Raw genomic sequence first — 109,230 nt, forward strand, 5'->3', positions numbered from 1 at the left:
CCCCTGAGCATTGTATGCACGCTGACTGGCGGTCCATACACTGTGTCAGTAATATCGAAGAACTCTACAGGTAGATCGAAAGAAGCGGCGGCTCTCGCGACGGTCTGGTCATCAACCTCAACGATGTCGTTTTCCATCCGCGAATAGACTGCTTGTGCCACGCCGAGTTTCTCAGCAGATTTGATCTGCGTGAATCCCCGAAGATGCCGAGCCAGCCTCAGCAAGGTTCCTCTTGTCGCCATGTTGAATCACTCTTGGTCTTGCTTGTTCTGACCGGCGTCCTGACCCCCTTTGCGCGGTTTGACAAGCGGTTCCTCATCGTCGGTGGTGGAGTCGATGGTCGCGCCAAAGAGCGGCACGATGGCCTCGTCCTCAGCCAGCAGATCATCAATTTCATAGTGCCAGAGAAGCCGGTCACCATCCCTCGCAACAACGAGGATGCTTTCGATCCGGTCACCAACTTCGGAGGCCGCATACAGGACCTCAACCTTTTCGGCCTCCGGCGGCAAACCCGGCAGAGTGCCTTGCGGGTTCACAAAATCGAGCACGGCTTGTGTTTTCAGATTACGCCCAAGATTGTTCTCATCGCCCTTTTTGAAGCGGAGGAGGACCTCCTCAGAGAAGCAAAACTTCACCGTTTGGCTTTCTTCCACGATGCGAACGCCGGGTTCGTCGGAGAAGATGCGCATGGCGTTTCGGACAACAGCATCGAAGATATCGTTCGCTTCAGTCCTGGCATAAAGCACAGAGCCGAAGCCCTGTTTCGCTCGGAACATCTGCACCTGCCGCCACTCGCTGTAGCCAAGTTCGACCGCTTCCCGAATTTTCGGGTGGTGCTGCTCTAACGCCTGACGGACGCGGTCTTGATCGGTTTGGGTCATTATTTTGCCTGTGGTCGCCTGATGCTCGTTGTTTGAGACATCAATGCCATATTGCTTTTCCTTTTTCAAGGAATTTATTCAGGTGTTATTCAAAACCTATCCGGGGAGACCGGAACTCGCACGCTGCACGTGCTACCCAGCTACCCGTCCGCAAAAGCCCCGCCGATCTGGCAGGGCCTTCAAATCACAGAACCGAGGAAATATCCGGATGAACCCGAAAGGCTTCATTCCGCTTGGAGCCATCCACTACCGTCCCCGGCGGCAGCATCTCGATCCATCGGTGCGCAACCAGCGTTTGCATAGCATCTTGCCTGTCGCCTTTCTTCCGAAACATCGGTGGGGCGAACTGCGATACATCTTTGTCGTGACCACACCCCCCGGCGCCATATTTGCTTGCCATCCACGCGCCGAGCAGCCCAGCCTCGCAGTTATTCCTCTCAGATCTACCGAGCTTCAGCAGTGCCGAAAACTGAGTAAGGTAGAAGCGCATGAGGTCGCAGGCAGACCGGGCCGCAGGCTCGGTGACTTCAGTGGCTTCGATGTCATCGAACAAGGTGACGATGGCAGCAATTCGGGTCGCATTCTCGATCGAGCGGCTGGCGAAGCCACGAATTTTCTCAAAACGACCGCCATCACCGAGGTCAGCTTCAACACTATTGTAGAAACCGATCAAAACCGACCGAGCTTCCGTCGACAAGGGAAGCACCGCGCTGTCGGGCGCGAACGGGTCGTCAGACGGTAAGCACAGGCCCTGCCGTGAATGGAGATCTTGAAGCGTCTCAAGTGAACTTTCAGCGAAGCGTCGAATGGCCATACGCGCTTCGTGATTGATATCCTGAAAGAAGCGCGCGCCCATCGTTGACCGTGGGAAGCAGGGTAGCACACGAGGAAGAATCCCCTGCTCGACCATCTCCCTGTCGCCGTAAACCTGGCCGATCAGATAAGGCTGAAACATAAGAGACATTGTTAACGGCACGCCCGCCACGCTGGTATCACGACCATGTGCCCGAGGACGCTTGATGTCGCTGCCACTCCATATTTGCGAAAGACCGGCAATAGTCTTTTGGCGTTGATCGCGGCTCATAGAATGCCCGCCGAAGAAACCAGCGGCATCATCGTTCGAGAGACAAGCGACGCCCGGCCCACGGACCATCACGCCCAGAAGACCCTCATAGGTAGGATCGCTCACGACGATTTCGGATACTTCGTCGTCCGCGTCATCAGAGTTGGCGCCCTCCTGTTCGAGAGCGCGCCGGTCTTGGATCGACCTTTGCAACTCCCTCTCGAACGCCTTGATACCCATCTGGGCATCGCTATCCACGGCAGTCTTACGTTCGCCGCTCTGGGCGATTGTGATGAGGTAGAGCGCCATCGGAGTCGCATTGCCGTGGATCGCCTCAACTTTTCCCCATCTGCTCACCGCTGTGCTCATTGCACAAAGGACAGCCTGTCCGCATAACCCCTTTGGCGCCTGCGAGCTTTCGTGTAGCGCCACAGCGGCTTCACAGCCTTTTTGCCCCAAAGATTCGAGCGGGAAGTCATCGCTGACACCGGATGCGGTGCCCAATGCGACTGGCGGCGCAGAAAAACCTGCCTTTGTTCCGCAAGGGGCGACAGTTTCCTCTGACTCCACAAGAGGATCGAGACTTGGTAATAAGTCGTTAATTTTCAGCATCTTGCTCATACCTTTTCCTTTCGTTTCTCGGTATGAACTGGATGTAGGTTCGTGATCTGTTCTCTCAGAAACAAACAGATTGTTTCCGATTTCTCGCTTTTCCCCCAGACGCTTCAACACCAGACGGTTCACTGTCGTTGCCTGAGCGCAACTGCAGCAACTCACCCTCGAAGAAGTCCACTGTTGTGCCAACCAGACGTAGCTTGGACACCACGGGAACGTCTCCAGCAGTGGAGTCCAGAAGACGAAATCTGCTGCAATGCTGAATAATCAATGCGGCGATCCGCATCTTCGACTTGTCCATTTCCGAGAGCTCATCCACTTCCCTATGTCCCGTTTTGTAAGGCGCACAACGGATAAAATAGTCATTTTATCCACACCCCAAAAACGGCAAGCAATGGCTCTCTTTTCCTTCCGGCACACAGTGAAAACCTTCTCGCCAAAATGCGAGAACGACGAGCGCCGGGCGAAGGAAGGCCAGACAGCTGCGCACATGCGATACATCACGAGAAGTTCGGCTGCACGTGTGGTCATGCGGGAACGACTGGATCGGATCGGAGACGCTGCACAAGCCGCCTTCGCGGAGCAAACCGCGATGAAACGTAAGGGCCGTGTTTGCGAGCGTTTTATCATCGCGCTACCCACTGAGGCATCACAAGCCCAAAGGGTTAAGCTGGCCAGACGCTTTGCTGAAGAACTCACAAAGGGCAAAGCTGGGTTTGTCCTCGCCATCCATGACAAGGCCGGAAACGATGTCAGGAACCCGCATTTTCACCTTGTAGCATTTGATTACCATGAGCGATCCGGCGGTCGGGGTCGCCCCCGAAGTGTCCTCGGGATGGCCAGAAAGAACGCCGTAGAGGAGAAAGCAAGACTGTGGGCGGACATCCACAATGAGATGATGCGCCGCTGGGGGTTCGGAAACGAAAGCATTGTTTCTCATCTATCCTTCGAAGATCGGGGAGTAGATCAAATCCCACAAATCCATGAAGGCGCTTCGGCGCGCAAGATGACGGCAAGAGGCTGTGTATTCCGATCTAAGCCCGAATGGCAGCAGGTGGACGCTGGGCAAACCAGAGCGAGCGCGAATCAAGTCATCAAAGAGATCAATCAACTCAAAAGGAGCACCAGACATGACAATCGACTGGGAAGCGGAAATGAGAGAGGTTCGATCGAGAGCAACAGCAGCTGCCCGCCATGGCGAAAGGACGTTGGGCGGAATGGCCGAGGCATTGAAGGTTCTCCAAGTACAAGACAAGCGCTTGACCGAGATGAACAAGGTCATGAAGGCCATGGAAACCCGCCTTGGATCGCTGGAAGCCGCATTGCAGGCCGCCCAGGCTTTGCAGATGGACAACCGAGCCGGCCAGCCTTCTCGCAGCTCGGTGGCCCTGTGGAGCGGCGCAGCCCTCGCATTCGTCGCCGTCATTCTTTCAGGCGTGTTTTTGTGGAACTGATATTCCTGCGCGACACTCTCCGGGCACGCCTTGCGACTCTTGGTGGTCGCCGGCTTGCCCTACCGAGTAGCAAGATAGCAGAAGCCGAGCAATCAATCGAAGGTGGACGCGAAGCACAGGGCATCGACGGCTGCCATATCAGGGCCTCGTCATCCACCTGCCTCGAATAACAGCTTCCACATCGCTACCATTCGCAAACGGCTCAAGATCGCCGTAGACCCATAAGCCCCATTTCTCCATCAACATAAGCCGTTGATCGAGCAACTCTGCCTGGTTGTAGATTTGCGCGACGCGCGACCCCACCTTGTGGGCAAGGCAAAGTTCTGCGACATCGTGATCCGCGCGAGCTATCTCAGCTGCCCAGGTCCGGAAACTGGTCCGCATACCGTGGACCGTTGCGCCGGGATGTTTGGATTGCAGCAGTTTTCGCATAGTTCCATCGCTGATCATCCGCTGGGGCTGAGATGGCGAAGGAAATACGAGGTCGCTTGCCTTCGTGCGGAGCTTCTTGGCCCTAAGGAGAACAGCACGGGCAGGCATTGAAATTGGCACGGTGAAATCTGTCCTCGATTTCATGCTTGCCGCGGGGACTTTCCATGTCTTGAGGCCATCGTCGAAATCTGACCAACGGGCCGAGCGGACCGGTCCAGATCGTAGAGCGGTCAGTATTGTGAAAATCAGGGCGAGAGCTCCAACATCGTCTGACTGGTCAAGATCCAGCACAAAGTCGCTGATTTCCATATAAGGCATCGCTTTGAAGTGCTTCGTTTTTGCCCTCTGCTCTCGCATCAATGACCGCATGCCAGTCGCCGGATTGCCCTTGGTTCGCAAACCACGGCCACAGGCATGGTCAAAAACCGTCTTTATCCTTTGAAGAACCCGCCGCGCTGTTTCAGGCTTCGTCGTCCAGATAGGATCAAGCACCTGCTCCAAATCGTCTTGGTGGACGTCCTCAATTGAAAGATTCCCTATGACAGGGAAAGCATAGGTTTCGAGGGTGTTGATCCACTGAGCAATATGTTTGCCGTTGTTCGTGTGGTCCTTAAACTTGCGCTCATGCACCGTTCGAGCGAGTTCTGCAAAGGTCGTCGCCTTGCCCTCGGCCCCGCGCTCTCGAACCACGGGATTGCCCCCTGCACGAGCGAGCTTTCGATATTGATACGCCTATTCTCGGGCCTCGGACAGCGATACGAGATTTGCTGCCCCCAGTCCGAAGTCTTTGCGTTTTCCGCGCACGACGATTCGAAGCAACCAACGGCGAGCGCCCGAGCGGTCGACTTGGAGATAAAGGCCGCCACCGTCAGTGTGTCGGCCCGGCGGGGCTTTTCGCACGAAAGCTGCGTTTAACCGTTTCTCCACATGTGGTCCGGGCTGCTTACCGCGCGCACCACGATCTAACGACGAGCCATCCATACTTCACCCCACATTTCGCCCCACAAATGATGTGGGTGGTTTCGAACCAGATGTTGGGCTTTCGATGGACAAACTGCGGAAAACTTGAGGCATCCCGCTCGGTCAATGACCAGAAACAGTGTTTCTGGCGGAGACGAAGGGATTCGAACCCTCGAGACCCTTTCGGGTCTACTCCCTTAGCAGGGGAGCGCCTTCGACCACTCGGCCACGTCTCCGCCGACCCGTCTAGCCAACCAGGCACCGAGAGGCAAGGGCGGAATCGTCATATTGCGAGAGCGGGCGGTCGTGGCGCAGTCTAGGGCGATCAGACCCGATCCGCCAAGTGCCATTGGCGGGCGTCCGGCGCACCGGCCCCGTTGCGCCCGGCACCACATCTCGCCCCGCACCCCACCGGGCGCCACATTAAACCGGCCCCCGTCGGCGCGGCGCACCGACGCGATACCGACAAAATACCGACGTTATACCGACGTGCCGAAAGGGGCCTCGAACCCCTTGTTAACCTGGCTGCAGACGGCGATTCGCCCCGGCATGGCCCACCCCCGCCGTCCGCAGGGCGCAACGAAGCGTTAAACCCGTGATCTTCAGTTGTTGAACAGGAAGTGCAGCACGTCGCCATCCTTGACCAGGTAGCCCTTGCCTTCCGACCGCATCTTGCCGGAATCCTTGGCCCCCTGCTCGCCGCCCAGCGCCACGAAATCGTCATAGGCGATGGTCTCGGCGCGAATGAAGCCCTTCTCGAAATCGCCGTGAATGACCCCCGCCGCCTGCGGCGCCAGCGTGCCCTGGCGGATGGTCCAGGCACGGGCCTCCTTCGGCCCCACGGTGAAGTAGGTCTGCAGGTGCAGCAGGTCATAGCCCGCACGGATCAGCCGGTCGAGCCCCGCCTCCTCCAGCCCCATTTCCTCGAGGAACATCGCCGCCTCGTCGGCATCGAGCTGGCTGATCTCCTCCTCGATCTGGGCCGAGATCACCACGGTCGCCGCACCCTGCTCGGCCGCCATCGCCGCCACGGCGGCGGAATGGGCGTTGCCCTCGGCCGCGCTCCCCTCGTCGACATTGCAGACGTAAAGGATGGGCTTGGTGGTCAGCAACTGCAGGTTTTTCCACGCTTTCGCATCCTCGTCGCTGACCTCGACGATACGCGCGGGCTTGCCCTCTTCCAGCACGGCCTGCGCCTGCGCCAGAAGCCGGTCCTGCACCACGGCCTCCTTGTCGTTGCCCTTCAGCTTGCGCACCAGCCCCGCGCGCCGCTTCTCGATGCTCTCCAAATCGGCCAGCATCAGCTCGGTCTCGATCACCTCGGCATCCGCCACCGGGTCGACACGGCCCTCCACGTGGGTCACGTCGCCATCCTCGAAACAGCGCAGCACATGGGCAATCGCGTCCACCTCGCGGATGTTGGCCAGGAACTGGTTGCCCAGCCCCTCGCCCTTGCTCGCGCCCTTCACGAGGCCCGCGATATCGACAAAGGTCATCCGCGTCGGGATCACCTGTTTCGACTTGCCGATCTCGGCCAGCTTGTCCAGCCGCGCATCCGGCACGGCCACCTCGCCCACGTTGGGCTCGATCGTGCAGAAGGGGAAGTTCGCGGCCTGCGCCGCGGCGGTGCGGGTGAGCGCGTTGAAGAGCGTGGATTTCCCCACGTTCGGCAAGCCCACGATACCCATCTTGAAACCCATCTCGCGCCCTCCTTTACGGCAACGCGGCGCTTCTATGCCGCAACCGCGTGCGTTGCAAGGCGCGGCGTTGCGATCAAGGGCGCTCCGGCCCTTAACCGGCTGGAAAGGTCACCGGCCTATACCGCCGCCACTCCTCCGGTTTGCAGCCCGAACCGCCACCACCCCGCATCACGACCGGCATTAACATCCTGTTAACCTTCCCGCCTGCCCCCGATACCTGCGTCTCGGGGAATGATCGTTATTGCACTCGGGCGCGGATTAAGCGAAACCACCGGGAACCAGACTTCAGGATGCCCGGATGACCCGTATCGACGCCAAATTCGCAGAGCTCAAAGCCGCCGGAAAGAAGGCCTTCGTGGCCTATGTCATGGCCGGCGACCCCGACTATGACACCTCGCTCGAGGTGGTGAAGGGGCTGCCCGGCGCCGGTGTCGACATCATCGAACTGGGCCTGCCCTTCACCGACCCGATGGCCGACGGCCCCACCATCCAGCTCGCCGGCCAGCGCGCCCTCGAAGGCGGCATGACCCTGCAGCGCACGCTCGACATGGCGACCGAGTTCCGCAAGACCGACGACACCACCCCGATCGTGATGATGGGCTACTACAATCCGATCTATAACCGCGGCGTCGACAAATTCCTCGACGACGCCAAGGAGGCGGGCATCGACGGCCTGATCGTGGTCGACCTGCCGCCCGAGGAGGACGAGGAGCTCTGCATCCCGGCGCAGAAAGCCGGCCTCAACTTCATCCGCCTCGCCACCCCCACGACCGATGACAAGCGCCTGCCCAAGGTGCTCACCAACACGTCCGGCTTCGTCTATTACGTCTCGATCACCGGCATCACCGGCGCCGCCGCGGCCCAGGCCGCAGATGTCGGGCCCGAGGTCAAGCGCATCAAGGCCAAGACCGACCTGCCGGTCATCGTGGGCTTCGGCATCCGCACGCCCGAGACCAGCCGCGAAATCGCCAGCGTCGCCGACGGCGCCGTCGTGGGCTCGGCCATCGTCGCCAAGCTGGCCGAAGGGGAAACCCCGGCCCAAGTCCTTGATTTCGTGCGCGGCCTCGCCGACGGGGCCCACAGCGCGTGACACAGGATCCAGACGCGTCCGGCCTGGCCGCCGCGTTGCTGGAGGCCTATGACAGCGGCCGCCCGCTCGCCCCGCTGTCAGGCCGCATACACGGGTTCGACGCCGCCACCGCCTGCCGCGTCGGCCATGAGATCACCGCCCGCCGCACCGCCCGCGGCGAGCGGAGGATCGGCCGCAAGATCGGCTTCACCAACCGCTCGATCTGGCCCATCTACGGCGTCACCGGCCCGATCTGGGGCCCGGTCTGGGATACGACCCTTTTCGAGTTCTCCGACGCCCCCGTCGACCTGCCGAACCTGCCCGAACCCCGGCTCGAACCCGAGATCATCCTCGGCCTGAAATCGGCCCCCTCCGCCGGCATGACGCCCGAAGACCTCGCCCATTGCATCGACTGGGTCTCCCACGGGTTCGAGATCGTCTTCTCCCCCTTCCCCGGCTGGAAATTCGACGTCACCGACTGCCAGGCCGGCTTCGGCCTGCACGGCGCCCTCTTCACCGGCCCCCGCCTGCCGCTCACACCCGAGCGCGCCGCCGCCCTGCCCGACCTCTCGATCACCCTCGACGGCCCGAACGGCAAACGCCTCACAGGCCGCGGCTCCGACGTGCTCGACGGCCCGCTTCAGGCGCTGTCCTACCTCCTCGACACGCTCGCCGCCGACCCGCAGGTCAGCGCGCTTGAACCAACCGAGATCATCACCACCGGCACGCTCACCGATGCCGTCCCGCTCTCACCCGGCGACACCTGGGAAACCCGCCTCGACGGCATCGACCTGCCCGGCGCCCGCATCACCTTCCGCTAAAGCGCCTACCCGAGAATAACGTCCAGCAACATCATCAGGATCAGCCCGCCCACGAACCCCGTCGTGGCCGCCGTCTGGTGCCCCCGCCGATGCGTCTCGGGAATGATCTCGTGGCTGATGATGTACAGCATCGCCCCGGCGGCAAAGGTCAGCCCCGGCGGCAGCATGTGATGCGACACCTGCACCGCGCTCACCCCCAGCAACCCGCCCACCGGCTCGATCAAGCCGGTCAGCATCGCCACCATGAAGGCATAACGCCGGCTATACCCCTGCCCCCGCAGCGCGACCGCCACGGCCAGCCCCTCGGGCGCATTCTGCAACCCGATGCCGGTGGCCAGAGACATGCCGTTGGTGATGTTCCCGCCGCCGAACCCCACCCCCACGGCCAGCCCTTCCGGGAAATTGTGGATGGTGATCGCGATCACGAACAGCCAGATCTTCGGCAGAGCGCTCGGGTCCGACCCTTCCGGCCCCGACACGAAATGCCGGTGCGGCAGAAGGGCATTCAACGCCGCCACCGCCGCCGCGCCCAGCGCGATGCCCAGCCCCGCCACCAGCGCGGCCCACTCCGTCGAGCCATACAAGCCCTCCCCCGCCTCGATCCCCGGCAGGATCAGCGAGAAATACGAGGCCGACAGCATCACCCCGGCGGCAAACCCCAAAAGCGTATCGCTCAGCTTCGCCGACAGGCTCCGCCCGAACAGCACCGGGATCGCCCCGACGGCCGTCATCAGACCGGCGCAGAGGCTGGCCAGCAGGCCGATCAGCGTCAGGCTCATGCCCACGCCCTCACGTCCGGCGCTTCAGGATATGGATCGCGCTGTAACTCATCACGATCTCGTCCTTCTGGTTGAACACCTCGTAGAGGATCGTCGTCCGCCCCCGGTCGGGGCGCGAGGCCGAGGGCCGGCTCGCCGTCACCGTCGCCTTCACCTTCAGCGTGTCGCCGGGCCGAACCGGCATCACCCAGCGCACGTCCTCCATTCCCGGCGAGCCCATCGACGCCTCGGTCCAGACACCGGTTTCCAGCGTCAGCCGATAGGCCGTCACAAGCGTATGAAACCCGCTCGCGATCAGCCCGCCATAGGGCGAGGCCTCGCCGGCCGCGTCGTCAATGTGGAAATCCTGCGGATCCCACTCACTGGCAAAGCCGACGATCTCGTCGCGCGGCAATGTCCGCTCTCCGGTCTCGTAGGTGTACCCCACCGGCATGTCGTCGAAAAACATGGCGCTCCCTTTCCTGCTCGCATTTGTCTCAACCCGCGACACCGGCGCGGGATTGCACAAGCCCCCCGGTTTTGGCTAAGAAACCTTACCAATGGAACCCGGAGTGCCCGCATGCCCGCCATCACCTGTATCGAAGACCTCCGGCGCCTCTACGAACGCCGCGTGCCCCGGATGTTCTACGACTATGCCGAAACCGGCAGCTGGACGGAACAGACCTTCCGCGAAAATACCACGGATTTCCAGAAGATATACCTGCGCCAGCGCGTCGCGGTCGACATGGCCGGGCGCAGCACGGCGACACAGATGGTCGGGCAGGACGTCTCGATGCCCGTGGCGCTGGCGCCCGTGGGCCTGACCGGCATGCAATGCGCCGATGGCGAGATCAAGGCGGCCCGCGCGGCCGAGAAATTCGGCGTGCCCTTCACCCTCTCCACCCTCTCGATCTGCTCGATCGAGGACGTGGCCGAGAACACCTCCAAACCCTTCTGGTTCCAGGTCTACACCCTGCGCGACGAGGATTTCATGAAGCGCCTCTTCGAGCGCGCCAAGGCCGCCAAATGCTCGGCCCTCGTCATCACCGTCGACCTGCAGATGATGGGTCAGCGCCACAAGGACATCAAGAACGGCCTGTCGGCCCCGCCCAAGCTGACGCTGAAATCCGTGGCCAACATGGCCACCAAGGTGCAATGGGGCCTCGGCATGCTGGGCACCAAGCGGCGCGAGTTCCGCAACGTGGTGGGCCACGCCTCGGGCGTCAGCGACGCCTCCTCGCTCACCAAGTGGACAGCCGAAGCCTTCGACCCCTCCCTCGACTGGGAGAAGATCCGCGAATTCCGCAAGATGTGGGATGGCCCGGTCATCATCAAGGGCATCATCGACCCGCGCGACGCGAAAGAGGCGGTGAACGTCGGCGCCGACGCCATCGTCGTGTCGAACCACGGTGGCCGCCAGCTCGACGGCGCACTCTCCTCCATCCGTGCCCTGCCCGAGATCATGGATGCCGTCGGCGACAAGATCGAGGTCCATCTCGACAGCGGCATCCGCACCGGCCAGGACATCCTCAAGGCCGTGTCGATGGGCGCCAAGGGCGTGATGATCGGCCGCTCCTTCGTCTATGGCCTCGGCGCGATGGGCGAGGAAGGCGTGACCAAGGCGCTCGAGATCCTCCACAAGGAGCTCGACACCTCCATGGCCCTCTGCGGCCGCCGCGACGTGAAGACGCTCGACCGCGATATCCTCATGATTCCCGAAGGATTCTCGGGCCGCTGGGAAAGCTGACAGGCCCGGTTTCGAGTATTTTTGAACAGTGAAGCCAGGGCGCCCGCCCGGCCTTTCACTGTTCTTCAAATACTCAAATCCCGAACCCCGCCACGCAGCACGGCGGTCGCGGGCTGACCCGAGCAAATTAAGGCTTTTCAAAGCCTCCCATCCGGTCTATACGCGCGGCTTCACGCGGGGTTACAGCCTTGGAGGAACCCCGCCTCAACTTTGGAGATTTTAATATGGCTGGAGAAATTCCTGATCTTCACGTCCAGGAACGCACGGGGACAGGCAAGGGCGCCGCTCGTGCAGTGCGCCGCGAGCACATGGTTCCGGGTATCGTTTTCGGGGGCGACGTAGATCCGCTTCCCGTGAAAATGCCGTTCAACGTCCTGCTCAAGAAGCTGAAAGACGGTCGCTTCAAGTCGACCCTCTTCAACCTCAAGGTGGACGGGCATGAAGACGTCCGCGTCATCTGCCGCGACGTGCAGCGCGACATCGTGAAAGACCTGCCGACGCATTTCGACCTGATGCGCCTGCGCCGGAACACCAAGATCAACCTGTTCATCCCCGTCGAGTTCGTCGGCGAGGAAGAAGCCCCCGGCATCCGCCGCGGCGGCGTGCTCACCGTGATCCGCGGCGAGATCGAGTTGATCGTGACCGCCGGCGACATCCCCGAGAAGGTCACCGTCGACCTCTCCGCGCTGGATATCGGCGACACCGTCACCATCAGCCAGGTCGACCTTCCGGCGGGCACCAAGCCCACCATCGATCGTGACTTCGTGATCTGCAACGTGTCGGCCCCGTCGGCGCTGCAAGCCGAGGAAGACGAGGAAGAAGCCGAGGCGGACGAAGTGCCGACCGTCGGCGACGAGGAAGGTGGCGAAGACGCCGCCGAGGGCGCAGAAGAGTAAGTCCTCCCCTTCCGACCGCATTCGAACGCGGGGTCTGCGATGGCAGGCCCCGCGTTTTTCTTTTGCCCGGGCGCGGCTTTCGGCCCGGGTGTTGATTTACCCCCCTCCCCGCCCTACACCTCTCCCAACTCGAAACGGGCGGGGCACACCCATGCAGATCTTCGCGGGGCTCGGCAATCCGGGCCCGAAATACGCCGGCAACCGGCACAATATCGGCTTCATGGCACTCGACCGTATCGCCGAAGAGCACGGCTTCAGCCCGTGGAAAGCCCGCTTCCAGGGCGAGGTCGCCGAGGGCCGTCTCGGCTCCGAAAAGGTGATCCTCCTGAAACCCTCCACCTTCATGAACCTCTCCGGCCAGTCGGTGGGCGAGGCCATGCGCTTCTACAAGCTGGAACCGGAAGACGTCACCGTCTTCCACGACGAGCTCGACCTCGCCCCCGGCAAGCTCAAGGTCAAGACCGGCGGCGGCCACGCCGGCCATAATGGCCTGCGCTCGATGCATGCCCATATCGGCGAGAACTACCGCCGCGTCCGCCTCGGCATCGGCCACCCGGGCCGCAAGGACCTCGTCAGCCACTATGTCCTGCACGATTTCGCCAAGGCCGACCAGGACTGGCTCGACGACCTCATGCGCGGCATCGCCGAGGGCGCCCCCGAGCTGGCCGAAGGCCGCAACGACAAGTTCCTCAACGCCGTGGCGCTGCGCACCGCCCCCGCCCGCGCCTCGAAGACCGAAGCCAAGCCGAAGCCGGCCGACACCGCCCCCGAACCGAAGTCCGCCCCCGAACCCGAGGCGGACCCCGAGGCCGAAACCCGCTCCCCCCTTCAGAAACTGGTCGACAAGTTCCGCTGACGCGCCGCCGCGTCACGCTGGACAGGCAGCGCCCGCCCTGCTTTCCTGCCCCGAAAGGGAGGGCCGGCCATGCGCACCATTCTGAAATGGCTCCTGCGGATCCTGCTGGCCTTCGTGCTGGCGGCCGTCGCCGTGGGCATCTGGAAGCGAGAGGAGATCACCCGCCTCCTCGCCGTCAACAGCCTCTTCGCCGAAGAGAAGATCGTCACCAACTTCTCGCACATGAACGGCGCCTTCCTGACCACGCCGGTCGCGCGCGGCGAGACGCCCGTCACCCCCCTGCCCGACGGCCCCGACGCCACCCTGCCCGAAGACATCGGCACCTGGATCGACGACCGCACCGTCACCTCGCTCCTCGTCCTCAAGAATGGCGAGGTCGTCCACGAAAGCTACCATCAGGGCACCGGCACCGACGACCGCCGGATCAGCTGGTCGATGGCGAAAAGCTTCCTCTCGGTCCTCCTCGGCATCGTGATGGAGGAAGGCCATATCGACTCCCTCGACGACCCCGTCGCCAAATACGCCCCCCTGCTGAAAGACAGCGCCTATGACGGCGCCACCATCCGCAACGTGCTCCAGATGACCAGCGGCGTGAAATTCGACGAGGATTACCTCGACTACAATTCCGACATCAACCGCATGGGCCGCGTCCTCGCCCTCGGCGGCACGATGGACGGCTTCGCCGCCGGCCTCAAGGAACGCGACGCCGAACCTGGGGAACGCTGGCACTACGTCTCGATCGACACACACGTCCTCGGCATGATCATCCGCGGCGCCACCGGCCGCGACATCCCCTCGCTCCTGTCGGAGAAGGTCATCGCGCCGCTCGGCCTCGAACAGCCGCCCTACTACATCACCGACGGCGAAGGCGTGGCCTTCGTCCTGGGCGGGCTCAACATGACCACCCGCGACTATGCCCGCTTCGGCCTGATGGTCGAACAGGGCGGCACGCTCGACGGCCGCCGCATCGTATCCGAAGACTGGCTGACAGAGTCCACCACCCCCAGCGCCCCCACCGAGCCCGGCGCCATCGGATACGGCTACCAATGGTGGATCCCGAAAGGCGCCGAACCCGGCATCTCCCTCGCCCGCGGCATCTATGGCCAGTACATCTATATCGACCGCGCCCGCGACGTCGTCATCGTCACCACCGCCGCCGACCGGCAGTTCCGCGAAGACGGCGTGCACGACGCCAACATCGCCATGTTCCGCGCCATCGCCAAAGGCCTCTGAACCCCGCTTGCCCCGCCGCCCGGCCTGCTGTTACATGGCCCGCGAATATCCAGCCTGCCTTCGCCAGCCAGATGACGAACATTCAAGCCATGAGAAGGGGCAAGACATGAGTTTCATTGCAATGAACCGGTTCAAGGTACGCGCCGGGTCCGAGGGCGATTTCGAAGAGGTCTGGCGCTCGCGCGAAAGCCGCCTGAAAGAGGTGCCGGGCTTCAAGGAGTTCCGCCTGCTGAAAGGTCCCGAGGGCGACGGCTATCGCCTCTATTCCAGCCACGTGATCTGGGCCACCCGCGAAGACTTCGAAGCCTGGACCAAGTCCGACGCCTTCCGCGAGGCCCACAAGAACGCCGGCCAGTCCTCGACCAAGGACGCCCTGATGGGCCCGCCCCAGTTCGAAGGCTTCGAAACCGTCCTGCACGAAGGCTGAGGCCTGCCGAAACACTCTCTCGCGCGGCTTGTCTCGCCGCGCGAATACGCTAGGCTCGACGCGCGAAAGGAGCCCGCGATGATCGAGAAAGACCCTGCCGTCAACGTGCTCGGCGGCGCGTTGGCCCACTGCTCGGATGATCCCGTCACCGGTTTTTTCCGCGACGGCCACTGCAACACCTGCGCCGAGGACCAGGGCAGCCACACGGTCTGTGCCCTGATGACCGCCGAATTCCTCGCCTATTCCAAGTATGTCGGCAACGACCTCAGCACCCCGCGCCCCGAGTTCGGCTTTGCCGGGCTCAAGCCGGGCGACCAGTGGTGCCTCTGCGCCGCCCGCTTCCTGCAGGCCCATGACGAAGGCTGCGCGCCGCAGGTCCGGCTCGAGGCCACGCATGAACGCGCCCTCGATATCGTGCCGCTCGACGTCCTGAAACAGCACGTCCCGAGCTGAATTTAACCACCACCCCGAACAATTTCGCAGCTCTTGCGTTGTGCCACGCAAGCCGGCCTTGGGCCGGACAAAACAACAATCAAGGTGGTGCAATGTTTCCATGGCTGTCGGAAAACGCCAGTTCAGTGCAGGCGATCGCGTCGGTGACCTCGGCAGTGATCTGGCTGGTCTATCTGCAAATTCTCGTCGGCGGTATCCGCCGCAGCAAACGCGCCTGGCTCAGCATCAATCGCGGCGCCGGGAGCGGCATGGACGCGCATGTGCTGATCTCGAACCTCAGCAACGAGCCGGTTTACCTGCGCGATATCCTGATGAAGGTCAGGACGGGGGATGAAACCAAGCAGGCTTTCATCACGGAGCGTCAGGAATACGCGCGCGAAGACCTCGACACCGCCCTCAGCGGCACTCTGCAAGGCCCGCTTCAGGGGGGCGATTACAGAAGCCTCGGCGACCTGCACGAGATTTTCGCCCGCGCCGGCGTGTCGACGGACGCCGAGGAAATCGACAAGATCGACGAGATCGAGTTCGTGGCCTTCGGCGCCACCCATACCACGGCAGGCGCCTGCAAGCGCTATCGCATGAGCCGCGACGACCAGGGCCAGACGCAGCTTGACCCGACGCGGATGCAGACCCGCCGCCTGTCTCGCTGGCGCTGTCGCCGGATCGCCAAACGGGCGGCGCAAGAAGCGGCGTGACGCCCGGCGCCCGGCGGTTTAGCATTCCGTAAACCGCGAAGGGGGAACCATGGCCACCGTTACACTGATCACCGATGAAGAGGCCTCGCCCGAGGTCCGCGCCGTCTTCGACGACATCCGCACCACCCGCGGTTCAGACTTTGTTAACAATTTCTGGCGGGCTCTGGCCCATGACCCCGCGCTCCTCAAGGCGACCTGGGACAGGCTGAAAGACGTGATGGCCCCGGGCGCCCTCGACCCGCTGGTCAAGGAGATCGTCTATATCGCCGTCTCGGCCAGCAATGGCTGCGAATATTGCTGCCATTCCCACACCGCCTCGGCCCGCGCCAAGGGCATGACCGACGCCATGTACGGCGAGCTTCTGTCGGTCATCGGCATGGCCAACCAGACCAACGCCGTGGTCAACGCCATGCAGGTGCCCGTCGACGAGGAATTCAAGGCGTAAGCCCATGAAAAACCCGGCCCGGATATGCTCCGGGCCGGGCTGTCTTCACCTGTCGCGCAGCCGCACGATATCGGTCATCAGGCCTTCCGTCCCGTTGTGAACGGTCAGCCGCTCGACCTTGCCGGCGATGCTTTCCAGCGCCTCCAGCTCCTTCAGCCGCAGCATGACCGGGTTCTCGGCCATCACCTTGGCGGTGTTCAGAAGCGACCGCGTTGCGTTCGTCTCTTCCCGCCGCCGGATGACGTTGGCCTCGGCCTCTTTCTCGGCCGCGACCACCCGGTTCAGGATCTCGCGCATCTCGCCGGGCAGGATCACGTCCTTCAGGGCGATCTCCCCCACCTCGAGCCCGATACGCGCCATCTCTGCCCGCACCGCTTTCGCGGCCTCGGCATCGACGGTCACCTTTTCCGCCAGCAGCCGGTCGAGCGTCAGCGCGCCCAGCGTCCGCCGGAAGGCCAGCTGCAGCGCCCGGTGAAGCGCTTCCTCGAAGTCCTTCACCGCGCTCACCGCCCGCTCCGGGTCAACAACCCGGAACTCGGCGGTCAGGTTGACCCGGATGGTGACCCGGTCCTTGGTCAGGATCTCCTGACCGGTGACCTCGTGGGTCCGCAGCCGAAGGTCGACATGCTTGACCGCCACGCGCCGGCCCAGCTTCCAGAAGGCGTGGGTCCCGGGGGCAAGCCGCCCTTTCAGAACCCCGTCCACCGTCAGCATCCCGACATGCCCCTCGTCCACTTCGGTGGCTTGAAAGGCAGCGGTCAGCCCCGCCCGCACCAGCCGGTTGGCCAGCGCCGTGGGAACGGCCAGCGTGTCGCCCACCGCGACGGTTTCCACCGCCCACGGCCCGGCATCGGCCCAGAAAACCTCGCGGGTCTCGGGCAGAAGCACCGTATGCGGCACCCCGTCCCGCAGAACCACCAGCACCTCGGCCTCCCCTGCCCGAAGGTCGGTCAGGTGGGTCTCGGCCAGGTCCGGCCGCTCCCGCAGAAGCGCATCCTTGTAGTCGGACGTGAACCGGAGATAGGCCAGATCATGGGTCTCGAGCTGCGTCTTGCCGCGCCGGATACGGTGCTCACCGGGGCCGAGAATCGTGTCGATCCGCCCCTTGCGCAGCACCAGCACACGCTCGTTTTCCATCACGGTGACCCGGGTCAGCCCGGCCCCCCATTCGATCAGTCGGATCAGTATATCGATCATGGTTCATCTCCTTCTTTCGTCGTCCTATCGTCGTCGCAAGATGCGATCTCCTTTTGGTTTCAGTATGTTGGGCCGGAATGGCCGCAGGTGTGATGCCCCCGTGTCCGAAGGCGTGAATACGGGATCCGAAGCCGCCCCGCGCCATGGCAGCGCGCGGGAGAAAGGCGAGCGGGCGCGCGGCAACCCGGCGCGCTCGCCCATCCTTGCGGACGGTCTCGCGGGCCGGATTGCGGCGCCACCATCATCCCCGCCCCGGCACGCGGCCAGAGCAGCGGCAGTCCTTTGTCGTCCGCCCCCGAAGGTGCAGGCAACGCCGGGCCGCCCCTGCCGAGGCAACCCCGGACCCCTATTTGGAGCCGTCCTTCAACGGCGGAGGGGAGTCGAACCCCAGGCTTGGTAGGCCTTTACCCATGACAATGGCAGGACTCGAACCTGCTACACCCCGATTATTGGTCGAGTGCTCTACCTGGATGAGCTACATTGATCCAATGGCACCTAAAGCCATCCCCTCACGACGGTTTGGCCCTGGCATACGGGTCCGGCAGCGCCGTCCGCACCGGGGGAACATGGTCAGCTCCGCCCGCTAGGGTCCGATCCGCCCGATCGGGAGGCCGGGTTTACCGCTAACACCCCGAGTCGGCCTACAGGCTTGTTTGACCACCCAAAACGCTCGTGATCTTCGCGCAACAAAATTGCCCATTAGGGTAATAAACGCAAAAATGCGCCCCGGCCAGACAGCGGGGGCGCATCTTTCCGCGCCTTTCGGCGCAACAAATTTCAGGCGGACTCAGTCGTCCTCGTCCATCCCGAAGCCAAGATGCTTGGCGACGGTGAAGATGTCCTTGTCGCCCCGCCCGCACATGTTCATGCAGATGATGTGATCTGCCGGCAGCTCCGGCGCGATCTTCATCACATGCGCCAGCGCGTGACAGGGCTCGAGCGCGGGGATGATCCCCTCCTTCTCGCAGCTGAGCTGGAACGCCTCCAGCGCCTCCTTGTCGGTGATCGCCACGTATTCGGCCCGGCCGGTGTCGTGCAGCCAGCTGTGCTCCGGCCCGATCCCCGGGTAATCGAGACCGGCCGAAATCGAATAGCCTTCCAGGATCTGCCCGTCATCGTCCTGCAGCAGGTAGGTCCGGTTGCCATGCAGCACCCCCGGCCGCCCGCCGGTCAGGCTGGCACAATGCTCCATCTCGTCATTCACGCCCTTGCCGCCGGCCTCGACGCCGATGATCCGTACCTCCTTGTCGTCGAGGAACGGGTAGAACAGCCCCATCGCGTTCGACCCGCCGCCGATCGCGGCGATGATCGTGTCGGGCAGCCGACCTTCGGCGGCCTGCATCTGTTCCTTGGCTTCCTTGCCGATGATCGACTGGAAGTCGCGCACCATCGCCGGATAGGGGTGCGGCCCCGCCACCGTGCCGATGCAGTAGAACGTGTCGCGCACGTTGGTCACCCAGTCGCGCAGCGCATCGTTCATCGCGTCCTTCAGCGTGCCCCGCCCGGAGGTCACCGGCACCACCTCGGCGCCCAGAAGCTTCATCCGGAACACGTTGGGCCGCTGCCGTTCCACGTCATGCGCGCCCATGTAGACCACGCATTTCAGCCCGAACTTGGCACAGACCGTCGCCGTCGCCACGCCATGCTGCCCGGCGCCCGTCTCGGCGATGATCCGGGTCTTGCCCATCCGCCGCGCCAGCAGGATCTGCCCCAGCACGTTGTTGATCTTGTGCGCCCCGGTATGGTTCAGCTCGTCCCGCTTGAGATAGATCTTCGCCCCGCCCAGGTGCTCGGTCAGCCCGGCCGCATAATAAAGCGGGCTGGGGCGGCCGACGTAATGGGTCCACAAGTCATTCATCTCGTCCCAGAACGACTGGTCGGTCTTGGCCTTCTCGTACTGCTCTTCCAGTTCCAGGATCAGCGGCATCAGCGTTTCCGACACGAAACGCCCGCCGAATTGCCCGAACCGGCCCTTTTCGTCGGGCCCGGTCATGAAGGAGTTGAAAAGGTCGTTCATGGCTTGGTCTTCCCTTGTCTCACCGCGCTTGAATATGGGACGCGGCCGGGTTTTTCCAGAGGTTTCCTGCCGCATCCCCGCCTTTCTGCACGACGAGCGGAGCGCTCGGGGGTCATCACCACCCAAGGCTTCTTCTGGCCGAAAATATCCCGGGGGAGACGTTGAAACCCGACCGGGTTTCAACGGCGGGGGCAGCGCCCCCACGACGTCCGGACATCAGAGCATCTTCACCACGTAGGCGCGCGACCACAGGTCCGGCTCGCCCAGAAGGAATGGCAGGAAGGGCGGCGTGACATGGGCCACCTCCCAGACACCGTCGGCGGCGAGCTTCTCCATCACCGGCGGAAAGCCCTGATCCACATAGGAATGTTCGAGCAGGTTGAAGACGCCATAGCCCCCGGGCCGCGTGACCCGTGCCAGGTGCGTAAGCGTCGAGGCCGGCGCGTGGCCGGGCCCGAAGGACCCGACGCAGACGAAGCCTGCGAAATGGTCGTCGGCATAGGGCAGCTTGGTGCCCATATCGGCCTGCTCGAACCCGGAATAGGCGCCGGTCTTGTCGGCCAGCGCCATCATCTCCTTCGAGATGTCGCAGCCGAAGACATGCATGTAACCCATCACCATCAGCGTTTCGCCCACCAGCCCGGTGCCGCAGCCCGCGTCGAGGATCGGCCCCTTGGTGCGCCCGATATAGCTGGCCAGAAGGCCCGCCCCCAGCGCCGGAAGGCGGAACCCCTTGGCAAGGTTGTCGGCGTCATAGCTGCCCGACCAGTCGTCATAGAGCGTGCGGGCTTCGTCGGGGTTCTTGGCGCCGTAGACGCCATCGAGATCCTCGCTTTTCATCGGCAGTTTCTCCTTGGCTTGCAGGGTCGGGCGCTGTCAGGCCCGTGCATTTTCGATAAAGGCGCGCATCAGGTCGGCATCCTTGACGCCCGGCGCGCTTTCCACGCCCGAGGCGACATCGACCTGCCGCGCGCCGGTCAGGCGGATGGCCTCGGCCACGTTATCCGGGTTGAGCCCGCCGGCCAGCATCCACGGCACCGGCCAGCGGCGCCCGGCGATCAGCTTCCAGTCGAAGGCCACCGCATTGCCGCCGGGCCGGTCGGCCCCTTTCGGCGGCTTGGCGTCGACAAGGATCTGGTCGGCGACCTTTCCATAGAAGTCGATCTGGGTCACGTCCTCGGGCCCGGAAATGCCGACGACCTTGATCACCGGCAGCCCGTAGCGTGCCTTGACCTCCGACACCCGCGCCGGGCTTTCCTTGCCGTGCAGCTGCAGGAAGTCGAGCGGTACGCTGGTGGTCAGAAGATCGAGCGTCGCGTCATCGGCATCGACCGTCAGGCCCACCTTGCCCACGCCCACGGGCACCGAGGTCGCCATGAAGGCCGCGGCCTCGAGGTCGAGATAGCGGGGGGATTTGGGAAAGAAGTTGAAGCCAAGATAGGACGCGCCCGCCACGATCGCGGCGGGAATGTCGGCGGGGTCGGTGAGCCCGCAGATCTTGACCCTGATGTCTGACGGCATGCCAGCGTCTTAGCTGGCTTCGTCGAGAAGTGCCAGCACTTCATCCTTGCCCTGGTGGCGTTCGCCCTTGAGGCGCTTCACCTCGGCCTTGAGCCGCTCCATCTCGCGCGCCTGGCGGGCGGCGGCGGCGCGTTCGCCGGCCTCGCGGATCCATTCCCAGATGAAGCCGATGATCAGGCCGGCCAGGACGCCGCCGAACATCACCAGGAACAGCGGCATGTCATAGGCCGGGTTCAGCGCGGCTAGATGGGCGATCTCGGTGGGCAGGACCTGCACCGTCACGAACTCGCGGTTGGCAAGCGCAATAAGGATCAGGGCGATTGCGAAGATCGCAATCGAGGCATAGCGGATATATCGCATCAGGCTTTCCCGTTCAGGCGGTCGCGCAAAAGTTTACCAGTCTTGAAGAACGGTACGTGTTTTTCTTCGACATGCACGGATTCGCCGGTGCGCGGATTGCGCCCCGTGCGGGATTCGCGCTTCTTCACCGAGAACGCACCGAAGCCGCGCAGCTCGACCCGGTTGCCCTGGGCCATGGCATCGGTGATTTCGTTGAAAATTGTATTAACGATGCGCTCAACATCGCGCTGGTACAAATGCGGGTTCTCGTCGGCAATCTTTTGAATCAGTTCCGATCGGATCATCGGCTGTCTCCCCGGTGGTCTTTGTTGGCGCACTCACATTTTCCTAAACTATAGATAGAAATCAGAAAAATCGGAATAGTCTCACACGGTACCTTTTGGAGGAAATCCGCCTTTTCGCGCGGACAATGCCTCGAAATCTGGCCCGGAAACGACATTTCGTCCGGAAGCGACATGCCGCGGCGCAGAGAAAGCCGGTCTGGAAAACCATTGATTCGGCGCGAAAATTATCCGGCGCGGCGATGCGATGTGTGGAGACGTGCGCCGGTCTCGGGCGCCGCTCACCGATTTGTACGCGGCCAGACAAACTTTTCGGCGGGCAAAAGAAAACGGCCCCGTCAGAACCTGACGGGGCCGCCTGACCATCTTCCTTGCGGAGACGGTTTACTTGTCTTCGTCGCCTTTCAGCGCGGCGCCGAGGATGTCGCCCAGCGAGGCGCCCGAGTCGGAGCTGCCATACTGTTCGACCGCTTCCTTCTCTTCGGCGATCTCGCGGGCCTTGATCGAGAGACCAAGACGGCGGGTCTTGCTGTCGATGTTGGTGACGCGCACGTCGACCTTGTCACCGACCGAGAAACGCTCGGGGCGCTGCTCGGAGCGGTCACGCGACAGGTCGGAGCGGCGGATGAAGGATTTCATGCCTTCGTATTCCACCTCGATGCCGCCATCCTCGATCGAGGTGACCTCGACGGTGATGATCGAGCCGCGCTTCACGCCGCCCACGGCTTCGGCGAACTTGTCGCCGCCCAGGGCCTTGATCGAGAGCGAGATACGCTCTTTCTCGACGTCGACTTCAGACACAACGGCCTTGACGACATCGCCCTTGCGATAGTTCTGGATCGCGTCTTCGCCACGCTCGTCCCAGCTGAGGTCGGAGAGGTGGACCATCCCGTCGATCTCGCCCGGCAGGCCGATGAAGAGACCGAATTCGGTGATGTTCTTGACCTCGCCCTCGACCTCGGTGCCTTCGGGGTGGGTTTCCGCGAAGACTTCCCAGGGGTTGCGCATGGTCTGCTTGAGGCCGAGCGACACACGGCGTTTCGCCTGGTCGATCTCGAGCACCATGACCTCGACCTCTTGCGAGGTGGAGACGATCTTGCCGGGATGCACGTTCTTCTTGGTCCAGGACATTTCCGAGACGTGCACCAGACCTTCGACACCCGGCTCCAGCTCGACGAACGCGCCGTAGTCGGTGATGTTGGTCACGCGGCCGGTGTGAACCGATTCCAGCGGGTACTTGGCCGCCACCATATCCCACGGATCTTCCTGCAACTGCTTCATGCCGAGGCTGATACGGTGGGTTTCCTTGTTGATCTTGATGACCTGGACCTTGACGGTCTCGCCGATCGACAGGATCTCGGAGGGGTGGTTGACGCGGCGCCAGGCCATGTCGGTGACGTGCAGCAGGCCGTCGACACCGCCGAGATCGACGAAGGCGCCATATTCGGTGATGTTCTTGACCACGCCGTCGACCGCATCGCCTTCGGACAGCTTGCCGATGACCTCGGCGCGCTGTTCGGCGCGGCTTTCTTCGAGGATGGCGCGGCGCGAGACAACGATGTTGCCGCGGCGGCGATCCATTTTCAGGATCTGGAAGGGCTGCTTGAGGCCCATCAGCGGGCCGGCGTCGCGCACGGGGCGAACGTCAACTTGCGAACCGGGCAGGAAGGCCACGGCGCCGCCGAGGTCGACGGTGAAGCCACCTTTGACACGGCCGAAGATCGCGCCTTCGACACGGGCGTCGTCGGCATAGGCTTTTTCCAGACGGTCCCAGGCTTCCTCGCGGCGGGCCATCTCGCGGCTGACGACCGCTTCACCGCGGGCGTTCTCGGCCGCGCGCAGATAGACCTCGACCTCGTCGCCGACGGAGATGTCGGGCGCTTCACCGGGATTTGCGAATTCTTTCAGGTCAACGCGGCCTTCCATCTTGTAGCCGACGTCGACGATGGCCTGGCCCGCTTCAATCGCGATGACCTTGCCTTTGACGACAGAGCCCTCTTCGGGGGTGTCCATTTCGAAGCTTTCGTTGAGGAGGGCTTCGAATTCCTCCATCGATGCGTTTTGAGCCATGTGGCGTTCGGTTCCTTTACGTCGTTCGATTTTTCCGGCCGCGCGGTTGTCTCCGCCGGTCTTGGGTGGGTTCGTTGGTCAGCGGACTGCAAACGAAAGAGGGCCGGAGTGTCCGACCCTGCTCGACCTCTTTTTTCATTTGCGGCGTTGCCCGCCTTGTCGACACCGCGCTCTATAGAGCCGGTGGCGCAGGGAATCAAGGCCTAACGCTCCGCGCGGGCGCGCGGGCGGGCATGAGCCGACAGGCGCGAAGGGCCAATCAGGTTAAGGTTTCGTTAATGATGGTGATCGCCGCGGCGACGGCGGCGTCGATATCCATGGTCGAGGTGTCGAGCGTCACCGCGTCGTCGGCCGGCTTCAGTGGCGCCGCGGCGCGGGCGCTGTCGCGGGCATCGCGCGAACGCAGGTCGGCCAGCACCTCGTCATAGTCAGTATCGTGGCCGGACCCGAGCAATTCCTTAAGGCGCCGTTCCGCGCGCACGTCGTCGGTGGCGGTGACGAAGAGCTTCACGTCGGCGTCGGGGCAGATCACCGTGCCGATGTCGCGCCCGTCGAGCACCGCGCCGCCGTCGCGCCGGGCGAAGGCGCGCTGGAAATCCACCAGAGCCTTGCGGACTTCCGGAATGGCAGCCACGCGGCTGGCCGCCTGGGCCACGTCGGGGGTGCGCAGGTCGCCGGCCTCGAGATCGGCGGCGAGCAGCTGTTCGGCCGCCGTCACCGGGTCGGTGCCGTCCAGCGTGCGCCGGCCCGTGGCGCGGTAGAGCAGCCCGGTGTCGAGATGCGCAAACCCGAAATGCGCCGCCACCGCCTTGGAGATCGTGCCCTTGCCGGCCGCTGCCGGCCCGTCGATTGCCACCGTGAATGCCATTGCCCTGCCTCTCGTCTGAGGATCAAACTCCTAGAAGATCATGCGCCGGGCCTCAAGCCTTAGGATCGGGCCCGGTTAGGACAGGTGTAGTCGGAAAGTGCTGGAGCGGGTAACGGGAATCGAACCCGTAACTTAAGCTTGGGAAGCTCGCGTGATACCTTTTCACCATACCCGCTTTGCAGAGTTGGTAGGTATGAAATCGCCGGGGTGCGGTCAAGGGAAATTCGGCGGGAGCGCCGCTAATCCGGCGGCGGCGCCAGCGCCCGGATTTCGCCTCCGTATATGCGTTCTAAGCCGATCGGTTTGACCTGTGCGGGCGGATCATACGGGTCGGCGAAGGCGAAGATGAAGAAGATCACCAGCCCGGTATAGAGCGAGAAGATCGATATCAGGAAAAGGTTCTGCGGCTTGGGCGCATAGGTGTAGAAGGCGGCCGACGTCAGCGCGACACCGGCGACCGCGGCAATGAGGAAGAGGGTGTGAACGCCTGCGAGCCCGGCATTCTCGCGCTGGCGGCGCAGGCCCGAGAGCTCGCGGACCTGGCTGACCATCAGGTCTTTCAGGACGTCCTGCCGGTCGTTAGCGGGCTCGAGCGAGAGGATGCCGGAATACGCGGCCTCCCACGCGGCCCAGGCGGTTTCCGACAGGGCCTTTTCAGAGGCGAGAGACGGCCATTCCTCGTAGAGCACCGCGCGGGTGTATTCGGCCACGTGGGTGCGGATGTCGAGCGTGCCCTCGTCATCATAGCGGCGCAGGTCATAGAACGTGTCGCCGACCAGCACCGCTTCGCGCGAGGCGGCGGTGGAGATGTCGCGGACGTTGACGATTTCCTGTGCGAAAACAAGGGCGAGGATCAGGGCGTGCAACGCGCTGACGCGGACGACGATGGAATTGGCGAGATCGGTCTCGCCCCGGTCGCGGCGGAGGGAGAAGACGGCCCGGGTCAGGAAATACGAGGCCAGCGACAGGGCAATGGTGACCACCACGAAGGCCAGCGCCCCGAGCCCCGTCGAGACTTTCAGCAGTGTTTCGATCAAGGCCCCCTCCCCGGTTCATCACCCGTCCCGCCCGCCATCTTCGGGGGCTCAGGGGGCAAGTCAAGCGCCATGACAGCGGCAGAAGCGCGCGACTCACCCTCAAGTCCCTGATTAACGGCGAAAAACCGGGGTCGGCATCGCGTCGGTATAACGTCGGTATTACGTCGGTATTTTTTCCCGAAACGGGCAGGTTAAGGCACCGGGCGGGGCTGTTGCAGGGGGGGTTACCCCCGCCGACGCCGCCGCCGGCCTTCGCCGCCGCTGTCGCCGCCGCCGAGGTTGAAGCTGACCTGCGGCAGGGGGGCGATTTTCTTCAGCTCGGGGAACGGGTCGGTCTTGTGGGGGATGGCGTTGGCCGCGACGAAGTGATCCTGGAACTTGGGTTCGATGGCGGTTTCGACCTTGGTGATCTGGCGGACGGTCTGTTCGATCTCGGCCCGGGCGCCGATATTGCAGAGCGCGATGCGGGCGCCGGTGCCGGCGGCGTTGCCGGCGGAGGTGACCTTGTCGAGCGGCACGTCGGGGATCATGCCGAGCACCATGGCGTGTTTCGGCGAGATATGCGCCCCGAAGGCCCCGGCGAGCACGACGCGGTCGACCTTGTCGACGCCGCGCTGATCCATGAGAAGCCGCGCGCCGGCGTAAAGCGCCGACTTGGCCAGCTGGATGGCGCGGATGTCTCCTTGCGTGACGGTGATGCGCGGGCCGCCCTCGGCGGTGGCGTCGTGGATGAGGTAGGAATGGGTGCGCCCCTCGGGGATGCAGCGCGGGGTGCCGGTCATCTCGGCCGAGCCGATGAGGCCCGACTCGTCCATCAGCCCGGCCATGCGCAGTTCCGCCACCGCCTCGATGATGCCCGAGCCGCAGATGCCGGTGATGCCGGTGACGGCGGTTTCCTCGGCGAAGCCGTCCTCATCCGACCACTTGTCGCAGCCGATGACGCGGAAGCGGGGTTCCTTGGTTTCGGGGTCGATGCGGATCGCCTCGATCGCGCCCGGCGCGGCGCGCTGGCCGGAGGAGATCTGTGCGCCCTCGAAGGCCGGGCCCGTGGGCGAGGAGCAGGCCAGCACGCGGGAGCGGTCGCCCAGCAGGATCTCGGCATTGGTGCCCACGTCGACGATGAGGGCGAGGTCTTCGGACTTGCCGGGCTCTTCCGACAGCGCCACGGCGGCACAGTCGGCCCCCACGTGGCCCGCGATGCAGGGCAGGATGTAGGTGCGGGCGCGGGGGTTGATGGCGGTCAGGTCGAGATCGCGCGCCTCGAGCGTCATGCTGTCGGAGGTTGCGAGCGCGAAGGGCGCCTGCCCCAGCTCGACCGGGTCGATACCGAGGAGCAGGTGGTGCATGACCGGGTTGCAGACGAAGACGGTTTCGAAAATGAGGTGCGGCTCGATCTCGGCTTCCTTGGCAATCTCGCCGGCGAGCGTGTTGATGGCGTCGCGCACCGCCTTGGTCATTTCCTTGTCGCCGCCGGGGTTCATCATGGAATAGCTGACCCGGCTCATCAGGTCTTCGCCGAAGCGGATCTGGGGGTTCATGATGCCGGAGGAGGCCTTGACCTCGCCCGTGACCAGATCGGTCAGGTGGGCGGCGATTGTGGTGGAGCCCAGGTCGATGGCGAGGCCGTAGAGGCCGGATTCGTGCAGGCCGGGCCAGATGTCGAGCACGCGGGCGACATCATCCTGGTGGGATTTGTGCAGAGCCACGGTGACCTGGAACTTGCCCTTGCGCAGCACGGGCTGGAGTTTCGACAGCAGGGTGACATCGGCGCGGATCGCCTCGATCCCCCATTCGCGCTTGAGGGAGCGGGCGAGGCGTTCGAGATCGCCGGTGGGTTCGTGCATGTCGGGCTCGTCCACGTCGACGAGGTAGAGCTTGGTGGCCGGGTCCATCTCGATCACGCGGGCCGAGGCGGCCTTGCGCACGACCTGTTTGTGCACCTGGCTTTCGGGCGGCACGTCGATCACCACGTCGCGCAGGATCTGGGCCTGGCAGCCGAGGCGGCGGCCGGGTTTCAAGCCCCGCTTCTGGTCATAGCGTTCCTCGACCTTGTTCCATTCCGAGAGCGCGTCGTCGGCCACGGTGATGCCGTGCTTGGAGAACTCGCCATAGCCCGGCGTGATCTGGCATTTCGAGCAGATGCCGCGGCCGCCGCAGACCGAGTCGAGATCGACCCCCAGCTGCCGGGCGGCGGTCAGGACCGGGGTGCCCACGGGGAACCGGCCACGCTTGCCGGAGGGGGTGAAGACGACGAGGGGATCGGTGGTCATTGCGGTGCGGACCTTCGGCCAAAGGTGACTTTGTGGCGCACCATAGACGCTTCGTTTTCCGAGGGAAGGCTGCAACCGGCAGAATCTTGTCCGCAGGCGTCATGGATGTGGATATGGGGTCTGGGGGGCCCTGCCCCCAACGTTGAAATCCTTCGGGATTTCAACGTCTCCCCCGGGATATTTCGGGCCAGAAGAAGTGTTGGGGGGGCTCGGGGTCAGGCGTTGATGACGTTTTCGAGTTTGAAGGTATAGGGTTTCGCGTCCGGGCCGGTGCCGCCGCCCTGCCAGACGATATCGGCGCTGAGGATGCCGAGCAGCATGATGCGGGTCGGGATTTCGTCAAGCTCCGCGCCCGAGAGCGTCGTGCCTTCGGTTACGTTGCGGATCACGCCGATGCGGAATTCGGGCTTCATCGAAAAGGCGCCGTCCTGTCCGGGGGCGAGGTTGGTGACGGTCGAGGTCAGCAGCCCGTCGCGGAAGAGGTTGGCGGTGACCGCGCCCTTGGGCAGCTTGTTGCGCAGCACGATTTCCTTTTCGGATTTCGCCGGCGTGCCGGAGAGCTGCAGCTCGTCGCCCGAGGCGGCCTGGACCATGTCGAAGGCCTGACCTTCCATCGCGGTCTGCTGCGGGGTGTCGTTGCCCCAGCTGTCCTGGGCGCCGATCGTGAATGCCAGCGGGAAGGTGAAGGGGTGGGTGTCGCCGCGCCCGAGATTTTGGATCACGCGCCAGGCCAGGGGGGTGGCCTCGTAGCCGGGGGCGAAGTTTTCCGTGACGAGCACGACGTTGGCGTCATCCTCTTCCTCGGACTGGTTGACCAGGGTCAGCTGGATGGAGCTGGGTGCCATTGGGGGTGCCTCGCGATACAATCTATGGTCGAAATTTTTCAGGTATTTCAATTTTGAGTATGGCACGGCTCGAGGGGCCTGTCCACGCGGGTGGCAGGCTGGCGCGTTTGGCTCGGGGGTGGGCCGGGCTGGCTCAGTCGCGGCGGATGTTGGCGCCGAGGGCTTTCATCAGCGGCTCGAAGACCGGGAAGGAGGTGGCGATGGGGCCGCCGTCATCGACCGCGACGGGCTTTTGCGTGGCAAGGCCGAGGACGAGGAAGGACATGGCGATGCGGTGGTCGAGATGGCTTGCGCAGGTGGCGCCGCCGGGGACGTTGCCGTGGCCGAGGCCGGTAACCGTCAACCAGTCTTCGCCCTCGTCGACGGTGACGCCGCAGGCGCGCAGGCCGGTGGCCATGGCGTCGATCCGGTCGCTTTCCTTGACGCGGAGTTCCTTGACGCCGTGCATCTCGGTTTTGCCCTCGGCGAAGGCGGCGACGACCGAGAGGACGGGGTATTCGTCGATCATGCTGGCGGCGCGGTCGGGGGGGACGGAGATGCCCTTGAGGTTGGGCGAGAAGCGGGCGCGGAGGTCGGCCACGGGTTCGCCGCCTTCCTCGCGCTGGTTCTCGTAGGTGAGGTCGGCGCCCATCTCGCGCAGGGTGGTGAAGAGGCCAGCGCGGGTGGGGTTGAGGCCGATATTCGGCACGAGGATGTCGGAGCCCTCGGTGATCAGCGCGGCGCAGACCGGGAAGGCGGCGGAGCTGGGGTCGCGCGGGACGGCGATGGATTGCGGTTTGAGCTCGGGCTGGCCTTGCAGGGTGATGATGCGGCCTTCGTTGGTGACGTCCGTCGAGATGGTGGCGCCGAAGCCCGCCAGCATGCGTTCGGAATGGTCGCGGGTCGCCTCGCGCTCGATCACCACGGTTTCGCCGGGGGCGTTGAGGCCGGCCAGCAGCACTGCGGATTTCACCTGTGCCGAGGGCACCGGCACCTCGTAGCGCACCGGCAGCGGGTCGCGTGCGCCGACGATGGTCATGGGCAGACGGCCGCCGGAACGGCCGACGGCCTGAGCCCCGAAGAGGGCGAGCGGATCGGTGACGCGGGCCATCGGGCGCTTGTTGAGGCTGGCGTCGCCGGTGAAGGTGGCGGTGATGGGCGAGGAGGCCATCGCACCCATGATGAGGCGGACGCCGGTGCCGGAATTGCCGCAGTCGATGACCTGTTCGGGCTCGGCGAAGCCGCCGGTGCCCACGCCGTGGATGTGCCAGGTGCCGTCCTCGTCGCGGGTGATCTCGGCCCCCATGGCGCGCATGGCCTTGGCCGTGTCGAGCACGTCTTCGCCTTCCAGCAGGCCGGTGACGGTGGTCTCGCCCACCGCCAGCGCGCCGAGGATCAGGGCCCTGTGGGAGATCGACTTGTCGCCGGGGATGGCGGCTTCGCCCGAAAGGCCGGTGGAGGCGTGGGAGGACATGCGGATGGGGGTGCCGTGGCCGGACATGGGATGCGCCTTTCGTGAACGGGTCGGCCTGCCTGATAGCGCAAGCATGGGGCGGGGTAAATCCGTGTTCAGCCGCGGGCGAGCGGCAGGGTGGCGCAGCGAAACGAGCCGCCGGTGGAGGGGACGGCGTCGAATGGGAGTTCCTCGACGCGGTAGCCCGCCTCGCGCAGGGCGGCGTTGACGCGGGCGCAGGCCGGGTGATCGCGGGCGATGAGGTGATCGGGGGCGAGGGAGAGGACGTTGGTGGAGAGCGCGGCGGCTTCGTCGCGGGTGACCTCGATCCAGTCGAAATGGGTGCGCATGGCGGCGGGGATGGTGTCGAGCCCGGCGGGGTAGATGAGGGCGTGACCCAGGCCGAGGGGCTGGAAGGCGCAGTCGAGGTGGAGGACGTCTTCGCCCTGCGAGAGAGGCCGGGTGGGGACCGGGTGGATGGAGTAGATATCGCCGAATTCCCGGCGGAGGAAGGCCGCGCCTTCGGGGTCGCTGCGCTGGCCCACACCCACGAAGATGTCGGGGCCGGCGATGATCACGTCGCCGCCTTCGAGGGTGATGCCCGAGGGCACGGAAAGGCGGGGGCCGGTGAAGCTGGCGAGGAGGCGGTCGAGCCCGCGGATTTCCTGGGTGCGGCTGGCGTTGCGCATGGCGGCGGTGACGAAGGTGTCGCCGATGACGAAGCCGATGTCGCGGGGGCAGGTCTGGTCCTGCACGGTCTCGGGGGCGAGATCGGGGATGTGGACGGTGACGCCCGCCCCTTCCAGCGCGGTGCGGAAGGTGGTGAACTCGGCCACGACCTGTGCCTCGGTGGGATGGCCGTAACGGGCGAGCGTGTGGCGGTGGGTTTCGTTGACCACCTCGACGCGGGCGCCATCACGGTGATAGCCCGCGCCGCGCCCCATCACCACGTGGCGAAGGGGCGCGCATTCATCTGCGATGTGGAAATGCCGCAAGCGCCTCAGCCTGCCGCGGTGATCAGGAACTCGACCTTGAGCTCGGGATGGGCGAGCTTGGCTTCGCCGCAGGCGCGGGCGGGGGCGTGGCCCTCGGGCACCCAAGCATCCCAGACCTCGTTCATCTCGGCGAAATCGGCCATGTCGGCGAGCCAGATGGTGCATTGCAGGATGCGGGTGGTGTCGGAGCCGGCCTCGGCCAGCAGTTTCTCGACCTTCGACAGGCACGAACGGGTCTGGTCGGCGACGCTGTCGCCCTTCTCGCCCACCTGCCCGGCCAGGTAGATGGTGCCGTTATGGGTGACGATCTGGCTCATGCGCTGGCCGGTGTGATGGCGGGTGATATCGGACATGGGGGTGGGTTCCTTCGATGATGATTGGCCCCGTGGCGGGGCGGCGAGATGGCGATTGCATCCGGCCGCGCGATCGGCATAAGGCGGGGCATGGCCAAGCTCTATTTCCACTACTCGACGATGAACGCGGGCAAGTCAACGCTGCTTCTGCAGGCGGCGTACAACTACCAGGAACGGGGGATGGAGACCTTCCTGATGACCGCGCAGGTGGACAACCGGGCGGGGCGCGCCACCATCGCCTCGCGCATCGGGATCGGGCAGACGGCGGCGACGTTCGGGCCGGAGACGGACCTGTTCGAAGTGTTGCGGGCGCGGCTGGACGAGGGCCCGGTGGCCTGTGCCTTCATCGACGAGTCGCAGTTCCTGACCCAGCGCCAGGTGTGGCAGCTGGCCCGCGCGGTGGACGACCTGAAAGTGCCGGTGATGTGCTACGGGCTACGGGTGGATTTCCGGGGCGAGCTGTTTCCCGGCTCGGCCGCGCTTTTGGCGCTGGCGGACGAGATGCGCGAGGTGCGCACGATCTGCCATTGCGGGAAGAAGGCCACCATGGTGGCGCGGCAGGATGCCGAGGGCCGGGTGCTGACCGAGGGCGACCAGGTGCAGATCGGCGGCAACGAAACCTACGTCAGCCTCTGCCGGCGACACTGGCGCGAGGCGGTTGGCGACGGGGCCTGAGGGAACCGCTGCACCCCCTCGCACGTTTCAGGTATATGAAAGGAGGACCGTCATGGACCGTCTTGCCATATATCTTGCCGTGCTGATCGGCTCCTGCGTGGCCGGGGGCTTTCTGATCGCCGCCTTCGCGCTGGACTACTATTCGATCTGGGCGTTTGTCGTCTGCGGTGTGATCGGGTTGATCGCCGCCTACCCGGCGGGCTACTGGGTGTCGCGCTATATCAAGCGGAACGACCCGGACTTCAACCACCGCAAGCCGCGGCAGTCGGACGGGATCTTGCCCGATCCGAAAGCACCGGAGATTTAAGGAAACCGACCGCGCGCGGCGTTCCGGCGCCGCGCGAGTTCAGGCCCGTTCCACCAGGACCGAGCCCACCGAGTACCCTGCCCCGAAGGAGCAGATCAGCCCGGCATCGCCTGGCTGGAGGTCGTCCGAGTATTTCGAGAACGCGATGATCGAGCCCGCCGAGGAGGTGTTGGCGTAATCCTGCAGGATGTTGGGCTGTTCTTCCGGTTCCGGGGTACGGCCCATGACCTTCTTGCCGATGAAATCGTTCATGGTCTTGTTGGCCTGGTGCAGCCAGAGCCGTTTGAGCCGGTCGGCGGCAACGCCCTCCTCGGCCATGTGGTCGGCGATGTGTTTCGACACCAGCGGCAGGACTTCCTTGAACACCTTGCGGCCTTCCTGAACGAAGAGCATGTCGCGCCGGTCGTCCATGTGATGCTCGCGGGTGCGGCGGAGGAAGCCGTTGTTGTTGCGGATGTTGTTCGAGAATTGCGTGGCGCAGCGGGTGGAATGCACGAGGAAATGCGGGCCTTTCGCATCCTCGGCCCGCTCCAGCACCATCGCGGTGCAGACATCGCCGAAGATGAAGTGACAGTCGCGGTCGCGCCATTCGAGGTGGCCCGAGCAGATTTCCGGGCTGACAACGATGGCGCAGCGGACGGAGCCCGCGCGGATCATGTCGGCCGCCGCCTGAATGCCGAAGGTGGCCGAGGAACAGGCGACGTTCATATCAAAAGCGAAACCGCCAGCGCCCAGGAGTTGCTGAATCTCGATGGCGATGGCCGGATAGGGCCGTTCGTGGTTCGAGGCGGCGCAGATGATGAGGTCGACCTCTTCCGCCGAGCGGCCCGATTGCGCCAGCGCCTTGCCGCAGGCGTCGAGCGCCATTTCGGCCATGATCCCCGGCTCCTCGTTCGAGCGGGGGCGCAGGTGGGGGTGCATGACGGCCGGGTCGAGCACGCCGGTCTTGTCCATCACGTAACGCTGTTCGATACCCGAGGCCGAGAAGATGAAACCGGTCGAGGAATGCGGCTTGGCCTCCAGCTCGCCGGCCGAGATGGCCTCGGCATTCTCGGCGTTGAATTTGTCGGCATAGGCGTTGAACGCGTCGACCAGCTCTTCGTTGGTGATGGTCTGGTTCGGGGTGAAGACCCCGGTGCCCGTGATGGCAGGTTTGAACATTTTGGCTCTCATCAGGTGTACCGCCCAGATCAACGCAGGAGCGACCCGAGGTCAAGCGGAACCGGCGGAGCCTTGCCGTGACGCCAAGTCAGTTGACGAGGTTCGGCGGGGTTTCCCCGTTGAGCGCAGCGACGAGGTTGTCGACGGCGACGAAGCCCATCCGCTCGCGCACTTCCAGCGCGGCGGTGCCCAGATGCGGCAGGAGGGCGACGTTCTCCATCTTCGTCAGCGCCTCGGGCACTTTCGGCTCGTGCTCATAGACATCGAGCCCGGCGCCGCCGATCTGGCCGGTTTGCAGCGCTTCGATCAGCGCGTCCTCGTCGACCACGTCGCCGCGGGCGATGTTGATGAAGCGGGCATGGGGCTGCATGGCGGCGAAGAGTTCTTCGCCGACGAGGTAGGTGTTCTCGCCCCCGCCCGGCACGGCGGTGACGACGAAATCGGAAAGAGAAGCCAGCTCTTGCAGAGTTTCAACCTGCCGCGCCTCGATATCCACATCCTTGGGCGATCTGTTGAAGTAAACCACGTTCATCCCGAACCCATAGTGACAGCGTCGGGCGATGGCCTGACCGATGCGGCCCATGCCGATGATGCCCACGGTCTTGCCGGTGACATGCAGGCCGAGGAGTTGCGTGGGGGTCCAGCCCGTCCACTTGCCGGCGCGCAGCAGGCGCTCGCCCTCGCCCGCGCGGCGGGCGGTCATCAGCATCAGGGTGAGCGCGATGTCGGCGGTGGCGTCGGTGACGGCGCCGGGGGTGTTGGTGACCATCAGCCCGGCGGCGCGGGCGGCGGCCACGTCGATATGGTTGTAGCCGACGCCGAAATTGGCCAGCACCTTGCAGCGAGACCCCTCGGCGCCTTCGAAGGCATCCGCGGTGAAGAAATCGCCCAGCGTGGGCAGGACGCCGTCATAGAGCGTCAGCGCGGCGCGCATCTGGCCGATCTTCAGCGGCCGCGTATCCTCGCGCACCTCGACGTCGAAATGCTGTTCGGCCCGTTCGATGACCGCATCGGGAAGGCGTGTGGTGAAGAGCACCCGCATCAGTGCATCCGCTCCCCTTCGGCGACTTCCTGGTCGGGGGCGATGAGGACGATGCCGCCCTCTGCATCCGCCGCGCCGAGCACCAGCACCTCGGACATGAACGGCCCGATCTGGCGGGGCGGGAAGTTGACGACGCCCATGACCTGACGGCCTGTCAGGCTTTCGGGGGTGTAGTGCTTGGTCACCTGCGCCGAGGTCTTGCGTTCGCCGATCTCGGGGCCGAAATCGATCCACATCTTGATGGCGGGCTTGCGGGCCTCGGGGAAGGGTTCGGCGCGGATCACGCGGCCGACGCGGATATCGACCTTGAGGAAGTCGTCGAAACTGATTTCGTCAGCCATTGCGGAGTTCTTTCGAGCGGTCTGTGGCGGCGGCCACGGTTTTCGCCATCAGCGGGGGAAGGCCGGTTTCCTCGTCCATCAGCACCTCGAGCCCGGCCTGGGTGGTGCCGTTGGGGCTGGTGACGTTGACGCGCAGCTGATCGGGAGTTTCCTCGGCCTCTTCGGCCAGCGCCCCTGCCCCGGCGACGGTGGCCTGGGCGAGTTGCATGGCGAGGTCTGGCGACAAACCCTGAGCCTCGCCGGCCTTGGCCAGGCATTCGATCATGTGGAACACATAGGCCGGGCCGGAGCCCGAGACGCCGGTCACGGCATCCATCTGGTCTTCGCTGTCCAGCCGCACCACCTGCCCCACGGCGGTCAGCAGTTCCTCGGCGGTGTCGAGATGCGCGGGCGTGGTGTGGCTGTTGCCGATGATGGCGGTGATGCCCCGGCCCACGGCGGCGGGTGTGTTGGGCATGGCGCGGATGATCGGGCTGTCATCGCCCAGCGCCGCCTCGAATGAGGAAATCGGCGTGCCGGCGGCGACGGAGACGAAGAGCGTCTTGCCTCCGCCCATGGCGGCGATGGCGGGCAGCGCGTCGCCCATCATCTGGGGTTTGACGGCGACAAGCACGATGGCGGGCTGTTCGGGCAGGTCGCCATTGATGGTGACGCCCGTGGATTGCAGCCAGTCCGAGGGTTTCGGGTCGATCACCCAGACGCTTTCGGGCGGCAGGCCCCGCTTGAGCCAGCCCGCCAGCATGGCCGAGCCCATCTTGCCGCAGCCCAGAAGCACGAGCCCGTTGCGGGCCACATTGTCCATGGTCATCCCAGTCCCCCTTGCCTTTGTGAATGGCCTTTGGGGGCGAGTGTTACGCCCGCATCACCGGGGATTCAATGGCGGGAAAACGGGCGTGGGGCGACCCGGCGAAGCCTTGCCCGCCGGGTGCCTTGAAATGCCTCGGGATCAGGCGGTGCCGTAGGCCTCGGCGATGGCCACCTGCATGGCGTCGCGCGGGGTACGGTCGCCCCAGATGACCAGCTGGAAGGCCGGGTAGAAGCGCTCGGCGCTGAGGACGGCCGCGTTGATCAGCGTGTCGACCTGTTCGGGGCAGACGCTGGGCGCGCCGGCCATCACGAGGCCGTAGCGGTAGACCATCAGCTTCTGTTCGGCCCAATAGGTAAAGGCGCCGGCCCAGCATTGGTCGTTGACCTCGTTGAGGGTCTGATACAGCACGGGAAGCTTGTCTTCCGGCGGCTCCATCTCGAAGGTGCAGACCATGCGCAGGGTCTCGTCATAGGCGGACCATGCGAGGGTGACCGAATAGGTGCGCCACTGGCCTTCGACGGCCATGGCGATCTGATCGTCTCCGATCCGGTCGAAATCCCAGTCGTGATGCTCGGCGAGATGCTCGACGATATCGATGGGGTGAAGATCTTCACTCAGAAACTGCTCGGAAAGTGCCATGCCGCCACCTCTTATAGGTTGTAGCGCGGGGGCGTGGCAGCGCCCCAAGCGCTAGGTGCCTGCTCTAGAACGGGGGCGTATCCCCTCTGTTCCTACCATATATCGTGGCGAGTGGATCGCGGCCTGTAAAGCTATTTGTTGGGGATAACCTCAATAAGTTGTGGATGACGTCAAAACTTCATCAAGATGAGATGGGGGTGTCATGTGGGGGATGGCGTGAGGTGATGAGGGTTGGTCCAACGCCCCGCCGCGGTCGCATACGCCGGGCAGTGCCTCTCCGCGGAACGGATGTGATGGTTGATTTATGGTGCGGTTCACATCCGTCGATGGCTCTGGATGGTGCCGGAGCAGAAGCGCCCGCCCGTCACGCCAGAGGCGAGCCGCCTATACATGGCGCACCTCTATTCCGGGCCCGGCGTGAATGGAGAAGTTGTGCGGGGGAAGGTGGGTTGGCACCCACCCTACGATTACTTCTCCAGCGCCTCGATGCGCGCCTTCAGCGCCTCGTTTTCCTCGCGGGCCTTCTGGGCCATGGCGCGGACGGCGTCGAATTCCTCGCGTGTGACGAAATCGCGGTCGGCGAGCCAGCGGTCGATCATCGACTTCATCGCCGTCTCGGCCTCTTCCCGCGCGCCCTGGGCCACGCCCATGGCGTTGGTCATCAGCTGCGAGATGTCGTCGAATACCTTGTTGCGGGTCTGCATGGGGATTGCTCCGGCGTTACATTTGAAATCTATATGGGCCGCAAAACGCCGCCGCGCAAGGTTGACTTCCCCGTTGACTTCCCCGTGGCGCCAGAGGCAGAGAGACACAAATGCAGGCCGCCATCCCCTTCCCCGACGTCTCGCCAGAGATCTTCACGCTGCCGATTTTCGGCATGGAATTCGCGCTGCGCTGGTATGCGCTGGCCTATATCGTCGGCATCGTCATCGGCTGGCGGCTGGTGGTGGCGACGCTGCGGCGGCCGCGGCTTTGGAAGAACGACACGCCGGTGATGGACGAGCGTCAGCTCGAGGATCTGCTGACATGGGTCGTCCTCGGCGTGATCCTTGGCGGGCGGCTGGGCTATGTGCTGTTCTACAAGCCCGCCTATTTCCTGCAGAACCCGGCCGAGATTTTGATGCTGTGGCAGGGGGGCATGTCGTTCCATGGCGGGCTTCTGGGGGTGATCACGGCCTGTGTCGTGTTCTCGTGGCGGCAGCGGATATCGTGGCTGTCGGTGGCGGATGTGCTGTGCATGGCGACGCCCGTGGGCCTGCTGCTGGGACGGATCGCGAATTTCATCAATGCGGAATTGTGGGGCCGGCCGACCGACCTGCCGTGGGGGGTGATCTTCCCCGGCGAGATGGCGCAGTATTGTCCGCAGGTGGTGGGCGCCTGTGCGCGGCATCCGTCGCAGTTGTATGAAGCGTTGCTGGAGGGGCTGATCCTTGGCGCCGTGCTGTTGTGGCTCGTCTTCCGGAAGGGCGCGCTCAAGCGGGTGGGCACGGTGACGGGCGTGTTTTTTGCGGGCTACGGCCTCGCGCGGTTCCTTGTGGAATTCGTGCGGCAACCGGATGCGCAGTTCGTTTCCGAAGGCAACCCGCTGGGGCTGGCCTTCCACGTGGGCGGCTACGGGCTGACCATGGGGCAGATATTGTCGCTGCCGATGCTGGTGCTGGCCGCTTACCTGGTGATCCGGGCGCGCGGGCCGGCATGACCGCGCTGAAGGACCTGCTTGTCAGCCAGATCCGGGCCAACGGGCCGATGACGGTGGCCGAGTACATGGCCGCCTGCCTGATGCATCCCGAGCATGGCTATTACGCCACGCGCGACCCGCTGGGTGCGGCGGGCGATTTCACCACCGCGCCGGAGATGAGCCAGATGTATGGCGAACTTCTGGGCCTGGCGCTGGCGCAGGCCTGGATGGACCAGGGGGCGCCCGGGGCGGTCGCGCTGGCCGAGCTTGGGCCGGGGCGCGGGACGTTGATGGCGGATATGCTTCGGGCGACCAAGGGCGTGCCGGGGTTTCACGATGCGCTGCGGGTGAACCTTGTCGAGACCTCGCCCGCGCTTCGGCAGGTGCAGGCGCAGACGGTGAAATGGCCGGGGATCCAGTGGCGCGAGAGCGTGGGCGACCTTCCCGACCTGCCGCTCTTCGTGGTGGCGAACGAGTTCTTCGATGCCCTGCCGGTGCGGCAATTGCAGCGCGACGGCGATAAATGGCGTGAACGGCTGGTGGGGCTTGAGGGCGAGACCCTCGCCATCGGCTTGAGCGATCCCAAGGCGATGGCCCCGCTCGAACACCGGCTGGAGGATACGCGCGATGGCGATATCGTCGAGATATCGCCCATGGGCGAGAGCGTCGCGGCCGAAATCGGCGGGCGGATCGCGCAACATGGCGGCGCCGCGCTGATCGTGGATTACGGCGACTGGCGGTCGCTGGGCGATACGCTGCAGGCGGTGAAGGGGCACGAAGCTGCCGACCCGCTGGCCGAGCCGGGGCTGGCCGATCTGACCACCCATGTGGATTTCGAGGCGCTGGCGCAGGCCACTCCCAGCCGGTACAGCCGGTTGACCCCGCAGGGCGTGTTCCTCGAGCGGCTCGGCATCACCGCGCGGGCACAGGCCCTGGCCCAGCGGATGGAGGGTGACGCGCTGGAAACGCATATTGCCGCGCATCGCCGCTTGACCCACCCGCATGAAATGGGGACGCTCTTCAAGGTAATGTCTTTCACCCCCGACGGGGCGGCACCGCTGCCCGGACTGGACACATGACGCTCGAGATCATCACCGCCGACGCCCTTGCCCCGCTGCGCCACGGGTTCTTTACCCGCAAGGGCGGCGCGTCCTCGGGCGTGTTCTCGGGGCTCAACTGCGGGCTGGGCTCTTCCGATCAGGCCGAGGTGGTGCGGATCAACCGGCACCGCGCAGCCGATGCGCTTGGGGTCGAGCCGCAGGCGCTGGTGAATGTCCACCAGGTGCATTCCGCGCGGGTCGAGGTGGTCGAGGGGCCGATGGGCGAGCGGCCCAAGGCCGACGGCATGGTGACGAAAGTGCCCGGGCTGGCGCTGACGATTCTCACCGCCGATTGCCAGCCGGTGCTGTTTGCCGACCGACAGGCGGGCGTGATCGGCGCGGCCCATGCGGGGTGGCGCGGGGCGCTCGATGGTGTGCTGGAAGAAACCGTCGACCGGATGGAAGAGCTGGGCGCCACGCGCGACGATATCGTCGCGGTGATCGGCCCGGCGATCAGCCAGCAGGCCTACGAGGTCGGGCCCGAGTTCCTTGACGACTTCATGGCCGACGACCCCGAGAACCACCGCTTCTTTGCCAATGGCGAGGGCGACCGCTATCAGTTCGACCTGCCCTCGTTCGGGCTGCACCGGCTGCGGCAGGCGGGCGTCGGCCATGCGGAATGGACGCGGCATTGCACCTATTCGGATGCCGGCAGATTCTATTCCTACCGCCGCGCGACCCATGCGGGCGAGGCCGATTACGGGCGGCTGATGGCGGCGATCCGGCTGTGAATTGGGGCGCGGTCGCGACCGGGGCCTGCCCGTTCTTGCCACATTCGGGCTGAAATGGCGGGGGCCCGGCAGGGCGTGATCGCGTAAACAGGCTTTTAAATCAGGGCTTTGACAGAAATCCCGCAGGATGCCCCGATTTCACCGCCCCCGCCCGGCAAATATCCGACGAATCCCACAGACCCGTCAAATCGTGGCCTCAAACCCCGGCGATATTGCCTTCAAGGGAACGGGGAACACAGGCGGCGCAGGCCGGCCGACATAGTCAAAGGGTAAGGGATATGAAGAAGCGTTGGATGAAATCTGTCATCGAAACCAGCAAGCGGGCCACGCCGGCCTTGCCGTTTCAGCGCGGTGTGCGCAACACGACCCGCACTGCCCCGCCGCTCAAGTCGGTGAAGACCGCGTGACGGCCCGGGCCAACCGGTCCGGCATGGCTCCGGCCGCCGGAACGGGGCGCCGCAATTGTGGCGGACCGCCATGATTCGAATCGTCCGGAATCGCCAAATTGTGGCGAACTCGTCGACACGGGGCAGACAATCTTAATTAAACGTAAATGATTGTCTGGCTGCGCGTGACAGTGATTGGTGAAATTTGACTAAACTTGGGCAAATACGCCAATTGTTTGTCATCGCAACGTGAATGGTAAGTAACAAGTCCTTCTGTCGTTGTCGGTGGGGGCCGACGCGGTTGAGACAACCTGATAAAGGTGACTCAATAATGGTGACCCCCTACGATTCCGCGCATGTTTCCGCGCGTGCTGTCAGCAAATCTTCCACGCATGCCGGCCGCTCCCCGGTTCCGCAATCGGGCCGCAAGCCGCTTGCCATGCGCAAGTACAACATCTCGACACTCATGGCCGACGGTCAGGTGCGCACGTCGGACCAGATCGGCCCGGCCATGCCGATCTTCGAATCCGCCTTCTCGGCATTTTCGCACGGCACCCTGATCGCGACGACGCAAGGCCAGGTCGCGGTCGAAGACCTTGTGCCCGGCATGAAGCTTCAGACCGCCGACCAGGGGCCGATGCAGCTTCTGTGGATGGGCTCGATGACCCTGATGCCGCGATCTGACCGGTATCCGCATGGCGGCTGCCTGACCCGGATCATGGCCGACAGCTTCGGCTTCGGCCGCCCGCAGGCGGATATCATGGCCGGCCCGGGCGCGCGGTTCCTGCTGCGGCCCAGCGGTTATGCCGAACGCTATGGCAGCGAGCGAGCGCTGACGCCGGCCTCGCAGATGGTCGACGGGTTCAACGCGATCGAGATCACGCCGCCGACGCCGGTGACGGTCTATCACCTGTGCCTGCGGCGGCACGCGATCATCAGCGCGGGCGGCATGGATGCCGAAAGCTTTCACCCCGGCCCGGGCTTCGAACGGAACATGGGGCCGAACATGCTGAGCCTGTTCCTGTCGTTCTTCCCGCATATCAAGCAGGCCCGCGATTTCGGCCCGCTGGCGCATGAACGCCTACCGCTCAAGGGTATTGAAAACGCAGCGGAAATGGCCTGACGCCACCGGAAATGCTGCCGTCACGAAACGGGGCGCGACATCGGTTGCGCCCCGTTTCGATTCTACGGCAGCTCAGTTGGTTGCGATTGTCCGGGGGGCGACGACTGGCACCTCGCCCTCCGCCGCGGCGGCGAGGTCCGGATCCTCTGTCACCAGTGCATCGGCCTGAAGCTGGGCGAGGGCAACATACTCGGCCAGTTCCGTCGAGCGCAGCCCCTGCCGGTCGGCGATGGCCCAGGCCCGGCGTCGCATGACCGCATCGCCGAGATACCTGAACTTGAGCTTCGCGAAATGCGCATTGATCGCCAGCCCCTGCTCGGCCGACAAGGCGCCATCGCGGACGCGCGCGTAAAGCGTTGCCAGCACCTGCGAACGCAGCAGGGTCGGTGCCAGAATGGCATAGCCTTCAGACGGCAGGAGCGCGCCGGACGCGATCAGGATCGCGGTGTCGGGGTCGATAACCACGCGTTTCGGCATCTCGATCCCCTGCTGCCTCGACGGCGCGGCCGAACCGGTCAAGGCGTCACGCCGATTTCTTCAGCCGGTCTTCCAGCACATCGAAGGGCACGCCCGGCTCGTCCTTGGCGCCGCGAATGACCAGCGAGGTCTTGACGCTGCCCACGTTCTCGGCCGCCGTCAGCTCCTCGGTCAGGAAGCGCTGGAAGGTCGAGAGATCGGGCGCCACACATTTCAGGATGAAATCGACCTCGCCGTTCAGCATGTGGCATTCGCGAACCAGCGGCCAGGCCCGGCACCGCGCCTCGAAGGCCGACAGGTCGGCCTCGGCCTGGCTTTGCAGGCCGACCATGGCATAGACCTGCACCTCGAAGCCCAGCTCGCGGGCGTCGACCTTGGCGTGATAGCCTTGGATGTAGCCGCTTTCCTCGAGCGTGCGGACCCGGCGCAGGCACGGCGGGGCCGAGATGCCGACGCGCTTGGCCAGTTCGACATTCGTCATCCGGCCGTCAGCCTGCAATTCGGCAAGGATCTTGCGGTCGATCTCATCGAGTCGGGTCGCGGGCATTCTGGGTCTCCTGAAAATTCGCGATTGTTATAACACCACTGCCGGCACGCGCAATATTGTTTCGTCTACGCGCAACATCCTTACTTCTTTATTGATGGAGGGGTGTTTTATTTTTTGGCACATGCCGGGACAAGCGGCATCGGAAGCCCCGATTCCACGGGATTGCGTCCCGCTTTGGGCATGGCCGGCTTGCAGGGGTTTCACCCTCACCGCCCGGCCGCTATATCTGTGCCCCGAGTCACAGACACCCAACCAGGCAGGTTCAGATCATGGCCGACACGCGTCACACCAAAACCCTCATCATCGGGTCCGGCCCGGCCGGATATACCGCCGGCGTCTATGCCGCAAGGGCGATGCTGGAACCGATCCTCGTTCAGGGGATCGAACCGGGCGGCCAGCTGACCACCACCACGGAAGTCGAGAACTGGCCCGGCGATGCCGAGGTGCAGGGCCCCGACCTGATGGTGCGGATGGAGGCCCACGCCAAGGCGATGGGCTGCGAGATCGTCGGCGACATCATCACCCATCTCGACACCGAAAGCCGCCCCTTCAAGGCGACCGGCGACAGCGGTACGGTCTATACAGCCGACAGCGTCATCATGGCCACCGGCGCGCGGGCCAAGTGGCTGGGGATCGACAGCGAAGAGGCCTTCAAGGGCTTCGGCGTGTCGGCCTGTGCCACTTGTGACGGGTTCTTCTACCGCGGCGAGGAGATCGTCGTGGTGGGCGGCGGCAACACGGCCGTGGAAGAGGCGCTGTTCCTGACCAACTTCGCCTCGAAGGTGACGCTCATCCACCGCCGCGACGAGCTGCGCTCGGAGAAGATCCTCGAAAACCGGCTGCTGAAGCATCCCAAGATCGAGCCGCTGTGGTTCCACGAGCTGGAAGAGGTGCTCGGCGACGACAACCCCAAGGGCGTGACCGGCGTGAAAGTGAAGAACAACCAGACCGGCGAGATTTCGGAAATCCCCTGCAAGGGCGTCTTCATCGCCATCGGCCACGCGCCCGCCAGCGAGCTGCTGAAGGGCAAGGTCGAGATGCATCACGGCGATTACGTCAAGGTCGAGCCGGGCAGCACCCGCACCTCCGTCCCCGGCCTTTTCGCGGCAGGCGACCTGACCGACCACATCTACCGGCAGGCGGTGACGAGTGCCGGTATGGGTTGCATGGCCGCGCTGGACGCGGAACGCTTCATCGCCGAGCTGGAGGATCAGCCGGCCCCGCCCGCCGAGAAGGTCGTCGCGGTAGAGTAAGGCGCGCCTGAACCGGGCATTACGCATTGAGTAAGACGGATGGGCGCGGGTTACCTCCCCAGCCCTTTGCGTTTAGTGATGCAGCTCGTGTCTGCGCTCCTTGAGAGCAGGGCGTCTTGTCCAACATAGGCTCCCGAAAAATCTTCGGGAGCCTTCTGCCCCAGAGGTCAGCTGGGCGAACAAGGCGGCTCTTGGCGCTTGATAAGCCAAAGACCGCTTTGCCAGAATGACGTGAAGAGAAATCTGCCCTTTGCCCTGGGGTCAGGTGCCTTCGACCTGTGCCGCCAGTTTCGAGAGCGTCTGTCCTCCAAGTTCCACCGCACCAAAGCCGATGACGGTGTTGCGGCGTTCCGGCGTCGGATGAATTTGGCGTAGTGTAACGACAGTCTTGCCATCGTTCTGCTCATCAAAAGTCACGAGCAGCCGAAAACGATCAGGGTCTTCATCGGCATCCTTGCCATGGATCGCCTCAATCAATTCAGGGACATCGACGCGAACAAAATCCATTCTGTTAGAGAAGCAGGTGCCATCGGGTGCGACCATATCGAACCGCCAGACGCCACCCGTCCTGATGTCTATTTCGTGGGTCTTGCACTTGAAGCCGTCAGGCCCGAACCACTTCGTGATCTGATCGTGGTCTGTCCACGCATTGCAGACCGTTGCGCGATCTGCATTGACCACGCGGGTGACGACAATTTCACGCTCGAGCGGCGACGAAGACCAGTCAGTGACAGTCCTTCTGAATCGTTCATTCATCAGGCTTCTCCTTTCTCCACTTGTTTCAAATGTGCCTCGAGACGGTCGAGGCGCTCTTCCGCTTCGCGGCGATGCATTGCGAGCCAATCCTCAGCTCTGCGTAGGGCATCGAGGTTCAGGGAGCAGACGCGCGCCCGCCCCCGCCGTTCAGAGGCAATGAGCCCGGCCCCTTCCAGAACACCCAAGTGCTGCGTAAACGACGGCAGAGCCATATCGAACAGTTGTGCGAGTTGAGAGACTGATGCCGGGCCGTCGATGAGGGTCTGGACGACTGCACGCCGCGTTGGATCGGCGAGTGCCTTGAAGGTTGTTTCGATGTGAATTCCATCATTAGGCATGAGCCTAACTTAGGTACGCGCCATACTTAGGTCAATACCTAACTGATTACGCCCCCCGTTGTCCGAAATGCTCGTGCGAAAAGAGCGCAGCATTGGCATGTCTGCTCTCGAAGCGGTGACAGGCCTCCGAGTCCCGACAGCATCTAAATGCATCGCGAAATGCAAAGTACTGGGATCACCCCGCGCCTTTTCACGTCGGGAGCACCTCTGTTTCCGGAGGATCAGGCAAGTCTTGCGGAGGATGCGGCAGGACCGGGCTTGCGTGGCGGGGTATCGGTTACGGGACGGATCAACAGATGCACGGAGCGGCCCCATGTCCTCGATTCAATCGCAATTTCTCGATCTCACCTCTCACAGCGACCGCTACGACGCGATCGACCCGAAAGGCGCATTGCAGGGCAGTGCCAAGGGCAAGGTGGTCTTCATCGCCGGCGCCTCCCGGGGGATCGGGCAGGCCACGGCGGTGGGTTTTGCCGAGGCCGGGGCGAAGGCCATTTACCTGACGGCCCGGTCCGAGGCGGCGCTGGGGGAAACCCGCGCCTTGGTCGAGGCGGCCAATCCGGAGACCGCCTGTGCCATCGCCGCCTGCGACGTGACGCGGGCGGCGGAGGTGGAAAAGGCGGTCACGGAGTGCGTCGCCCGGTTCGGCGCCGTCGACGTGGCGGATGCCAATGCCGGCTACCTCGGCCCCTGGGTGAAGATTGGCGAAACCGACCCCGAAGGCTGGTGGCATAACTGGGAGGTCAACCTGCGCGGCACCTATCACGTGATCCGCTTCACCCTGCCCCACCTGATCGCCTCGGCCAAGCGGTGGGCGGCGGAAGGCGGCAGCGGCGGGCATCTCATCCTGCTCTCCTCGATCGGGGCGCAACTGCTGATGCCCGGCGCGTCGGATTACCAGACCTCGAAACACGCCATAAACCGGCTTTGCGAATTCGTGCAGACGGATCATGGCGCGGACGGGATCAAGTGCTTCGCCATCCACCCCGGCGGCGTGCCGACCGAGCTGGGCAAGCAGATGCCCGAGGCGATGCACGCCTACCTGACCGAGACGCCGGACCTGGCGGCGTGCTTTGCCGTGTGGCTGGCCTCTGGCGCCGCCGACTGGGCCAAGGGCCGCTACCTGAGCGCCACGTGGGATGTGGGGGAACTGGCGGAAATGCAGAACAGGATTCTGCAAGACGACCTGCTGGTGAACCGCCTGCGCGCGCAGGTCTGAAAAAGCCAGGGCGCGGAGGTGATCCGCGCCCTGCCCTGTTTTCAGGCCAAAGCCGTCATTGCACCTCGCCCGTCGGGCGCGGCGTGCCCGAGGTTTCCGCCGGAAGCACCGGGTAGCTGACCTCCGGAACCTCGCCGGTCAGCGCGCCGAGGAAGGCGACGATGCTGTCGATCTCCTCTTCGTTCAGCTCGGTGCCGAGCTGCGAGGTGCCCATGATCGCCACAGCCACCTCGAGATCCCAGACCTTGCCCGAATGGAAGTAGGGCGCGGTCAGGGCGATGTTGCGCAGGGGCGCCGCCCGGAAGACGTAGGAGTCGTCCGCCGTCTCGGTCACCTGGAAGCGGCCCCGGTCATCCGGCGGCAGCACGTCGGCGCCGGGCTTCTCGATCAGGCCGAACGGGAAGTAGCCGTTGCCGCCCAGGTTGACCCCGTTGTGACACGAGGCGCAGCCCTTATCGAGAAAGATGGCGAGCCCCTCCTTCTGGGCCTCGTCCAGCGCCGCATCATCGCCGTTGAGGAAGGCGTCGAACGGGGCGGGCGTGGTCAGCGTCGCCTCGTAAGCCTCGATCGCCTTGGCGAAGTTGTCGAACGTCACCGGGTCGGCCTCTTCCGGGAAGGACGCTTTGAACCAGTCCACGTATTGCGGCATGGAATTCAGCGTCGCGATGACGTTGTCCGGCGTGTTGGCCATTTCGACACCGGCCTGAACCGGGCCCTTGGCCTGGGCCTTGAGGTCTTCGGCACGGCCGTCCCAGAACTGGGCCTCGTTGAACACCGCGTTCAGCACGGTGGGCGAGTTGCGCGGCCCCTTCTGCCAGCCATGCCCGATCGAGGTGGGCATGTTGTCATCCCCGCCGGTGGCGAGGTTGTGGCAGGAGTTGCAGGAGAAGACCCCCGAGGCGGACATCCTCGGGTCGAAAAAGAGTGCCTTGCCAAGATCGATCTTGGCTGGGGTAATGGGGTTGTCTGTCATCGCCGGTATGGTCGATGGGACCGGCGAAAACATGTCGAGGGCTTCCTCTCTCAAAGCCTCGTCAGCGGTTGCAGATGTGGCGATGGCCACGACCGACACGGTTGCAAGGGCCGTCTGTCGGAAAACGCGCATATGAACCTCCTTATCAGGTTTGATTGCCGTTTGGGTTACGTTCGCGCGCGGGGCCAGATTAGAGGGATTCTAAGAAATGCGATTTGACCCACCTCAAATGCGCGACTGAATGCGCGCCCCGACGGCCGACCCGCCTCCTGCCGCACAGATCGGCATCGTGCGCCGCACATAGCGGCATTTTCGCCAGTTTTGAGCATTCCGGCGCAAGCACGCTTGCATGTGGGGCTCAAGCGGGTTTATGGCCCCGGTGACGTTGGGGCCGGCCGTTGGCAGGCCTCTTTATTTCCATTGTCCAGAAGACGCGAGAGAAGCAATGTCTTATTCGAACCTGGCTCCGATCCCCGAGCTGTATGTCTCCTACGATTCCGCCCAGAAACTGAAGGTCGAAGCCGGCGACCTGACAAGCTGGGACATGAGCCCGCGCCAGATCTGCGATCTCGAGCTTCTGATGAATGGCGGCTTCAACCCGCTCAAGGGTTTCCTGACCGAGGCCGACTATGACGGCGTCGTCGAGAACATGCGCCTGGCCGACGGCTCGCTCTGGCCGATGCCGATCACGCTGGACGTCTCGGAATCCTTCGCCGAGGGCATCGAACTGGGCCAGGACATCGCGCTGCGCGACCAGGAAGGCGTGATCCTCGCCACCATGACCGTCACCGACCGCTGGACACCTGACAAGTCGCGCGAGGCCGAGAAGGTGTTCGGTGCCGACGACCAGGCCCACCCGGCCGTCGACTACCTGCACAACACCGCCGGCAAGGTCTATCTCGGCGGCCCGATCGTGGGCATCCAGCAACCGGTGCATTACGATTTCCGCGCCCGCCGCGACACGCCCAACGAACTGCGCGCCTATTTCCGCAAGCTGGGCTGGCGCAAGGTCGTGGCCTTCCAGACCCGCAACCCGCTGCACCGCGCGCACCAGGAACTGACCTTCCGCGCCGCCAAGGAAGTGGAAGCCAACCTGCTGATCCACCCCGTCGTGGGCATGACCAAGCCGGGCGACGTGGATCACTTCACCCGCGTGCGCTGCTACGAGGCGGTGATCGACAAGTACCCGGGCTCGACCACCACGATGAGCCTGCTGAACCTCGCCATGCGCATGGCCGGCCCCCGCGAGGCGGTCTGGCACGGGCTCATCCGCCGCAACCACGGCTGCACCCACTTCATCGTCGGCCGCGACCATGCCGGCCCCGGCAAGAACAGCCAGGGCGAGGATTTCTACGGGCCGTATGACGCGCAGGACCTGTTCCGCGAGCACCAGGACGAGATCGGCATCGAAATGGTCGACTTCAAGCACATGGTCTATGTGCAGGAGCGCGCCCAGTACGAGCCGATGGACGCGATCGAGGACAAGGACAAGGTCACGATCCTGAACATCTCCGGCACCGAACTGCGCCGCCGGCTGTCGGAAGGGCTCGAGATCCCCGACTGGTTCTCCTTCCCGGAAGTGGTCAAGGAACTGCGCCGCACCAAGCCGCCGCGCTCCGACCAGGGCTTCACCGTGTTCTTCACCGGCTTCTCCGGCTCGGGCAAGTCGACCATCGCCAACGCGCTGATGGTCAAGCTGATGGAGATGGGCGGCCGCCCGGTCACGCTGCTCGACGGCGATATCGTGCGCAAGAACCTCTCCAGCGAGCTGGGCTTCTCGAAAGAGCATCGCGACCTCAACATCCAGCGGATCGGCTATGTCGCCTCGGAGATCACCAAGAATGGCGGCATCGCCATCTGTGCCCCGATCGCGCCCTACGCCAACACCCGCCGCAAGGTGCGCCAGGCCATCGAGGAATACGGCGCCTTCTGCGAAGTGCACGTGGCCACCTCGCTCGAGGAATGCGAACGGCGCGACCGCAAGGGCCTCTACAAGCTGGCACGCGAGGGCAAGATCAAGGAATTCACCGGCATCTCCGACCCCTATGACGTGCCCGAAAACCCCGAACTGCGGGTCGAGACCGAAGGCACCGATGTCGACAACTGCGCACACCAGGTGATCCTGAAGCTCGAACAGATGGGCCTGATCGCGGGCTGACGCGCGGCACAGGCGAAACGGATTGGCGGGCGGTCCCTCGGGGCCGCCCGTTGCCGTTTCGGGCCTGCCGGCGCCCCGGGCCTGACCCGGGGCGAGAGGGTTGGTCATGGCCTGCGGACTGCGCTAGAGGCAGGGGCATGTACGCCATCGCGCTCACCTCCATTCCCCCGCGCCTGCCCCGCCTGGGGCCGGTGCTGGCCTCGCTGCTGGCGCAGGATCCGGCGCCGGCGCGGGTGCTGCTGTGCCTGCCGGAGGCATGGCGGCGGTTTCCGGGACCGGTGGCGGTGCCCGCCCTGCCCGATGGCGTCGAGCTCGTCACGGCAGACGCGGATTTCGGACCGGCAACAAAGGCGATCGCCCCGGCGCGGGCGTTGACGGGGCACATCGACCACCTGATCTATTGCGACGACGACTGGCTCATGCCGCCCGGCTGGGCCAGCGCCCTCCTGACGGCACAGCGGCCGGGCGAGGCAGTGGCGGCGAGCGGCTGGTCGGTCGACCGGCTGAAACGCCAGAGTACGGCGAAACCCGGCTGCGTGGATATCGCCCAGGGCTTCTCGGGCGTGCTGATCGATCCGCGCTGGCTGGCAGGACAGGAGATCGCCCCGCCCGCCGAGGCCCGGGCGGCCGACGATATCTGGCTCTCGGGACAGCTGGCGCAGCAGGGCGTTGCGATCCAGCTGGCCGAGACCGCGCGGAAGGGAATAACCCCCGCCTTCGATGACGCCCACGCGCTGCAGGATGCGGTGATCGACGGACGCGGGCGCCACGCGGCCAACATGGCCTGCGTGGAGACGCTCACACGGCGATACGGGATATGGCCCGCGCCTTGACCACCGGGGGGTCCGCCCCGATCGGTCGGATGCCTCCGGCGGGGATATTTCGGGCCAGAAGAAACACCGGGCGCCCTGCAGCTTCTTCTTGGTCGCAAGTATCCCGGGGAGTTTGAGGGGCTGGCCCCTCAAGGCCTGCGTGGCCTGAACGCAAACTCACCGGCTGCGCCGCACGGCGCGCGATCAGGAAAGGGACGGTTCGGGGCGGTCTTCCGCCACGGCCTTTGCCGCGCGCCAGTAGAAATCGCCGTAGGAGGCCGCCGCCGGAATGGCCGCTTCGAGCCCCGGACGCCGGGCGGCGTAATCCTCTTCGGACATGGTCAGAAGCGCGGCGTGCATCTCGGCCTCCGACTGGCAGAGGATCATGCCCGACGTGTCCATGAAATCGCCGATGTTCGGACAGCCCCAGTAGATCGGCACCGTCCGGCAGAGCACCGCGTCGACCAGTTTCTCGGTGAAGTAGTTCCGCTCCTGCACGTTCTCGATGATCAGCGAATAGCGGTAGGGCGCCAGCCCCTCGGCCTTGGTGTCAAACGGTTTGTAGCCGCGTCCCATCACGTCGACCGGCAGGCCCTCGGCCCGCACCCGCTCGACCAGCCGGTGGCGCAGGGCGTGGCCCGCCTGCGAGCGTTTCTTCGAGGCGATGAGCGAGCACATCGCGTGCTTGGTCATGTCCCGCGACCGCCAGTCGCGGACCCAGGTGCTGCCATAGGGAAAGAAAATCCCGTTGGGCACGCGCGCCAGCAGATCCTCGTTGTAGCTGAGGATCCGGTGATAGCGGCGCGCGGCGCGGATCACGCGTTTCTGCGTGCCGCCATGGATGGCCGTGGGCTCGGCCATGACGACCGACACCTGCGCCCGCGTGCCAAGCCCCGGCCAGGCGAGATAGTAGCTTTGCGGGAAGCCCACCAGGTGATCGGTGGCGGCAAGATCGGCAATCGTCCCTCCCGCCAGCCGGTCGGGCCGGCCCAGCGGCCAGAGCAGCCGGTCGAGCGATACGCGCCCGCGGCGCAGCCCCGGCTTGATGTCGGGCGTCATGACGGCAACGGCAGGGGTGAGGTCTGGCATCGAAGGCTCCGCTTGGCAGGCAGGGTCATACGGGCAATTCCGCCGGGGGGCAATCGGGGGCGGGCGGCGCCCGGTGCCGCCACACCGGGCCCTCCAACCCGTGGGTTCCGGCGCACGGGCCGACACAACATCTTGTCGGCGGGCGGATTCTTATCCACAATACACGCAGGCGGCGCCGGCCCGCGGCGGAACCGCTTTACCGGGGCGGCGTTCCCCGGTATCGGTGGCCCCGCAGACCCGACCAGCCAGGAGACGCGCCTTGAGCCCTGCCCTTCAGCCCCACGCCGCCAAGGCCCGGCCGTGAACGCCGCGCGAGAGGCCTTCATCGCCGCCATGCGGCAGGTCGCGGCGACGGTCACCGTGGTCACCACCGACGGGCCGGCGGGCCAGATGGGCGCGACGGTCAGCGCCTTTACCTCGCTGTCCGCCGATCCGCCCTCGGTGCTGGTCTGCCTGAAGGCCGACAGCCGGATCGCCAAGGCGGTGCGCGGCAACGGGGTGTTCTGCGTCAACGTGCTGCCCGAGGATGCGGTGGCGGTGGCGCAGGCCTTTTCCGGCGTCTTCGACCACGAGCGCGACAACCGGTTCGAGGGCGTCGAGATTTCGAACACCGAATTCGGGCCCATCCTGCCGCGCGCCACGGCCTTCACTTGTTCGCTCAATCACCGCCACGTGCATGGCAGCCATGCCATCTGCATCGGCGACGTGACCGGGATCTCGAATGCCGGGGAAAAGCCGCTGACCTACATGAGCGGATCGTTCCATATCGTCCGGCCGCAGGAACTGTGAAGGCCACCCGGAACCGGCTGCACCTAACAATCCTGCGTTGAAACGTGCCCTGCCGACATTTTTCTTTGCCCCGCCGCGAAATTAATAGTGGCCGGTCATATTGTCGCCGATTTTCTCCCGCCAAATACAACCAGGTCGGGAAAACAGGGGTCCGTGGGAATGAAACGGCTCGAAAACATATACGAGGGCGAGTGGAAGACGGTGTCGCTGACGGCGACGGCCCTGGGCCTCACCGTGCGCGAGCGGTTCGAACGCTTCAGGTTCGAGGCCATGTCGGAACTGGTGCTGCGGTTGGCCGGCGGGCTGATGGTGGCCGGGTCGACCATGCTCTGGCTGGTGCTGCCGATCGGGGCCGGAACCGAAAAGCTTGTCTCGCACAGCCTTCTGGCCGCGCTGGTGACGGCCGTCGGGTTGTTCGTCTACGCCTATGGCACGCGCGGCTTTCGCCGCCAGCTGTCGCTGGATGCCAAGCGGGGCCTGCTGTCGCTGACCAAGATCAACATGAACGAGCAGGGGCGCGTGGTCCGCTCGATCAGGATCAACGATATCGAAAGCCTGTACCTGCGCCGGCCCGCCGCGGGCACGTCTCAGGCATCGCTGCATGTGCGCGTCGCCGGTCAGGAAAACCCGATCCTTGCCCTGACCGGGGCGGTGGACGAGCTGGAAGAGATCCACCAGGACCTGTGCGAGATCATCCAGCTGTCGGGCGCCGAAAGCCAGCCGGAGCCGACCCCCTCGCGGGCGCACCTGGGCAAACGACTCCAATCTGCCTGAATTGCGGTGTCCCTCATTTGATGTGAGACTTTTCAGGACGCACAGGGGCCGCCGTCACCGGCGGCTCCTTTTTGTTGCTTGAACCGTCACCGCAAAGGAAAAGGGCCGCCCCGGAGGGCGGCCCTTCTTGAGTTCTGTGCGCAGACTTCGGCAGATTACATCATGCCGCCCATGCCGCCCATGTCGGGCATGCCGGCGCCTGCGCCGTTACCTTCCTTTTGCGGTTTGTCCGCCACCATCGCTTCGGTGGTGATCAGCAGACCCGCGATCGAGGAGGCGTCTTCCAGCGCGGTGCGGACGACCTTCGCGGGGTCGATGACACCGTAGGAGAACATGTCGCCATATTCCTCGGTTTGCGCGTTGAAGCCGAACTTCGGATCGTCCGATTCACGGATCTTGCCGGCCACGACCGAGCCGTCGACGCCCGAGTTCTCGGCGATCTGACGGAGCGGCGCTTCCAGCGCGCGGCGGACGATGGCGATGCCGTTGTCCTGATCCGAGTTGGCGCCCTTGAGGCCTTCGAGAGCCTTGGCACCCTGAACCAGGGCAACGCCGCCGCCGACAACGATGCCTTCCTGAACCGCGGCGCGGGTGGCGTTCAGCGCGTCATCGACGCGGTCCTTACGCTCTTTCACCTCGGTTTCGGTCATGCCGCCGACGCGGATGACGGCAACGCCGCCGGCCAGCTTGGCAACACGTTCCTGCAGCTTCTCGCGGTCGTAGTCCGAGGTGGTGTCCTCGATCTGCTTGCGGATCTGGCTGACGCGGGCTTCGATTTCGGCTTTCTCACCTGCACCGTCGACGATGGTGGTTTCGTCTTTGGTGATCGACACTTTCTTGGCCTGGCCAAGCATGTCCATGGTGACGCTTTCCAGCTTCATGCCGAGGTCTTCCGAGATGACCTGGCCGCCGGTCAGGATCGCGATGTCCTGCAGCATGGCCTTGCGGCGATCGCCGAAGCCCGGTGCCTTGACGGCCGCGATTTTCAGGCCGCCGCGCAGCTTGTTGACCACGAGGGTCGCCAGCGCTTCGCCTTCGACGTCTTCGGCGATGATCAGCAGGGGTTTCTGCGACTGGATCACGCTCTCGAGCAGCGGCACCATCGGCTGCAGCGACGAGAGTTTCTTCTCGTGCAGCAGGATCATGCAGTCTTCCAGCTCGGTGGTCATCTTGTCGGCGTTGGTCACGAAGTACGGCGACAGGTAGCCGCGGTCGAACTGCATGCCTTCGACAACGTCGGTCTCGGTTTCGAGGCCCTTGTTTTCCTCGACGGTGATGACGCCGTCATTGCCGACCTTCTGCATCGCGTCGGCGATCATCTGGCCGATTTCCGATTCGCCGTTGGCGGACACGGTGCCGACCTGGGCGACTTCGCTCGAGTCTTTCACTTCGCGTGCGAGGCTCTTGATGTGATCGACCACTTTCGAGGTGGCAAGATCGATGCCGCGCTTGAGGTCCATCGGGTTCATGCCGGCGGCAACGGCTTTCATGCCTTCCTTGGCAATCGCCTGGGCCAGCACGGTGGCGGTGGTGGTGCCGTCGCCGGCTTCGTCATTGGTGCGGCTGGCGACTTCTTTCACCATCTGCGCGCCCATGTTCTCGAACTTGTCTTCCAGTTCGATTTCCTTGGCGACCGAAACACCGTCCTTGGTGATGCGGGGCGAGCCGAAGGATTTGTCGAGAACCACGTTGCGGCCTTTCGGGCCGAGGGTCACACGCACGGCGTCGGCCAGCGTGTTGACGCCACGCATCATCTTGTTGCGGGCGTCGGTGTTGAATTTGACGTCTTTTGCAGACATGTCAGTTGCTCCTGAAAACTTGTTGTCGTTGGGTCAGTTAGACGATCCGGGGCGTTCAGGCGGCCTTGGCAGCCTTGTCACCGTCCATGATGCCCAGAATGTCGCTTTCCTTCATGATCAGCAGCTCTTCACCGTCGAGCGTGATCTCGGTGCCCGACCATTTGCCGAACAGGATGCGATCGCCGGCTTTCACGTCGAGCGCGATGCGGTCACCGTCATCGTCACGGGTGCCGGCGCCAACGGCGACGACTTCGCCTTCCTGCGGTTTTTCCTTGGCGCTGTCGGGAATGATCAGCCCGCCAGAGGTTTTTTCTTCGCTCTCAACGCGGCGAACAAGCACGCGGTCATGCAGCGGTTTAAATGCCATTGCTTTGGCTCCTTGGCTCAAAGTTTCCTCCAATCGTCCCGTCCCAGGACGATTAGCACTCGTCGCTGGTGAGTGCTAACGGCGAATAGCTAGGCGCTGGTCGCGAACCTGTCAACATCCCGTGATGCATTTTTTTGAAAGAGGGTTTGCGGCCCGGGCATGGGGCCAATAGGTTTCCGCCAACCGGGGGCGGAAAGGAGTTGTCATGCTGCGTCTTGTTGCCGTGATTCTGTTGGGTCTTCAACCCGTTGCCGCCCGGGCCCTGTGCGAGGGCGATGACCTGATCGCCGCCCTGCCCGAGGCCGACCGCCAGCAAGTGCAGGCCCGCGCCGCCGACACCCCCTATGCCGAGGGCCTGCTCTGGCGGGCGCGGAAAGGCGAAACCGAGATCACGATCTTCGGCACCTACCACTTTCGCCACGCCGAAACCGACGCCCATCTCGAGCGGCTCAAGCCGATGATCGACGCGGCCGATGCCGTCTATCTCGAAATGTCGCTGGAAGATCAGAAGGGGTTCCAGAGCCAGTTGGCCAGCGACCCCTCGATCATGTTCATCACCGAAGGCGAAACCCTGCCCGACCTGCTGGGCGAAGAGGACTGGCAGCATTTCAAGGCCGAGATGGAAGCGCGGCAGTTCCCCGGCTTCATGGCCGCCAAGTTCAAGCCGCTCTGGGCCGCGATGATGCTGGGGATCGGCCCCTGCGAGGCCCGGAACGGCGGGATGGAGGGTGGCGGCATCGACGAGTTGGTCGGCGAATACGCCACCGAACACGGCGTCGGCTCGCGCTCGCTCGAGGATTTCGCGCAGGTGCTGAACCAGCTCGACAGCGAACCGCTCGAGAAACAGATCGAGATGATCCGCATGACGCTCGCCTGGCCCGGCGACGCCGACGACATGTCCTACACAATCCGCGAGCGGTACCTGCAACAGCAGGTGGCGCTGATGTGGGAATTTTCCCGCCTCGTGACGCTGAAATACGGCGGCCCGACCGCCGAGGAGGATTTCGCCCGCCTCGAACAGATCTTCCTGACCGACCGCAACACCGGCTGGGTCGACAAGCTTCTGGCCGAGGCGCCGGGGCAGGACGTGGTCGTCGCCGTCGGCGCCGGTCACCTGCCGGGCGAGATCGGCCTCCTGCACCTGCTGAAGCAGGAAGGCTTCACGATCGAACGCCTTCCGCTTCGTCCGTAACCGCCAGCCCGCCCGCCTCGCTCAGCCCGTAAAGCCCGCGCTCGACCCGGATGAACCAGCCGGAATGGTTGTCGGCCATGATCCGCGTCGCGCGGGTGACGCCGGTGGCCTTCGCCACATCCGCCCCGCGACAGGCGCCGTTCTCGGCCAGATGCGCCAGGATCCGCAGCGTATCCTGCTTGTAGGCCGTCATCACCGCGCCCCGCGTGCCGCCCGCGTTCGGGTCACCCTCGCGGCGGGCGAACTCGGTCAGTAGACGCTCGCGCCGCCGTTTGGATTTGCGCGGCTGAAACGGCACCGGATCGCAATGCACCTGCACGACCCCGTCCTCGGCCCGCACGCTCAGAACGCCCACGCCCAGCCGCTTGCACAGCCCGATATTGCCCTTGAACGCCCGCCACCCCGCCTTGCCCTGCCAGCGCGGCACGGCGACATAGACCGCATCCGAAATCGCCTGCCGCGCCACGGCCTGTTGCAGAAGGGTCAGCGAAAAGCCCGTCTTCAGCTCCACCAGCAGCGGCTCATCGCCCGCGCGACAGGCCACCACGTCGGCCGGCCCGACCTCGGCCTTGACCTCGTAGCCCAGGCTTTCCAGCCATGCTTTCACGGGCGGATAAAGGTCTGTTTCGGCCGGTCTGCTCATGGCGCGCAGCCTAGCCGCGGGGCGCACCGCTTGCCAATGCGGGAAATGCGCGATTGAGCGGCACAGGCGGGCCGCGTATCGTGATCCGGGGCATTGCAGGAAGGACCGCCATGACCGACACCCCCGTCACCCGCCCGATGAGCGCCGCCGAGCTGGAAACCGTCCTGACATGGGCCGCCGGGGAAGGCTGGAATCCGGGCCTCTCCGACGCCCGCGCCTTCCATGCCGCCGACCCCGAGGGCTTCTTCCTGACATTGGTGAACGACGACCCCGTCGCCGCCATCTCGGTCGTGAACCACGACGAGGGGCATGCCTTCCTCGGCCTCTACCTCTGCCGCCCCGACTGGCGCGGGCGGGGCATCGGCTATGCCACCTGGATGCACGCGCTCGCCCATGCCGGCACGCGCACAGTCGGGCTCGACGGTGTCCCGGAGCAGGAGGACAACTACCGCAAGTCGGGCTTCGTACGCACCGGCGCCAGCCTGCGCCACGAGGGGCGCCTGCCGCCGCAAACCTCCGCCGCCATCCGCCCCGCCACGGCTGACGACACCCCCGCGCTCATGGCGCTCGACGCCCAGGCCACCGGCCATGCCCGCCCCCGCTTCCTGACCGCGTGGCTTTCCGGTGACGGGCAGACCCGCGAAACGCGCGTCCTCCAATCCGGCGGCGACATCGCGGGCTTCGCCACCTGGCGCGCCTGCGGCACGGGCACCAAGATCGGGCCGGTCATCGCGCCGGACACCGACGCCGCCCTGACCCTGATCACCGATATCGCCGCCCTACGCCCCGATGGCCCGCTGATCGTCGACGTACCCGAGGCCAACACCGCCCTGCGCCGCGCGCTCGAACAGGCGGGCTTCATCATCCCCTTCTCGACCGCCCGCATGTATCGCGGCCCCGCCCCCGAAACCGGCCCCGGCCTGCAGGCCATCGCCACGATGGAACTGGGGTAACCCGCACCCGGCACGGCGGCGTACAAATTGATGCTGCAGCGCAGCATCGGTAGTGACAAGCCTTGCCGACATGCCTATAAGGCGCCCAAATTCTCATCGCAGACAGGATCACTCCGACATGACCACGCTTGTTTTCGGCCATAAATCCCCCGACACCGATTCCACCGGCTCGCCCATCCTGTGGGCGTGGTACCTAAAGGAAGTGAAAGGCGTCGACGCCGAGGCGGTGCTGCTGGGCGAACCCAACACCGAAGCCGCCTTCATGCTCGAACGCTGGAACCTGCCGAAACCCCGCATCATCTCCGACGTGGATGACGGCCAGGCCTGCGTGATCGTCGACACCAACAACCCCGCCGAGCTGCCAGCCAACGTGAACGGCGCCGACGTGCAGGCGATCATCGACCACCACAAACTGGTCGGCGGGCTGGAAACGAAAGGCCCGATCGACATCACCGTGCGCCCGCTCGCCTGCACCGCCACCATCATGGTCGACCTGATGGGCGAAGAGAGTGCCCGCATGCCCGAATGGGCCAAGGGTGCCGCGCTGACCTGCATCCTGTCGGACACGCTGGAATTCCGCTCGCCCACCACCACCGACCATGACAAGGCCGTGGCCGAGCAACTGGCCAGCGAGCTGGGCATCAGGATTTCCGACTATGCCGCCGAAATGTTCGCCGCGAAGTCCGACGTCTCTGCCTTCTCCGACGCCGAACTGCTGCGGATGGACTCGAAGGAATACGAAGTCGGCGGCAAGAAATTCCGCGTCTCGGTTCTCGAAACCACCGCGCCCGACATGGTGCTGTCGCGCAAGGACAGCCTGATGGACAGCATGACCACCGTCGCCTCGGAAGACGGCGTCGACCAGGTGCTGCTTTTCGTCGTCGACATCCTGAAGGAAGAGGCCACCCTGCTGGTGCCGAACGACCTGGTGAAAACCGTGGCCGAGAAGAGCTTCGACGCCTCCGTCTCGGGCGACACCGTGGTTCTGCCCGGCGTGATGAGCCGCAAGAAGCAGATCATCCCCAACCTCGCGGTTTGATCGGGTTTTGAAGGTTTGAGGAAAGGGCGCCTGCGGGCGCCCTTTTTTGTGAATGGGGCCGTGTTGCTCGGAACGGCTTGTCGGGAAGGCTGCCGTTGAAGCCTTCGAGCTAAACGCTTGCTTTTCCCGGAGGGTTCGCAACCGGACGCGTAACCGCTCTTCAGATATCAAGCTTCCTGGGTGACCCGTGGGGTGTCACGGTTCCGACGGACTAAAGCACATGAATATCGTTCAGAACCAACACCAGACGACCACGAAGCTGGGCGATTTCAAAGGTCGCGGTTAAGTCCGACCACTCTCCATCAAGCGGTAGGTCAATAGAGATGAACCCAACACGGTTATCCAGCTCGGCATCCCGCCAGCGGTCGACTTTCCAACGAGGCGAACGTCCGTCAATTGCCTCGGGTATCTTTGAAATCCTGTACACATGCTCTCCGGTCTCGTGCGGAAGTCCATATCCCGCGATGACCGACCGAATTAGTTCAGGGGTCCAAGAACAGTGACGATAGTGTCCCGTGAGATCAAATGCGTCTGCAAATCTGTCTTCGGCAAGCAGCTCGACCCATTTTTTCACTCCATTCAGGAGGTGTTCGTCGCTTGCTGTCTTGGGGAAGGAAAGCGCGCGGTCTGGTATCAAGATTTCTGACAAGAGTTCGCTCCAACCTCCTCCGGTTCTTCTGCTTTAGCCGATATCTATCCAACCTGCAGCATGCCGTAGTTTGGGTTCAAAGAGGGTATTTCGGCGTTGAAGCGGAAAAACGGCAGAAGCGCGATCTCTCGCCGCATCGGCATGGCCCACCACAACAGTCCCTCGCGACCTGACACAAAACCCGGTTCGCGGGTGCCACCGCCACCAAACCGGCATCTTCTCGCTCACTCGGAAAACGCCGGAACAGGAGCCATGGAATGTGCGTTTTCGTACCAAATGGAAGGCTTTTGACATGAAAACACTGCTTATCGGTGGCGCCATGGCGCTCGCTCTCACCTCGACATCCCTTTCCGCAAACCCGATCCACGCGCCCGGCGGCATGGCCGCTGTCGGCACGCCGGCCGATGGCCAGGTCTGGCTTGCCAAGTCCAACAAGGGCAAGGGCAACGCCGCGGGCAACAAGAAGAAAGCCAATAAGGCAAAGGGCAATGTCGGGAACGCCAAGGCCGGCAAGGGCAATGCCAAGGCCGGCAAAGGGAATGAGCGCGCCGGCAACGCCGGCAATGGCAACGGCAACGGCAACGGCAATGCCAAGAACCAGCAGGCGGCCAAGCAGAAGCAGAAGCCCAAGGCGAACGGCAACGGCGCCGCCCGCGCATCGAACGGAAACGGAAACGCCAACGCTGCCAAGGGCCGCCAGGCCCTGGCCCCGGCCGAGCGGGAAACCGTGGTCAGCCGCATCCTCTCGACCCCGGCCCCCGACGGGCGCGACATGACGCGCGTGCTGGCCGCCACGGGCCTTGCCCTGGCAACGCCCCAGCTGGCCATCGCGGACATCCCCGAAACCGAACTGATCACCTACAGCAACTGCCCGCCCGGCCTTGCCAAGAAGACCCCGCCCTGCGTGCCGCCGGGCCTGGCAAAGAACGGCGTGACCTATGACGAATGGGCCTCCTACGATCAGGACAGGTACGACTCGATCTGGGTCGACCGCCGCGATGCGTGGCTGGGCTCGGGCTTCGACGTCGATCCGAACCCCGACCTTCTGCTGCTGCAATCCGACCAGGTCGCGACGCTCTTCGATCTGGCCCCGGCGCCCCGCGGCCAGCGCTATGCGCTGATCGACGGCATGCCCGTCCTGCTCGACGACGATGACTACCGCTCGCTGCTTCTGGTGAACCAGATGGCCCGAGTGCCCGACCTGCCCGCCGGCATGCCGATCGCCCCGACGGCGGCGCTGACCCAGAGCGACCTGATCAACCTCTACCGGCTGCCGCAGCCGGGCGCCGATCAGAGCTACGCCGTGCTGAACGGGCAGATCGTGCAGTTGAACAATTCGGATTACGAACTGCTTCAGATGCTGCGGATCGCCCGAGCGGTTCTTTAAGCCGGCCGACGCCGCACAGGAAGGCGCGCCTGCGGGCGCCCTTCTCGGTGTCGACAGGGCACACCGGCCCCCTCGATTTCAGCCACGTCAACCGCCCCACGTCAGGAACACGCAGCGCCGGCCCCGAGTTGACCGGGCGATGAAACACACCCTCGTGACCCTCTCCGCCCTGCTTCTCGGTTTCTTCATGCTCCAGATGAGCAACGGGTTGCAGGGTTCCCTGCTGGCCCTTCGCGCCGATATCGAAGGCTTCGGGGCCACGGCGATCGGCCTCGTGATGTCCGGCTTCTACTTCGGCATGGGGCTCGGCTCCCTGCTCGCCGGCCGCCTGATCGAACGCGTTGGGCACATCCGCACCTTCGCGGCGCTGGCCTCGGTGGCCTCGGCCATGGCGCTCGTGCACCTGATCCTGATCGATCCGGTGACATGGGTTCTCATCCGCGCCATCACCGGCTTCTGCTTCGCCGGCCTGCTGATCGCGGTCGAATCCTGGCTCAACGCCTCGGTCGCCAGCCACGAACGCGGGCGGCTGCTGTCGGTTTACGCCATGGTGGGCATGGCGGCCGGGGTCTGCGGCCAGCTGCTGCTCGACACCGCCCCGCCTGAAAGCTTCCTGCTGTTCCTCGTGGTCTCGGTCGGGCTGTCCCTCGCCCTCGTGCCCACCGCGCTTAGCCAGGCAAGTGCGCCCGTGTCGGACGTGACCCAGCAACGGCCCTCGATCCGGCTTCTGTGGCAGATTTCGCCCTTCGGCGCGGTTGCCATGGCCATGGCCGGCGCCTCGCTCGGCACGTTCCTCGGGCTTGCGCCCGTCTTTGCCCAACGGATCGGATTTTCGCCCTCGGAGATCGCCTACCTGATGGCCGCCGCAACGCTGGGCGCGCTCGCGCTTCAGTTCCCCATCGGCGCCCTCTCCGACCGGATCGACCGCCGCTGGGTCTGCATCAGCGTGGCGCTCACGGCGACGCTGACCCTTGCCTACCTGTCGCGCGTCGAGGCACAGGGCTTTGCGGTCAGCCTCGCGATCTCGGCCCTGATCGGCGGGCTGCTCCTGCCGACGATCTCGGTCGTGGTGGCGCATATCAACGACCGGGCGCCGGCCGATTCCCTTCTGGCCGCCTCGGGCGGGATCGTCCTGATGCAGGGCATCGGCGCCGCCGCCGGCCCCTTCATCGGCGGCGCGGCGATGGACGCGTTCGGGCCGACCGGCCTGCTGATGACCCTCAGCGCCGCGCAGGCGGTGATGGTGCTCTTCGCGGTGTTCCGCCTGATGGTGAACAAGGGCATCGAGCCCGAACAGAAGACCCCCTATGCACCGGTCCCGATGTCAGCCGTCGAGGGCGATCTGCAACTGCCCGAGACAAGCTGAACGATCTTGCCCGGCCCCTGTCAGCCCTGGGGGACGAGCCGCAAGACGCACATCGTCGCGAACCTCACGGTCTGAAAGGCGTTCAGCCGATGCGGAAAGGGGCGTCTGAGGGCGCCCGGTTCGGCCAAAGGGCCGCGCCGCGCCTAAAAGCTCCAATCGCATTCACCGGCCAGCTGACCAAGAACCGACCGAAGCCCCGAGATGTCGAAGATCGCGGTCTGCGGGTTCTCGCCATACGGAATTGTCTGCAGGACAAGCCGGTTCTTATCCAGAAGCTGTTTCAGCATTGTACCGGCCCAATCGGGCGCGAACGTCGCCTTGCTGTCGGTCGAGACGCCCCAACGCTCCTGCCTGGCCTGCTCGTCTCCGATCCGGACCGTGACATGCTTCCACTTGGCATAGACATCGCGCGAATCGTCGCCAAGATATTCACCCCAAACCACGTAAGCCTCTGTCCGGTTGGACTTGCAGCGCGCCACGAACGTGATCGGATCCCCGTAGCGAGACGTACCGGTTTCCGCGTCGAGAAACAGGCTGACCGTGCGCGTGTCGTCGATCGGGTTGATAGATGTTCGCACTCGCCAGGCCCCGGGGCCGGCGGCGGCGCTGCCTGACGATGCCTGCGCTTTCGAACTGACTGCCGGCTCGTTGGAACGCTCCTTGTCCTGCCCCGGGGGCGCGGCAATGGTGTAGGAAAACGTCCCGCAAAGGCCGGAACTGTTGATATCGAATGGCGGTTCAACCGATTGAAAGATGGCCAGCCCGAGGGACGGGGGAAGGTTGAACAGGCTTTGCTCGAAGAACACCGCGTAAAGGTTCTCTCCCTCCGCCTCGCCGCCGCAGAGGGTGTTGCCGTTCTCAAACGCGCCCGGATGCCCGGCCAGCTTGAACATCTCGACCGCGTGTATGTCACCGCCCATACCCTGGGTCCGCCAGGATGCGCCAATCGATGTCAGGTCGACGGCCGCCCCGTTTCCGAAGGTCAGCGTCAACGTCCTGCCGTCGGCCGCGCCCTCCGCGTTTTTCGAAAGGGTGATCTCGCCCGTGATCGCCGCAGCCGTCCTGCTGAGGGGGGCGAACGACCCGGCATTCTGCCAGGCAGGGCGGTCGGTTGCCGACTGCGCGCCGACACTTGTCGCGACGAAGACTGCCGCAGTTTGAACGAGTTGGCGTAACAATGCACCCTCCGACAGCCACCAGGCCGAACATTCCTCCGGAATGATTGCGGCCACGTCATGACGTTCAGACAGTGTTGACAGCAGAGCCTTAACAAATGGTTTCCAACCACGGGACCCCGCCGGCCGGCCCCTACCCCTTCAGCCGCTCCAGCAACTCCCGCGCCGCGTTGGTGGGTGTCGCGCGGCCCTCGGCCACGTCCTCGGCGGCTTGCTCCAGCGCCGCCTTCGCCTCGGGCGTCTCGAGCTGCGCCAGAAGCCCCTGCTTCACTTCCTCGTTGAACCAGTACCGCGCCTGCGCCTCCCGGCGGGCGGCGAAATGGCCGTTCTCGCGGCGCCACTCGGTCAGCGCGGTCATCTCCTCCCACGCCGATTTCAGCCCCTCCTCCTGCTGGGCGGACACCATCATCGCCTTCGGGAAACCCTCCGGGTCCTGCGGCCGCTTGCGCAACAGGCGCAAGGCACCGGTATAGTCCGAACAGGTCCGCGTCGCCGCCGCCTTCAAATCGCCATCGGCCTTGTTGACAAGGATCATGTCCGCCATCTCCATGATGCCGCGCTTGACGCCCTGCAACTCGTCGCCGCCCGCCGGCGCCAGCAGCAGGATGAAGAGATCGGACATCTCGGCCACAACCGTCTCCGACTGGCCCACGCCCACCGTCTCGATCAGCACCACGTCGAAGCCCGCGGCCTCGCAGACCGACACCGCCTCGCGCGTGCGCCGTGCCACGCCGCCCAGGTGCGACTGGCTGGGCGAGGGGCGGATAAAGGCATTGGGGTCGCGGCTCAGCTTCTCCATCCGGGTCTTGTCACCCAGGATAGACCCTCCCGAGCGGGTCGAACTGGGGTCGACCGCCAGCACCGCCACCCGCAACCCCTGGGCGGTCAGCATCGAGCCGAACGCCTCGATGAAGGTCGATTTCCCCACGCCGGGCGTGCCGGACAGGCCGATGCGGATGGCCTCGCCATGGCCCTTCACGGCCTCCATCAGCTCGCCCGCCTGTAAGCGGTGATCCGCCCGTCCGCTCTCGATCAGGGTGATCGCGCGTGACAGGGCGCGCCGATCCCCCTTGATAATTCTGTCGCTAAGCTGTGCAATATCCATAGCCGTCGCCCGTGCGCTTGCCTTTCGGCACCTATGCCTTGGCCGGGGCGGGAATGTCCAGAGCGGGGCGGGCGGCGAACGAGGTTACGTCATGCGAATACTCCCCATTGCCCTTTGTGCCCTGCTGGCGTCTCCGGCGCTGGCCGAGGACCAGTCGTCGATGCGCTTCGAGGTGCGCCTGCTGGGCCTCAAGGCCGGCATGATCGAAATCGCCGCCAACGTCACCGAAAGCGCCTATGCGGCGCGCACCAAGTTCCGCACGGCCGGGCTGGTCGGCGCGCTCAAGCGGGTGCGGGCCGATGTCGAGGTGCAGGGCCGCGTGGCGGGCGACACCCTCAAGCCCCAGACCTATTCCGAGGCCATCGACGACGGCAGCCGCGTCACCAACGTCAAGGTCCGGTTCGCCCCGGGCAAGCCCCGGCTGATCTCGGGCGATACCGGCAGCAGCGCGCCCCCCGCCGACACCTCGACCCTGACCAACGCCATCGACCCGCTGACCCTGCTCTACGTCGCCCTGCGCGATCAGCCCCGCGACGAGGTCTGCCGCTTCGAGGCGGATGTCTTCGACGGCCACCGCCACGCGGTCATCTCGCTCAAGGGACGCCAGCCCAACGGCAACACCATCACCTGCAACGGCTCCTATCGGCGAGTGGCGGGCTATTCCGACAGCGAGCGCGAGAAGCGCAATGTCAGCATCTCGGTCACCTATGTCGACGCCGGCGACGTGATGCGCGCCGAACGGGTGGCCTTCGACACCAAGCTGGGCCCCGCGGTGATGGATCGCCGCTGACCGCCCCTACGCCACGCCCGCGCTTCTTCTTGGCCCAAATATCCAAGTCCCGCCCGCAAGGCCCGGCGCCGCGGCCTATGGAAATCCGCGCCCCTTTGCCCGATAACCCGGGCCCATGACCACGCTCCCCATCCACGAGGCGATCCCGCCCCTGATCGACGCGCTGCGGCGCGGGGGCCGGGCCGTTCTGCAGGCCCCGCCGGGGGCAGGCAAGACCACCGTCGTGCCGCTCGAGATGCTGAGTGCCGGGCTGACCCAGGGCCGCATCCTGATGCTAGAACCGCGCCGCCTCGCCGCGCGGGCGGCGGCCGAGCGGATGGCCTCCACCCTGGGCGAAAACGCGGGCCAGACCGTGGGCTACCGCGTGCGGGGCGAGGCCAAGGTCTCGAACGCCACCCGAGTCGAGGTGGTCACCGAAGGCATCCTCACCCGCATGATCCAGTCCGACCCGGAACTCACCGGCATCGGCGCGGTGATCTTTGACGAATTCCACGAACGCTCGCTCAACGCCGATCTCGGCCTCGCCCTCTGCCTCGAGATCGCCGGGGCGCTGCGCGACGACCTCATCCTCGTCGCCATGTCCGCCACGCTCGACGCAGACCCGGTGGCCGAGCTGATGGAGGCGCCGGTCATCACCTCCCGGGGCCGCAGCTTCCCCGTCGACCTCCGCCACCTCCCCCGGCCCCTGCGCAAGGGCGTGCGCTTCGATGCGGCCTTGGCCGATCTCGTGGTGCAAGCGGCCGGGGAAACCGAGGGCGGCATCCTCGTCTTCCTCCCCGGCGAGGGCGAAATCCGGCGGGTCGAGGGCCAGCTGAAGGGCCGCCTGCCCGCCGGTTGCGAGGTCAGGCCCCTTTACGGCGCCCTGCCCTTCGCCCAGCAGCGCGCCGCCATCGCGCCGGTCGACCAAGGCCGCAAAGTGGTGCTCGCCACCTCCATCGCCGAAACCTCGCTGACCATCGAGGATATCCGCGTCGTGGTCGACGGCGGCAAGGCGCGGCGGGCACGGTTCGACCCCTCCTCGGGCATGTCGCGGCTGGTGACCGAGCCGGTCACGCGCGCCGAGGCGACGCAGCGCGCCGGCCGCGCCGGCCGGGTGGCGGAGGGCACCTGCTACCGGCTCTGGACCAAGGGCGAGGAAGGCGCGCTCCGCGCCTATCCCCCGGCCGAGATCGAGGCGGCCGACCTCGCCGGGCTGGCGCTGGAACTGGCGCTCTGGGGCGCGCAACCGGGCGACCTCGCCTTCCTCACGCCCCCCGCCCCCGGCAGCTATGCCGAGGCGCAATCCCTGCTCCGGATGCTGGGCGCGCTCGACCGCGAGAACCGGATCACGCCCCACGGCAAGGCGCTGGCCGCCCTGCCGCTCCACCCGCGCCTGGCACATATGCTGGCCATCGCTGGCCCCGACGCCGCCCCCCTCGCCGCGCTTCTGGCCGAGCGTGACCCGCTGCCGCGTGGCGCGCCCGTCGACCTGTCGCTCAGGCTGGCGGCGGTGCGCGATCCGAAAGGTTTCGCCGGCCGCTCGCCGCACCAGCCCAGCCGGCCGGTCATCGAACGCATCCGGGCCGAGGCGAAACGCCTCGCCAAATCCGCGAGGCGCGCCAGCCAGGGCGCGATGAGCGACGCCGCCGCCGCCGCTTTGGCCTATCCCGACCGTGTCGGCCTGCGCCGCAAGGGCGACGCGCCACGCTACGTGCTGTCGGGCGGCAAGGGCGCCATCCTGCCCGAGGAGGACCCGATGGCCGGCACCCGGCTGATCGTGGCAACCGACCTCGACGGCGACCGCCGCGAGGCCCGCATCCGGCAGGCGATCCGCATCGAGGAGGCCGAGCTGCGCGCGCTCTTCGCCGACCAGATCGGCTGGCAGGACATCTGCGAATGGGACCGGCGCGAGCGCCGCGTCGTGACCCGCCAACAGGAACGCTTCGGCGCGCTGGCCCTCGACGACCGGGTCTGGAAGGACCCGCCGCCGGACGCCGTGGCGCGCGCCATGCTCGACGGCGTGCGCGATCTCGGGATGAGCTGGACAGACGCCGCCCGCCGCTTCGTCGCCCGCGTGGAACTGCTTCGCGAGGCGGGCGAAGACCTGCCCGACATGTCTGAGCCCGCCCTGCTGGACACGCTCGAAGACTGGCTCCTGCCCTACCTCACCGGCGTGAAAACCGCGCAGGACTGGAAACGCTTCGACATTCTCCCCGCTCTGCGCGCCCGGCTCGACTGGGACCGGATGCAGGCGCTCGACGTCAAGGCCCCCGCCCACTTCACCTCGCCGCTCGGCCGCGACATCCCCATCGACTATTCCGGCGAGCATCCCGAGATATCCCTCCGCCTGCAGGAGATGTTCGGCCAGACCACCCACCCCACGGTCGGCCGCACGCCCCTGCGCGTGACGCTCCTGTCGCCCGCCGGCCGCCCGGTGCAGACCACGATGGACCTCCCCGGCTTCTGGGCCTCCTCCTATGCGGATGTCCGCAAGGACATGCGCGGGCGCTACCCGAAACACCCCTGGCCGGAAGACCCCACTGTGGCCGATCCGACTCTGAGGGTGAAGCGACGCCGCGACTGAATTGATATTCGTCAAACCGTTGTTATATTAAGCCTATAATCAAAACGCGTGAGCAGAAGTTATAGTCGAATGACCGATGGTTTCCGAAAAGCCTGGACCGAAATGGTTCAGCCCCTCTTTCGCCGCCCCCCCGAATTGCAAGTGGCCGCCCTGTGCTGCCGCAAGGGTGAGAACGGCACCGAAGTCCTGATGATCACCAGCCGCGATACCGGCCGCTGGGTGATGCCCAAGGGCTGGCTGATGGATGGCAAGAACGCCGCCGAGGCCGCCTGCGAGGAAGCCTGGGAAGAGGCCGGCGTCAAGACCGCCAATGTCAGCGAGGCGCCGGTCGGCGTCTACCACTACGAAAAGCGCCTCGACGACGGCTACGTCGCCCCGGTCGAGGTGCAGGTCTATCGCGTCGACGTGGAAACGCTGCTCGACACCTACCCCGAATCCTCCGAGCGGGCGCGCCTCTGGCTCGACCCCGAGACCGCCGCCAACCGCGTCGACGAGCCCAGTCTCAAAGAGCTTTTGCTGCAACTGTAAAAGTTTTGTAACGGAATAATGACAGGGGCGGTTGAATTGGCCCCTGCCTACAGCTAGCGGTGCCTCCCGGAAGCTGCAAGACGCCGGAAGACCCTTTGTGAGCCAGTCGCCCGACAACAACAACCAGTGGAAGACGCTCGACAAGGACCTCGGGCGCATTTCCCAGGTCGAGTATGCCACCGCCTATGTCGCCCGCCCGCTGACGGCGCTGGGCATCGCGCTGGCCTTCATCGCGGTCGCCGGGCTGGCGGCGGCGCTGTTCTTCGGCACGCAGCCCGGCAACCTGATCGTGGTCGCCGCGGCCGTCTTCGGCGCCTACATGGCCCTCAACATCGGCGCCAACGACGTGGCCAACAACATGGGGCCCGCGGTGGGCGCCAACGCGCTGACCATGGGCGGCGCCATCGTCATCGCCGCCGTGTGCGAGACGGCGGGCGCGCTGCTGGCAGGCGGCGACGTGGTCTCGACCATCTCCAAGGGCATCATCGACCCCACCAGCGTGGCCGAAACCCACAGCTTCATCTGGGCGATGATGGCCGCGCTGGTGTCGGCCGCGCTATGGGTGAACCTCGCCACCAAGGTGGGCGCGCCGGTCTCGACCACCCATTCCGTCGTCGGCGGGGTGATGGGCGCAGGCATCGCCGCGGCGGGCTTCGGCGCGGTGTCGTGGCCCACCATGGGCGCCATCGCCGCCAGCTGGGTGATCTCGCCCGTGCTCGGCGGGGTGATTGCCGCCGCCTTCCTCGCCGTCATCAAGAGCCAGATCATCTACCGCGACGACAAGCTTGCCGCCGCCCGCCTCTGGGTGCCGATCCTCGTGGGCATCATGGCCGGCGCCTTCGCCGCCTACCTGTCGCTGAAGGGCCTCAAGCGGGTGATCCATATCGACATGGGCACCGCACTGCTGATCGGGCTGGTTGGCGGGCTGGTCTGCTGGGGCCTCACCGTGCCGCTGGTCAGGCGCCAGTCGCGGGGGCTCGAAAACCGCAACCGCTCGCTCAAGACGCTCTTCGCCCTGCCCCTCATCGTCTCCGCGGCGCTGCTCTCCTTCGCGCATGGCGCCAATGACGTGGCCAACGCCGTGGGCCCCCTCGCTGCCATCGTCCACGCGTCGGAGTTCGGCGCCTCCGCGGGCGAGGTCGCCATCCCCCTCTGGGTCATGGTGATCGGGGCGCTCGGCATCTCCTTCGGCCTCTTCCTCTTCGGGCCCAAGCTGATCCGCATGGTCGGCAGCCAGATCACCAAGCTCAACCCGATGCGCGCCTATTGCGTGGCGCTCTCGGCCGCCATCACCGTGATCGTGGCCAGCTGGCTGGGCCTGCCGGTCAGCTCGACCCATATCGCCGTGGGCGGCGTCTTCGGCGTGGGCTTCTTCCGCGAATGGTACATGGAACGCCGCCGCCCCTCGAACAGCACCAACGGCACCGCCCGCCGCCTGCCCCCCGAGGAACGCCGCCGGCGCAAGCTCGTGCGGCGCAGCCACTTCATGACCATCATCGCCGCCTGGGTCATCACCGTGCCCGCGGCCGCCGCCATGTCGGCCGTGATCTTCCTGCTGCTCGACACCGTCCTCGTATAAGCGCCAAACCGCACCTGTCCGTTTGACCGGATACGGAGCTGGCTGTAGCGTGATCCCGAAGGGGCTGGGGACTTCCATGACGATGACGACCGACGCATCCAGGGCCCGTCTGCGACGATGCCTTCTGATCGCCGCTGCGGCACTTTGCACCGCAACATCTGCATCCGCCACCATCGGGATCGAAGGCGGAGACCGCAGCGGGCGCGACAACGCCGATGCTGCCGCGCCTGCATCGACCGACGGCAAGACCGGCAATGCGTCGGACAAACAGCGCCGGAAGAACTCCGAACGCTACGTGGTCTACAACAGGCCCTACCTGAAGATCGTCACCGACCGTGCGCTCCGGAACGCCATCAAGCTGAACCAGGTCGGCGGCGAGGTGGTGGCCGATGGCTTCACCCAGGAGATGTCGGTGCACCTGTTCCGGATGCTGCTCCTGCTGCGCCAGCGCACCGTCAATCTTCTGGATTCCCTCGAGAACAAGCCAACCCGCACCGCCCGCCTCGCCAACCTGACCTACGAGGCGCAGATCGTCGGCCGCACCCTCGCCGCCCTGAAAAGCGGCGACACGCCTGCCAGCGCCGAGGTCACCTATCAACTCGAAAACGAGACCGAGAGCCGCGCCATCGCCATCAAGCGCCTGACGGCCTACGAAGCCCTGCTCTATCGCTGGATGAACACGCCCATGGAAGGCACCTACAGAACCCCCGGCGCCCCCGACAACTGAGGCCCGTGCCCCGATTTGTCCGATTCCCACATTTATGGTATTATGTTACCATAATTAAGGGAGGGTTTTGATAATGTTCAACTTTTCCAAGGGCCATGTTTCCCGACGTTCTCTGCTTGGCACGTTCGGCGCGGCGATAAGCCTTGCGTCACCGGCCCTGGCGACCATTGCCGGGCCGGATGCCGACGACCGCGGCAGCGGGCGCGACGGCTCGCCGGGCGACGGCACGGCACCGGACGTGATTTTCCGGCAATCCTACCTTGGCAATGTCTCGAACGAGGATCTCAGCGCCGCGATCAGGATGAACCGGACAGGCGGCCGCGTGGTCGTCGCCGGCTTCAGCAAACGCATGTCGTCGACCCTGTTCATGATGTTGCTTCTCAGGCGGCGGCGGACGCTCTACCTGATAAACAAGCTGAAGACCGAAACCGATCGCGACGATCGGCGGCATATCCTGTACGAGGCCTCTGACGGGGTGTCGAACTCGATCTTCCTGATCAACGAAACCGAGGCGCACGAGGTGTTTTTCCCGTCCGACAAGGAAACGCTGAAAAAGCTCACCGCCATCCGGCGTCTGCGGCACTACCAGAGCCTGCTCGACATCTGGCGGCGCAATCCGATGGAAGGCACGCTTGAAACGCCGGGCCTGCGCGGGAGTTGAGGCGACCGCTTGTTGTCGCCGCGGGGGCGTGTCGCGATGCGGCGCGGTACGGCCGTGAATTTGTGCGAATCCCACATTCGTGGTAACTTGTTACCATTGGCGACCGGGGGGTTTCGATGACGTGCAAAGTTTCGAAGGGCCGTATTCAACACAACTTCCTGATAGTCGCCGTCATGGTGGCACTCGCACCGGCCGCGCCGGCCCTTGCGACAACCGCCCCCGACGGCGACGACCGCGGCAGCGGCCGCGACAACGCCACCGGCCCCGCCCCGGGCGTGGGCGCCCCGGCCGGCAACACCGCGACCGGCACCACCATGACGCGCCGCAAGCTGCCCAACGTGATCTACCGGCGAAGCTACGTGGCCAATATCGAGGAAGAGGACCTGAGAACCGCGATAGAGCGGAACCGACGCGGCGAGAGCATTGTCGTCGAAGGCTTCAGCAAGCGCGGCTCGACGCGGGTCTTCGAGCTTCTGCTGCTCGACCGCGACAGGGCGCTTCGGCTTCTGTCGCAGCTCGATGAAACGTCGGACAGGACCGAACGCTGGACTTTCATCCAGCGGGCCGCGTCCTTCGCCTCAGACGAGCATGACAACTTGCTCGCCCCCGAAACCGACGACCTGTCCGTCATACTTTTCCCCGACGCGCCCCCGTCACGAAGCCGGGTCGAGAAGATCAACGCCCTGAACAGGTTCGAGGGCCTGCTCCGCGGCTGGATGAGACACCCGATGGACGGAACCCTGGAAACGCCGGGGCTTCCCGACGGCTGAGTCAGGCCTGATCCCACCAGGGCCCGTGGTGCTTGCCCGCCTGCCCCAGCCTTTCAAAGCCGTGATACCCGAAATAATCGCGCTGCGCCTGTATGATGTTGGCGCTGCCGAAGCCCTGCCGCATCGTGTCGGCCCATTGCAGCGCCGAGGACAGCGCCGGCACCGCGTGCCCTTGCGCCACCGCCGCGCCGACGACGGCCCTCAGCGCCGGCAGGGTCCGGCCCAGGGTTTCGGTGAAGCTGGGCGAGAGGATCAGCTCGCCATGCAACAGCTCGCCCCGGAAGGCCGAGGCGATATCGTCAAGCAGGGCCGAGCGGATGATGCACCCCGCCCGCCAGATCTCGGCGATACGGGCGAAATCGAGCTGCCAGTCATATTCGGCCGAGGCGGCGGCGAGGATGCGGAACCCCTGCGCATAGCCCAGGATGCGCGCCGCCATCATCGCGTCGGCCAATGTCGCGCCGTCGGCCTCGATGGCGCCACGGGCCCCGCCGAGTTTCTCCTGCGCTGTCTGCCGCGTCTCCTTTTCCGACGACCACGCCCGCGCGCCCACGGCGGCCTCGATCATGCTGGCCGCCTGCCCCATCTTCTGCGCCTCGATCACCGTCCAGCGGCCGGTGCCCTTCTGCCCGGCGGCATCCTTGATGACGTCGACCATCGGGTGCCCGGTCTCGGGGTCGTGATACTGCAGGATATCGGCCGTGATCTCGACGAGGTAGGAGCGCAGCGGCCCCTTGTTCCACTCGGCGAAAAGCTGGCCGATCTCGGCAGGCGCCCAGGCGGCGCCGTTGCGCAGCAGGCTGTAGATCTCGGCGATCATCTGCATGTCGGCATATTCGATGCCGTTATGCACCGTCTTGACGAAATGCCCCGCCCCGTCGGGCCCGAGATGGGCGACGCAGGGCTCGCCCTCGTACTGCGCCGCGATGGCGCGCAGGATGGGCTTCAACTGCTGCCAGCTATGCTCGGTGCCGCCCACCATCATCGAGGGGCCGTGCCGCGCGCCCTTTTCACCACCCGAAACGCCCATGCCGACGAAATGGATATCTTGTCCCGCCAGCGCGGCCGACCGGCGGCGCGTGAGGTGGAAATCGGCATTCCCGCCGTCGATGATCGTGTCGCCGGCGGCCAGCAGCGGCACGACCGCGTCGATCATCGCATCCATCGGCGCGCCCGACGGGATCATGAACAGGATCACGCGCGGCGCGGCAAGGTTGGCGACGAAACCTTCAAGCGTGTCATGCGCGTGCAGCTTGCCACCAAGCGCGCCCGCCTCCTCGACGAACCCGGCAATCCAGTCGGTTTCCCGGTTCGTGACCGCGACCTCGAACCCCTTCTCCGCCATGTTGAGCGCCAGCGCGCTCCCCATGGTGCCAAGCCCGTAAACGCCGATCTGTGCCTTGGCCATCTATGCGCCTTCTCCCGATACCCCGGAATCAGCCTATTGCAAACGTGGACATGTGCAAGCGCATCGGCGGGCTCAGGCCTCGCGGCTGACAAGGTAGAGCGAGCCCACGAGCAGAAGAACCGCCCCCCAGACCAGCGCGGAATGGCTTTCCCCAAACAGCACGATGCCCCAGCCGATGCCCGCGAAGAGCGAGACGAAAGTGCCGAAATTGACGAAAACGCCGCCGGTGTGGCGGATCAGGTAGAAATAGATCAGGCTTTCGACCACGCCCGCCGCGACGAAGACGACGATGGCGGTTTCGGCCAGCGTCCAGCCCGAGGAAAGCGGCAGGGTGCCGCCGGAAAAGACGGCGAAAATCGGGAAGACCAGCACGGCGGCGGTGATCGTTTCGCCGGTGACCGCCTGCATGGCGGTCATGCCCGCGGGCCAGTGGCGGGCAATGTAGATCGACTCGATCCCGTAGGAGACCGGCACGACCAGCGCCAGAAGGATCCAGGGCGCCATGCCGAAGCCCGGCGCATCGACCTGCGGCACGAGGATCACCGCGACCGACGCCAGCCCCAGCACCACGGCGGCGACACGCCGGGGCGACACCCGCTCCGTGCGCAGCAACAGGGCGATGATGACCGCGACCACCGGCGACGTGCAGCCGGTCAGGCTGAGCAACCCGGTGCTGATCTCGCCCGCCGCGGTCAGCGCGGCAAAGAGCGGAATGACATAGCCCAGCACCGAGGTGATGAGCAGGAAGGGCACGACGCCCCGCAGGCTGCGGATATGCTCGCCCCGGACATGCGAGATGGCGAGGAAGGCCAGCGACAGCAGCACCAGCGCGATCATCACCACGCAAATTTCCGAATACCCACCCTGCGAGGTGAGCTTCAGCATGGCGAATTGCAGCCCCCACATCATCCCCATCAGGATGAGCAGCCCCGCCGCCAGAAGGCGGCCGGGCCCGGTGGCGGTGGTGTCGTTCACACGCCCAGGCACCACCGCATGATCGCCTTCTGCGCGTGCAGCCGGTTCTCGGCCTCGTCCCAGATCACCGACTGGGGCCCGTCCATCACGGCGCTGGTGACCTCTTCCTCGCGGTGGGCCGGCAGGCAATGCATGAAGAGCGCATCCGGTTTGGCGTGCGCCATCAGGTCCTCGTTCACCTGGTAGGGCCGCAGCATGTTGTGCCGGCGTTCCTTGGTGGACTGGCTGTCATGCATCGACACCCAGGTATCGGCGACGATCAGGTCGGCATCCTGAACGGCCTTGTAAGGGTCGCGCTCGATCGTGATCGTCCGGCCCGCGCGGCGCGCAAGGCCCACGAACTCGTCTTCCGGGTCAAGCTGCGACGGGCCGGTGAAGGTCAGGTCGAAACCGAACTGCGCCGCGGCATGCAGGAAGGAGGCGCAGACATTGTTGCCGTCACCCGACCAGACGACCTTCTTGCCGTCGATCGGCCCGCGATGCTCTTCGAAGGTCAGCACGTCGGCCATGATCTGGCAGGGGTGGGTGCGGTCGGTCAGACCGTTGATCACCGGCACGTCGGAATATTCCGCCATTTCGAGCAGAACGGATTCGTCGAAGGTGCGGATCATGATGAGGTCGACATAGCGGCTGAGCACGCGGGCGGTGTCGGCGATGGTCTCGCCATGCCCCAGCTGCATCTCGGCGCCAGACAGCAGCATGGTCTGCCCGCCCATCTGGCGCACACCCACGTCGAAGCTGACGCGCGTCCGGGTCGAGGGCTTCTCGAAGATCAGCGCGACCATCCGGTCTTTCAGCGGCTGGTCGTCATCCGGCGCCCCCCGCAGGCGGCCGGCGCGGGCGGTCTTCATGGCGCTGGCCTGGTCGAGGATCTGCCGAAGGTCGGCGGGGTCGGTCTTATGGATATCGAGGAAATCGGTCATGTCGGTCTGTCTCTTTGATGGCGGCGCATCCGGGGGCCAGCCCCCGGACCCCCGGAGTATTTATGGCAAGATGAAAGTCAGGCCGTTTGCTTAGCTTGGGCCAGTTCCACTTCAGTGGCGGCCGCGTCGAGGCGGGTGACGGCCTCGGCGACCTCGTCGTCTGACAGATTGAGCGGCGGCAGCAGGCGGATGACGTTGTCGGCCGCCGGAACCGTGATGACTTCCGCGTCATAGCCGGCCTTGACCACGTCGGCGTTGAGCGCCTTGCACTTCAGCCCCAGCATCAGCCCCGCGCCGCGCACCTCTTCGAAGACCTCGGGATGGCCGGCGACCAGCCCTTCGAGCTTCTGGCGCAGAAGGCCCGCCTTGCGGTTCACCTCCGACAGGAAGGCGGGGTCGGCCACCAGGTCCATCACCGCGTTGCCCACGGCACATCCCAGCGGGTTGCCGCCATAGGTCGAGCCATGGGTGCCGGCGGTCATGCCCGAGGCCGCGTCTTCTGTGGCCAGCACCGCGCCCAGCGGAAAGCCCCCGCCGATGCCCTTGGCGACCATCATGATGTCGGGGTCGACCCCCGCCCATTCATGGGCGAAAAGCTTGCCGGTGCGGCCCATGCCGCATTGCACCTCGTCGAGGATGAGCAGGATGCCATGCTCGTCGCAGAGATCGCGCAGCCCCTTGAGGCACTGGTCGGGCAGCGGGCGAATGCCCCCCTCGCCCTGCACCGGTTCGATCAGGATGGCGGCGGTCTCGTCGGTGATCGCGGCTTTCAGCCCGTCATGATCGCCCCAGGCCACGTGGCGGAAGCCCGGCAGCAGCGGCCCGAAGCCCTTGGTCATCTTCTCCGACCCGGCGGCGGCGATGCCGGCCGAGGAGCGGCCGTGGAAGGAGCCCTCGAAGCCGATGATCTCGACCTTCTCGGGCTGGCCCTTCTCGTAGAAATACTTCCGCGCCATCTTGACCGCCAGTTCGCAGCTTTCGGTGCCGGAATTGGTGAAGAAGACGGTATCGGCAAAGGTCGCCGCCACCAGCTTGTCGGCCAGCGCCTGCTGCTGCGGGATCTGGTAGAGGTTCGACGTGTGCCAGAGCTTGCCCGCCTGCTCGGTCAGCGCGGCCACCAGCGCGGGGTGCGCATGGCCCAGCGCGTTGACCGCGATACCCGAACCGAGGTCGAGAAATCGGCGCCCGTCATCCTCGATCAGCCAGCTGCCTTCCCCCTTGGCGAAGGAGAGCGGCGCGCGGTTGTAGGTCGGCAGAACGGACGGGATCATGGCGATAACCTCTGTTGCAGGAAGCCCTTTGATTGCTCAGGCGGGGCTATGAGTCAAATGTCATGTGAGGATGGCGCGGATACATGGCGCCGGGGATCGAACGCGGGCGGACGTCAGACGCGGGTGCGTCGGCGTCGGGAAGCAGCGTATGCGAGGCGTGCGATCATGGGCGGGGTCATACCGTCCGACTGCCGCAAGGGAAAGCGAAAACTTGTACCGCGCACAATTTCGCCTCTGGACCCTCGCGGTGTTTCGCGCGAAGCCCGGGCCCATGTTCACCCCGCGCGACCAGAACCCGGCGCTTGCCGCCATGCTGACGCTCTGCGCGGCCGGTTTCGTCGCCGGCACGACGCTTCTGGCCAAGGCGCTCGGCACCGGGGCGCTGGGGCCCGGGATGCACGCGCTGCAGGTTTCGCACGGGCGGTTCCTGTTCGCCTTCCTCGCCATCGGCGCGGTCACGGTCGTGACGCAGCACCGGCTCTCGCGCCCCGATCTCAGGCTGCACGTCCTGCGCTCGGGGCTCGGCTGGGGCGGGGTCACGCTGATGTTCGCGGCCGCCGCCTTCATCCCGCTGAGCGACGCCACCGCGATCAGCTTCCTCAACCCGGTCTTCGCAATGATGCTGGCGATCCCGTTTCTGGGCGAAACCGTGGGCCGCGTGCGCTGGAGCGCGGCCGGCATCGCGCTTCTGGGCGCGGCGATCCTGACCCGCCCGGGCAGCGGCGTGATCGAGCTGGGGGCGCTGCTGGCGCTCGGGGCGGCCTTTCTCCTGGGGGCAGAGATGATCCCGATCAAGCGCCTGTCGGGGCGCGAGGGGACGGTGCAGATCCTGCTGATGAACAACGGCATCGGGCTGCTCATCGCGACGGTCGCGGCCGCCTTCGTGTGGCAATGGCCGAGCCCGCAGCAATGGGCGGCCCTGGCGGCGATCGGCGTGCTGATGGCCTCGGCGCAGGCCTGTTTCGTCAACGCCATGGCCCGGGCCGACGCAAGCTTCGTCGCGCCCTTCTTCTATGCCGCGCTGGTCTTTGCCGCGCTTTACGACGCCCTGGTCTTCGGGGTGATCCCCGACACCGTCTCGTTGATCGGTGCGGCCATCATCCTGTGCGGCGCCGGTCTGCTGGCGTGGCGCGAGGCACGGCTGGGCAAGCGACGGCCGCGCGTGCCTCCGTCGCAACCCGGCTGACCCCTGACGCCACGCCCCCTTTGACAAGCCGGGCCCTGATTTGGCTTACTCTGTCGGCGAACACCGGGAGGCTGCATGCCGCTTCAAATTCTTCTACCCATGGTGGTGGCCGGCATTGCCGGGATCGTGATCCTGCTGCATCTGCTGGGCCGGTCGGAACTGGCGCGCTTCGACGACGAGGCATCTGCAAGGCAGGCGTGGCTTCGCGAATATTCCGACGCGCCACCGACCCGGGTGATCCTCAGCCACGACCGCCACGCCGCCCTGATCGAGACGGAGTACGGCTCGGGCGTGGTCTGGCCGATGGGCATGGACACCACGGCCCGCTACCTGAGCGGCGCGGACATCCAGCGGACGAAAGACGGCCTCCGCGTCGATCTTCCCGATTTCGCGGCGCCCCGCATCCGGCTAAGACTGGACGATGACGAGGCCGATCTCTGGCCGACCTTCATGCGCAAGAAAGGCAACGGATGACCGATCAACTGACCTATCCGGACGTGGTGAATTTCGCCGTGCCCTTCTTCATCGCCGCCATTCTCGCCGAACTGGTCTGGATCATGGTCAAGCGCCGCGGCGGCCGGTACGAGACGCGCGACGCGCTGACCTCGCTGCTGATGGGCGCGGGAAACGTGGCCTCGGGCATCATCCTGGGCTTCGTGGCCTACGGCTTCTTCATGGTCCTGTGGGAGATCACGCCGCTCGACCTTGGCACCTCCGTCTGGGTGGTGCTGCTGTGCTTCGTGCTGGATGACCTGCGCTATTACTGGGTCCACCGCTTCGGCCACCGCATCCGCTGGGTCTGGGCCAGCCACGTGAACCACCATTCCAGCCAGCATTACAACCTCACCACCGCCCTGCGCCAGACATGGACGGGCACGTTCACCTTCATGATGCTGGTGCGCGCGCCGCTGATCCTGCTGGGGTTCCACCCGGCGATGGTGCTGTTCTGCGGCGGGCTGAACCTGATCTACCAGTTCTGGATTCACACCGAGGCGATCGGCCGGATGCCCCGCTGGTTCGAGGCGGTGATGAACACGCCCAGCCACCACCGGGTGCATCACGGGCGCAACCCGCGCTATCTCGATGCCAACTATGCCGGCGTCTTCATCATCTGGGACAAGATGTTCGGCACCTTCGTACCCGAATACGAGAAGGAAAAGGTCGATTACGGCCTCGTCCACAATATCGGCACCTTCAACCCGCTGCGCGTGGCCTTTCACGAATGGGTGGCGATCTGGCGCGATGCGACCCAGCCGGGCCTTCGCCTGCGCGACCGGCTGATGTATTGCGTGATGCCCCCGGGCTGGAGCCATGACGGCTCGCGCAGCATGTCCGACGGGATCAAGCGGCGCCACCTCGAGGCGCATCCGGAAGAAGCCGGCACGCCCGGCTTCACCGACATGGCGGGCCGGCCGTGAAGGCCACCTTTCCCGGCTTCACCCGGCCCATGCGGCCGGGTGAGGAAGAGGTCGTGACCGACCTGCTCGACGCGGCCTTCGGCGGCACCGAGGAAAGCCGCCTCGTCACGACCCTGCGAAAGAAGGGCGAGATGGGCGGCGAGATGGTGTTGCCGCTGGGCGATCGGATCATCGGCTATTACGCCCTGTCGCATTTCCGTGCGCCGCAAGGCTGGCTTTGCCTTGCGCCGGTGGCGGTCGCCCCCGACCTGCAACGCCATGGCCACGGCCGCCGGATGATCCGGCAACTGACGGAATGGGCGCGGCTGTCGGGGCAATATGTCGTCGTGCTGGGGCAGGTGGAGTTCTACGAAAAGGCCGGCTTCCGACAGGACCGCGCGACCAGGCTCACCTCGCCCTACCCGATCGAGCACACGCTGCTCGCCGGGCCCGGCAACGCCGCACCGAAGGAAACGCTGCGCTATCCGAAATCCTTCGACGGGCTCTGATGCGGCTCGTCCTGCTCACCGCGCTGACCATGGTGGCCTTCGCCGCCAACTCGATATTGAACCGGATGGCGCTGGCGGGCGGGCATATCGGCGCCAGCGATTTCGGCACGATCCGCCTTTTCGCCGGGGCGGTGATGCTGGCCGCCCTGTGCCTCGTCCTGCGCCGCGGGCTGCGGCTGGGCGGGCCGGCCCGCATCGTGGGCGTGCTGGCGCTGCTCGTCTACATCTACGGGTTTTCGCTGGCCTACGGCGCGCTCGACGCGGGGCTCGGCGCGCTGATCCTCTTCGGCACGGTGCAGATCACCATGTTCGCGGGCGGCCTGCTGTCGCGCGAGGCGATGCCCGCCCGCCGCTGGCTCGGGGCGGCGCTGGCGCTCTCGGGCCTTGTGTGGCTGCTCTGGCCCACCGGGCCGGTGCAGGTGAGCGTTCGCCACGGGCTTTTCATGGCGGCGGCCGGCGTGGGCTGGGGGATCTACTCGCTCGCCGGGCGCAAGGCAGATGACGCGCTTCAGGCGACGGCCGCCAACTTCATCCTCGCCTCGCCCGTGGGCGTCGTGATCGGCCTCGCCCTGCCGGTCGACGCGGTGGAAATAGCCCTGCCCGGCGTGGCGCTCGCCATCCTCTCGGGCGCGGTGACCTCGGGAATGGGCTATGCGCTCTGGTACTCGGTGCTCCCCCGCCTCGACGCCTCGGTCGCGGCGGTGGCACAGCTGACGGTGCCGGTGATCGCCATCCTCGGCGGCATGCTGTTCTTGGGCGAGGTGCTCGAGGCGAAGACGGTACTGGCCTCGGCGCTGGTGCTGGGCGGCGTGGCGGTCTCGGTGCTGCGGCGGCGGGGCTGAGCCCCGTGGCCGATTAACCTCGCGCAATCCGGGCCGCCCGGCGCCGTGATAGCCTGCACGCATCCCTTTCCCTTGCGGAGGATGCACGATGTTCCGACTGCTCGTCTTTCTCACCGCCCTCTCGTGGGTGACCGCCCCGGCCCTGGCCGAGGGCGGCTTTCTCGGCATCGGCGGCGATGTCTACCGCGCCGCGCAAAGCGTGACCTACGACACGGGCGACGCCGACGACCTGTTCCTCGCCGGCGAGACGGTGCGCGCCACCGCCGCGGCAACCGGCACGGCCCATGTGGCCGGCCGCTGGATCACGCTCGAGGGCGACATCGGCGGTGACCTCTACGCCGCCGGCATGACCGTGAAGATCGAGGCGCCGGTCGTGGGCGACGCCACGGTCACCGGCTACGAGGTGACGCTGGGCGAGATCGGCGGCGACCTGCGCGCCAGCGGCTCCAAGCTCTCCCTCGACGGGCCGGTGGGCGGCTATGCCCTGCTGGCGGGCGAGACGCTCACGCTTGGTGCCCCGATCGCGGGCGACGCCCATGTCATGGCCCGCGAGGTGGAGTTCGGCCGCGACGCGCAGGTCGACGGCCGGCTGGTGCTCTATGAGGCCGAGCCCGGCACGCTCGACGTGCCCGAAACCGTCGCCCCCGCCGACCGGATCGAACGGCGCACCCTGCCGGAATGGGAAGGCGAGCTGGGCGCGATCCGGCCGCCCAGCCTGGGCGAGATCATCGCCCGCTACCTGATGGGGATCGTGATCGTCGCCGGCATCGCGGCGCTGGTCGCCGCGCTGGCCCCGAAGACACTGGCCGAAATCCGGGCGCAGCTTCTTGTCCACCCGGCAAGGTCGCTGTGGTTCGGCTTCCTCGCGCAATCCCTGCTGATCGGCGCGATGGTGGTGCTGGCGATCTCCGTCGTGGGGCTGCTGCTCAGCCCTGCCATGGCGGTGGTGGCGGGGCTCACGGGGCTGGCCGGTTACATCCTCGGCGCCTACGCCTTCGGCGTGGGGTTGCTTCAGGCCGTCGGCCGCCCCCTGCCCGCGCAATGGAGCGAGCGGGCCATCGCCGGTGCGCTTGGCGCGGCCGTGGCGTGCCTTCTGGCGCTCATCCCCTTCGTCGGCTGGCTCTTCGTGCTGGCCCTGACGCTGGCCGGGGTCGGGGCGGCGGTGCTGCACCTCCTGCGCCCGCGCTTCTTCGCCTGAGGCGCGCCGGTCACTCCGGCCCGCGCACCTCCAGCACTTCCAGCGCCACCGTCCCGGTGGGCTTCACCCAGTCGACCACATCCCCCGGCTCGGCCTCCAACAGCGCGCGCGCCAGGGGCGAGACATGGGTGATCAGCCCCTTCTCGGGGTCGGCCTCGTCCTCTCCGACGATGGTATAGGTGGCCTCCCGATCCTCCTCGTCGACGACGACGACAGTCGTGCCGAACTGCACCCGCTCCGGCGCCTCCGGCGGCGTCACGAGGATCGCGCTCGATACCCGCGCCTCGACATAGCGCAGATCGCGTTCGGCCACGGCCAGCGGGGTCAGGTCGCTGGCCGTCTCCTGTTCGGCGCGCAGACGGCCCACCTCGGCCTCCAGCGCCGCGGCCCGCGCCTTCAGCGCCGCCAGCCCGCGCGGGGTGACATGGTTGGGATGCGGGCTGATCGGCAGGTCGGGCAGCCGCTCGGGCCCGCCGCCATCGTCCTCTTTCGTGAAGGCCTTGTTCATGGTTTCACCAACTCCTCCAGCGGATCGTAGCCGAAACCGCGCCCGAACGCGACCTGTGGCAGGCTGTCGGGCTTGAGGTCGATCCCCGCCAGCTCCGCCTGCGTGAAGAACCGCCTGCGGTTGACCACGGCCTCGGGGTCCTGCCAGTCATCGCTCAGCGCGCCTTCCCGAACCCGACAGCGAAAGAACATGTCGACCTGGTGAAAGCCGCTCGCCTCGCTGTGAAACTCGTTCACGAGGCAGGGCGCACCCACCGCCACGGTCAGCCCCGTCTCCTCGTACACCTCCCGCACCAGGTTATCCGCCAGCGAGCTGTGCTTCTCCACCCCGCCGCCCGGCGCGCACCACAAGGCGCTCTCCTCGCCGGGATAGGCGTTGACCAGCAACAGCCGCCCCTCCTCGACGATCACCGCGCGCACCGCCAGACGTATGGTCATCCCCGGCAAGCCCTTTCCATTCGACGAGAGGGGCTGTTTTAACGTCGCCGATGCCTATATCTCAATCCCCATGAAAGCCCTCGCCACCGCCCTTGCCCTGCTCCTGCCCGCCCCGGCGCTTGCCGATTGCGTCGTGCTGCTGCACGGGCTGGCGCGCACCGAAGCCTCCTTCATCGTGATGGAGGAGGCACTGCAGGCGCAGGGCTACACCACCTTCCGCACCGACTATCCCTCGACCGAACTGAAGATCGAAGACCTCGCGGACGAGACACTCCCCTTCGCCCTCCGCGTCTGCGGGCAGGCGCGCACCCATTTCGTCACCCATTCCATGGGCGGCATCCTCCTGCGCTACTGGCTCAAGGATCACCGGCCCGACAACCTCGGCCGCGTGGTGATGCTGGCGCCCCCCAACCAGGGCTCGGAACTGGTCGACGAACTGGGCGGCATCGACCTCTTCCAATGGATCAACGGCCCCGCCGCGCAGGAGCTTGAAACCGGCGCCGACGGCCTGCCCGCCAGCCTGCCACCGGTCGATTTCGAGCTTGGCGTGATCGCCGGCACGCGCTCGCTCAACCCCTATTTCTCGACCCTCATCGAAGGGCCCGATGACGGCAAGGTCTCGGTCGCCTCGACAAGGGTCGAGGGGATGGCCGACCATATCGAACTGCCCGTCACCCACACCTTCATGATGAACAACCCGATGGTCATCGCCCAGGTGGTGGAGTTTCTCGAGACAGGCGCCTTCGATCACGACATGGACCTGACAGACCTGTTCTGGGGCGGCGAGGAATGAGCCTGTCCCTGCGCCTCACAGGGGCCGAGGTGCTGTTGCCCGATGGGTTGGCCCGCACCGACCTCAACCTGGCCTGCGGCCATATCACCGACACGGCACAGCCACGCGAGGTCGATCTCACGGGTTTCCTCGTCCTCCCCGGCATGGTCGACGCCCACGGCGACGGGTTCGAAAAGCACCTCGCTCCCCGGCGCGGCGCCATGAAGAACATGGGCCAGGGCCTGATCGCGGCCGAGGCGGAACTGGCCGCCAACGGCATCACGACCGCCGTCCTGGCCCAGTTCTACAGCTGGGAAGGCGGCATGCGCGGGCCCGACTTCGCCGAACGCGTCTTTACCGGCCTCGAAGAGGTGCGCCCCCGGCTCGACACCGACCTGCGGGTGCAACTGCGGTTCGAGACGCCCATGCTCGACGACTACGATGCGATGCAGGACATGGTCCGCCGCTTCGAAATCCCCTACGTCGTCTTCAACGACCACCTGCCCCATGACGCGCTGGAAAAGGGCAAACGCCCGCCCCGCCTGACCGGCCAGGCCCTGCGCATCGGCCGCAACCCCGAGAAACACCTCGAATACATGCAGGAGCTTCACGCGCGGATGGGCGAGGTGCCCGCCGCCCTCGCCCCCCTCACCCGGTCGCTCGCCGCCGAAGGCATCTGCATGGGCAGCCACGACGACCGCACCTCGGCCCAGCGCGCCGACTGGCACGCCATGGGCGTGCGCATCGCAGAATTCCCCGAAACGCAGGAGGCCGCCGAAGCGGCCCGCGAGACCGGCGACGGCGTCATCCTCGGCGCCCCCAACGTCGTGCGCGGCGGCTCGCATAACGGCAATGTCAGCGCCATCGACCTCGCCGCCATGGGCCTCTGCGAAGCGCTGGCCTCCGACTACCACTACCCCTCCCTGCGCCGCGCCGCCTTCCTCCTGGCCGATGGCGGCATCACCGACCTCGCCGGCGCCTGGTCCCTCGTCTCCGCCGGCCCGGCCCGCCTTCTGGGCCTGACCGACCGTGGCACGCTCACCCCCGGCCAGCGCGCCGACCTCGTGATCCTCGACGCCACGACACGCGACATCTGCGCCACGATCTCGGGCGGGCGGGTCACACACCTGCGGGGCGCGGCGGCGGCGCGGTTCCTGGGCTGAGGTGTTGGCATGGGGGCGCTGCCCCCGACGTCGAAATCCCTTCAGGATTTCAACGCCTCCCCCGGGGTATTTGTCCCAAGAAAATACGGCTAACCCTTAGTTAACGAAACTCGAGTAGTTTCCTGTTGCGGTACAGGCTGGGGAGCCGATGACCGCCCAAGGAAATGCGGCCCAGTGCCCGTTTCGCGCGCCGCCGTCGGAGATTTCCGATGCGCGGCGCGCTCAGGGCCTGAGAGACAGCTGTTGCATTTTCTTGGCAAAAATACCCAAATCCGACGGTGCCGCCAGAAACCGAACCCCGAGGATCAGGCGCTGTTTTCAGTCAGGTAGCCGCCGAACGTCTTCGATGAACGTCGCCAACCTGTTTTTCCAAGCCTCGTTCGCGCTCCCGAAGTAAACCCCGATCCCGGGGAATTCGGCAACGTCACAAGCGTACGCCCCGTCCATCGGATGGCAAAAACCGCCGCATTTGCTCATGCCGTGGAATTTGAGCGTCAGCTGTCGCGACCCGTCCGGTCGGGCCACGATCCAGTAGCCTGAGTAGCGGTAATCGTCCCCCGGCAATTCCTCCACGAACGTCCAGTGAATGCGCTGCAAACCGTTCAACAAGTCTGTCAGGTGCTGCTCACTCACCGACGCCCTTTCCCCCGCGAGACAGTCCGTCAGGACTGGCGAGCAGGCACCACACGGTTCACATGCCCCATCTTCCGCCCCGGCTTGACCTCCGCCTTGCCGTAAAGATGCAGCGCCGCGCCCGCCTCCCGCGCGATGGCCGGCACCTTGTCCATGTCATCGCCGATCAGGTTCTCCATCACCACGTCGGCATAGCGCCCGCCATCGCCCAGCGGCCAGCCCGCCACGGCGCGGATATGCTGCTCGAACTGGTCGATGGTGCAGCCCTGCTGCGTCCAGTGGCCGGAATTATGCACCCTCGGCGCGATCTCGTTCACCACCAGCCCGGCCTCGGTCACGAACAGCTCCACCCCCATCACGCCGACATAATCCAGCTTGTTGAGGATCTGCCCCGCCAGCAGCACCGCGTCGGTGCGCTGCTTGGTCGACAGCCGTGCCGGCACTGTCGTGGTCCGAAGGATACCCCCCTCGTGCACATTCTCGCCCGGGTCGAAACAGGCCACCGAGCCATCCAGCCCCCGCGCCCCGATCACCGACACCTCGTGGCTGAAATTCACGAACCCCTCGAGGATCGCGGGCTGCCCCGCCATATCCTCCAGCGCCGCTTCGGCCTCGGAAGCCGCGTTGATCCGTGCCTGCCCCTTGCCGTCATAGCCGAAACGCCGCGTCTTCAGGATCGCCGGAAAGCCGATTTCCGACAGCCCCTCGGCCAGGTCCTCGGCCTCGTCGACGGCAGCAAACGGCGCGGTCTTCAGCCCCAGGTCGGACAGGAACGCCTTTTCCACCAGCCGGTCCTGGCTCACCCGCAACGCATTCCGCCCCGGCCGCACCGGCTTGAGCGGTTCGAGAATATCGAGCGCCGAAGTCGGGATATTCTCGAACTCGTAGGTGATGACATCGACCGCCTCGGCAAAGGCCCGCAGCGCGTCTTCATCGTCATACGGCTTCTGGAAATGATAATTCGAAACGTGGCTCGCCGGGCAATCGCCGCCCGGCTCGAAAATGCAGGTCTTGAACCCCAGGCGGCTCGCCGCCACCGCCAGCATCCGGCCAAGCTGCCCGCCGCCGAGAATCCCGATCACGCTGCCCTGTGCCAGTGTCTCAACCATCCTGCGGCTCCTCCGGGATCGAGGCCGACAGCGCGGCGCGCCACGCATCCAGCCGGTCCGCCAGCGCCGCGTCGCCACTCGCCAGGATCGCCGCCGCCATCAGGCCGGCATTGGCCGCCCCGGCCTCGCCGATCGCCATGGTCGCGACCGGAAATCCCTTGGGCATCTGGACGATGGAATACAGGCTGTCGACCCCCGACAGCGCCCGGGTCTGCACCGGCACGCCGATCACCGGCACGCGCGTCTTCGAGGCCATCATCCCCGGCAGATGCGCCGCGCCCCCGGCTCCGGCGATGATCGCCTTCAGCCCGCGGTCGGCGGCCGTCTTGCCATACTCCCACAACCGGTCGGGCGTGCGGTGGGCCGAGACGATCTTCGCCTCGTAGGCCACACCCAGTTCATCCAGAATATCGGCCGCCTTCTTCATCGTGGCCCAGTCCGACTGACTGCCCATGATGATGCCTACGGTGATCTCCGCCATGCTGCGCCCTCTTGCCAACCGCCCCGGTGTCAGGAGCGCGCAATATACCGATCACTTGCCGTTACGCAATGATATCCGGGTAAAGCCTGTCCTCGATCCACGAGATCCGGTCCTTCAGCCGCAGCTTCTGCTGCTTGAGGCGCTTGATGGTCAGGCGGTCGCTGGTGCCGCGCTCCTCGAGCGCATGGATCGCCTCGTCAAGGTCACGGTGCTGGCGGCGGAATTCCTCCAGCTCGACGCGCAGCACCTCGTCGGATTTCATCGACAGGTCGCTCAACATGTTCATACGGGCCGATTCCCAAGAAGGTCAGACAGTTCAAGATAGCGCCATCAGGCACATTTCGCAAAGCCCTTGCGCCCGGCAGGGCCAGATACCATATTTCTCGTGCAGGGTCGCCGAAACGGGGCCCGGTGCAAAGACGGACGGTCGCTTAATCGAAAAGGACGCACCGATGACAAAGCTATCCCTGGGGTCACACCCCTACATGCTTGGCTTCGAGCAGCTTGAGCGCATGCTGGAACGCAGCGCAAAATCAGGCAACGAGGGCTACCCGCCCTTCAACATCGAACAGACGTCGGACACCTCCTACCGCATCACGCTCGCCGTGGCGGGGTTTGGCGAGAGCGACCTGTCTATCACCGTGGAAGACCGTCAACTGGTCATTCGCGGGCGTCAGCGGGACGACTCCGAACAACGGGTCTTCCTGCATCGCGGCATCGCGGCGCGTCAGTTCCAGCGCTCTTTCGTGCTGGCCGACGGGGTCGAGGTGGGCGAGGCCGTCATGGAAAACGGCCTTCTGCACATCGACCTGAAACGGGCCCAGCCCGAAACGGTGGTGCAGACCATCAAGATTAACAAGGGATAAGCGTTATGGATACCAGATACGACTTCGAAGGCGGCACCGGCACGGAACGGGCGATCGTCTATGTGCGCCCCGTGAAGGTCGACGACCTGCCCGAGGACGTGCAGCAACAGGCCATGGGGCTCGAAACGCTCTACGCCGTGCACAATTCCGAGGGCGAGCGCCTTGCCCTGGTGCGCGACCGCGCCTTGGCCTTCGTGCTGGCCAAGCAGCACGACATGGAACCCGTCGCGGTTCACTGAGACACCCCATTGCCGGCGGCCGCCCCCGTGGCCGCCGGGCAAACGGCACTGGCCAACCCCTCCTGCGCCTGCCATATCTGGCCGCGATGTCCAGACCCGCACGCGCAGAGGCCCCATGACCCAGATCATCACCGCCCTTTCCGAGATTTCCGGCCGCTACAAGGCGATGTTCGTCGACCTGTGGGGCTGCCTGCATAACGGTGTCACCGCCTTCCCCGAGGCCGTCGCGGCCATGCAGGCCTATCGGAAAGCCGGCGGCGTCGTGGTTCTGGTCACCAACGCCCCCCGCGCCCGCACCGGGGTCGAGCGGCAACTCGTGAAATTCGGCATCCCCGAAGACGCCTGGGACACTATCGCCACCTCGGGCGATAGTGCGCGCATGGCCATGTTCCGCGGCGCCGTGGGCCGCAAGGTCTATTTCGTGGGCCAGGATCACGACCTGCGCTTCTTCGACCCGCTCAAGATCATCGAGGACCCGGTCGACGTGGTCAGCGTGCCGCTGGCCGAGGCCGAGGGCATCGTCTGTTGCGGCCCCTTCAACCCCGAAGCCGAGCTCGACGAGATGCGCGCCGATTTCCTCTATGCCAAGCAGAAGGGCATGAAACTGCTCTGCGCCAACCCCGATATCGTCGTCGACCGCGGTGATATCCGCGAATGGTGCGCCGGGGCGCTGGCACGGATGTACACCGAGATGGGCGGCGAAAGCCTCTATTTCGGCAAGCCGCACCCGCCGATCTACGATCTGGCCCACCGGCGCCTCGCCGAGATCGGACATGAATTCCCGAACGAGCTGATCCTCGCCATAGGCGATGGCGCCCATACCGACATTGCTGGCGCCATGGGCGAGGATCTCGACAGCCTGTTCATTTCCGGCGGTCTGGCGGCCGAGGCCACCAAAACGTCGCACCAGCCCGACCCCGACGCGTTAAAGGCCTATCTGGAAACGGAAAAAGTATCGCCCACATACACCATCGGCAAGCTGCGCTAACAAAATACCCCTTGATTTTCTGCGTCCGCGAAGTAATTAAGTTGCCAGATCGGGCGTGAATCGATCCGAAAATTACGCACTCGCTGACCTTGGAGGGTCGAATGTTGGACAACATGCCGCGCGGAACCATCACCATCGAGGAAATCGAGATGGGCATGACCCGCCACCTGCGGAAGGTCGTGACCGACGAGGATATCGAGATGTTCGCGCAGGTCTCGACCGACCGGAACCCCGTGCATCTCGATGACGAGTACGCGCAGGACACCATCTTCGAAGGCCGCATCGCCCATGGCATGCTGACCGCCGGGCTGATCTCGGCCGTGATCGGCGAACAGCTTCCGGGCCACGGCACCGTCTACATGGGCCAGACGCTCAAGTTCCTCGGCCCCGTGCGCCCCGGCGACATGGTCCATGCCGAGGTCGAGGTGATCGGCATCGACCACGCCAAGCGCCGCGTTCAGCTCGACTGCCGCTGCATGGTCGACGGCAAGAAAGTGCTGATCGGCGAAGCCACGGTTCTGGCGCCCTCCGGCAAGTTCGACTGACCCGAAACGGGCCGGCCCGCCCCTTGAAAACCGGGCCTGTCCTTCTCAGCTTTGCCTGACGGGCCCCATGCATGCTATGGTGGGCCCCTCAAAACTGATGGAGGACATCCCAATGGACGCCATTCAGACGACAGAATACGCCCGCGCCCTGCTCAGCGCGCGTGGCAACAAGGCCATGGCCGAAGCGGCGCAGCGCATGCGCGACAGCGAAGAGGCCGGAAAACACGACGAGGCGGAAGACTGGAAGCGCATCCGCCTCGCCATCAGCGAAATGCGCGGGCCCCACCAGGGCTGACGCGGCTCATTTCCCCTGCAGCGCCTCATCGAGGGCGCTGTAGGTGGGCAGGCCGAACTCCTGCGCGATCACCTCCAGCCACCGCTCCTCGAAGCGGCGGCGGATATCGCCCGAGATTTGCCCGCCGGTCTTGCCGGAGGCGACCTTGGTCGTGCTGCCCCCGGGCGGCAGGCCACAGGCTGCATCCCGCGTCTGCCGCACGAGGTGGTCGTCGAACTGACTGCCATGCCGCTTCATGAAGTCGAACCCCGCCTGTTCCGTGGCGATGGCCCGCGTCGCGGCGTCATAGCCGCCCATGAAATCCGCCACCCGGTCAACCACGCCGGGCAGGTTGCGCTTCATCTCCTCGAACGTCACCAGAAGCACGTCATCGCGCCCCCGCTGGCGCAGCCACGAGGCCGCGTGCTCCCAGTAGTCGCCCCCGCGTTGCAGGTAATAATCGGCAAACTCATCCACGCTGATCGACCCGGCCTCGAACCACCAGCCCTCGAAAAACCTGTAGAGCGACAGCATCGCATCCACCGGATCGCGAAAGACGACGATGTACCGCCCGCCCTTCGGGATCTCGTCCCATGTCAGGTGGCTCTTGAACGCCCGCGGCGTGGCCACCTGCGGGGCATGCACATCCGCCCCCATGTCATGCGCGAGCTCAAGCCACGGCACCACCTCGGTCACCTCGGAGAAATTCATCGACCCGCCCGAGCGCAGCCCGTGCACGATCTGCTGCATCCATGTCGTGCCGCACTTGGAATAGGGCGAGATGAAGATATCGGTCGGATCGGGCCTGTAGGTGCGGCCGATCCGCTCGCCCTCTTCGGTCGAGAATCCTTCGATCGCGTCAAGCTCGGCGATCGTCCGGGCGCGGCGGAATGTGCGTTCTGTGTCCATGCGCGGCAGATTGGCAGCGCCCCGACGCACAGGCAAGCGACAACCGCCCTATCCCGGCTTGCACCCGCGCGCGCATGGGGCTACGCAAACGCCATGCGCATCATCCGCGACTTCACCTATCTCGACCCGGCCGACCGCGGCACCTCTGTCGCCATCGGTAATTTCGACGGGGTCCATATCGGCCACCAGTCGGTGATCGAGCTGGCCCGCACGGCCGGCGACAAGATCGGTGCGCCGCTGGGCGTGCTCACCTTCGAGCCGCACCCGCGCCAGTATTTCGCGCCCGACGCCCCGCCCTTCCGCCTGATGAACCCCGAGGCCCGCGCCCACCGGCTGGAAAAGCTGGGGGTCGAAAAGCTCTACGAGCTGAACTTCAACGCCGCGCTTGCAGGGCTGACCCCGCGCGACTTCGCCGAAAAGGTCATCAGCGAAGGGCTGGGCCTCAAGCATGTCGTGGTTGGCGCCGATTTCTGCTTCGGCAAGGGCCGCAAAGGCACGGCGGAAGACCTGATCGCCTTCGGCGAGGAGCTCGGATTCGGCGTCACCATCGCCCGGCTTCTGGAAGGCGACAATGGCGAGGTCTCCTCGACCGCCATCCGCAACGCCCTGACCGATGGCCGCCCGCGCGATGCCGCGCGGATGCTGGGCCACTGGCACCGCATCGACGGGCCGGTGATCGGCGGCGAACAGCGCGGCCGCGATCTTGGCTATCCCACCGCCAACATGTCGATCGAAGGCCTGCACCCCCCCAAGTTCGGCGTCTACGCCGTTCTGGTCGACGTGCTCGACGGGCCGCACAAGGGCCATTACCGGGGCGCCGCCTCGCTTGGCGTGCGGCCGATGTTCAACGGCGAGATCCCCAACCTCGAAACCTTCATCTTCGACTTCTCGGGCGATCTCTATTCCGCGAACCTCTCTGTCGCGCTCGTCGAATACCTGCGCCCCGAGGAAACCTTCGACAGCCTCGAGGCCTTCATCGCCCAGATGGAGAATGACTGCATTCGCGCCCGGGCCATTCTCGACGCGCCATGACCGACGACCCGATCGACCGGACCGGCCTGCGCCCACGCTACTGGGAGACGACGCCGCTCAACCGCATGACCCGCGCCGAGTGGGAAGCGCTCTGCGATGGCTGCGGCAAGTGCTGCCTGAACAAGCTAGAAGACGACGAAACCGGCGAGGTGGTGCTGACCCGCGTCGCCTGCCGCCTCTTCGACGACACCACCTGCCGCTGCGCGCAATACGACATCCGCCACCAGTTCGTGCCGGAATGCATCACCCTGAGCCCGAAGAACCTCGACAAGAACCTCTACTGGATGCCGGAAACCTGCGCCTACAAGCTTTTGCACACGGGCAAGCCGCTTTATGACTGGCACCCGCTGATCTCGGGCACGCCGGAAACGGTGCATGACGCGGGCGTCTCCGTGCGCGACGCCACAGTGCCCGAATTCGAGGTCGACGAGGACGACTGGGAAGACCACCTGATCGAGGAGCCTGGCACATGAATTTTGCCTCCGACAATTGCGGCCCCGCCCACGCCGAGGTGCTGGCCGCCGTAACCGACGCCAACCAGGGCTTTGCCCCCTCCTACGGCGCAGACGGGCTGATGGATGCCGTCCGCGAGCGCATCCGCGAACTGTTCGAAGCACCCGAGGCCGAGGTCTTCCTCGTCGCCACCGGCACCGCCGCCAACGCCCTGGCGCTCTCGACCATGGCCCAGCCGTGGCAAACCGTGTTCTGCACGCCGCTGGCGCATATCAACACCGACGAATGCCAGGCGCCCGAATTCTACACCGGCGGCTGCAAGCTGACGCTGGCCGGGGACGGCGACAAGATGACGGCCGAGGCCCTCGACGCCGCCATCGAAGGCTGGCCGGCAGGCGATGTGCACGTCTCGCAGCGCGGTCCTGTGGCGCTCACCCAGGTCACCGAACGCGGCCGCGTCTATTCGCTCGAGGAACTCGCCGCCCTGACCGAGGTGGCCCATGCCCACGTCCTGCCCGTCTACATGGATGGCGCGCGCTTCGCCAACGCGCTCGAGGCGCTCGACTGCACCCCGGCCCAGATGACCCACGAGGCCGGCATCGACGCGCTCAGCCTCGGCGGCACCAAGAACGGCTGTCTCGGCGTCGAGGCGGTGATCTTCTTCGACCCGGACAAGGCGTGGGAATTCGAACTGCGCCGCAAGCGCGCGGCCCAGCTCTTCTCGAAGCACCGCTACCTGTCGGCCCAGATGCTGGCCTATCTCACCGACGATCTGTGGCGCCGCTCTGCCAAGACCGCCAACGCCCGCGCGGCGCGGCTGGCCGAGGGGCTGAAGGGCCTGCCCGGCACGAGCTTCGCGGCCGAGCCGCAGGCCAACATGATCTTCGCCCGCCTGCCCCGCGCCACCCACCAGCGGCTGACCGAGGCGGGCGCCGTCTATGGCCTGTACGAGGGGGCCCTCGACGAGGGCGACGGCGATGAGCCGCTGCTGGCCCGGATGGTCTGCGACTGGTCGATCACCGAGGACGAAATCGACCGCTTCATCGAGGTGGCGAAGGGCTGAGGCACGGCCTCAGACCAGGCTCAGGAACCGGCCGATTTCCGAGGCGACCTGCTTTGCGTGGGTGAGCGGCGCCATGTGCCCCGCCCCCACGATCATTGCCCGTTCCGCCCGCGGCAACCGCGCCGCCAGGCTTTCCGAGATCGCCTCGATGATCCAGGGCGACGCGTTCCCTTGGAGCAGCAACACGGGAATATCCAGCGCCTCCAGCCGCCCCGGCTCCAGCAACCCGGCCTTGTCGTCAAACAGCTCGGGCCCGGTCGCCTCGATCAGTGGCATGCCATCGGCCAGCCGCTGTTGCTGTTTCTCGGGAATCTCCTCCCACGCGGCCCCGCCGCCCCAGATCGCGGTAAAGGCGCGCGCGGCGGCCAGCCTGTCACCCGCCGCCTGCGCCGCGTCGACATCCGCAAACTCCGTGTCGAGCCGCGCGCGCAGATGCGGATGATCGGCCAGGGCCGCGGCGAAGAACACCGGCTCGATCAGCACCAGCGCCCGCACCATCCCGGGATTTTCCACCGCCAGCCGCAAGGCCACCGTGGCACCGAATGAGTGGCCGATCACGTCCGTCGGCCCCTCGAGGAACTCCGCCGCGATCCCGACGAACCTTCCCTGAACCTCGCCTTCCCCGTCCCACGGCGCACTGCGCCCGTGGCCCGGCATGTCGAAGGCGGTCATGCTCAGCGTCCCGGCCAACCCGCGCGAGACCGCTTCCCAATCGGCGCCCCGTCCGAGCCCCCGATGGATCAGCAGCGCCTCGCGCGGCCCGGTCCCGTATGTTGTCGAGTGGATCGCGGCCCCTGCCCGCGTCGTGACCGGCATGCGCCTCAGAGCGTGCCGGAAAGGTGCATGTCGAGGTCGTCCAGCCTGTCCTGCCCCCAGAACTTCTGCTCGCCGTCGACGATGTAGAACGGCGCACCGAACACACCGGCCGCCACCGCCTCTTCAAGGTTGGCGGCATAGGTCTCGGCCCCGGTCAGAAGCCCGCTATCGGCCAGCCCCGGGTCGAACCCCGCACGTTCGAGACAGCCCTTGACGACATCATCCTCGGCAATGTCCAGGTCCTCGGCCCAGACGGCGTGCAGGATGCCATGCACCAGCGCCCCCAGATGCCCGCCACCCGCATTCTGCGCGGCAATGACGGCATAAGAGGACGGCGCGGCATTGGTCGGAAAATGCGCGGGCTTGAGATTCAGCTTCATCCCCGCCTTCTTCGCCTGCCGCGGCAGATCCTGCGCGCGATAGGCGTTTCGGCTGGGGTGCCGCTCGCCGGGCGGCAGCCCGCCGGTGCGCGGGAACAGCGCCATGATGTCGATGGGCTTGTAGGTGATCGTCGCCCCGTGCCGCCCGGCGATTTCCTCCAGCCGGGTGCCGGCCAGGTAGGTGAATGGCGACAGGGTGGAAAAATAATAATCGATATGGGCCATTTCGAACGCTCCTCCGGTGCCGTGCGCTTTGCCATACGTGACGCGCGTGCTAAGCGGTGTCAACGTTACGAATCTGTCATCGAAGGCCACCCGGGGACCCCTGCCAATGTCGATTTCGCCAGAGCCGAAGCTCATTTCGGGCAACGCCAACCTGCCACTCGCCAACGCCATCACCCGCCGCATGTCGATGCATCGCGGCACCCGGATCGGGCTGGTCGATGCCCGCGTCGAGCGGTTCAACGACCAGGAAGTCTTCGTCGAGGTCTTCGAGAACGTGCGCGGCGAGGACATGTTCATCATCCAGCCCACGTCGAACCCTGCCAATGACAACCTGATGGAGCTGCTGATCATGGCCGACGCGCTGCGCCGCTCCTCGGCCAAGCGCATCACCGCCGTGATCCCCTATTTCGGCTATGCAAGGCAGGACAGGCGCACCAAGGCCCGCACGCCGATCTCGGCCAAGCTGGTCGCCAACATGATCGTCGAGGCCGGCATCGAGCGCGTGCTGACGATGGACCTGCACGCCGCCCAGATCCAGGGCTTCTTCGACATTCCGGTCGACAACCTCTACGCCTCGCCGGTCTTCGCGCTGGATATCCAGACCCAGTTCAAGGGCGACATGGAAGACGTCATGATCGTCTCGCCCGACGTCGGCGGCGTGGCCCGCGCCCGTGAGCTGGCCAAGCGGATCAATGCGCCCCTCTCGATCGTCGACAAGCGGCGCGAGCGGGCGGGCGAAGTCTCGGAAATGACCGTGATCGGCGAAGTCACCGACAAGATCTGCATCATTGTCGACGACATGTGCGACACCGCCGGCACCATGTGCAAGGCGGCCGAGCTTCTGCTGGAAAACGGCGCCCGCGAGGTGCACGCCTATGTCACCCACGGCGTTCTCTCGGGCCCGGCCGTGGAACGGATCACCAATTCCAAGCTCAAGTCGATGGTCATCACCGACACGATCGCAGCACCCGAGCCGGTCAGGAACACGCCCAACATCCGCATCCTGCCCACCGCACCGGTCTTTGCCCAGGCGATCCTGAACATCTGGAACGGCACCAGCGTGTCGTCGCTGTTCGAAATCCCGACGCTCGAGCCGATCTACGAAGGCCAGTTCGGCACCTGACAGCCTCAGTAGAGGTCCCAGTCATCCTCTGACGCGACCGGGCCGATCGCCATCCAGCGCATCCGCACACGGGCGACCCGCGTGTCGCCCCAGGTGCGGAAGACAAGCTCGAACCCCTCGGCGGTCACGTTGTCGGTGCTGACATCGGCGCGCACGTTGGCGGCGCTGTCCATGTCCCACATCGAGGGTGTCGCAAAAACCGTCGGCGGGGCGCGAAACGGGCGGCTGAACTGCACCGCCTTGCGCCGTTCGCGCGGGCCCGTGCCCGTCCACATCTCTCCGTCGTCCTCGAAATCCGAGAACAGGATGTTGTCACCTTCGTCTATCCCGATGGTACGGCCCGAGATTTCTTTCATACCGGCGTCTATTCCTTGTCGCTGGTCCTCCTTTATACGTGCAATTCGACCGAAATGCGCAACAAAAATGGAAAACTGCGGCCAAGCCTTTGGTCCTGAGTGGTTTTTCTGGATGCCGGAAAGCGTGAACCAAGGCCCGGCCCACGCCCCAAAAGCAAAAGGCCCCGAAAACCGGGGCCTTTCCTGTCTTGTCTCGCTCTCGAAACGGGTCGTTACGGCGCCGGCGCCCGGGCCGTGGTCGACAGGCCGATCTCGTCGCCCATCGCAACCATGTCCGACAGAAGCTTCGCGGCTTCGTCGACCGGGCCGGGCTCGTTCTTGTAGGCGTCCTGCGCCTTTTCGAGCCGGCTGTTCGCCTCGGCGATCATCTCGTCGTAATGCTCCTGCGTGACTTCCTCACGCGGGATCGCGCGTTCGGCCAGCACCGAGATGCTCTCGGCGTTGATCTCGGCGAAGCCGCCGGTCACGACGTAGGATTGCGTGCCGTCGCTGCCCGAAACGGTGACGATACCGGGGCGCAGCGTGGTGATCAGCGGCGCGTGCATCGGCATCGCGGTCAGATCGCCCATGGCGCCCGGGATCTTCACTTCCGTGGCCTCGACAGAAGCCAGAAGCCGCTCGGGGCTCACCAGATCGAATTGGACTGTATCAGCCATTCAGTGTCTCCTTTGGGAGAGGATGCCGCGCCCCGAAAGGCGCGGCGCACGTGTCTTAGGCGGCTTCCGCGGCCATCTTCTCGGCCTTGGCCTTCACCTCGTCGATGCCGCCAACCATGTAGAAGGCGCCCTCGGGCAGGTGATCGTATTCGCCGGCGACCACGGCCTTGAAGGACGAGATCGTATCTTCCAGCGGCACCTGGACGCCGTCGGACCCGGTGAACACCTTGGCCACGTCGAACGGCTGCGAAAGGAAACGCTGGATCTTCCGGGCGCGGGCCACGGTCAGCTTGTCCTCTTCCGACAATTCGTCCATGCCGAGAATGGCGATGATGTCCTGCAGCGACTTGTAGCGCTGAAGGATACCCTGAACGTCACGGGCCACCTTGTAGTGCTCTTCGCCCACGATCGCCGGGTCCATCAGGCGCGAGGTCGAGTCGAGCGGGTCCACGGCCGGATAGATGCCGAGCTCGGAAATCGCACGCGACAGAACGGTCGTGGCGTCGAGGTGGGCAAAGGTCGTGGCAGGCGCGGGGTCGGTAAGGTCGTCCGCGGGCACGTACACGGCCTGGATCGAGGTGATCGAGCCGGCCTTGGTCGAGGTGATCCGTTCCTGCATCGCGCCCATGTCGGTCGCCAGCGTCGGCTGGTAGCCCACGGCCGAAGGAATACGGCCCAGAAGCGCCGACACCTCGGAGCCCGCCTGCGTGAAGCGGAAGATGTTGTCGACGAAGAACAGAACGTCGGTACCCGACGCATCGCGGAACTGTTCGGCCAGCGTCAGGCCGGTCAGCGCGACACGGGCACGGGCCCCCGGAGGCTCGTTCATCTGACCGTAGACCAGCGCAACCTGCGATTCCTCGAGGTTGTCGGGGTTGATCACGTTCGATTCGATCATCTCGTGGTAAAGGTCGTTCCCCTCGCGGGTCCGTTCCCCCACACCGGCAAAGACCGAGTAGCCCGAGTGCACCTTGGCGATGTTGTTGATCAGCTCCATGATCAGAACCGTCTTGCCCACACCGGCGCCGCCGAACAGGCCGATCTTGCCGCCCTTGGCGTAGGGCGCCAGCAGGTCGACCACCTTGATGCCGGTCACCAGGACTTCCGACTCGGTCGACTGTTCCTCGAACTCGGGTGCCGGCTGGTGGATGGCGCGGGTTTCCTTCGCCTTGATCGGCGCACCCTCGTCCACCGGCTCGCCGATGACGTTGATGATGCGGCCGAGCGTCGCGTCGCCCACCGGCACGCTGATCGGGCCGTCCATGTCGGTCACTTCCTGACCGCGGACAAGACCTTCGGTCGCGTCCATCGCGATGCAGCGCACGGTGCTTTCACCAAGGTGCTGCGCCACTTCCAGAACAAGCCGCTTGCCGTTGTTGTCGCATTCCAGCGCGTTCAGAATCTCGGGCAGGTGGTCGCTGAACTGAACGTCCACCACGGCGCCGATCACCTGGGTGACTGTGCCTTTAGCGTTTGCCATGTTTCGTCTCCGGTTTTCGTCAGAGCGCTTCCGCGCCCGAAATGATTTCAATAAGCTCGTTGGTGATCACGGCCTGACGCGAGCGGTTGTACTCGATGGTCAGCTTGTCGATCATCTCGCCCGCGTTGCGGGTGGCGTTGTCCATCGCCGACATACGTGCGCCCTGTTCCGAGGCACCGTTCTCCAGCAGCCCGCTGAAGATCGCCGTCGCCACGCCACGCGGCAGCAGATCGCGCAGGATCCCTTCCTCGTCGGGCTCGTAGTCATAGATCGTGCCGGCCTCATCCGACTCCGCGGCGGCCTCTTCGTCGATCTCGAAGGGGATCACCTGCTTGATCGTCGGAATCTGGCTGACCACGTTCTCGAACCGCGAGAAGAAGATCTTCGCAACGTCGAACTCTTCCGCCTCGAACCGGTCCAGCACGTTCTGGGCCACCTTCTGCGCGTCGGCATAGCCCACGTTGCGCACGTCGGACATGTCGACATGGTCGATGAACAGGTCCGAGTGATCCCGCTTCAGCGCGTCACGGCCCTTCTTGCCCACGGTGATGATCTTCACCGTCTTGCCCTTGGCCTTGAGGCTTTCGATCTCGGCACGGGCCAGCTTGGCGATGTTGCCGTTGAAGCCGCCACACAGGCCCCGCTCGGCGGTCATCACCACCAGCAGGTGGGTCTGATCGCTGCCGGTGCCGCGCAGAAGCTTCGGCGCGCTTTCGCTGTCGCCCACAGACGCGGCCAGCTTCGACATCACGGCGTTGAACCGCTCCGCGTAGGGCCGTGCCATTTCGGCAGCGTCCTGTGCCCGCCGCAGTTTTGCGGCGGCCACCATTTGCATGGCCTTGGTGATCTTGCGGGTCGATTTGACCGACTCGATCCTGTTTTTAAGGTCCTTAAGACTCGGCATTGCCTCGTCCCCCCTTATGCGAAGTCAGCGGCGAACTCGTCCAGCGCTGCCTTGAGCTTCTCCTCGGCGTCCCCGGAAATCTTCGGGTCCTCGTTGGTGATGAAGTCAAGCAGGTCCTGGTGTTTGCTGCGCAGGTGGTTCAGCAGGCCCTCTTCGAAACGGCCGACCTCGCTCACCTTCAGCTTGTCGAGATAGCCCTTGGTGCCGGCATAGATGACACAGACGATCTCTGCGTTGGTCAGGGGCGAGTACTGCGGCTGTTTCATCAGCTCGGTCAGGCGCGCACCCCGGTTCAGCAGCTGTTGCGTCGCGGCGTCGAGGTCAGACCCGAACTGGGCAAAAGCCGCCATCTCGCGATACTGGGCCAGCGACAGTTTCACCGGGCCGGCGACCGATTTCATCGCCGAAGTCTGGGCCGACGAACCAACCCGGCTCACCGACAGACCGGTGTTCACGGCCGGGCGGATACCCTGGTAGAACAGCTCGGTTTCAAGGAAGATCTGGCCGTCGGTGATCGAGATCACGTTGGTCGGAATGAACGCCGACACGTCGCCGCCCTGGGTTTCGATGATCGGCAGCGCCGTCAGCGAACCCGAGCCGTTGTCCTCGTTCAGCTTGGCCGAACGCTCCAGCAGGCGGGAGTGAAGGTAGAAAACGTCGCCCGGGTAAGCTTCACGCCCCGGCGGACGGCGAAGCAGCAGCGACATCTGGCGATAGGCCACGGCCTGTTTCGACAGGTCATCGTAGACGATGAGCGCGTGGCGGCCGTTGTCGCGGAAATGCTCCGCCATGGCGGTTGCCGAATAGGGGGCGAGGAACTGCATCGGCGCCGGGTCCGAGGCGGTGGCCGCCACGACGATGGAATATTCCATCGCGCCGTTCTCTTCCAGTTTCTTCACCAGCTGCGCCACGGTCGAGCGCTTCTGGCCAACGGCCACGTAGACGCAGTAGAGCTTCTTGCCCTCGTCGTCGCCGGCGGCTTCGTTATAGGTCTTCTGGTTCAGGATCGTGTCGAGCGCCACGGCGGTCTTGCCGGTCTGACGGTCGCCAATGATCAGCTCGCGCTGGCCACGGCCGATCGGGATCATGGCGTCGACCGATTTCAGGCCGGTCGCCATCGGCTCGTGCACCGATTTACGCGGGATGATGCCCGGCGCCTTGGTGTCGGCCACGCCGCGGGTCTTCGTCTTGATCGGGCCCTTGCCGTCCAGCGGGTTGCCAAGCGCGTCGACGACGCGGCCCAGCAGCTCGTCACCGATCGGAACGTCCACGATCGACTTGGTGCGCTTGACGGTGTCGCCTTCCTTGATCTCGCGGTCCGACCCGAAGATCACTACGCCGACGTTGTCGTTCTCGAGGTTCAGCGCCATCCCCATGACGTTGCCCGGGAATTCGACAAGCTCACCGGCCTGCACGTTGTCGAGACCATAAACCCGCGCGATCCCGTCACCGACCGAAAGAACCCGGCCAACTTCGGCCACTTCGGCCTCTTTGCCGTAGTTCTTTATCTGGTCCTTCAGGATCGCAGAAATCTCTGCAGCTTGGATACCCATTTATCCGACCTCTTTCATTGCGTTCTGGAGGGAATTGAGGCGCGAGCGGATCGAGGTATCGATCATTTTCGAGCCCACCTTAACGATCAGACCGCCAATGAGGCTTTCATCGACGGTCGCATTGATATTGACGTCCTTGCCCGTGGAGGCCTTGAGCGTCTTGGCAAGTTTCTCCGACTGCGCCTTGGTCAGGGCCTTGGCGCTGGTCACGTCGGCGGTCACCTCGCCCTTGTCCTCGGCGATCATCTCGCGAAGCTTGACGAGCAGCTGCGGCAGCACGAACAGCCGGCGCTTCTCGGCCATCAGGCCCAGGCCGTTCTGCATGACCGGCTCGAGGCCCATCTTGTCGGCAATCGCGGTGATCGCGGCCTTCTGCTCCGCCCGGGGCACGACAGGGCTGGCGATCAGGTCGCTGAACTCCTCGCTGTCATTCAGCGCGGCGGCCAGATCAGTCACGTTGGATTCAAGTTTCGCCAGAGACTTTTCGTCTTTCGAAATCTCGAAAATGGCGGTGGCATAGCGCTCGGCGATGCCGGAGGAGATCGAAGCTGGTTCGGACACGTCCACCCTTCCGATTTCTGGCCCCGGTTCAGCAAAATGACGGCACAGGTATGCCGTCGTCCGGGGGCGTTAGGACACGATGCCTGTCTGTAAACATCGAAATTCGGCTGGGGTGTACCAGAGCCTCGCGGACCTAGCAAGCGGCTTGAAAACAACGGTATACAATGGAATACTTAGCGTATTCAATGGCTTACCCCACCTGCGACCGAATGCGCATATTTTGGGCGAAGAAAAAGCTGTGGATTTCTCCCAAATTGCGCGATTCCCGAACGTAAAGCCGTCGAAAACCGGCCCGAAACCGGGGGTCAGAGCGTTATCGCTATCACGTGTAGGCGGCGCCGCCCGCTTTCAAGCCCACCGACCCAATACCGACAAAATACCGACGTTATACCGACGTCAAACAGGCTTCGCTTCGGGCTTCGGCTGCAGCACGCCAAGCGGCTTCCGCACCGTGTCCTTCAGCACCCGCCCGGTCGGCGCATGCACCCGCTTCGTGGCCAGCACCAAAAGCACCCCGCCGGCCGCCACGACCGACAGCGAACCGCCCAGTTTCTCCCACATCCCCGAGGTCTTCCGCCAGAACCGCTTTTCCGATGGCGGCTGGAACAGCGTGGTGGCGTGGCCTTCCGGCAGGAAGTTATGCGATTTCAGCTGGCTCTCCAGCTGGCTCTGCGTATAGGGCCGGCCATAGCCGAACGGCGTCCGGTCACTGCGCGACCACAGGCCCGCCCGGTTCGGCACGATGAACAGCGCCGAGCCCCCCGGCCCCAGCACCCGCCAGCATTCCTCCAGAAGCGCGCTCGGCTGCTCGCTGGTCTCCAGCCCGTGCACCACCAGCAGCTTGTCCACATGCCCCGTCTCGATCGGCCACCACGTCTCTTCGCACAGAACCGAGACATTCGGCATCCCCTGCGGCCAGCTGATCACCCCTTGCGGCGCAGGCATGCAGGCCACCACGCGCTTGGACTCCGCCAGGTAGGGGCGCAGGAAAGGCACGGCAAACCCGAAGCCCAGAACCGTCTGCCCCTTCGCCTCGGGCCAGAAGGCCTGCACCTCGGCACGGATGATCTTCTGCGCAGCCCGACCCAACGCGCTGCGGTAATAGAAATTCCTAAGATCCTGCACATCAAGATGCATTGCAGCCGCTGTCCCGATCAGTCAGTCTGACGGTATCAGTAACCGGCAAATGGGGAAACACAATGACACTTCAGATCGAAACCGTCCCCTGCCTGTCCGACAATTACGCCTTCCTGGCGCATGATCCGGATACGGGCGACACGGCGGTGATCGACGTGCCCGAGGCGGCCCCGATCCTCAAGGCGCTGGCCGACAAGGGCTGGACCGCGACACAGGTCCTGCTGACCCATCACCACGCCGACCACGTGCAGGGGCTCGACGAGATCCTCGCCAAACATGACGCCAAGGTCGTCGGCGCCGCGGCCGACGCCCACCGCCTTCCGCCGCTCGACACCGCCGTTAAGGAAGGCGAAACCATCAAGATCGGCAACGAGAGCGGCGAGGTGATCGACGTCTCCGGCCACACCGTCGGCCACATCGCCTTTCACTTCCCCAGCTCCAAGGTCGCCTTCACCGCCGACAGCCTGATGGCGCTCGGCTGCGGCCGGGTGTTCGAGGGGACGATGCCGCAGATGTGGGAAAGCCTGCAGAAACTGGCGGCCCTGCCCGGCGATACCACCATCTGCTCGGGCCACGAATACACCGCCGCGAACGCCCGCTTCGCCCTGACCATTGATCCGGACAATCCCAGACTTATATCCCGTTCAGAGGCGATCGAAACAGCCCGGGCGAACGGCCAACCCACCGTGCCCTCAACCCTAGCCGAAGAGCTCGCCACCAATCCATTCCTGCGCGCGGGGGATGCGCGCGTTCAGGATCATCTGGGAATGTCAGGCGCCAACCCGGCCGAGGTCTTCGCCGAAATCCGGACGCGCAAGGATAATTTCTGAAAACCCCCTGACCGTTTCCGGCCGGGCACAAAATAGGTGCAAAACCTCAATAACGTTTAGAAATGTGATCGGATGCCACGAAAAAAAACTTGAAGGACCCGGCAGATCGACCAAACTTTAAACCTATGAGGTCAAGACTTCGGACAATGGTCCGAACGCAGATCAGAAGGAGCACAGGAACGTGCCATCATTCTCGACGACACTAGAGCAGGCGATTCACGCGGCCCTCGCGCTGGCCAACGCGCGGCGGCACGAATTCGCGACGTTGGAACATCTTCTGTTGGCGCTGATCGACGAGCCCGACGCCTCGCGCGTTCTCAAGGCATGCTCGGTCGACACCGAAGATCTGCGCGCGACGCTTGTGGAATTCATCGATGAGGATCTTTCGAACCTCGTCACCGACATCGACGGCTCCGAGGCGGTGCCGACGGCAGCCTTCCAGCGCGTGATCCAGCGCGCCGCCATCCACGTGCAGTCATCGGGCCGCACGGAAGTGACCGGCGCCAACGTGCTGGTCGCCATCTTCGCCGAGCGCGAAAGCAACGCCGCCTACTTCCTGCAGGAGCAGGACATGACCCGCTACGACGCGGTCAACTTCATCGCCCACGGCGTCGCCAAGGATCCGGCCTACGGCGAAACCCGCCCCGTGCAGGGCGTCAGCGACATGGACGGCGAGAAGAGCAAGTCCGACAGCAGCGGCCCCGAGGCCGTGGAACAGGGCGAAAGCGCGCTGGCCAAGTACTGCGTCGACCTCAACGAGAAGGCCCGCCGCGGCGATGTCGACCCGCTGATCGGCCGCGACCACGAGGTCGAGCGCTGCATCCAGGTGCTCTGCCGCCGCCGCAAGAACAACCCGCTCCTCGTGGGCGACCCGGGCGTCGGCAAGACCGCCATCGCCGAGGGGCTCGCGCACAAGGTCGTGCAGGGTGAAACGCCGAAAGTTCTTTCGAAAACAACGATTTACTCGCTCGACATGGGCGCGCTGCTGGCCGGCACGCGCTATCGCGGCGACTTCGAGGAACGCCTGAAAGCGGTCGTGACCGAGCTCGAGGAACACCCCGACGCGGTGCTCTTCATCGACGAGATTCATACCGTGATCGGCGCCGGTGCCACCTCGGGCGGCGCGATGGACGCATCGAATCTCCTGAAGCCCGCGCTTCAGGGCGGCAAGCTGCGCTGCATGGGCTCCACCACCTTCAAGGAGTTCCGCCAGCATTTCGAGAAGGACCGCGCCCTTTCCCGCCGGTTCCAGAAGATCGACGTGGTCGAGCCGACGGTCGAGGACGCGATCAAGATCCTCAAGGGCCTCAAGCCCTATTTCGAGGATCACCACAGCGTCAAATACACCAACGAGGCGATCAAATCGGCCGTTGACCTGTCGGCGCGCTACATCAACGACCGCAAGCTGCCCGACAAGGCCATCGACGTCATCGACGAGGCCGGCGCGGCCCAGCATCTTGTCGTCGCCTCCAAGCGGCGCAAGTCGATCGGCCCGAAAGAGATCGAGGCCGTGGTCGCCAAGATCGCGCGCATCCCGCCGAAGAACGTCTCGAAGGACGACGCAGAGGTGCTCAAGGATCTCGAAGGCGCGCTCAAGCGCGTGGTCTTCGGGCAGGACAAGGCCATCGAGGCCCTGTCGAGCGCTATCAAGCTGGCCCGCGCCGGCCTGCGCGAACCCGAGAAGCCCATCGGCAACTACCTCTTCGCCGGCCCGACCGGTGTGGGCAAGACCGAGGTCGCCAAGCAACTGGCCGACTCGCTCGGCGTGGAACTGCTGCGCTTCGACATGTCGGAATACATGGAGAAACACGCGGTCTCCCGCCTGATCGGCGCGCCTCCGGGCTACGTGGGCTTCGACCAGGGCGGTCTGCTGACCGACGGGGTGGATGAACATCCGCACTGCGTGCTGCTTCTCGACGAGATCGAGAAGGCGCACCCGGACGTGTTCAACATCCTCCTGCAGGTGATGGACCACGGCAACCTGACCGACCACAACGGCCGTACGGTGAACTTCCGCAACGTGGTGCTGATCATGACCTCGAACGCCGGGGCGACGGAACAGGCGAAGGCCGCCATCGGCTTTGGCCGCGACCGCCGCGAGGGCGAGGATACCGAGGCGATCGAACGCACCTTCACGCCGGAATTCCGTAACCGGCTGGATGCGGTCATCTCCTTCGCGCCGCTGCCGAAAGAGGTCATCCTGCAGGTGGTCGAGAAGTTCGTCCTGCAACTGGAAGCCCAGCTGCTTGACCGGAACGTGACCATCGAGCTCACCCAACCCGCCGCCGAATGGCTGGGCGAGAAGGGCTACGACGACAAGATGGGCGCGCGCCCCCTCGGCCGCGTCATCCAGGAGCACATCAAGAAACCGCTCGCCGAAGAGCTTCTGTTCGGCAAGCTTTCCAAGGGCGGCATCGTCAAGGTTGGAGTCAAGGACGGCAAGATCGATCTTCAGTACGAAGGTCCGAGCCGTCCCCGTCTGTCGGGAAAAAAGCCGCCACTTCTGACGGCTGACTGATGTCACCGTCGCATGTTGCGGCACTGCTTGGCGCGGCCCTCTGGGCCGCGCCTTCGTTTGCGGGGCCCCCGCAACTGTCCCTGCCGATCGACTGCACGCTGGGCCAAACCTGCGTGATCGAGGATTACCCCGACAACGACCCGGGCCCGGGCCAGCGCGATTACACCTGCGGCCTCAAAACTCGCGATGGCCATCGCGGCACCGACATCCTCCTGCCCTCCTTCGACGACATGCAACGCGGCGTCAGCGTTCTGGCCGCCGCCCCGGGCCGCGTCGCCGCCAAGCGCGACGGCATGGCGGATGTCCCCGTCACCAACGCCACCCGTGAAACCATTCGCGGCCGCGAATGCGGCAACGCGGTACGCATCGATCACGGCGATGGCTGGCAGACGCTCTATTGCCACATGAAAAAGGGCTCGCTGCGTGTCCGCAAAGGGCAGGCCGTCTCGGCCGGCGACCCGCTCGGCCTTGTCGGCCTGAGCGGGCTCACCAACGTGCCCCATGTCCACCTGACCGTGCTGAAGGATGGCAACGTCGTCGACCCGTTCCTGCCCGACGCCACCGCGAAATGCGGCACCGCCCCCGGCAAGGGCCTCTGGGCCTCCGCCCCGGCCTACACACCCACAGGCCTCTTCACCGCCGCCTTCTCGAACGGCGTGCCCGAATTCGAAGACGTCCAGTCCGGTGCCGCCCGCGTCACGCAAACCACGCCCGACCAGCCGCTCGTCCTCTACGGTCATGCCTTCCATGCCGAACCGGGCGACACCCTGACCCTCACGGCGAGCGGCCCCGAGGGAGAGATCTTCACCGAAACCATCCCCCTCGACGACCCGCAAAAACAGCTCTTCCGCGCTTTTGGTCGCCGCAGCCCCGACGGCGGCTGGCCCCCGGGCGCCTATCGCGGCTACGTCACGCTCAAACGCGGCGACACCCTGATCGCCGTCCGCCACGCCGACATTACGGTCAGCCCCTAGCGCCCTATTTCTCGGTAATTTTCAACTCGATCCGACGGTTCTGCGCCCGCGCCTCGTCGGTGTCGGCGGTGTTCACCGGCTGGTATTCCCCGAAGCCGTTTGCCGACAGGCGCTCCGGATCCATCCCCAGGTCGTCGATCATGTAGCGCACCACCGACAACGCCCGCGCCTGGCTAAGCTCCCAGTTGTCGGCGAAGTTGCGGCTGTTGCGGATCGGCTTGTCATCCGTGTGCCCGTCGACCTGCAACACCCAGTCGATGCCTTGCGGAATCTCGTCCGCCACGCCCCGCAGGATGTTGACCACCTTCGCGATCTCGGCCTTGCCGGCCTCTTCAAGCTCGGCCTCGGCAGGTGCAAACAGCACCTCCGACGAGAACACGAACCGGTCGCCGACGATCCGCACGCCTTCCTGGTCTCCCAGCACGTCACGCAAACGCCCGAAGAAATCCGAGCGGTACTTCTCGAGATCCTCGTTCTGCGCCTGCAGCGCGTTCCGCTCTTCCTCCAGCCGTTTGGCCTTTTCCTCTTCCAGCTGCCGGCGGCGCCGCTCCTCCGCGGCGGCCCGTGCCAGCGCAACGTTCAGGTCCTGCCCCAGCGACTCGATCTGCACGTTCGCCGCAGCCTCACGCGCCTTGGCGTCGTCCAGCAGCGCCCGCAACTCGCCCAGCTGCTGGCGCAACGAGGCCACCTGCCGGTTGAGCAACTCCTGCTGTTTCTGCGCCTCCGAGGCCAGGTCGGCCTGCTTGTCGCGCGCCTCCTGCGCCTCGGCCAGCTTGCGCCGCGCCTCTTCCAGCAGGATCTGGCGCTCCTCGGCCTTGCTGATCTCGGCCTCCGCATCCCGCTCGGCGGCCAGCTTCGCGGCCAGGGCCTGCGCCAGCTGATCGCGGATATCCTCGACCTCCTCGTCACTCGCGGCGGCCTGTTTCTCGGCGGCCAGCTTAGCAGCGATGGCGGCGGCCAGCTGCTTGCGCACGTCCTCGGCACTCACCGCCTCGGCCTCGGCGGCATCGTTCGCCGCCAGCACCTCGGCCAGCCGGCGCCGGACCTTCTGCAACGCATCCTCGGTCCGGTCGAGCCGCGCCTGCAACTCGGCAATCAGGTCGGCATTGTCGACCGCGTCGTTCTCGGCCGCGGTCTTCGCGGCCAGCGCCTCGGCCAGCTTCTCTTCAAGGCTCTTGGCCTCGCCCGCAAGGCTTTCGCGCTCATCCCGAAGCGCGGCCAACTGGCTTTCCAGCCGGGCCAGCCGCTGTTCCAGGTCGGCATTTGCCGTGCCGGCCTCCGACTGCGCCTGCCGCGCCTGTGACAGGCGGTTCTCGAGGTCGGCTTTCTCCTGCGCCAGGGCATCCGCCGAAGCTTCGGCCTGCGACAACTGGGTTTCAAGCTCGACCTGCCGCGCTTCCAGCGCCTCGCCCGAGGCCTGCGCTTGCGCCAGTTGCGCCTTCAGGTCGTCGGCCTCGCCGATCGCCGCCGCGCTGTCCGATTGCAACTGCGAAAGTTGCGCCCGAAGCTCTTCGGTCTCGCTGTCCGCGTCTTCCCCCGCCGCCTGCGCCTCGGCCAGTTGCGACTTCAGCGACACGGTCTCGTCCTGAAGCGCCTGCCCCACGGCCCGCGCCTGTGAAAGCTGCACGGCAAGGTCATCCTTCTCGCGGGCCAGTGCCGCCGCCTCGGCCTTGGCATCGGCCAGCTGGCTCTGCAAATCTCCCGCCTCGCCCTCGATCGAAGCGGCCGCGCTCTGTGCCTCCGCCAGTTGAACCTCCAGCGCCGCCAGTCGCTCCTCCAGCCGGCCCCTTGTCGACACCAGAACCTGCTGCTGTTCCTCCAGGTCGGCCTCGGCCGTCTCGGCCCGCTGTTCAAGCGCGGCACGCTCGGCGCGCAGGTCCGACAGATCGGCCTGCAACGCGGTGATCTCGTCTTCCAGCTCGGCCTTTTCGGCCGTCAGGTCGGCCTGCGCCGTCTCGGCATCGGCCTGCGCCGCGGCCAGCGCAACCTCGGCCGAGGCGATGCGCTCTTCCAGCGTCCGCGTCTCTTCCGCCCGGCCCTCTGCAAGGCTCTGGGCCTCGCTCAGCTCCAGCCGCAATTCCTCCAGCGTCTTGCCCTTGGCCTCGGCATCGGCCAGCGCGGCCGCCAGCTGCGCCTCCATCTCATCAAGCGTGCTGGCCCGCGCCACGGCGTCACCCTCGGCGTCGGAAAGCTGCCCCTGCAACTCTTCGATCCGGGCATCCTTCTCGTCGATGGCCAGTTGCGCGGTGGTCAGTTCCTCGCTGATCTGGTCCTGCGCCAGCAACGCGGCGGCAAGCTGGATATCCAGATCCTCCT

General features: G+C 65.3%; 117 protein-coding genes, 3 tRNA genes and 1 pseudogene (2 of these 121 cut by a window edge). 56 read left to right on the top strand and 65 right to left on the bottom strand.

What is annotated here, in order from left to right; genetic code table 11:
• The 4 genes from RIdsm_RS20250 to RIdsm_RS30245 form a co-directional block, all read right to left on the bottom strand.
• A protein-coding gene (locus tag RIdsm_RS20250; RefSeq protein ID WP_057817887.1) for a helix-turn-helix domain-containing protein crosses the window boundary here: on the bottom strand, window positions 1-242 show its 5' portion. It extends 835 nt beyond the left edge of the window; only the first 242 of its 1,077 coding nucleotides appear in the window; the start codon lies at window positions 240-242; its stop codon lies off the left edge, out of view.
• Window positions 243-248: 6 nt separating this feature from the next.
• Window positions 249-950, bottom strand: coding sequence for a hypothetical protein (locus tag RIdsm_RS20255; protein WP_143100468.1), 702 nt, complete (start codon window positions 948-950; stop codon window positions 249-251).
• Between the two features lie 115 nt (window positions 951-1,065).
• Window positions 1,066-2,565 carry a DUF3987 domain-containing protein gene (locus tag RIdsm_RS20260; protein ID WP_074940266.1) on the bottom strand — a complete coding sequence of 500 codons (1,500 nt, stop codon included), beginning with the start codon at window positions 2,563-2,565 and terminating at the stop codon, window positions 1,066-1,068.
• A gap of 55 nt (window positions 2,566-2,620) precedes the next feature.
• Entirely contained in the window at window positions 2,621-2,878 is a 258-nt protein-coding gene (locus RIdsm_RS30245; protein WP_177228421.1) for a hypothetical protein, read from the bottom strand.
• A gap of 273 nt (window positions 2,879-3,151) precedes the next feature.
• On the opposite strand from RIdsm_RS30245, the pseudogene RIdsm_RS30910 reads away from it, so the two are divergent.
• Both RIdsm_RS30910 and RIdsm_RS30570 read left to right on the top strand, forming a co-directional pair.
• Window positions 3,152-3,514 (top strand): annotated as a pseudogene (locus RIdsm_RS30910) (MobA/MobL family protein); the annotation flags it as partial.
• Between the two features lie 175 nt (window positions 3,515-3,689).
• Window positions 3,690-4,013 carry a hypothetical protein gene (locus tag RIdsm_RS30570; RefSeq protein WP_236553350.1) on the top strand — a complete coding sequence of 108 codons (324 nt, stop codon included), beginning with the start codon at window positions 3,690-3,692 and terminating at the stop codon, window positions 4,011-4,013.
• Window positions 4,014-4,151: 138 nt separating this feature from the next.
• On the opposite strand, the gene RIdsm_RS20270 is transcribed toward RIdsm_RS30570, so the two are convergent.
• The 4 genes from RIdsm_RS20270 to ychF all read right to left on the bottom strand — a co-directional run bounded on the left by RIdsm_RS20270 (window position 4,152) and on the right by ychF (window position 7,105).
• Entirely contained in the window at window positions 4,152-5,135 is a 984-nt protein-coding gene (locus RIdsm_RS20270; RefSeq protein ID WP_074940261.1) for a tyrosine-type recombinase/integrase, read from the bottom strand.
• Between the two features lie 42 nt (window positions 5,136-5,177).
• Window positions 5,178-5,426 carry an Arm DNA-binding domain-containing protein gene (locus RIdsm_RS30915; RefSeq protein ID WP_143100467.1) on the bottom strand — a complete coding sequence of 83 codons (249 nt, stop codon included), beginning with the start codon at window positions 5,424-5,426 and terminating at the stop codon, window positions 5,178-5,180.
• Between the two features lie 125 nt (window positions 5,427-5,551).
• Window positions 5,552-5,641: transfer RNA gene (locus tag RIdsm_RS20280), tRNA-Ser, on the bottom strand.
• Between the two features lie 366 nt (window positions 5,642-6,007).
• The gene (gene ychF / locus RIdsm_RS20285; protein ID WP_057817875.1) at window positions 6,008-7,105 is read right to left on the bottom strand and encodes a redox-regulated ATPase YchF; all 1,098 of its coding nucleotides are present in this window, start codon (window positions 7,103-7,105) and stop codon (window positions 6,008-6,010) included.
• Between the two features lie 298 nt (window positions 7,106-7,403).
• Between ychF and trpA the strand changes: the two genes are divergently transcribed.
• Together trpA and RIdsm_RS20295 are read left to right on the top strand one after the other, a co-directional pair.
• A complete protein-coding gene (gene trpA / locus RIdsm_RS20290; RefSeq protein ID WP_057817873.1) occupies window positions 7,404-8,195 on the top strand; it encodes a tryptophan synthase subunit alpha in 792 nt (263 codons plus the stop codon).
• Window positions 8,192-8,995, top strand: a complete 804-nt coding sequence (locus RIdsm_RS20295) for a 2-keto-4-pentenoate hydratase (RefSeq protein WP_074940259.1) — start codon at window positions 8,192-8,194, stop codon at window positions 8,993-8,995. The genes trpA and RIdsm_RS20295 overlap by 4 nt, the downstream gene beginning before the upstream one ends.
• Window positions 8,996-9,000: 5 nt before the next feature.
• Here the strand turns inward: RIdsm_RS20295 and RIdsm_RS20300 are convergent, their stop codons facing one another.
• Entirely contained in the window at window positions 9,001-9,774 is a 774-nt protein-coding gene (locus RIdsm_RS20300) for a ZIP family metal transporter (protein ID WP_057817870.1), read from the bottom strand.
• A gap of 10 nt (window positions 9,775-9,784) precedes the next feature.
• Window positions 9,785-10,222 (bottom strand): MaoC family dehydratase, encoded by a 438-nt coding sequence (locus RIdsm_RS20305; RefSeq protein WP_057817868.1) that lies wholly within the window; start codon window positions 10,220-10,222, stop codon window positions 9,785-9,787.
• A gap of 111 nt (window positions 10,223-10,333) precedes the next feature.
• On the opposite strand from RIdsm_RS20305, the gene RIdsm_RS20310 reads away from it, so the two are divergent.
• The 8 genes from RIdsm_RS20310 (at window position 10,334) to RIdsm_RS20345 (ending at window position 16,505) form a co-directional block, all read left to right on the top strand.
• Complete coding sequence (locus RIdsm_RS20310; protein ID WP_057817866.1) at window positions 10,334-11,500, top strand: alpha-hydroxy acid oxidase; 1,167 nt, start codon at window positions 10,334-10,336, stop codon at window positions 11,498-11,500.
• A 224-nt stretch (window positions 11,501-11,724) separates the two neighbouring features.
• On the top strand, window positions 11,725-12,396 hold the full coding sequence (locus tag RIdsm_RS20315) for a 50S ribosomal protein L25/general stress protein Ctc (protein ID WP_057817864.1): 672 nt from the start codon (window positions 11,725-11,727) through the stop codon (window positions 12,394-12,396).
• Between the two features lie 151 nt (window positions 12,397-12,547).
• Window positions 12,548-13,252: an aminoacyl-tRNA hydrolase gene (gene pth, locus RIdsm_RS20320; RefSeq protein ID WP_057817862.1), complete on the top strand. Its 705-nt coding sequence runs from the start codon at window positions 12,548-12,550 to the stop codon at window positions 13,250-13,252.
• Window positions 13,253-13,321: 69 nt separating this feature from the next.
• A complete protein-coding gene (locus tag RIdsm_RS20325; RefSeq protein ID WP_057817861.1) occupies window positions 13,322-14,485 on the top strand; it encodes a serine hydrolase domain-containing protein in 1,164 nt (387 codons plus the stop codon).
• A 106-nt stretch (window positions 14,486-14,591) separates the two neighbouring features.
• Complete coding sequence (hmuQ, locus tag RIdsm_RS20330) at window positions 14,592-14,912, top strand: heme-degrading protein HmuQ (RefSeq protein WP_057817859.1); 321 nt, start codon at window positions 14,592-14,594, stop codon at window positions 14,910-14,912.
• 78 nt (window positions 14,913-14,990) lie between these two features.
• A complete protein-coding gene (locus RIdsm_RS20335) occupies window positions 14,991-15,365 on the top strand; it encodes a DUF2237 family protein (RefSeq protein ID WP_057817857.1) in 375 nt (124 codons plus the stop codon).
• Window positions 15,366-15,457: 92 nt separating this feature from the next.
• Window positions 15,458-16,060, top strand: a complete 603-nt coding sequence (locus RIdsm_RS20340) for a hypothetical protein (RefSeq protein ID WP_143100466.1) — start codon at window positions 15,458-15,460, stop codon at window positions 16,058-16,060.
• Between the two features lie 49 nt (window positions 16,061-16,109).
• A complete protein-coding gene (locus RIdsm_RS20345) occupies window positions 16,110-16,505 on the top strand; it encodes a carboxymuconolactone decarboxylase family protein (protein ID WP_057817854.1) in 396 nt (131 codons plus the stop codon).
• A 45-nt stretch (window positions 16,506-16,550) separates the two neighbouring features.
• Here RIdsm_RS20345 and RIdsm_RS20350 read toward each other — a convergent pair whose 3' ends face one another.
• The 16 genes from RIdsm_RS20350 to RIdsm_RS20425 all read right to left on the bottom strand — a co-directional run bounded on the left by RIdsm_RS20350 (window position 16,551) and on the right by RIdsm_RS20425 (window position 31,751).
• The gene (locus tag RIdsm_RS20350; protein WP_143100465.1) at window positions 16,551-17,702 is read right to left on the bottom strand and encodes a slipin family protein; all 1,152 of its coding nucleotides are present in this window, start codon (window positions 17,700-17,702) and stop codon (window positions 16,551-16,553) included.
• A 411-nt stretch (window positions 17,703-18,113) separates the two neighbouring features.
• Window positions 18,114-18,188 (bottom strand) — tRNA-Ile (locus RIdsm_RS20355).
• A gap of 301 nt (window positions 18,189-18,489) precedes the next feature.
• Window positions 18,490-19,719, bottom strand: a complete 1,230-nt coding sequence (trpB, locus tag RIdsm_RS20360) for a tryptophan synthase subunit beta (RefSeq protein WP_057817852.1) — start codon at window positions 19,717-19,719, stop codon at window positions 18,490-18,492.
• Between the two features lie 216 nt (window positions 19,720-19,935).
• Window positions 19,936-20,559, bottom strand: a complete 624-nt coding sequence (locus RIdsm_RS20365; RefSeq protein ID WP_057817850.1) for a class I SAM-dependent DNA methyltransferase — start codon at window positions 20,557-20,559, stop codon at window positions 19,936-19,938.
• A gap of 36 nt (window positions 20,560-20,595) precedes the next feature.
• Complete coding sequence (locus RIdsm_RS20370; RefSeq protein WP_057817849.1) at window positions 20,596-21,240, bottom strand: phosphoribosylanthranilate isomerase; 645 nt, start codon at window positions 21,238-21,240, stop codon at window positions 20,596-20,598.
• Between the two features lie 9 nt (window positions 21,241-21,249).
• Window positions 21,250-21,600 carry a lipopolysaccharide assembly protein LapA domain-containing protein gene (locus RIdsm_RS20375; protein ID WP_057817847.1) on the bottom strand — a complete coding sequence of 117 codons (351 nt, stop codon included), beginning with the start codon at window positions 21,598-21,600 and terminating at the stop codon, window positions 21,250-21,252.
• On the bottom strand, window positions 21,600-21,884 hold the full coding sequence (gene ihfB, locus RIdsm_RS20380) for an integration host factor subunit beta (protein WP_057817845.1): 285 nt from the start codon (window positions 21,882-21,884) through the stop codon (window positions 21,600-21,602). Before ihfB ends, RIdsm_RS20375 begins: the two co-directional genes overlap by 1 nt.
• A gap of 381 nt (window positions 21,885-22,265) precedes the next feature.
• On the bottom strand, window positions 22,266-23,951 hold the full coding sequence (gene rpsA / locus RIdsm_RS20385; protein ID WP_074940258.1) for a 30S ribosomal protein S1: 1,686 nt from the start codon (window positions 23,949-23,951) through the stop codon (window positions 22,266-22,268).
• A 259-nt stretch (window positions 23,952-24,210) separates the two neighbouring features.
• Window positions 24,211-24,819, bottom strand: a complete 609-nt coding sequence (locus tag RIdsm_RS20390; RefSeq protein ID WP_057817840.1) for a (d)CMP kinase — start codon at window positions 24,817-24,819, stop codon at window positions 24,211-24,213.
• Between the two features lie 101 nt (window positions 24,820-24,920).
• Window positions 24,921-24,994: transfer RNA gene (locus tag RIdsm_RS20395), tRNA-Gly, on the bottom strand.
• Between the two features lie 64 nt (window positions 24,995-25,058).
• Window positions 25,059-25,856, bottom strand: a complete 798-nt coding sequence (locus RIdsm_RS20400; protein ID WP_057817838.1) for a bestrophin-like domain — start codon at window positions 25,854-25,856, stop codon at window positions 25,059-25,061.
• A 224-nt stretch (window positions 25,857-26,080) separates the two neighbouring features.
• A complete protein-coding gene (locus RIdsm_RS20405) occupies window positions 26,081-28,126 on the bottom strand; it encodes an ASKHA domain-containing protein (RefSeq protein ID WP_057817837.1) in 2,046 nt (681 codons plus the stop codon).
• Between the two features lie 215 nt (window positions 28,127-28,341).
• A complete protein-coding gene (locus RIdsm_RS20410; RefSeq protein WP_057817835.1) occupies window positions 28,342-28,971 on the bottom strand; it encodes a hypothetical protein in 630 nt (209 codons plus the stop codon).
• A 133-nt stretch (window positions 28,972-29,104) separates the two neighbouring features.
• Complete coding sequence (aroA, locus tag RIdsm_RS20415) at window positions 29,105-30,451, bottom strand: 3-phosphoshikimate 1-carboxyvinyltransferase (RefSeq protein ID WP_057817833.1); 1,347 nt, start codon at window positions 30,449-30,451, stop codon at window positions 29,105-29,107.
• A 68-nt stretch (window positions 30,452-30,519) separates the two neighbouring features.
• Entirely contained in the window at window positions 30,520-31,398 is an 879-nt protein-coding gene (locus RIdsm_RS20420) for a dimethylarginine dimethylaminohydrolase family protein (protein WP_057817831.1), read from the bottom strand.
• A 5-nt stretch (window positions 31,399-31,403) separates the two neighbouring features.
• Complete coding sequence (locus RIdsm_RS20425) at window positions 31,404-31,751, bottom strand: RidA family protein (RefSeq protein ID WP_057817829.1); 348 nt, start codon at window positions 31,749-31,751, stop codon at window positions 31,404-31,406.
• Between the two features lie 90 nt (window positions 31,752-31,841).
• Here RIdsm_RS20425 and RIdsm_RS20430 point away from each other — a divergent pair, with 90 nt between their 5' ends.
• Both RIdsm_RS20430 and RIdsm_RS20435 read left to right on the top strand, forming a co-directional pair.
• Window positions 31,842-32,426 (top strand): thymidine kinase, encoded by a 585-nt coding sequence (locus tag RIdsm_RS20430; RefSeq protein ID WP_057817972.1) that lies wholly within the window; start codon window positions 31,842-31,844, stop codon window positions 32,424-32,426.
• A gap of 52 nt (window positions 32,427-32,478) precedes the next feature.
• Window positions 32,479-32,733 carry a hypothetical protein gene (locus RIdsm_RS20435; RefSeq protein ID WP_057817827.1) on the top strand — a complete coding sequence of 85 codons (255 nt, stop codon included), beginning with the start codon at window positions 32,479-32,481 and terminating at the stop codon, window positions 32,731-32,733.
• A 39-nt stretch (window positions 32,734-32,772) separates the two neighbouring features.
• On the opposite strand, the gene RIdsm_RS20440 is transcribed toward RIdsm_RS20435, so the two are convergent.
• From RIdsm_RS20440 to RIdsm_RS20465, 6 genes are all read right to left on the bottom strand, one after another.
• Entirely contained in the window at window positions 32,773-33,894 is a 1,122-nt protein-coding gene (locus RIdsm_RS20440; RefSeq protein WP_057817825.1) for a beta-ketoacyl-ACP synthase III, read from the bottom strand.
• An 88-nt stretch (window positions 33,895-33,982) separates the two neighbouring features.
• Entirely contained in the window at window positions 33,983-34,936 is a 954-nt protein-coding gene (locus RIdsm_RS20445) for a 2-hydroxyacid dehydrogenase (RefSeq protein WP_057817823.1), read from the bottom strand.
• On the bottom strand, window positions 34,936-35,277 hold the full coding sequence (locus tag RIdsm_RS20450) for a tRNA-binding protein (RefSeq protein WP_057817821.1): 342 nt from the start codon (window positions 35,275-35,277) through the stop codon (window positions 34,936-34,938). The genes RIdsm_RS20445 and RIdsm_RS20450 overlap by 1 nt, the downstream gene beginning before the upstream one ends.
• Entirely contained in the window at window positions 35,270-36,085 is an 816-nt protein-coding gene (gene proC / locus RIdsm_RS20455) for a pyrroline-5-carboxylate reductase (protein ID WP_057817819.1), read from the bottom strand. Before proC ends, RIdsm_RS20450 begins: the two co-directional genes overlap by 8 nt.
• A gap of 138 nt (window positions 36,086-36,223) precedes the next feature.
• Window positions 36,224-36,724, bottom strand: coding sequence for a type III secretion system chaperone family protein (locus RIdsm_RS20460; protein ID WP_057817817.1), 501 nt, complete (start codon window positions 36,722-36,724; stop codon window positions 36,224-36,226).
• Between the two features lie 467 nt (window positions 36,725-37,191).
• Window positions 37,192-37,428, bottom strand: a complete 237-nt coding sequence (locus RIdsm_RS20465; RefSeq protein ID WP_057817815.1) for an accessory factor UbiK family protein — start codon at window positions 37,426-37,428, stop codon at window positions 37,192-37,194.
• Between the two features lie 110 nt (window positions 37,429-37,538).
• On the opposite strand from RIdsm_RS20465, the gene lgt reads away from it, so the two are divergent.
• The 4 genes from lgt (at window position 37,539) to RIdsm_RS20485 (ending at window position 41,742) form a co-directional block, all read left to right on the top strand.
• Window positions 37,539-38,423 carry a prolipoprotein diacylglyceryl transferase gene (gene lgt, locus RIdsm_RS20470; protein ID WP_057817813.1) on the top strand — a complete coding sequence of 295 codons (885 nt, stop codon included), beginning with the start codon at window positions 37,539-37,541 and terminating at the stop codon, window positions 38,421-38,423.
• Window positions 38,420-39,481 carry a class I SAM-dependent methyltransferase gene (locus RIdsm_RS20475; protein WP_057817812.1) on the top strand — a complete coding sequence of 354 codons (1,062 nt, stop codon included), beginning with the start codon at window positions 38,420-38,422 and terminating at the stop codon, window positions 39,479-39,481. The genes lgt and RIdsm_RS20475 overlap by 4 nt, the downstream gene beginning before the upstream one ends.
• On the top strand, window positions 39,478-40,233 hold the full coding sequence (gene pgeF / locus RIdsm_RS20480; RefSeq protein WP_057817810.1) for a peptidoglycan editing factor PgeF: 756 nt from the start codon (window positions 39,478-39,480) through the stop codon (window positions 40,231-40,233). Before RIdsm_RS20475 ends, pgeF begins: the two co-directional genes overlap by 4 nt.
• Window positions 40,234-40,950: 717 nt before the next feature.
• Window positions 40,951-41,742, top strand: coding sequence for a Hint domain-containing protein (locus tag RIdsm_RS20485; protein ID WP_057817808.1), 792 nt, complete (start codon window positions 40,951-40,953; stop codon window positions 41,740-41,742).
• A 72-nt stretch (window positions 41,743-41,814) separates the two neighbouring features.
• Here RIdsm_RS20485 and RIdsm_RS20490 read toward each other — a convergent pair whose 3' ends face one another.
• Both RIdsm_RS20490 and RIdsm_RS20495 read right to left on the bottom strand, forming a co-directional pair.
• The gene (locus RIdsm_RS20490) at window positions 41,815-42,219 is read right to left on the bottom strand and encodes a type II toxin-antitoxin system VapC family toxin (protein WP_074940279.1); all 405 of its coding nucleotides are present in this window, start codon (window positions 42,217-42,219) and stop codon (window positions 41,815-41,817) included.
• Between the two features lie 46 nt (window positions 42,220-42,265).
• Window positions 42,266-42,766 (bottom strand): Lrp/AsnC family transcriptional regulator, encoded by a 501-nt coding sequence (locus tag RIdsm_RS20495; RefSeq protein WP_057817805.1) that lies wholly within the window; start codon window positions 42,764-42,766, stop codon window positions 42,266-42,268.
• Window positions 42,767-43,035: 269 nt separating this feature from the next.
• Between RIdsm_RS20495 and trxB the strand changes: the two genes are divergently transcribed.
• On the top strand, window positions 43,036-44,019 hold the full coding sequence (trxB, locus tag RIdsm_RS20500) for a thioredoxin-disulfide reductase (RefSeq protein ID WP_057817803.1): 984 nt from the start codon (window positions 43,036-43,038) through the stop codon (window positions 44,017-44,019).
• A gap of 261 nt (window positions 44,020-44,280) precedes the next feature.
• Here trxB and RIdsm_RS20505 read toward each other — a convergent pair whose 3' ends face one another.
• The gene (locus RIdsm_RS20505) at window positions 44,281-44,775 is read right to left on the bottom strand and encodes an SRPBCC family protein (RefSeq protein ID WP_057817801.1); all 495 of its coding nucleotides are present in this window, start codon (window positions 44,773-44,775) and stop codon (window positions 44,281-44,283) included.
• Window positions 44,775-45,113: an ArsR/SmtB family transcription factor gene (locus RIdsm_RS20510; protein WP_057817799.1), complete on the bottom strand. Its 339-nt coding sequence runs from the start codon at window positions 45,111-45,113 to the stop codon at window positions 44,775-44,777. The genes RIdsm_RS20505 and RIdsm_RS20510 overlap by 1 nt, the downstream gene beginning before the upstream one ends.
• 313 nt (window positions 45,114-45,426) lie before the next feature.
• Between RIdsm_RS20510 and RIdsm_RS20515 the strand changes: the two genes are divergently transcribed.
• Entirely contained in the window at window positions 45,427-46,332 is a 906-nt protein-coding gene (locus tag RIdsm_RS20515) for an SDR family NAD(P)-dependent oxidoreductase (RefSeq protein WP_057817797.1), read from the top strand.
• 55 nt (window positions 46,333-46,387) lie between these two features.
• Here the strand turns inward: RIdsm_RS20515 and RIdsm_RS20520 are convergent, their stop codons facing one another.
• On the bottom strand, window positions 46,388-47,437 hold the full coding sequence (locus tag RIdsm_RS20520; RefSeq protein WP_057817795.1) for a cytochrome-c peroxidase: 1,050 nt from the start codon (window positions 47,435-47,437) through the stop codon (window positions 46,388-46,390).
• Window positions 47,438-47,750: 313 nt separating this feature from the next.
• Here RIdsm_RS20520 and RIdsm_RS20525 point away from each other — a divergent pair, with 313 nt between their 5' ends.
• Both RIdsm_RS20525 and RIdsm_RS20530 read left to right on the top strand, forming a co-directional pair.
• Complete coding sequence (locus RIdsm_RS20525; RefSeq protein ID WP_057817793.1) at window positions 47,751-49,463, top strand: bifunctional sulfate adenylyltransferase/adenylylsulfate kinase; 1,713 nt, start codon at window positions 47,751-47,753, stop codon at window positions 49,461-49,463.
• A 137-nt stretch (window positions 49,464-49,600) separates the two neighbouring features.
• On the top strand, window positions 49,601-50,296 hold the full coding sequence (locus RIdsm_RS20530; protein ID WP_057817791.1) for a glycosyltransferase family 2 protein: 696 nt from the start codon (window positions 49,601-49,603) through the stop codon (window positions 50,294-50,296).
• A gap of 183 nt (window positions 50,297-50,479) precedes the next feature.
• Here the strand turns inward: RIdsm_RS20530 and RIdsm_RS20535 are convergent, their stop codons facing one another.
• Window positions 50,480-51,364: a glycosyltransferase family 10 domain-containing protein gene (locus RIdsm_RS20535; protein WP_057817789.1), complete on the bottom strand. Its 885-nt coding sequence runs from the start codon at window positions 51,362-51,364 to the stop codon at window positions 50,480-50,482.
• A 300-nt stretch (window positions 51,365-51,664) separates the two neighbouring features.
• On the opposite strand from RIdsm_RS20535, the gene RIdsm_RS20540 reads away from it, so the two are divergent.
• Complete coding sequence (locus RIdsm_RS20540) at window positions 51,665-52,153, top strand: flavin reductase family protein (RefSeq protein WP_082647438.1); 489 nt, start codon at window positions 51,665-51,667, stop codon at window positions 52,151-52,153.
• A 159-nt stretch (window positions 52,154-52,312) separates the two neighbouring features.
• Entirely contained in the window at window positions 52,313-52,927 is a 615-nt protein-coding gene (locus tag RIdsm_RS20545) for a hypothetical protein (RefSeq protein ID WP_057817787.1), read from the top strand.
• Window positions 52,928-53,082: 155 nt separating this feature from the next.
• Here the strand turns inward: RIdsm_RS20545 and groL are convergent, their stop codons facing one another.
• Together groL and groES are read right to left on the bottom strand one after the other, a co-directional pair.
• Entirely contained in the window at window positions 53,083-54,726 is a 1,644-nt protein-coding gene (gene groL / locus RIdsm_RS20550; RefSeq protein ID WP_057817785.1) for a chaperonin GroEL, read from the bottom strand.
• 55 nt (window positions 54,727-54,781) lie between these two features.
• Window positions 54,782-55,093: a co-chaperone GroES gene (gene groES, locus RIdsm_RS20555; RefSeq protein WP_057817783.1), complete on the bottom strand. Its 312-nt coding sequence runs from the start codon at window positions 55,091-55,093 to the stop codon at window positions 54,782-54,784.
• A 205-nt stretch (window positions 55,094-55,298) separates the two neighbouring features.
• Between groES and RIdsm_RS20560 the strand changes: the two genes are divergently transcribed.
• Window positions 55,299-56,285, top strand: coding sequence for a TraB/GumN family protein (locus RIdsm_RS20560; protein WP_057817781.1), 987 nt, complete (start codon window positions 55,299-55,301; stop codon window positions 56,283-56,285).
• On the opposite strand, the gene RIdsm_RS20565 is transcribed toward RIdsm_RS20560, so the two are convergent.
• The gene (locus RIdsm_RS20565; protein ID WP_057817775.1) at window positions 56,254-56,928 is read right to left on the bottom strand and encodes a DUF2161 domain-containing phosphodiesterase; all 675 of its coding nucleotides are present in this window, start codon (window positions 56,926-56,928) and stop codon (window positions 56,254-56,256) included. The genes RIdsm_RS20560 and RIdsm_RS20565 overlap by 32 nt on opposite strands.
• Window positions 56,929-57,038: 110 nt before the next feature.
• On the opposite strand from RIdsm_RS20565, the gene RIdsm_RS20570 reads away from it, so the two are divergent.
• Both RIdsm_RS20570 and RIdsm_RS20575 read left to right on the top strand, forming a co-directional pair.
• Window positions 57,039-57,881: a GNAT family N-acetyltransferase gene (locus RIdsm_RS20570; protein WP_057817773.1), complete on the top strand. Its 843-nt coding sequence runs from the start codon at window positions 57,039-57,041 to the stop codon at window positions 57,879-57,881.
• Window positions 57,882-57,999: 118 nt separating this feature from the next.
• Window positions 58,000-58,920 (top strand): manganese-dependent inorganic pyrophosphatase, encoded by a 921-nt coding sequence (locus RIdsm_RS20575; protein WP_057817771.1) that lies wholly within the window; start codon window positions 58,000-58,002, stop codon window positions 58,918-58,920.
• A 211-nt stretch (window positions 58,921-59,131) separates the two neighbouring features.
• Here the strand turns inward: RIdsm_RS20575 and RIdsm_RS20580 are convergent, their stop codons facing one another.
• Window positions 59,132-59,569, bottom strand: a complete 438-nt coding sequence (locus RIdsm_RS20580) for a hypothetical protein (RefSeq protein WP_143100462.1) — start codon at window positions 59,567-59,569, stop codon at window positions 59,132-59,134.
• A gap of 292 nt (window positions 59,570-59,861) precedes the next feature.
• Between RIdsm_RS20580 and RIdsm_RS20585 the strand changes: the two genes are divergently transcribed.
• Both RIdsm_RS20585 and RIdsm_RS20590 read left to right on the top strand, forming a co-directional pair.
• A complete protein-coding gene (locus RIdsm_RS20585; protein ID WP_057817769.1) occupies window positions 59,862-60,956 on the top strand; it encodes a hypothetical protein in 1,095 nt (364 codons plus the stop codon).
• A 139-nt stretch (window positions 60,957-61,095) separates the two neighbouring features.
• Window positions 61,096-62,322: an MFS transporter gene (locus RIdsm_RS20590; RefSeq protein ID WP_057817767.1), complete on the top strand. Its 1,227-nt coding sequence runs from the start codon at window positions 61,096-61,098 to the stop codon at window positions 62,320-62,322.
• 143 nt (window positions 62,323-62,465) lie between these two features.
• Here the strand turns inward: RIdsm_RS20590 and RIdsm_RS20595 are convergent, their stop codons facing one another.
• On the bottom strand, window positions 62,466-63,554 hold the full coding sequence (locus RIdsm_RS20595; RefSeq protein WP_217625274.1) for a type VI secretion system-associated protein TagO: 1,089 nt from the start codon (window positions 63,552-63,554) through the stop codon (window positions 62,466-62,468).
• A gap of 76 nt (window positions 63,555-63,630) precedes the next feature.
• Window positions 63,631-64,602 carry a methylmalonyl Co-A mutase-associated GTPase MeaB gene (gene meaB / locus RIdsm_RS20600; protein ID WP_057817764.1) on the bottom strand — a complete coding sequence of 324 codons (972 nt, stop codon included), beginning with the start codon at window positions 64,600-64,602 and terminating at the stop codon, window positions 63,631-63,633.
• Between the two features lie 91 nt (window positions 64,603-64,693).
• Here meaB and RIdsm_RS20605 point away from each other — a divergent pair, with 91 nt between their 5' ends.
• The 7 genes from RIdsm_RS20605 to RIdsm_RS20635 all read left to right on the top strand — a co-directional run bounded on the left by RIdsm_RS20605 (window position 64,694) and on the right by RIdsm_RS20635 (window position 72,220).
• Window positions 64,694-65,392, top strand: coding sequence for a DUF3108 domain-containing protein (locus RIdsm_RS20605; RefSeq protein WP_057817762.1), 699 nt, complete (start codon window positions 64,694-64,696; stop codon window positions 65,390-65,392).
• Window positions 65,393-65,507: 115 nt separating this feature from the next.
• A complete protein-coding gene (gene hrpB / locus RIdsm_RS20610; RefSeq protein ID WP_057817760.1) occupies window positions 65,508-67,955 on the top strand; it encodes an ATP-dependent helicase HrpB in 2,448 nt (815 codons plus the stop codon).
• A 69-nt stretch (window positions 67,956-68,024) separates the two neighbouring features.
• Entirely contained in the window at window positions 68,025-68,483 is a 459-nt protein-coding gene (locus RIdsm_RS20615; protein WP_057817758.1) for an NUDIX hydrolase, read from the top strand.
• A gap of 97 nt (window positions 68,484-68,580) precedes the next feature.
• Entirely contained in the window at window positions 68,581-70,062 is a 1,482-nt protein-coding gene (locus RIdsm_RS20620; RefSeq protein WP_057817756.1) for an inorganic phosphate transporter, read from the top strand.
• Between the two features lie 76 nt (window positions 70,063-70,138).
• Complete coding sequence (locus tag RIdsm_RS20625; protein WP_057817754.1) at window positions 70,139-70,789, top strand: hypothetical protein; 651 nt, start codon at window positions 70,139-70,141, stop codon at window positions 70,787-70,789.
• 73 nt (window positions 70,790-70,862) lie between these two features.
• Window positions 70,863-71,450, top strand: a complete 588-nt coding sequence (locus tag RIdsm_RS20630; protein ID WP_057817752.1) for a hypothetical protein — start codon at window positions 70,863-70,865, stop codon at window positions 71,448-71,450.
• Between the two features lie 173 nt (window positions 71,451-71,623).
• The gene (locus RIdsm_RS20635) at window positions 71,624-72,220 is read left to right on the top strand and encodes a hypothetical protein (RefSeq protein WP_057817750.1); all 597 of its coding nucleotides are present in this window, start codon (window positions 71,624-71,626) and stop codon (window positions 72,218-72,220) included.
• Window position 72,221: 1 nt separating this feature from the next.
• Here RIdsm_RS20635 and gndA read toward each other — a convergent pair whose 3' ends face one another.
• The 4 genes from gndA to RIdsm_RS20655 form a co-directional block, all read right to left on the bottom strand.
• Window positions 72,222-73,628: an NADP-dependent phosphogluconate dehydrogenase gene (gndA, locus tag RIdsm_RS20640; protein ID WP_057817747.1), complete on the bottom strand. Its 1,407-nt coding sequence runs from the start codon at window positions 73,626-73,628 to the stop codon at window positions 72,222-72,224.
• Window positions 73,629-73,700: 72 nt separating this feature from the next.
• Window positions 73,701-74,603, bottom strand: a complete 903-nt coding sequence (locus RIdsm_RS30790; protein WP_057817745.1) for a DMT family transporter — start codon at window positions 74,601-74,603, stop codon at window positions 73,701-73,703.
• Entirely contained in the window at window positions 74,600-75,526 is a 927-nt protein-coding gene (argF, locus tag RIdsm_RS20650) for an ornithine carbamoyltransferase (protein WP_057817744.1), read from the bottom strand. Before argF ends, RIdsm_RS30790 begins: the two co-directional genes overlap by 4 nt.
• 77 nt (window positions 75,527-75,603) lie before the next feature.
• Window positions 75,604-76,797, bottom strand: a complete 1,194-nt coding sequence (locus tag RIdsm_RS20655) for an aspartate aminotransferase family protein (RefSeq protein ID WP_057817742.1) — start codon at window positions 76,795-76,797, stop codon at window positions 75,604-75,606.
• Window positions 76,798-77,068: 271 nt separating this feature from the next.
• On the opposite strand from RIdsm_RS20655, the gene RIdsm_RS20660 reads away from it, so the two are divergent.
• The 6 genes from RIdsm_RS20660 to RIdsm_RS20685 all read left to right on the top strand — a co-directional run bounded on the left by RIdsm_RS20660 (window position 77,069) and on the right by RIdsm_RS20685 (window position 81,929).
• Window positions 77,069-77,983: a DMT family transporter gene (locus RIdsm_RS20660; protein WP_057817968.1), complete on the top strand. Its 915-nt coding sequence runs from the start codon at window positions 77,069-77,071 to the stop codon at window positions 77,981-77,983.
• Window positions 77,984-78,058: 75 nt separating this feature from the next.
• A complete protein-coding gene (locus tag RIdsm_RS20665) occupies window positions 78,059-78,457 on the top strand; it encodes a hypothetical protein (RefSeq protein WP_057817740.1) in 399 nt (132 codons plus the stop codon).
• Window positions 78,454-79,401, top strand: coding sequence for a sterol desaturase family protein (locus tag RIdsm_RS20670; protein WP_057817738.1), 948 nt, complete (start codon window positions 78,454-78,456; stop codon window positions 79,399-79,401). Before RIdsm_RS20665 ends, RIdsm_RS20670 begins: the two co-directional genes overlap by 4 nt.
• Entirely contained in the window at window positions 79,398-79,889 is a 492-nt protein-coding gene (locus RIdsm_RS20675; protein ID WP_236553349.1) for a GNAT family N-acetyltransferase, read from the top strand. Before RIdsm_RS20670 ends, RIdsm_RS20675 begins: the two co-directional genes overlap by 4 nt.
• On the top strand, window positions 79,889-80,731 hold the full coding sequence (locus RIdsm_RS20680) for a DMT family transporter (protein WP_057817735.1): 843 nt from the start codon (window positions 79,889-79,891) through the stop codon (window positions 80,729-80,731). The genes RIdsm_RS20675 and RIdsm_RS20680 overlap by 1 nt, the downstream gene beginning before the upstream one ends.
• Before the next feature lie 88 nt (window positions 80,732-80,819).
• Entirely contained in the window at window positions 80,820-81,929 is a 1,110-nt protein-coding gene (locus RIdsm_RS20685) for a DUF8173 domain-containing protein (RefSeq protein WP_057817734.1), read from the top strand.
• 10 nt (window positions 81,930-81,939) lie between these two features.
• On the opposite strand, the gene RIdsm_RS20690 is transcribed toward RIdsm_RS20685, so the two are convergent.
• Window positions 81,940-82,437, bottom strand: a complete 498-nt coding sequence (locus tag RIdsm_RS20690) for a GreA/GreB family elongation factor (RefSeq protein WP_057817732.1) — start codon at window positions 82,435-82,437, stop codon at window positions 81,940-81,942.
• On the bottom strand, window positions 82,434-82,874 hold the full coding sequence (locus RIdsm_RS20695; protein WP_057817731.1) for an NUDIX domain-containing protein: 441 nt from the start codon (window positions 82,872-82,874) through the stop codon (window positions 82,434-82,436). Before RIdsm_RS20695 ends, RIdsm_RS20690 begins: the two co-directional genes overlap by 4 nt.
• A 70-nt stretch (window positions 82,875-82,944) precedes the next feature.
• On the opposite strand from RIdsm_RS20695, the gene RIdsm_RS20700 reads away from it, so the two are divergent.
• A complete protein-coding gene (locus tag RIdsm_RS20700; RefSeq protein WP_057817964.1) occupies window positions 82,945-83,667 on the top strand; it encodes an alpha/beta fold hydrolase in 723 nt (240 codons plus the stop codon).
• A complete protein-coding gene (locus tag RIdsm_RS20705; RefSeq protein WP_057817729.1) occupies window positions 83,664-84,809 on the top strand; it encodes an alpha-D-ribose 1-methylphosphonate 5-triphosphate diphosphatase in 1,146 nt (381 codons plus the stop codon). The genes RIdsm_RS20700 and RIdsm_RS20705 overlap by 4 nt, the downstream gene beginning before the upstream one ends.
• Window positions 84,810-85,127: 318 nt before the next feature.
• Here RIdsm_RS20705 and RIdsm_RS20710 read toward each other — a convergent pair whose 3' ends face one another.
• From RIdsm_RS20710 to RIdsm_RS20725, 4 genes are all read right to left on the bottom strand, one after another.
• A complete protein-coding gene (locus RIdsm_RS20710; protein ID WP_057817727.1) occupies window positions 85,128-85,442 on the bottom strand; it encodes a hypothetical protein in 315 nt (104 codons plus the stop codon).
• A 29-nt stretch (window positions 85,443-85,471) separates the two neighbouring features.
• Window positions 85,472-86,551, bottom strand: coding sequence for a 5-(carboxyamino)imidazole ribonucleotide synthase (locus RIdsm_RS20715; RefSeq protein ID WP_057817725.1), 1,080 nt, complete (start codon window positions 86,549-86,551; stop codon window positions 85,472-85,474).
• Window positions 86,544-87,032, bottom strand: a complete 489-nt coding sequence (purE, locus tag RIdsm_RS20720) for a 5-(carboxyamino)imidazole ribonucleotide mutase (RefSeq protein ID WP_057817723.1) — start codon at window positions 87,030-87,032, stop codon at window positions 86,544-86,546. Before purE ends, RIdsm_RS20715 begins: the two co-directional genes overlap by 8 nt.
• Before the next feature lie 61 nt (window positions 87,033-87,093).
• On the bottom strand, window positions 87,094-87,318 hold the full coding sequence (locus RIdsm_RS20725) for a YdcH family protein (RefSeq protein ID WP_057817721.1): 225 nt from the start codon (window positions 87,316-87,318) through the stop codon (window positions 87,094-87,096).
• 166 nt (window positions 87,319-87,484) lie between these two features.
• Here RIdsm_RS20725 and RIdsm_RS20730 point away from each other — a divergent pair, with 166 nt between their 5' ends.
• The 5 genes from RIdsm_RS20730 to RIdsm_RS20750 all read left to right on the top strand — a co-directional run bounded on the left by RIdsm_RS20730 (window position 87,485) and on the right by RIdsm_RS20750 (window position 89,965).
• A complete protein-coding gene (locus tag RIdsm_RS20730) occupies window positions 87,485-87,898 on the top strand; it encodes an Hsp20 family protein (protein ID WP_057817719.1) in 414 nt (137 codons plus the stop codon).
• 5 nt (window positions 87,899-87,903) lie between these two features.
• Window positions 87,904-88,137, top strand: coding sequence for a DUF1150 family protein (locus RIdsm_RS20735; protein ID WP_057817717.1), 234 nt, complete (start codon window positions 87,904-87,906; stop codon window positions 88,135-88,137).
• 115 nt (window positions 88,138-88,252) lie between these two features.
• Window positions 88,253-89,125, top strand: coding sequence for a TIGR01459 family HAD-type hydrolase (locus tag RIdsm_RS20740; RefSeq protein ID WP_057817715.1), 873 nt, complete (start codon window positions 88,253-88,255; stop codon window positions 89,123-89,125).
• A gap of 101 nt (window positions 89,126-89,226) precedes the next feature.
• Window positions 89,227-89,670: a MaoC family dehydratase gene (locus tag RIdsm_RS20745; protein WP_057817713.1), complete on the top strand. Its 444-nt coding sequence runs from the start codon at window positions 89,227-89,229 to the stop codon at window positions 89,668-89,670.
• A gap of 112 nt (window positions 89,671-89,782) precedes the next feature.
• Window positions 89,783-89,965 carry a hypothetical protein gene (locus tag RIdsm_RS20750; RefSeq protein ID WP_057817711.1) on the top strand — a complete coding sequence of 61 codons (183 nt, stop codon included), beginning with the start codon at window positions 89,783-89,785 and terminating at the stop codon, window positions 89,963-89,965.
• A gap of 6 nt (window positions 89,966-89,971) precedes the next feature.
• On the opposite strand, the gene RIdsm_RS20755 is transcribed toward RIdsm_RS20750, so the two are convergent.
• The gene (locus RIdsm_RS20755; protein ID WP_057817709.1) at window positions 89,972-90,853 is read right to left on the bottom strand and encodes a sulfotransferase domain-containing protein; all 882 of its coding nucleotides are present in this window, start codon (window positions 90,851-90,853) and stop codon (window positions 89,972-89,974) included.
• A gap of 93 nt (window positions 90,854-90,946) precedes the next feature.
• On the opposite strand from RIdsm_RS20755, the gene RIdsm_RS20760 reads away from it, so the two are divergent.
• Genes RIdsm_RS20760 through RIdsm_RS20770 form a run of 3 tightly spaced genes read left to right on the top strand, consistent with a single transcriptional unit; the run spans window position 90,947 to window position 93,401 of the window.
• Entirely contained in the window at window positions 90,947-91,885 is a 939-nt protein-coding gene (locus RIdsm_RS20760) for a bifunctional riboflavin kinase/FAD synthetase (RefSeq protein WP_057817707.1), read from the top strand.
• Window positions 91,882-92,358 carry a YcgN family cysteine cluster protein gene (locus tag RIdsm_RS20765; protein ID WP_057817705.1) on the top strand — a complete coding sequence of 159 codons (477 nt, stop codon included), beginning with the start codon at window positions 91,882-91,884 and terminating at the stop codon, window positions 92,356-92,358. Before RIdsm_RS20760 ends, RIdsm_RS20765 begins: the two co-directional genes overlap by 4 nt.
• Window positions 92,355-93,401 (top strand): threonine aldolase family protein, encoded by a 1,047-nt coding sequence (locus RIdsm_RS20770; RefSeq protein WP_057817703.1) that lies wholly within the window; start codon window positions 92,355-92,357, stop codon window positions 93,399-93,401. Before RIdsm_RS20765 ends, RIdsm_RS20770 begins: the two co-directional genes overlap by 4 nt.
• Before the next feature lie 9 nt (window positions 93,402-93,410).
• On the opposite strand, the gene RIdsm_RS20775 is transcribed toward RIdsm_RS20770, so the two are convergent.
• Complete coding sequence (locus RIdsm_RS20775) at window positions 93,411-94,217, bottom strand: alpha/beta fold hydrolase (RefSeq protein WP_057817701.1); 807 nt, start codon at window positions 94,215-94,217, stop codon at window positions 93,411-93,413.
• 5 nt (window positions 94,218-94,222) lie between these two features.
• Window positions 94,223-94,822 carry a 2-hydroxychromene-2-carboxylate isomerase gene (locus RIdsm_RS20780; protein WP_057817699.1) on the bottom strand — a complete coding sequence of 200 codons (600 nt, stop codon included), beginning with the start codon at window positions 94,820-94,822 and terminating at the stop codon, window positions 94,223-94,225.
• A 106-nt stretch (window positions 94,823-94,928) separates the two neighbouring features.
• Here RIdsm_RS20780 and RIdsm_RS20785 point away from each other — a divergent pair, with 106 nt between their 5' ends.
• Window positions 94,929-95,945 carry a ribose-phosphate pyrophosphokinase gene (locus RIdsm_RS20785; RefSeq protein ID WP_057817697.1) on the top strand — a complete coding sequence of 339 codons (1,017 nt, stop codon included), beginning with the start codon at window positions 94,929-94,931 and terminating at the stop codon, window positions 95,943-95,945.
• Window positions 95,946-95,950: 5 nt separating this feature from the next.
• On the opposite strand, the gene RIdsm_RS20790 is transcribed toward RIdsm_RS20785, so the two are convergent.
• The 7 genes from RIdsm_RS20790 to RIdsm_RS20820 form a co-directional block, all read right to left on the bottom strand.
• Window positions 95,951-96,301, bottom strand: coding sequence for an H-type lectin domain-containing protein (locus RIdsm_RS20790; RefSeq protein ID WP_057817695.1), 351 nt, complete (start codon window positions 96,299-96,301; stop codon window positions 95,951-95,953).
• A gap of 212 nt (window positions 96,302-96,513) precedes the next feature.
• Entirely contained in the window at window positions 96,514-96,957 is a 444-nt protein-coding gene (locus RIdsm_RS20795) for a F0F1 ATP synthase subunit epsilon (RefSeq protein ID WP_057817694.1), read from the bottom strand.
• A 55-nt stretch (window positions 96,958-97,012) separates the two neighbouring features.
• Complete coding sequence (atpD, locus tag RIdsm_RS20800) at window positions 97,013-98,437, bottom strand: F0F1 ATP synthase subunit beta (protein ID WP_057817692.1); 1,425 nt, start codon at window positions 98,435-98,437, stop codon at window positions 97,013-97,015.
• A 19-nt stretch (window positions 98,438-98,456) separates the two neighbouring features.
• Entirely contained in the window at window positions 98,457-99,341 is an 885-nt protein-coding gene (locus RIdsm_RS20805; RefSeq protein WP_057817690.1) for a F0F1 ATP synthase subunit gamma, read from the bottom strand.
• 14 nt (window positions 99,342-99,355) lie between these two features.
• Window positions 99,356-100,894: a F0F1 ATP synthase subunit alpha gene (gene atpA, locus RIdsm_RS20810; protein WP_057817689.1), complete on the bottom strand. Its 1,539-nt coding sequence runs from the start codon at window positions 100,892-100,894 to the stop codon at window positions 99,356-99,358.
• A complete protein-coding gene (locus RIdsm_RS20815; protein ID WP_177228423.1) occupies window positions 100,895-101,461 on the bottom strand; it encodes a F0F1 ATP synthase subunit delta in 567 nt (188 codons plus the stop codon).
• A gap of 390 nt (window positions 101,462-101,851) precedes the next feature.
• Window positions 101,852-102,592 (bottom strand): methyltransferase domain-containing protein, encoded by a 741-nt coding sequence (locus RIdsm_RS20820; protein WP_057817685.1) that lies wholly within the window; start codon window positions 102,590-102,592, stop codon window positions 101,852-101,854.
• A gap of 62 nt (window positions 102,593-102,654) precedes the next feature.
• Here RIdsm_RS20820 and gloB point away from each other — a divergent pair, with 62 nt between their 5' ends.
• From gloB to RIdsm_RS20835, 3 genes are all read left to right on the top strand, one after another.
• Window positions 102,655-103,422, top strand: a complete 768-nt coding sequence (gloB, locus tag RIdsm_RS20825) for a hydroxyacylglutathione hydrolase (protein ID WP_057817683.1) — start codon at window positions 102,655-102,657, stop codon at window positions 103,420-103,422.
• A gap of 181 nt (window positions 103,423-103,603) precedes the next feature.
• Window positions 103,604-105,940: an ATP-dependent Clp protease ATP-binding subunit ClpA gene (gene clpA / locus RIdsm_RS20830; RefSeq protein WP_057817681.1), complete on the top strand. Its 2,337-nt coding sequence runs from the start codon at window positions 103,604-103,606 to the stop codon at window positions 105,938-105,940.
• The gene (locus RIdsm_RS20835; protein ID WP_057817678.1) at window positions 105,940-106,914 is read left to right on the top strand and encodes a M23 family metallopeptidase; all 975 of its coding nucleotides are present in this window, start codon (window positions 105,940-105,942) and stop codon (window positions 106,912-106,914) included. The genes clpA and RIdsm_RS20835 overlap by 1 nt, the downstream gene beginning before the upstream one ends.
• 4 nt (window positions 106,915-106,918) lie before the next feature.
• Here RIdsm_RS20835 and RIdsm_RS20840 read toward each other — a convergent pair whose 3' ends face one another.
• Window positions 106,919-109,230 carry the 3' portion of a peptidoglycan -binding protein gene (locus RIdsm_RS20840; protein WP_057817676.1) on the bottom strand. The gene runs 835 nt beyond the window's last position, so only the last 2,312 of its 3,147 coding nucleotides appear in the window; the start codon falls outside the window, past its right edge — the gene reads right to left on this strand; its stop codon occupies window positions 106,919-106,921.

The organism is Roseovarius indicus (assembly GCF_008728195.1).
In the GTDB taxonomy this organism is placed as follows: Bacteria; Pseudomonadota; Alphaproteobacteria; order Rhodobacterales; family Rhodobacteraceae; genus Roseovarius; species Roseovarius indicus.

Bases quoted from the DNA above. Each gene is read 5' to 3' on its own strand.
- hrpB (WP_057817760.1), top strand. From the start codon at position 65,508: ATGACCACGCTCCCCATCCACGAGGCGATCCCGCCCCTGATCGACGCG.
- RIdsm_RS20545 (WP_057817787.1), top strand. From the start codon at position 52,313: ATGAAACGGCTCGAAAACATATACGAGGGCGAGTGGAAGACGGTGTCG.
- RIdsm_RS20695 (WP_057817731.1), bottom strand. From the start codon at position 82,874: ATGACCATACGTCTGGCGGTGCGCGCGGTGATCGTCGAGGAGGGGCGG.
- pth (WP_057817862.1), top strand. From the start codon at position 12,548: ATGCAGATCTTCGCGGGGCTCGGCAATCCGGGCCCGAAATACGCCGGC.
- RIdsm_RS20435 (WP_057817827.1), top strand. From the start codon at position 32,479: ATGGACCGTCTTGCCATATATCTTGCCGTGCTGATCGGCTCCTGCGTG.
- atpD (WP_057817692.1), bottom strand. From the start codon at position 98,437: ATGGCAAACGCTAAAGGCACAGTCACCCAGGTGATCGGCGCCGTGGTG.
- RIdsm_RS20750 (WP_057817711.1), top strand. From the start codon at position 89,783: ATGGACGCCATTCAGACGACAGAATACGCCCGCGCCCTGCTCAGCGCG.
- proC (WP_057817819.1), bottom strand. From the start codon at position 36,085: ATGACCATGGACAATGTGGCCCGCAACGGGCTCGTGCTTCTGGGCTGC.
- RIdsm_RS20505 (WP_057817801.1), bottom strand. From the start codon at position 44,775: ATGAATGAACGATTCAGAAGGACTGTCACTGACTGGTCTTCGTCGCCG.
- RIdsm_RS20490 (WP_074940279.1), bottom strand. From the start codon at position 42,219: ATGCCGAAACGCGTGGTTATCGACCCCGACACCGCGATCCTGATCGCG.
- gloB (WP_057817683.1), top strand. From the start codon at position 102,655: ATGACACTTCAGATCGAAACCGTCCCCTGCCTGTCCGACAATTACGCC.
- RIdsm_RS20705 (WP_057817729.1), top strand. From the start codon at position 83,664: ATGAGCCTGTCCCTGCGCCTCACAGGGGCCGAGGTGCTGTTGCCCGAT.
- RIdsm_RS20365 (WP_057817850.1), bottom strand. From the start codon at position 20,559: ATGAAAAGCGAGGATCTCGATGGCGTCTACGGCGCCAAGAACCCCGAC.
- aroA (WP_057817833.1), bottom strand. From the start codon at position 30,451: ATGTCCGGCCACGGCACCCCCATCCGCATGTCCTCCCACGCCTCCACC.
- RIdsm_RS20530 (WP_057817791.1), top strand. From the start codon at position 49,601: ATGTACGCCATCGCGCTCACCTCCATTCCCCCGCGCCTGCCCCGCCTG.
- RIdsm_RS20685 (WP_057817734.1), top strand. From the start codon at position 80,820: ATGTTCCGACTGCTCGTCTTTCTCACCGCCCTCTCGTGGGTGACCGCC.
- meaB (WP_057817764.1), bottom strand. From the start codon at position 64,602: ATGGATATTGCACAGCTTAGCGACAGAATTATCAAGGGGGATCGGCGC.
- RIdsm_RS20665 (WP_057817740.1), top strand. From the start codon at position 78,059: ATGCCGCTTCAAATTCTTCTACCCATGGTGGTGGCCGGCATTGCCGGG.
- RIdsm_RS20515 (WP_057817797.1), top strand. From the start codon at position 45,427: ATGTCCTCGATTCAATCGCAATTTCTCGATCTCACCTCTCACAGCGAC.
- RIdsm_RS20485 (WP_057817808.1), top strand. From the start codon at position 40,951: ATGGTGACCCCCTACGATTCCGCGCATGTTTCCGCGCGTGCTGTCAGC.
- RIdsm_RS20575 (WP_057817771.1), top strand. From the start codon at position 58,000: ATGACCACGCTTGTTTTCGGCCATAAATCCCCCGACACCGATTCCACC.
- groL (WP_057817785.1), bottom strand. From the start codon at position 54,726: ATGTCTGCAAAAGACGTCAAATTCAACACCGACGCCCGCAACAAGATG.
- rpsA (WP_074940258.1), bottom strand. From the start codon at position 23,951: ATGGCTCAAAACGCATCGATGGAGGAATTCGAAGCCCTCCTCAACGAA.
- RIdsm_RS20350 (WP_143100465.1), bottom strand. From the start codon at position 17,702: ATGATCGATATACTGATCCGACTGATCGAATGGGGGGCCGGGCTGACC.
- RIdsm_RS20315 (WP_057817864.1), top strand. From the start codon at position 11,725: ATGGCTGGAGAAATTCCTGATCTTCACGTCCAGGAACGCACGGGGACA.
- RIdsm_RS20700 (WP_057817964.1), top strand. From the start codon at position 82,945: ATGAAAGCCCTCGCCACCGCCCTTGCCCTGCTCCTGCCCGCCCCGGCG.
- RIdsm_RS20325 (WP_057817861.1), top strand. From the start codon at position 13,322: ATGCGCACCATTCTGAAATGGCTCCTGCGGATCCTGCTGGCCTTCGTG.
- RIdsm_RS20730 (WP_057817719.1), top strand. From the start codon at position 87,485: ATGACAAAGCTATCCCTGGGGTCACACCCCTACATGCTTGGCTTCGAG.
- RIdsm_RS20625 (WP_057817754.1), top strand. From the start codon at position 70,139: ATGACGATGACGACCGACGCATCCAGGGCCCGTCTGCGACGATGCCTT.
- trxB (WP_057817803.1), top strand. From the start codon at position 43,036: ATGGCCGACACGCGTCACACCAAAACCCTCATCATCGGGTCCGGCCCG.
- gndA (WP_057817747.1), bottom strand. From the start codon at position 73,628: ATGGCCAAGGCACAGATCGGCGTTTACGGGCTTGGCACCATGGGGAGC.
- RIdsm_RS20795 (WP_057817694.1), bottom strand. From the start codon at position 96,957: ATGGCTGATACAGTCCAATTCGATCTGGTGAGCCCCGAGCGGCTTCTG.
- purE (WP_057817723.1), bottom strand. From the start codon at position 87,032: ATGGCGGAGATCACCGTAGGCATCATCATGGGCAGTCAGTCGGACTGG.
- RIdsm_RS20495 (WP_057817805.1), bottom strand. From the start codon at position 42,766: ATGCCCGCGACCCGACTCGATGAGATCGACCGCAAGATCCTTGCCGAA.
- RIdsm_RS20560 (WP_057817781.1), top strand. From the start codon at position 55,299: ATGCTGCGTCTTGTTGCCGTGATTCTGTTGGGTCTTCAACCCGTTGCC.
- RIdsm_RS20475 (WP_057817812.1), top strand. From the start codon at position 38,420: ATGACCGCGCTGAAGGACCTGCTTGTCAGCCAGATCCGGGCCAACGGG.
- lgt (WP_057817813.1), top strand. From the start codon at position 37,539: ATGCAGGCCGCCATCCCCTTCCCCGACGTCTCGCCAGAGATCTTCACG.
- RIdsm_RS20345 (WP_057817854.1), top strand. From the start codon at position 16,110: ATGGCCACCGTTACACTGATCACCGATGAAGAGGCCTCGCCCGAGGTC.
- RIdsm_RS20465 (WP_057817815.1), bottom strand. From the start codon at position 37,428: ATGCAGACCCGCAACAAGGTATTCGACGACATCTCGCAGCTGATGACC.
- RIdsm_RS20785 (WP_057817697.1), top strand. From the start codon at position 94,929: ATGTCGATTTCGCCAGAGCCGAAGCTCATTTCGGGCAACGCCAACCTG.
- RIdsm_RS20260 (WP_074940266.1), bottom strand. From the start codon at position 2,565: ATGAGCAAGATGCTGAAAATTAACGACTTATTACCAAGTCTCGATCCT.
- RIdsm_RS20735 (WP_057817717.1), top strand. From the start codon at position 87,904: ATGGATACCAGATACGACTTCGAAGGCGGCACCGGCACGGAACGGGCG.
- RIdsm_RS20310 (WP_057817866.1), top strand. From the start codon at position 10,334: ATGCCCGCCATCACCTGTATCGAAGACCTCCGGCGCCTCTACGAACGC.
- RIdsm_RS20570 (WP_057817773.1), top strand. From the start codon at position 57,039: ATGACCGACACCCCCGTCACCCGCCCGATGAGCGCCGCCGAGCTGGAA.
- RIdsm_RS20335 (WP_057817857.1), top strand. From the start codon at position 14,991: ATGATCGAGAAAGACCCTGCCGTCAACGTGCTCGGCGGCGCGTTGGCC.
- RIdsm_RS20390 (WP_057817840.1), bottom strand. From the start codon at position 24,819: ATGGCATTCACGGTGGCAATCGACGGGCCGGCAGCGGCCGGCAAGGGC.
- RIdsm_RS20585 (WP_057817769.1), top strand. From the start codon at position 59,862: ATGAAAACACTGCTTATCGGTGGCGCCATGGCGCTCGCTCTCACCTCG.
- RIdsm_RS20305 (WP_057817868.1), bottom strand. From the start codon at position 10,222: ATGTTTTTCGACGACATGCCGGTGGGGTACACCTACGAGACCGGAGAG.
- RIdsm_RS20370 (WP_057817849.1), bottom strand. From the start codon at position 21,240: ATGCCGTCAGACATCAGGGTCAAGATCTGCGGGCTCACCGACCCCGCC.
- RIdsm_RS20375 (WP_057817847.1), bottom strand. From the start codon at position 21,600: ATGCGATATATCCGCTATGCCTCGATTGCGATCTTCGCAATCGCCCTG.
- ychF (WP_057817875.1), bottom strand. From the start codon at position 7,105: ATGGGTTTCAAGATGGGTATCGTGGGCTTGCCGAACGTGGGGAAATCC.
- RIdsm_RS20300 (WP_057817870.1), bottom strand. From the start codon at position 9,774: ATGAGCCTGACGCTGATCGGCCTGCTGGCCAGCCTCTGCGCCGGTCTG.
- RIdsm_RS20615 (WP_057817758.1), top strand. From the start codon at position 68,025: ATGACCGATGGTTTCCGAAAAGCCTGGACCGAAATGGTTCAGCCCCTC.
- RIdsm_RS20630 (WP_057817752.1), top strand. From the start codon at position 70,863: ATGTTCAACTTTTCCAAGGGCCATGTTTCCCGACGTTCTCTGCTTGGC.
- RIdsm_RS20635 (WP_057817750.1), top strand. From the start codon at position 71,624: ATGGTGGCACTCGCACCGGCCGCGCCGGCCCTTGCGACAACCGCCCCC.
- RIdsm_RS20425 (WP_057817829.1), bottom strand. From the start codon at position 31,751: ATGTCCGATATCACCCGCCATCACACCGGCCAGCGCATGAGCCAGATC.
- RIdsm_RS20780 (WP_057817699.1), bottom strand. From the start codon at position 94,822: ATGGCCCATATCGATTATTATTTTTCCACCCTGTCGCCATTCACCTAC.
- RIdsm_RS20715 (WP_057817725.1), bottom strand. From the start codon at position 86,551: ATGGTTGAGACACTGGCACAGGGCAGCGTGATCGGGATTCTCGGCGGC.
- RIdsm_RS20725 (WP_057817721.1), bottom strand. From the start codon at position 87,318: ATGAACATGTTGAGCGACCTGTCGATGAAATCCGACGAGGTGCTGCGC.
- RIdsm_RS20820 (WP_057817685.1), bottom strand. From the start codon at position 102,592: ATGCATCTTGATGTGCAGGATCTTAGGAATTTCTATTACCGCAGCGCG.
- RIdsm_RS20670 (WP_057817738.1), top strand. From the start codon at position 78,454: ATGACCGATCAACTGACCTATCCGGACGTGGTGAATTTCGCCGTGCCC.
- atpA (WP_057817689.1), bottom strand. From the start codon at position 100,894: ATGGGTATCCAAGCTGCAGAGATTTCTGCGATCCTGAAGGACCAGATA.
- RIdsm_RS30570 (WP_236553350.1), top strand. From the start codon at position 3,690: ATGACAATCGACTGGGAAGCGGAAATGAGAGAGGTTCGATCGAGAGCA.
- RIdsm_RS20660 (WP_057817968.1), top strand. From the start codon at position 77,069: ATGTTCACCCCGCGCGACCAGAACCCGGCGCTTGCCGCCATGCTGACG.
- RIdsm_RS20440 (WP_057817825.1), bottom strand. From the start codon at position 33,894: ATGTTCAAACCTGCCATCACGGGCACCGGGGTCTTCACCCCGAACCAG.
- RIdsm_RS20755 (WP_057817709.1), bottom strand. From the start codon at position 90,853: ATGGACACAGAACGCACATTCCGCCGCGCCCGGACGATCGCCGAGCTT.
- RIdsm_RS20770 (WP_057817703.1), top strand. From the start codon at position 92,355: ATGAATTTTGCCTCCGACAATTGCGGCCCCGCCCACGCCGAGGTGCTG.
- RIdsm_RS30915 (WP_143100467.1), bottom strand. From the start codon at position 5,426: ATGGATGGCTCGTCGTTAGATCGTGGTGCGCGCGGTAAGCAGCCCGGA.
- RIdsm_RS20790 (WP_057817695.1), bottom strand. From the start codon at position 96,301: ATGAAAGAAATCTCGGGCCGTACCATCGGGATAGACGAAGGTGACAAC.
- RIdsm_RS20765 (WP_057817705.1), top strand. From the start codon at position 91,882: ATGACCGACGACCCGATCGACCGGACCGGCCTGCGCCCACGCTACTGG.
- pgeF (WP_057817810.1), top strand. From the start codon at position 39,478: ATGACGCTCGAGATCATCACCGCCGACGCCCTTGCCCCGCTGCGCCAC.
- RIdsm_RS20775 (WP_057817701.1), bottom strand. From the start codon at position 94,217: ATGCCGGTCACGACGCGGGCAGGGGCCGCGATCCACTCGACAACATAC.
- RIdsm_RS20520 (WP_057817795.1), bottom strand. From the start codon at position 47,437: ATGCGCGTTTTCCGACAGACGGCCCTTGCAACCGTGTCGGTCGTGGCC.
- RIdsm_RS20835 (WP_057817678.1), top strand. From the start codon at position 105,940: ATGTCACCGTCGCATGTTGCGGCACTGCTTGGCGCGGCCCTCTGGGCC.
- RIdsm_RS20565 (WP_057817775.1), bottom strand. From the start codon at position 56,928: ATGAGCAGACCGGCCGAAACAGACCTTTATCCGCCCGTGAAAGCATGG.
- RIdsm_RS20510 (WP_057817799.1), bottom strand. From the start codon at position 45,113: ATGCCTAATGATGGAATTCACATCGAAACAACCTTCAAGGCACTCGCC.
- RIdsm_RS20760 (WP_057817707.1), top strand. From the start codon at position 90,947: ATGCGCATCATCCGCGACTTCACCTATCTCGACCCGGCCGACCGCGGC.
- RIdsm_RS20690 (WP_057817732.1), bottom strand. From the start codon at position 82,437: ATGAACAAGGCCTTCACGAAAGAGGACGATGGCGGCGGGCCCGAGCGG.
- trpA (WP_057817873.1), top strand. From the start codon at position 7,404: ATGACCCGTATCGACGCCAAATTCGCAGAGCTCAAAGCCGCCGGAAAG.
- ihfB (WP_057817845.1), bottom strand. From the start codon at position 21,884: ATGATCCGATCGGAACTGATTCAAAAGATTGCCGACGAGAACCCGCAT.
- RIdsm_RS20405 (WP_057817837.1), bottom strand. From the start codon at position 28,126: ATGACCACCGATCCCCTCGTCGTCTTCACCCCCTCCGGCAAGCGTGGC.
- trpB (WP_057817852.1), bottom strand. From the start codon at position 19,719: ATGAACGACCTTTTCAACTCCTTCATGACCGGGCCCGACGAAAAGGGC.
- RIdsm_RS20450 (WP_057817821.1), bottom strand. From the start codon at position 35,277: ATGGCTGACGAAATCAGTTTCGACGACTTCCTCAAGGTCGATATCCGC.
- RIdsm_RS20655 (WP_057817742.1), bottom strand. From the start codon at position 76,797: ATGATCCCGTCCGTTCTGCCGACCTACAACCGCGCGCCGCTCTCCTTC.
- RIdsm_RS20535 (WP_057817789.1), bottom strand. From the start codon at position 51,364: ATGCCAGACCTCACCCCTGCCGTTGCCGTCATGACGCCCGACATCAAG.
- hmuQ (WP_057817859.1), top strand. From the start codon at position 14,592: ATGAGTTTCATTGCAATGAACCGGTTCAAGGTACGCGCCGGGTCCGAG.
- argF (WP_057817744.1), bottom strand. From the start codon at position 75,526: ATGACCGATTTCCTCGATATCCATAAGACCGACCCCGCCGACCTTCGG.
- RIdsm_RS20445 (WP_057817823.1), bottom strand. From the start codon at position 34,936: ATGCGGGTGCTCTTCACCACACGCCTTCCCGATGCGGTCATCGAACGG.
- RIdsm_RS20410 (WP_057817835.1), bottom strand. From the start codon at position 28,971: ATGGCACCCAGCTCCATCCAGCTGACCCTGGTCAACCAGTCCGAGGAA.
- RIdsm_RS20745 (WP_057817713.1), top strand. From the start codon at position 89,227: ATGTTGGACAACATGCCGCGCGGAACCATCACCATCGAGGAAATCGAG.
- groES (WP_057817783.1), bottom strand. From the start codon at position 55,093: ATGGCATTTAAACCGCTGCATGACCGCGTGCTTGTTCGCCGCGTTGAG.
- RIdsm_RS20805 (WP_057817690.1), bottom strand. From the start codon at position 99,341: ATGCCGAGTCTTAAGGACCTTAAAAACAGGATCGAGTCGGTCAAATCG.
- RIdsm_RS20340 (WP_143100466.1), top strand. From the start codon at position 15,458: ATGTTTCCATGGCTGTCGGAAAACGCCAGTTCAGTGCAGGCGATCGCG.
- RIdsm_RS20680 (WP_057817735.1), top strand. From the start codon at position 79,889: ATGCGGCTCGTCCTGCTCACCGCGCTGACCATGGTGGCCTTCGCCGCC.
- RIdsm_RS20590 (WP_057817767.1), top strand. From the start codon at position 61,096: ATGAAACACACCCTCGTGACCCTCTCCGCCCTGCTTCTCGGTTTCTTC.
- RIdsm_RS20430 (WP_057817972.1), top strand. From the start codon at position 31,842: ATGGCCAAGCTCTATTTCCACTACTCGACGATGAACGCGGGCAAGTCA.
- RIdsm_RS20525 (WP_057817793.1), top strand. From the start codon at position 47,751: ATGTCTTATTCGAACCTGGCTCCGATCCCCGAGCTGTATGTCTCCTAC.
- RIdsm_RS20740 (WP_057817715.1), top strand. From the start codon at position 88,253: ATGACCCAGATCATCACCGCCCTTTCCGAGATTTCCGGCCGCTACAAG.
- RIdsm_RS20605 (WP_057817762.1), top strand. From the start codon at position 64,694: ATGCGAATACTCCCCATTGCCCTTTGTGCCCTGCTGGCGTCTCCGGCG.
- RIdsm_RS20460 (WP_057817817.1), bottom strand. From the start codon at position 36,724: ATGGCACTTTCCGAGCAGTTTCTGAGTGAAGATCTTCACCCCATCGAT.